Here is a 115343-nt window from a genome sequence, read left to right on the forward strand (position 1 = left end):
GGGGGGGGGGGGGGGGGGGGGGGGGGGGGGCCCGGCGGGGCCGGGGGCCCCCCCCGGGGGCGGGCCCCCCGGGGGGGGGGGGGGGCCCCCCGCGGGGGGGGGCCCCCCGCCCCTCCCCCGTACGCCGCGGCTACTCGGCCTCGACCACGACCGTCAGCTCGGCCAGCGCGGCGTCCAGCGCCCCGCCCACCTCCTCGGGGCCGTCCCCGACCGCGATCACGTGCCCCAGCCGGTCGTACGCCTCCCGCACCGGCCGCACCGCGCGCCCGGCGGCCGCCGTCACGGTGACCCGCTCCACCCCGGCGACCGCGGCCGCCCGCTCGACGCCCTCGACGGCCGTCAGCCGGCCCTGATCGGCGGCGATCAGGAAGCGGATCCCCGCCGAGCGGGACCGCTCCGGGGTCAGGTTCAGCGGCAGCCCGGCGGCGGCCCGGATCTGCTGGTCCAGCAGGTCGATGCCGGTCGCGGGCCGGATCAGCTCCGGGATCATGCCACCGGCCAGCCGGGCGTTGATCTCGATCACGGCCGGCCCGTCGGCGGTCAGCCGCAGCTCGACGTGCGCCGGGCCGCGCTCCAGGCCGACCGCCGCCAGGCTCCGCCGGGCGGTGTCGGCCATCGCCGCCGCCGTCTCCTCGGGCAGCACGGCCGGGAACAGGTGCCCGGTCTCCACGAAGTACGGCAGCTCGCTGACGGTGCGCTGGGTGATGCCGACGCAGTACGTCTCGCCGTCCGCCCGGAACATCTCGGCGCTGAACTCCGGCCCGGTCAGGTACTCCTCCACCAGCACCGTCCCGGCGCTGGCCTGGCCGCGCACGTTGCGGGTGACGGCCAGCAGCTTGCGGGCCTGCTCGGCGACGGTGGCGACGTCCTCGCACCAGAGCACCTCGTGCGAGCCGGACTCGTCCACCGGCTTCACCACGCAGGGCAGGCCCACCGCCGCGACCGCCGCCTCCACCTCGGCCGGGTCGCGCACCTCGGCGAACCGGGGCTGGCGCACCCCGTGCGCCAGCAGGGTGCGCCGGGTCGCCGACTTGTCCCGGCAGGCGGCCAGCGCCGCCGCCGGGTTGGCCGCCACGCCCAGCCCCTCGGCCAGCGCGGCCGACTGGACCAGGTAGTACTCGCTGGTCGTGGTCACGCCCGCCACCTCGCGGTCACCGGCCGCCACCTCGGCGGCCTTGCGCAGCGCCTCCGGGTCGTCGGTGTCGCAGACCACCACCCGGGCGCCGGTCTCCGCCAGGCCCTGGTAGCGGGCCGGGTCCACCACGAACAGCACCGGCTCCAGGCCGAGCCGCACGGCCGTGGTCAGCGCGAGCATGCCGGTGCCGGTGGTGTTGGACTCCACGAAGAACAGCAGCGGGCGCTCCCGGCGGGATATCCGCGCGTACGACCAGGTGCTGACCAGCTCGCCGTAGCGGACGGGGGTGGGCTCGGTGGCGATCACGGGGGCGTCGCCGGTCGTGGCTCCGGCTCGGGCGGCTGCGGTGCCGGACACCGCGGCGTCGGCGGCGTACACCGTGTCCACGTAGCGGTCGCCGCGGTCCGGCATGATGCCGACCAGCTTGGTGCCGGGCGCGGCGTGCGCCGCCAGGTGGGTCAGCACTCGGTAGACCGAGCCGGAGGTGTTCCCGGCGAAGATCTTCTGCTCCCGGGCCAGCGCCCGGGTCGCGGCGAAGGCCTCGTCGTCGGAGAGCCAGTGCACCTCGTCGATCAGCCGGTAGTCGATGTTGTCCGGGTAGAGGCTGTTGCCGAGGCCGGACTGACGCCGGGTCGGCACGTCGGGCTGGCCGAACAGCACACTGCCGACGGCGTCCACGCCGACCACCGTCAGCTCGGGGAAACGTTCCAGCAGGGCCCGGGACGTCCCGCACAGCGACCCGCCGCTGCCCACCGAGCCCACCACCACGTCCACCGTGCCGAGGTCGTCCACCAGCTCCTCGGCCAAGCCCCGGTAGGCCGCCGGGTTCTGCGGGTTGGAGTACTGCTGCGGCCAGAACGCGCCCGGCAGACCGGTCATCAGCTCGGCCAGCAGGTCCAGCCGGGCCGACTGCCAGCCCTGGTCTCCCATCGCCGACACCACGTGCACCTCGCAGCCCAGGGTGCGCAGCTTGGCCAGGGTGATCGGGTCGATCCGCGGATCGGTGACGATGTGCACCGGGTGCCCCAGGTGGGTGCCCACCAGCGCCAGGCCGAGCGCCATCGTCCCCGAGGAGCTCTCCACGATCGGCGCCCCGGGCCGCAGGGCCCCGGAGCGGCGGGCCTCGGTGACGACCTGCCGGGCCACCCGGTCCTTCATCGCGAAGGCGTTCGCCAGCTCCAGCTTCGCGTACACCTCGACGCCCTCCGGCGCGGGCACCCGCAGCCGGACCAGTGGCGTGTGGCCGATGGCGTCGACGATCGATTCATGCCGCATCAGCAAGCTCCATGTCCTGAAGGGTGAGGGCCCGCACCGTGCTGGTGGTGCCGGGCAGGGTCGAACAGGCCGCCAGGGCGGCGGCGAGCCGGGGCCCGTGGTCGGCGTCGCTCTCGTCCAACAGGACACCCAGCAGGGTGCCGCTGTGCGCGCACACCACCCCTGCGGCGCCGACCCGTTCGGCGATCGCCAGCACCGCGTCGAGGTTGCGCTTGGGCGCCAGCCGCTGGTTCAGCACCGCGCTGCGGCTGGTCACCGCCCCCACCCGGGCGAGGTCCCCGGCCCGCACCGCCGCACCCAGCTCGGCCAGCAGCTCCGCGTACTCGGCGCGCTGCGCCGGGGAGAACACCTTCGGCACCCGGTTGAACGCCACCGTGTCCAGCAGCCCGCCCTCGTCCACCGCGACCACGGTCGCCGCCGGCAGGCCGCCCAGGCGCTCGCGCAGCCGCACCTCGCGGTGCTCGAAGGCCACCACCTCGGGGTGCATCACCCCGTCGGTCGGCTCGATCGGGCGCAGCCAGCGCTCCACCTCGGCGGGCGAGGTGTCCAGGCCCACCGCGGCGCCGACCGCCCGCACGGTGGCCACCAGGTCGGCCGAGGAGCTGGCCATGCCCTTGCCGACCGGCAGGTCGCCGTCCAGCAGCAGCACCCCGCCGGCCGGGCGACCGCAGGCCGCGAGCATCGCCTCGGCCACCCGCCGGGTCTTGGTCTTGTGCGAGGGGAACACCCGCAGCGGGCCGCCCGGGTCGAGCCGGAAGCGGGCCCGCGCCCAGCGGTCGACCGGCAGCGTCACCAGGAACTCCTGGCCGCCGGGCAGGGCGCCCTGGAGCAGCTCGCCGAAGGTGCCGAAGGCGCGGGCCGAGCCGGTGCGCAGGTCGACGCCGGGGCGGGGGGAGGCGAAGGACGGGCGGCGCGGCGGCGGGACGGCTCCGGCGGACGGGGCCGCCGCCGGGGCCGGGGCCGGGGCCGGGCGCGCGGAGGAGGGCGGGGTCACCGCTGCGCCGGGGCGTCCGCCGGGGCCCCCGCCGGGGCGACTGCCGAGGCGTCTGCCGGGGCGTCCGCCGGGGCCGCGAGCAGCGCCGCGACCTCGTCCGCGGCCGCCCGTACGACCGCGGCCCGCTTCGCCCAGCACTCGGTCAACCGCTCCTGCTCGGCGCCGAGTTCGGCAAGGGTGGCGCGGACCTGGTCGGGGTGGGTCGAGCCGACCGAGGTCTTGGCGCGCAGGCCCGCCTCGACGCTCAGCGAGGCCGCCAGCAGCTCCTGCGGCCCGGCCAGCCGGTGCCCGGCCTCCTCCGCGACCGCCGCCAGCAGCGCCGCGTCCCCGTCGGCCGGGGCCAGGCCCTTGTCCAGCGCGGCCCTGATGTAGCGCCCGGCGATGATCTGCGCCGTCCGCCAGGGCACGCCCTCGTCCAGGGTCAGCCGGTTGGCCAGGGTGAAGCCGCCGAGGAACTCGCCCTCGCAGGCCGCCCGCATCCGGTCGGCGCGGAACACCAGCCCGGTGACCACGGCGTGCGCCAGCCGCAGGGTCGAGCGCAGCGCCTCGGTCTGCACCCGCAGGTGGGCGCCGGCCTCCTTGGAGACCTCGACGGTGTTGGTGTACGGGGTGTTGCGCTGGGCCGCCGCCAGTTCGGCCGCGCTGCCCGCGACCAGCGCGCAGCGGCCGCGGATCCGCTCCAGCACGGGGAAGTTCTTCTTCTGCGGCATCGCGGCGGAGATCCCGGACAGCTCGTCCGGGAGGTCCAGGAAGCCGTGGGCGCTGCCGCCCCAGGCCATCAGGTCGGTGGTGAAGCGGCTCAGCGCGACGGCGAAGTTCGCCGCCTCGGCCGCGATCGCCAGCGCCCAGCCGCGCGAGGCGACGGCGACCAGGGCGTGCGGCTGGGGCCGGGCGAAGCCGAGCAGCCCGGCCATCCGGGAGCGGTCCCAGTCGAGTTCCTGCCCGGCCATGCTGCCGGCGCCCAGCGGGCAGGCGTCGATCTCGTCGTACGCGGCCAGCAGTCGGCGCACGGCGGTCAGCGTCTCGCTGGACAGCGCGGCCAGGTAGAAGCCGGGGCTGATCACCTGGGCGGCCTGGGCGTGGGTGTAGCCGGGCATCGGCACCTCGACGGCGCCCGCGGCGAGCGCCCGGACGGCCGCGTCGAAGGCCAGCAGGTCGGCGGCCAGCGCCCGGACCTGCTCACGGGCGGACAGCAGTTGGGCGCAGACCTGGAGGTCGTTGCGGCTGCGGTCGGCGTGCCAGGCGGCGAACGGCGCGACCGGGCCGGCCGCGACGTGCCGCTCCAGGGCGAAGGAGATGTCCGACATGTTCTCGCTCGGGTTCGCCCGGATGCCGTCCTGGTCGACCGTGTCCAGGCGGGCGGCGATCGCGGCGGTGCCCGCCCCGTCGACCAGCCCCATCCGCCGGTACTCCAGCAGCAGCACCTTCTCGATCGCCACGTAGTGCCGCAGCAGGTGCTCGGCCTCGTAGGCGAACTGGGGTGCCAGCACCTCCTCGTGCCACACCTCGCTCGGGATGCCGACGATCCGACCGGTCACCGTCATTGCGTGCTCCTCAGAAGAACCGATGGGGCGGACCGGCCCTCGCCCGGACCCTCCGGCCCGGCCGGTCCGAGGCTGCCGGTGGGGAAACTCTCGGCCCGGCCGTCCCGCCGACCGTCCCGCCGGCCGGGGTGCCCGGCCGCGCCGGGTGCCCGGCGGGCGGCGGCCGCCGCGGGCAGCCCGGCCAGCGGGGCGGCCGGTTCGGCGAGGCCAGCGGCGAGCAGCGCCAGGAAGTCGTCGAGCAGTGCGCGCGCGGTGGCGGGGGCGAACAGCTCGGTGTCGTACACCAACCGGGCGGCGCGGTCGGCCACTTCGAGCAGCAGGTCGTCCTCGGCATAGCCGCAGGGGGCGCCGAGCTCGCCCTCGGCGAGGTTGAAGGCCAGCTGGTGGACGGGCGCGCCCGGCGCCTGCCCGGCGGACAGCTGCCCCAACTCCGGTACGGGCAGCTCCTGGTGTTGCCAGGCGGCGGAGGCGACGCCCTGGACGCGCTCCACCAGCGCGGCGAAGGACGGGTCGCCGGAGGTGTCCAGCCGCAGCACCACCTGGCCGGCCAGGGCCCCGACCAGCGACAGCGTCTCGGGCCGGCGCCGGCCCGAGACGGGCACGCCGATCAGGTGGTCGGTCCGGCCGGAGCGGTGGTGCAGCAGCGCCGCGTAGCCGGCCAGCAGCACCGGGGCCGGCGACCCACCGAGCCGGTGGGCGCCCGCCCGCAGCGCGGCCGCCAGGCCGTACGGGAACTCGGCGCGGACCTCGGCGCCCGCGAAGGCCCGGGCGGCCGGGCGGGGCCGGTCCAGCGGGAGGCCGTGGCCGGTCGGCCGGTCGGCCAGCCGGGCGTGCCAGAACTCGGCCGTGTCGGAGGGGAGTTCCCGGCGGAGTTGCTGCTCCCTGTCGAGGTTCCCGTCCCGCTCGTGCTGCCGTTCCCGCTCGTACTGCCGGCCCGCCCGCTCGTGCTGCCGGTCCCGCTCGTACTGCCGGCTCGCCCGCTCGTGCTGCCGGTCCCGCTCGTACTGCCGGTCCGCGAGGTCGGCGAAGTCCAGCAGCCGGTCCGGCAGCACCGGGGCCCGGCCCTGCTCCTCGGCGGCGCACAGTTCGGCGAGCTCGGCGTTGAGCAGGAACAACGAGGCCGGGTCGCAGACCAGTTGGTGGGCGACCAGGACCACCGCCCAGTCCGCCTCGCCGAGCCGGACCGCGACGGCCCGCCACAGCGGCGCCCGGGCCGGGTCGAAGGGCAGCACGGCGGCCTGGTCGGCGAGCTCGGCCAGCCGCTCGGCGCGCTTGCCGTCGTCCGGGCCGCTGAGGTCGGTGAACTCCACCGGCAGCTCGATCGCCGGGTGCACCACCTGCCGCAGTTCGCCGTCCAGCACCCGCACCGAGGTCCGCAGCGCGGTGTGCCGGGCGGTCAGCGCGGCCAGCGCCGACCGGAGCTGCTCCTCGTCGACCGCGGCGTCCAACCGGAAGGTGTCGGCCACGTGCTGGAGCAGCAGGCCCCCGGAGCGGCGGCCGGTCCGCCAGACCAGTTCCTGGCCGTGGGCCGCCCGGGCGATCCGCTCCCCCTCCGCGCCGGGCCCGGCCGACCCGGTGGTTCCATCCGCCATCGCAGTTCCTGACCTCGTCGTTCCAACCGTCGCGGACCGGGGCCTGCCCGTCTCGCGGCCCCCTGCCGGGGCCCGCGGCATCAGGCCACGGGGCTCCCGATCCCGGCACGGACGGCCCGGCCGATGGCGTCCAGGTTGTCGTCGAGGAAGAAGTGACCGCCCGGCAGGACGTGTTGGGCGAATGGTCCGGTGGTGTGCGCGGCCCAGCCGGCCGCGTCCTCGGGTCGGGCCGAGGCGTCCTCGTTGCCGACGAAGGCGGTGATCGGCACCGGCACCGGCGGCTCGTCACCGCAGTCGTACGCGTCCAGCCAGCCGAAGTCGGCCCGGCAGACGGGCAGGACGAGTTCCAGCAGCTCCGGCTCGTCCAGCACGAAGGCGGGCAGGCCGCCACCGCGGACCAGCCGCTGGAGCATGGCGTCGTCGGGCAGCGCCGACAGGCCGTCGAAGATGTCGTCGCCCCGCGGCTGGTCGGGCCGGGGGCAGCCCGACACGAAGAGGTGGACGGGCAGTTCGGCCCCGGCCCGGCGCAGCCACCGGACCACCTCGAAGGCGAGCAGGCCGCCCATCGAGTGGCCGAACAGCGCGTACGGGCGGTCGGTGGTGGCCGCGACGGCCTCGGCGATCCGGTCCACGTCGACGGCCGCGGGCTCACCGAGTCGGCGCTCCCGGCCCGGCAGGGCCAGCGCGGCGACCTCGACCTCGGGGCCGAGCGCGGCGGGCCAGCGCGTGTAGATGGACGTGCCGCCCCCCGCATAGGGGAAGCAGACGAGCCTGACCGGCGCCTCCGGACGCAATTCTCGGGAAACGAACCATTTGTCGGGGAGTATCTGGCCGTTCACGGGCGCCATCCAGGAAGTCCGGCTTTTGGCCCGAGGTCGTCCGGAAAGTCCATGGTCTCCGAAGCGGCCTTTCTGGAAAAGATGTCAGAACTCATTCGATCCGTCACTGGATCGCCGCTCTGCGGAGGCCGGTTGTGCCGCCTGGTCGGTTCTGCCATCGAGGATGATGAATAGTGTGCCGATCAACCGCTGATGACTGTACCTCAGCTGAGTGAGCACGCTCAATAGTTGGCGATAACCGGCCAGCCCCCGGCAGCGCCCCCTCCCGAATGGGCCGTTTCGACAACCCGCCCACCGCGCCCGGGAATCGGGGGCGCAACTCGCGGGGAACTCGCATTGGCTTATCCGGCGGCGCCCGTGCGGTACGGCCCGGCGGCGGGCGGGCACGACCGCGAGGGCGCCGAGCCGGACGGGGCGAGGGCCGCCGCCGCCCGGACGGTCGGTCCACGAACCCGAACTCCCGGGCGACGGCGCGGAGAACGGGCGTCAGCACGCCGGGGCCGGGGGCGGTGGCCGGCCGGTTCAGCCCCCGGCCAGCGGGCCCGGGAGCGGGCGGGTGTGCAGGAGGTCCAGCCGGGACACCGCGCGGGTCAGCACCACGTACAGCCGGTGCAGCCCACGCGGTTCGGCCTCCGCGATGGCGGCCGGCTCCAGGGCGATCACATGGTCGTACTCCAGCCCCTTGGCGAGCGAGGCCGGCAGCAGGGTGACCCGGGCCGCGGGGGCGGCCTCCTCGGCCGGGGCGCTCGGGATCCCGGCCGCCCCGAGCGCGGCGCCCGCCCCCGCCACCGCCGCGTCCGCGGCGATCACCGCGATCGAACCCTCCCGCTCCAGCGCGGCGCGCACCGCGGCCACCAGGGCGTGTCTGACAATTCGCGTCGGATCAGCGCGCGGCGTTGGGGTGCGTGCATCGCAAGGCGGAGGAGGGAGTCCATGCGGAGCATCGGCGACTGACGACAACGCGGCGAGGTGCGTGCCCCAGCGTCGCGCGCCCGGCGGGAATTGTCAGACACGCCCTAGCGCCGCGTCGAGGTCGGACACCGCCCGGACGGCCACCTCGCCGTCCCGGCGCAGCGAGACGGCGGGCGGCACGTCCACGTCCAGGGCCGGCAGCAGCCGGTTGGCCAGCGCCGTCACCGCGGCGGGGACCCGGTAGCCGGTGGTCAGCGGCACCAGCGCGGCCTGCGGCTTGCCCAGGTGGGCGAGTTGCTCGCCCCAGCCGCGGGCCGACCAGGGCGCGGTGGCCTGGGCGAGGTCGCCCAGGACGGTGAGCGAGCCGAAGGCGCTGCGCCGGGCGATCGCCCGGCACTGCATCGGGGAGAGGTCCTGGGCTTCGTCCACCACCACATGGCCGAAGCTCGCCGGGCGCTCGATCAGCCCGGCCAGCTCGTCGAGCAGCAGCAGGTCGGGCTCGGACCACTTGGCGCTCCTCTCCGAGCGCGGCGGCCGACACCAGAGGAGCGCGGCCTGCTCCTCGGCGTCGAACAGGCCCTCCGCCGCCTCGGCCAGCACGGCGGGGTCGCCGAGCAGCGCGGCCAGCACGGCCTCCGGGCGCAGCGCGGGCCAGGCCGCCTCCACGAACGCCGCGACCGGTCGGCAGCGGCCGACCTTCTGCTGCCAGGTGGCGTTCTTGACGTCGGTGCGGCGTTCGGCCTGCTGCTGGAGCAGGGCCACCACCCGGGCGCGGAGGTTCTCCCGCCCGATCGCGTACGGCGGTGCCTGCCCGCGGACCTCGGCCACCAGCCGGTCGAGCCGCTCGGCGGGGACCCGCCAGCGGTAGGAGCCCTCCGGGACGGCCAACGGCTCGGCGCCGGTGGTCCTGATCCGGCCGTACAGCGCCCGGCGCAGCACCTCCGCCATCCGGGCGTCGTGCTTGAGCGCGGCGGCCCGCGCGTCGTCCACCGCGGTGGCCGGGCGGGTGGCGACCAGGTCCTCCACAGTGCGCTGGGAGACGTCGAGCTCGCCCAGCGCGGGGAGGACCTCCGCGATGTAGCGCAGGAAGGTCCGGTTGGGGCCGATCACCAGCAGGCCGCTGCGCCGGATCCGCTGCGGGAAGCTGTACAGCAGGTAGGCGGCGCGGTGCAGGCCGACGGCGGTCTTGCCGCTGCCGGGCGCGCCCTGGACGCAGACCGACTCGGCCAGTTCGCCGCGCACCAGCGCGTCCTGCTCGGGCTGGATGGTGGCGACGATGTCGCGCATCGGCCCGGTGCGCGGGCGCTCGATCTCGGCGGCGAGGAGGCCACCGGGGCGGCCGGGCCCTGACTCGGACCCGGGTCCGGTCGCCGTGTCCAGCCGCTCGTCCTCCAGCCCGGTCAGGTCCTCCGGTCGGCCCGGGCTCGACGGCGCCCAGCCGAAGCGTCGGCGCCCGGCGAGCCCGAGCGGGTCGGTGGCGCTCGCCCGGTAGAACGCCCGGGAGACCGGGGCCCGCCAGTCGATCACCAGCGGTGGCGCCGTCGGGTCCTCGGAGATCCGCTGCCGCCCGACGTAGTAGCGCTGCCCCCGGTGGTCCCCGGCACCGGGCCCGTCGCCGAAGTCGAGGCGGCCGAAGAAGGCGGGGCTGTCCGGCAACTCCCGCATCCGTTTGGCGCGGGTCCGCAGGTAGCGGCCCAGCGCCTCGGCGCTGGCACCGTCGCCCGAGACGTCCTCCCCGGCGACGACCTGGTGGGCGGCGTCCTCGACCTGCCGGGCCATCGCCGCCCGGCAGGCCTCGACGTGGGCCCGCTCGCGCGCCAGCTCACGGTCGAGGTCCTCGGCTCCTGTCGTCATGGCTTCCTCCGCGCTCGACTCGACTGTCGTCCGAAGGATCCAGCTTAGCTTAACCCGGTAAAGATATTAACTTGGTCGGATGCCCGCTCGTGGACGGGTCGGCGGCTCAGGACACCAACGGCGCCTCCGCAACCTCGGTCAGCGTCACCGTGCACAGCCCGCCGCGCTGGGCCTGCACGTCCGTGACCTCCAACTGGGTACCGGGCAGCAGGATGTACTCCTCCTCGCCCGTGAACGCCGAGAACCGCTGGATGCCCGTGGCGCGCAGCGGCCGCACCTCGAACAGCGTCCGCTTGCCCCGGCTGCCCAGGAAGGACTTCGCCACGCCCAGCTCGGACGTGCAGGAGGACACCCCCCACCACGTCACCGTCCGCCCCAGCGGGTACTGCTTGCGCAGGTCCAGCGCCACCCCGCGCCAGAGCGGCTCCGTCCGCACCGGCAGCTGCGACACCGCCGCGAACAACAGCCGCAGGTACGGCAGGTACGGCACCAGCCGGGCCCGGTCCGGGGAGCGCAGCACCGCGTTGATCTCCCGGTAGAACGCCGACTCGCAGGTGTACAGGTACAGCGCGGCGATCGCGTCCGCGGACAGCCCGTCGGGCATCCCCGCGCCGCCGTGCCCGTCCGACCTGCCGGCCACCTGCCCGGCCGCACGCTCGGCCGCCCACTCGTCCGCCCGCCGCTTGCCGAACTCGTGCGACAGCGTGACGTGCCGGTCCAGGCCGCGCAGCAGCTCGGCCACCGGGGCCACCGCCGCCCGGAAGTCCATCAGCGGCGTGTCGAACACCCCGCTGATGGCCGGGAGTTCGAGCCCCTCGTCCTTCACGCCGGCGAGCCGGTCCAGGTACAGCTGGTGCAGCTCCATGGTGGACGCGATGAACGCGCCCATCCGCTCGGCGACGCCGCCGTCCGCGCCCCCGACCGCCGCCGCGCCGGCGTCCCAGCCCTTGCTCGGCAGCCAGTCGATCCCGTCCGCGCCGAGCGAGCCGAGCGCGGCGTTCACCGCGGCGAAGTGCTCGTTGTCGCAGAAGATGTCGCCCTGGGCCGCCGGGTTGGCGTGGTCGATGTGCCGGACCTCGACCGCCGGGTACTTCTTCTCCAAGCGCTGCACCACACTCTTCAAGCTGCGTGCGTGCGCACCCCACCAGGCGAAGACCACACCCCGGTCCTCCTCCCCCGCCTCCTGCTTGGCCCGCAGGATCTCCTCCACGATCCGCTCGGCCACCGGCCGCCAGAACCCGGTGTGCTGCTCCGGGCCCATCGCGCCGTCCGCACTGGCGGTCAGCGCCGCGTTCAGCAGCAGCACGCCCTGGGTCAGCATCGCCTGGAACCACTCCGGCGGCTGGACCGTCTCCTCCTTCTTCAACAGCGCGCGGATGTCCGCGATCGGCGTCTTCTTGGGAATGCCGTACTTCCACATCGCCGCGGCCTTGATGATGCAGCGGATGCTGATCACCCGGCCGAACTGGCTGTCCTTCCAGTCGTGGAAGGCGTTGTCGAACATCGCGATGCCGGTGGCGCTCTCCGGGCGCGGGTACGGGTTCTGCCCGAAGACCACCACCTTCCACCGGTGCGGGGCGTGCGGCTTGAGCGCCTGGAAGGTCAGCTCGCGGACCGGCACGACCTCCGGGCTGCGCGCCGGGCCGATGAACGAGGCCGCACCGGACTGCGCCTCGATCACCGGCTTGAGCACCGGGAGCCACGGCTCGCCCCCGCCGTGGAACAGCTCCGCGAGGGCCAACGGGTCGTTCGGGTCGTGCTTTTCGGGCTGGTTGGTGGCGGAGGTGTCGGCAGCGCTCATGGTGGTACTCCGGCTGGTCGGGTCACGGAAGGCATCGGATGACGGTCCGTCAGCTTTCCGGCGGACGACACATTCCTAACAGTCGGCACTGACAATCCGGCCCGACGGCCCACCTGCCCGAACGACCCCAGACGGCCCCGGGCGGCCCCGGACGGATTGTCAGTGCTGCGCGCTAGCGTCGGGAACGACAGGAAGAACGACAGGGAGAACCCCTCCCCGTACGAAAGGAGTTGCACCATGACGACGAACCGCTCGCAGCCCCTGCTCAGGGTGGTGCTGACGGACCTCAACGCCTCGGTGGTCGAGTCCTGGCGGGCCGCCTTCGCCGACACCCCCGGCATCGAGATCCGGCAGGGCTCGATCCTCACCGAGCAGGTCGACGCCTGGGTCAGCCCGACCAACTCCAAGGGCCGGATGGACGGCGGGGCGGACGCGGCGATCAAGCGCCACCTCGGCGCGGGAATCCAGCTCAAGGTGCAGCGGGCGATCCGCGACCAGCACGCGGGCACCCTGCCGGTGGGCAGCGCGGTCTGCGTGCCCTCCGGTGCGGTCAACCCGAGGTTCCTGATCTCGGCGCCCACGATGCAGACCTCCTCGCAGAACGTGAGCGAGACGCTGAACGTCGCCCTCGCCTGCGCCGCCGCCTTCCAGGCCGTCCACCGGCAGAACCGGCTGGCGCCGGACAGCATCCGCTCGGTGGCCCTGGTCGGCATGGGCGCCCGGACGGGGCGGGTGCCGGCCCGGGTGTGCGCCAACCTGATGTGGACGGGCTACACCCTCTTCAACGACCACCACTTCGAGGACGACGACGAGCTGCGGGCCACCATCCTCGCCCAGCTGGACGACCTGGAGCAGGCACCCGCCACCACCCGGGTCCGCATCGCAACACCCCCGGCCCGCAGCCGCTCCCAGCGGCAGCCCGGCTCCTCAGCAGTCCCGATACGTCAGTAGCCCGGAATCGCCCCGTTCCGTCGGCAGTCCGGCACCGTCAGCAGTCCGGCGCCGAGCGGCGCGCCCCCGCCCGGTCCTCAGTCCGCGACGAGCGCCAACCGGATCCAACGCTCCGCCTCCACGGTCGCGGTCGCCACGTCGAAGGCCTCCGGCGCGGCCGCCGCCTGCACCACCAGCCCCTTGAGCAGCCCCACGAAGGCGAACGCGAAGGCCCCGGCATCCACCCCGGCGCCCACCCCGGCCCGCAGCTCGCCGTCCGCCACACCGTGGCCGATCACGTCCGTCTGGCCGAGCACGTCCACCACCCAGGCGCGCGTCCGGGCGTCCAGCTCCGCCACCGCCGGCGTCAGCTCGGAGGTGCCCGCGAGGGCCTCGGCCCCCAGGACCACGAAGGCCCGGCCCAGGTCCGTCGGGTTCCGCACGCCCTCCAGCACACCCCGGGCGAAGCGGCACAGCTCCTCCGCCGCCCCGGCGCCACTGCGCTCGGGCGCGGCCGCCGCCATCGCCTCGGCCAGCGCCTCCTCCTGGAGCCGGGCGAGCAGCGCGGCCTTGGAGCCGAAGTAGTGGGTGGCCAGGCCCCGGCTGAACCCCGCCTCCTCCCCCACCCTGGCCAGGGTGACCCCGGTGCTGCCGTGCTCGGCGATCAGCCGGGCGGCGGCGGCGATCAGCGCCGCCTCGGCGTGGGCGCGGCGCTCGGCCTGGGTACGGCGGGGCTGGGCGCCCTGCGGAGCGGTCGCGCGGGCTGTCGTCGCGCGGGCCGTCGTCGTACGGGCGGTCGTGCCGGTGGCCGGGTCATCGTGCGTGGGCATGGCACCATGCTAGGGTTGAACTTGCTTGTTGGCTAACAAGCAAGTTTGGGGTGGCGAGGCACTCCCCCGGCCCCGCCACCCCCGGCAGAAGGGAAGTCCCGATGACCGCCACGATGCTCGCCGGCCGCCTCGACGTCACCAAGGGCGCGTTCGCCGTCGAGGAGGTGCCCGTCCCGACCCCCGGACCGGGCGAGGTGCTGATCAAGGTCGAGGCCGCGGGCGTCTGCCTCTCCGACGTCCACCTCATCGACGGCACCCTCAAGCCCTTCCTCCTCCAGGGCGACAAGGTCACCCTCGGCCACGAGGTCGCGGGCACCGTGCACTCCCTCGGCGCGGGCGTCACCACCGCCGCCGTCGGCGACCGGGTGCTGCTCCAGGCCGGCGAGACCCGCAACGGCCGGGTGCACACCCGCGGCGTGGACTACGACGGCGGCTGGGCCGAGTACGCCCTCGCCACCGCCACCACGCTCGTCCCGATTCCCGACGAACTCCCCTTCGAGCAGGCCTGCTTCATCCCCGACGCGGTCTCCACCCCGTGGGCCGCCATCACCGGCACCGGCGCCGTCCGCCCCGCCGAGCCGGTCGGCGTCTGGGGCGTCGGCGGGCTCGGCGCCCACGGCGTCCAACTGCTGCGCGCCATCGGCGCCTTCCCGATCGTCGCCGTCGACCCGCTGCCCGCCGCCCGCGAGCGCGCCCTCGCCTTCGGCGCCGACGCCGCCCTCGACCCGGCCGACCCGCAGTTCGCCGACCGCCTGCGCGAGGCCACCGCAGGCCGCCCCCTCGCCGCCGCCTTCGACTTCGCCGGTGTCGCGCCCGTCCGCGAACAGGCCGTGGCCGCCCTCGGCGAACGCGGCCGCCTGGTCCTGGTCGGCCTCACCGACAAGCCGCTGACCATCACCAAGGGCACCATGGTCAGCTACCTGCGCCAGCAGATCCTGGGCCACTACGGCTCCGACGGCCAGGACGTCATCGACCTGGTCGACCTGGTCCGCGGCGGCCGCCTCGACTTCGCCCGCTCGGTCAGCGGCACCTTCCCCCTCGCCGACGCCGCCCGCGCCGTCGAGGCCCTGGAGCGCAAGGAAGGCAACCCCATCCGCCTCGTCCTCAAGCCCTGACCCGGCACCCCACCCCCGCACCTGCCCGACTGAGCCGGGCAAGGCCCCCGGGTCGGCAGCCGCCCCCACGGCTGCCGACCCACTGGCGTCCTACTCCACCGGCGACACGTGCAACACCGGCTGCACCTGCTGCACGTCCTGCACCGACACGGCCTCGACCGGCCTCCCCGTCGCCTCCCGGTAGTACCGGACCCGGAACACCCCGGACAGGCCCGCCGTCACCGCCAACCCACCGCCCAGGCACACCACCGCGCCCGCGACCAGCAGCGCACCGAGCACCCGGTCCTTCGAGGTGAGGCCCAGGACCAGGACCACCAGCGACGGCATCAAGGTCAGCACCACCGGCAGGGCCAGCCAGCCCGAACCCCGGGCACTCGCCCAACCCTCACGCCGGTACACCTCCCGGGACCTCCGCAGCGCCTCGCGGACCCCGACATCGTCGAGCACCAGCGCCGGCAGCACCAGGTAGCTCGCCATCAACCAGCCGACCCCGACCAGCAGCACCGCCCCCACCAGCATGGTGAGAGCCCCGCCGACCGCCCAGCCCGCGATCACCGGCAACCGCCCCGCCGCCCGCGCACAACTGGAGCCGACCCCCACCGCCCGCCCCCGCAGAGCGTCATCGGCCGCGATCAGCATCGCCGCATTGCCGAAGGTCACCAGGAACAACAGCACCACCAGCCCGGCGACCCCGACCACCAGGCTCCCCCCGAGCAGCACCTCCGCCCACACCACCGACGCGGCGACCCCACCCACCACCGCCACCGTGAGCCCCGGCAGGAGCAGCAGCCTCTTCCGCCGCCACACCACCGCGGCCAATCGCCGATCCACCGGCCGACCCCCTACTCCAGCTGCTCCAACTACTCCCACAATCCGACTACTCCAACAAACTGCCCATGTGCCCGTCGTCGATCCGGATCGGCCAGAAGTGCTCCTCGCTCGCGAAGGCCTCCGGGTCGATCGCCCGCAGCGCCTCCTCGGCCGCGCCGTCGAACAGCTCGCACGGGTCGAACACCGACCAGGGGGCTTCCTTCCGTGCCCGGTACGCCTCCTCCCGGGCGGCCCGCAGCCGGTGGAAGGTCCAGAGCGTGTACAGCAGCGCGGAGAGGTCCTGGTGCAGGTAGGCGGCCGTCCCGCCGTCGCCCCACACATCGGTGAGCTCGACCCGCCCGGTCGCACCGTCGAGCAGTACGTCGAACTCGTACATCCACCCGCCGAGCACCGGGAACCCCCGCTGGTACGCCCGGTCCGAGGGCTCCTCCTCGTCGCCCTCCTCCGGCTCGTAGCCCTCCAGCGGCCCCTCGGCGTCCACGGAGAGCACGCAGTCCTCGGACACCGGCAGCCCGACCTCGACCAGCAGCCGCCGGGTCGGCCCGTGGGTCACGCTCGCGGGCAACTCGTCCTCCCCGAACCGGCGGACGGTCCCCTCCCCCTCCGCCGTCGCCAGGTCCTGCACCAACCCGGGCGTGACGGCATACGCCAACTCCCCCGCCCCGCCAGCCTCGGCACCCCACGCCAGGGCACGGACCGTCAGCGCCGCCTCCCAGTGCGCGGGCCGACCGTCCGTCCGCCGGTACAGCTCCGGATCGGCCTCGCGCAGCCGCTGCCGCCCGGCCGCCACGAGCTCGGCAACCCCCGCCGGCCCGTACTCCCGTCCCCCACCGAGCCCCTCGACCACCCGCGCCAGCGCGACCAGGCACTCCACACGGCTGGCCAGCAAGTCCCGCCGCAGCACCCCGCCGTCGTCCGGCCGCCCGAGGAACACCTCCCCGCTCACCCCGTCCACCAGCACCGCCGCGGGCCCCTCCCAGCCCTCGTACCGGGCCTCCCCCAGCAGGTGCAGCCCCTCGACCACCCGCAGCGGCTCCTCCCCCGAAGCCCCCACCTCCAGGCACGCCCGCCCCCAGCACGCCTCACCAGCAGACAGCAGCTCCCGCCCCACCACGCACCCCTTGCCCCGCCACCGTCACGACGGAAGATCACCCACTACCGCGAGCGACCCTAACCGACCCCACCGACATCCGTTCCCGCCGGAGGCCATCCGCTCCCTCGCCCCGCGGCCCAAGGCTCCCCAACGTCTCTCACCGTCCCCCAACTCCGTTGCATCACCCGCGAAATGGCATGCACGGCACTAGCCAACCGGCCAGTAGCACCCCTACCGTCGACTCCCCGTGGCTTCGACGGAGGAGCTCGCCTTGCCCCCACGCACCCGCCGCCCCCACCCCCTCCGGCTCGCGGCCGTCGCGCTCGCGTCGGCCCTGTTCGTGACCGCCGCCCTGACCGCGCCCGCCACCGCCGCCCCCACCCCGGCCGCCGCCCCCGACTACTGCGGCGGCCACTGCACCGACATCCTCCCGCCCGGCGAGAACGGCAACGCCACCCTCGCCGAGATCCTGCTCAACCGGATGTTCGGCAGCCGCCCCGCGCACACCGACGACCAGCTCGGCCCGTACTCGGCCCTCGCCTCCGGCTACCCGGGGCTGACCGAGGCCGGGTTGCGGAACTTCTTCAACGACGCCTCCTTCGGCGTCCCCGCCGACCAGGTGGCCAGTACCGTCAGCCCCCGCCCGGACGTGACGATCGTGCGCGACAAGGCCACCGGTGTCCCCCACATCAGCGGCACCACCCGCTACGGCACCGAGTTCGGCGCGGGCTACGCCGCCGCGCAGGACCGGCTCTGGGTGATGGACCTGTTCCGGCACGTCGGCCGCGGCCAGCTGTCCGGCTTCGCAGGCGGCGCGGCCGCCAACCGGCAGCTGGAGCAGAGCTTCTGGCAGGCCGCCCCGTACACCGAGGCCGAGTTGCAGCAGCAGATCGACGCGCTCGCCGCCCGCGGCGGCCGGGCCACCCAGGCGCTCGCGGACGCCACCGCGTACCTGGACGGCATCAACCAGTACGCGAGCCAGGCGTACAACGCCCGGACCTTCCCCGGCGAGTACGACCTCACCGGCCACATCGACCCGATCACCAACGCCGGTTCGATCGAGCCGTTCAAGCTGACCGACCTGGTCGCCCTGGCCTCCGTGGTCGGCGCGCTGTTCGGCGCCGGCGGCGGCGGTGAACTCGCCTCCGCCCAGGTGAGGTCGGCCGCCGAGGCCCGGTACGGCAAGGACGCCGGGGACGCGCTGTGGAAGTCCCTGCGCGAGTCCGACGACCCGGAGGCCGTCCGCACCCTGCACGACGGCCAGAGCTTCCCGTACGCCACGGTGCCGGACGCCCCGCAGGGCCAGGCCCTGCCGGACCCGGGCTCGGTGGTGCCGGAGAAGGTGGTCTACGACGCCACCGGCTCGGCGAACTCCGCGACCACGAAGGCGGACGGCGTCCTGCCGGGCAACCTGCTCACCGCCAAGCACGGCATGTCCAACGCCCTGCTGGTCTCCGGCGCGCACACCGACGACGGCCACCCGGTCGCCGTGTTCGGCCCCCAAACCGGGTACTTCGCCCCGCAGTTGCTGATGCTGGAGGAGATCCAGGGCCCCGGCATCAGCGCCCGCGGCGCGGCCTTCGCGGGCCTCAGCTTCTACGTGCAGCTCGGCCGCGGCCAGGACTACGCCTGGAGCGCCACCTCGGCCGGGCAGGACATCACCGACACCTACGCCGTCCCGCTCTGCACCACCGACGGCTCGCCGGTCACCACCGCCGCCAACTCCTACCTCTGGCACGGGCAGTGCCTGCCCTTCGACCGGCTGGAGCGCAAGGACGCCTGGAGCCCGACCACCGCCGACTCCACCCCGGCCGGCTCCTACACCCTGGTGATGTACCGCTCCAACTACGGCCTGGTGACGGCCCGCGGCACCGTCGGCGGGGCGCCCGTCGCCTTCACCTCGCTGCGCTCCACCTACCGCCACGAGGCCGATTCCATCATCGGCTTCCAGGAGTTGAACGACCCCGGCGCCGTGCACGACGCGCCGAGCTTCCAGCGGGCCGCGCAGGACATCAACTACACCTTCAACTGGTTCTACGCCGACTCCCGCGACATCGCCTACTACAACTCCGGCAGCAACCCGGTGCGCGCCCCCGGGGTGGACGCCGGACTACCCGTACTCGCCCGACCCGCCTACGAGTGGGCCGACTTCGACCCGGCCACCAACACCGCCCGGTACACCCCGCCGGCCGAGCACCCGCAGTCCGTCAACCAGGACTACTACGTCTCCTGGAACAACAAGCAGGCGGACGGCTACACGGCCGCCGGCTTCGGCAACGGCTCGGTGCACCGCGCCAACCTGCTCGACGACCGGGTCAAGGCGCTGCTCCAGGGCGGCGGCAAGGCGAGCCGGGTCACCCTCACCCAGGCCATGGAGGGCGCCGCCCTGGCCGACCTGCGGGCCGAGGACGTGCTGCCCGACCTGATCCGGGTGCTGCGCAGCGCCCCGGTCACCGACCCGGCCGCCGCCACCGCCCTCCAGCAGCTGGAGGCCTGGCTCGCCGACGGCGCCCAGCGCAAGGAGACCGCCGCGGGCAGCCACGCCTACGCGGACGCGACCGCGATCCGGGTGATGGACGCCTGGTGGCCGCTGGTCGCCGACGGCGTCATGCGGCCGGGGCTCGGCGATCAGCTGTTCTCGGCGCTGACCGGTGCGCTGCAGATCAACGAGTCGCCCTCCGGCGGCCAGACCGGCGCCACCGGCGGCGGCCCGGTGAGCGCCAACGAGGCTATCCCGCACAAGGGTTCGGCCTTCCAGTACGGCTGGTGGAGCTATCTGGACAAGGACCTGCGGGCCGTCCTCGGCGACCCGGTGGCCGGCCCGCTGGCCCGCCCGTTCTGCGGCGGCGGCGACCTCACGGCCTGCCGCACCGTGCTGCTGACCACCCTGGCCAAGGCCGCCGCCCAGACCCCGGCCCAGGTCTACCCGGGCGACGCGGACTGCACGGCGGGCGACCAGTGGTGCGCCGACACCATCATCCAGCGGCCACTGGGCGGGGTGACGGACGCGAAGACCACCTGGCAGAACCGCCCGACCTACCAGCAGGTGGTGCAGTTCACCACCCACCGCTGAGCCGGGACGAACGGCCGCCGGTGCCCCCTCACACGGGGGCACCGGCGGTGCTCATTCGACCCGCTTGGCCGCGTCCCGCTGATCGCCTCTCAGGTGGCCCGCCTCGTCGCAGAGCCGCTTGCCCGCAAGCCGGTAGGTCTTACGGGTGTCCGGGGTGTTGATGCGGGCGGTCATCGCGGCGGCCAGCTCCCCCGCAGCGTCGACCAGCGCGGCCAGCGATCCCAACAGCTGAGCCTCCTCCGCCGCCGGGACCTTGTCCCGCCCGTTGTCCCGCGCCTTCGGCAGCGCGTTCTCCCGCAGCTGCCGCCGCGCCTCGTCGACCGCGTCGACCATCGCCCGTATCCCGCTGTCCATCTCGCCTCCCGACTCCTGTCCGACCTCGGGCGCCCGACGCCCGAGGTTCGGCACCCCGTGAGTGTCCCCTGCCGAACAGGATTCAAAAACCCGCCCGGTAGCACCCGAAAGCCACCTAGGCTGCTTACATGGCAACCTCGGACTCCCTCGCAACCGGCCAGCGCTCGCTCGGCGACCCCACCCTCGACTACCCCCTCTGGCCGCCGCTGACCTCGGGCTGCCCGCGCACCAGCACGGAGGACGTCTCCTACCCCGTCGAGGTCGACTACGCCTACGACAAGGCCGACCCGGAGACCCTGTTCGCGCCCGTGCAGACCCGCGGCGGCCTGGAGCGCTGGGCCCCGCTGCTGCCCCCGCTGCTCGCCCCCGGCCTCGGCGAGGGCGCCACCCCGCTGGTCGAGCTCGGACCGGGCGTGTACGTCAAGGACGAGTCCCGCAATCCGACCTGGAGCCACAAGGACCGGCTGAACCGCTGCACCACCAGCGCCGCCGTCGGCGTCGGCGCGCCCGGCGTCGCGGTGGCCTCCTCGGGCAACCACGGCGCCTCGGCGGCGGCCTACGCCGCCCGCGCCGGGCTGCCCTGCGTGGTGTTCACCGGCCCGGACACCCCGCCCGCCGTGGACGCCTTCCTCAACGCCTACGGCGCCGTGGTGCTGCCCGTCCCGTGGGAGGCCCGCTGGCCGCTGCTGCGGCAGGTGGTGGAGCGCTTCGGCCTGCACCCGGTCAGCAACCTGACGACCACCCACACCGGCCACGCCTTCGGCCCCGAGGGCTACAAGACCGTCGCGTACGAGATCTTCCAGGACGTCGGCGTGCCGAGCGCGGTGTTCGTCCCCACCGGGTACGGCGAGCTGCTCTACGGCGTCTGGAAGGGCTTCACCGAGCTGCGCCGGCTGGGCCTGGCCGACCGGGTGCCGCGGATCTACGCCTGCGAGTCGGCGGCCTCCGGGCCGCTGCACCGGGCGATCGCCGAGGGCGCCCCGGCGGCGCACGTGACGGTCGGCCCGAGCAACGCGTACTCGATCGCCTCCCCGGTGAGCGGCTACCGCGGCGTACTGGCGGTGAACGGGAGCGGCGGCGCCGCGCTGACCGTGGACGACCGCCAACTCACCGACGCCCAGCGGGAGCTGTCCCGGGCCGGGCTGTGGACCGAGCTGTCCGCGGCGGCCGGCCTGGCGGGGCTGCGCAGCCTCGGCGCCGACGCCCCGGCGGACGGCCCGGTGGTCTGCGTCTCCACCTCCAGCGGCTTCAAGGACAAGGGCATGGGCAGCCGCCCGACCGCCCCGGTCACCCCGACCTGGGAGGAGGTCGAGCGCCGGCTGCGCGCGGCCGGGATCTCCGGCTGACGCCGCGCTTCGAAGTCCACGGAACCGGGCCGGAAGCCTGCTGTTCGTCGTACCGTTCGCTGACGTAGGGTCGGCGTTCGCCCACGCACAGCAGGCTTGCTCCGCCCCAACTTTCCCCGCGCCAACTTCCCCGCGCCAGCTTCCCCACCCCAACTCCCCCGCGCCAACTTCCCCGCGCCAACTCCCCTGCGTCGAAGGGCTGTCACCGTGCTCCTCCCAACCCGCCGTCTGCTGCCGCTGGCCGTCGCCGTCGCGGCGGTCCCGGTGCTCGCCCTCCCGGCGGTGCCCTCCGCCGCCGCCTCGTACGGCACTCCGACGATCACCTTCTCCGCCGGCTACCTGTCCGGCGCGGTGGGCGCCACCGGCGACCCGACGGTGGGCGTCACGGTCGCCCAGAGCGGCGCCCCCGCCTCGGCGCTGACGGTCGCGGCCTCGGCCAGCACCAAGGCTTCGGTGGCCCGGACCGGCGACGTGACGGTCACCGGCGGCGGCGCCACCCGCACCCTGGCGGTCGCCGCCCGGGGCGTCGGCTACACCGACCTGACCGTCAAGGTGACCGGGCTGGGCGGCAAGACCGCCACCCGCACCCTGCACTACGCCGCCTCGGCCGCCGTCCGGGACTCCGCCGCGAGCCGCTACCTGACGGGCTCCAGCGACGCCTCGGCCGCCGTGGACGCGGGCGGCGGCTACCTCCTGGTCGGCGACGACGAGTCCAACACCCTGCGGCTCTACGACCGCGCCAACTCCGGTGCCGCGGTGCGCAGCTGGGACTTCAGCTCGGCGCTCGGCGTCAGCAAGGAGATCGACATCGAGGCCGCCGCGCGGGTCGGCGACACGATCTACTGGACGGGCTCGCTGGGCAACAACAAGGACGGCAAGGTCAAGCCCGACCGGCACACCCTGTTCACCACCAGGGTGACCGGCTCCGGCGCCGACACCCAGCTGTCGCTGACCGGTTCCTACCAGGGCTTGCGTGACGACCTGATCGCCTGGGACAGCGCCCACGGCGACCGCTACGGCTTCGCGGCCGGCGCCGCCGAGGGCCAGGCGCCCAAGCAGGTCGACGGGTTCAACGTCGAGGGCCTGGAGTTCGCCCCGGGCAGCTCCACCACCGCGTACGTGGGCTTCCGCGCCCCGCTCACCCCGGCGGTCACCGGCGGCCGGGCGCTGCTGGTGCCGGTCACCAACTTCTCGTCCCTGTTCGACGGTTCGGGCACCCACGCGACCATCGGCGAGCCGATCGAGCTGGACCTCGGCGGCCTGTCCGTCCGCGACCTGCGCCGCAACGCCCTCGGCCAGTACGTGATCGTGGCGGGCTCCTGGGCGGCCGAGGACAACTCCGCCCCGTACGCGCTCTACCGCTGGGACGGCCGGCCGGTCTCCGAACCGGTGAAGCTGCTCGACCTGCCCACCGGCGACGCCGGCGCCTGGGAGGCCGCCCCGGACCTGCCGGACCTCGACGCCCCGGGCGCCCGCGTCCAGCTGATCACCGACAACGGCTCCGCCGACCTCTACGGCGACGGCACCGACGCCAAGGACCTCACCCACCCGGAGTGGAAGAAGTCCCGCAGCACCTGGCTCACCCTGGGCTGACCCGCAGACCCACAGCCTCGCAACCCCACAGACCGGCCCCTCGGCCCCGCCAGGCCGAGGGGCCCTTCCGGTCCCGCTCACAGCTCGACCAGCACCTTCCCCCGGCTCGCCGACCGGTCGACGTACAGGCTGCGGTAGGCGGCCGGGATGCTGTCGAAGCCCTGGTGGACGGTCTGCTGGTAGCGCAGTTCCCCGCGGCGCACCAGGGCGCCGAGGTCCCGGCGCAGCGCGGCCCAGTTCTCCTCGGTGAACCACTCCAGCGCGAAGATGCCACGGATCACGGTGCGCGGGAACATGATCATCGGCAGCAGCCGGGGGCCCGTCCAGGCGCCGCCGACCTGGCTGCCCCACTGCCAGCAGACCGCGACCCGGCTGTCCACCGAGAGCATCCCGAACACCGTGTCGGTGAGCGTGCCGCCCAGGCTGTCGAAGTAGCGGTCGATGCCGTCCGGGGCGAGTTCGGCCAGTTCCTTGGCCAGCCGCTCCGGGTCGTCCCCGTCGCGGTACTCCAGCACCGCCTCGAAGCCCAGCTCCCGCAGCCGGGCGGCCTTCGCCGGGGTCGCGGTGGTGCCGATCACCCGGGCGCCGCGCTGCCGGGCGAGCTGGCCGACCACCGAGCCGACGGCGCCGCTGGCCCCGCTGACCAGCACCGTCAGCCCGGGGCGTACGTCCAGGAACTTCTCCACCGTCCCCCAGGCGGTCATCCCGGGGCCGCCGAGCAGGCCCAGCGCGGTGGTGACCGGCAGCTGCTCGTCGTAGTCGGCGAGGTCCAGCCGACGGAAGGCCGGGAAGACCATCGGGAAGGTGCCGGTCTGCCAGAGCCAGGACGCGCCGTTGCCGATCACGTGGCTGCGCCAGCCGCCGAAGCCCTGCACCAGGTCCCCGACGGCGAACCGCGCGGCGGGGCCGGCCTGCACCACCTCCATGATCGAGTCGGCGCCCATGTGGTCGCCGACCGGGGTGTCCAGCGCGATGCCCTGGAGGTACGGGTCGACCGACACCCAGCGGGTACGCAGCAGCATCTCGTCCTCGGCGAGCCGGACGTCCACCTCCTCGACGACCTTCTCGTACATCCGCTCCACGTCCGGCACCCCGTCCACATGGGCCCGGACGACCCACTTCTCGATCCGCACCTTCCCGGCGGTCGTCACGGCCTCTGCGGTCCCGGCGTACTCGTTCACGGTCTGGCTCACGAAGTGACTCCAAAGTGCCGGTCGTCGGGGCCGACCGGGTCGGTGATCAGGATGGGTGGCGGAGCGTGGTCGTCCACCTCGGCGGTGAACGGCCGGCCGTCGTCGCGGCAGATGAACTGGACGACGTGCCGGCCGGCGGCGGCCGCGCGGATCAGCCCGCCGGTGGTCGCCCAGACGCCGGAGAGGTAGAAGTTGGCCAGGCCCGGCAGCCCGGGGCCGTTGCGCTTGATCTCCTCCTCCAGGGTCTCCCCGCCCTCCACGAAGGGCTGCCAGCCGAGCACCGTGCCGTCGTAGTTGCCGGTGTAGCGGACCTGGGTGAGCGGGGTGGAGACGTCCTTGACGGCCACCGCCTCCCGCAGCCCGGGGTGGTGGCCGTCCAGGAACTCGATGACGGCGTCCCGCACCCGGCGCTTCTCCCGCTGGTACTCCCGGCCCCGGCCGACCGGCAGGGTGTGCAGCTCCTCGCCGCGCCGCAGCCGGACGGCCTGCTCGGGGCCGGTGCTCAGAGCCCGCCACGGGGCGATGTCGCAGAAGTAACTGGCGTAGACGACGGTGGTCCCGGCGGGCGACAGCTCGGGGTAGTGCCGGCTGCGGAACTGGATGTTGATGCTGGGGTGCCGGATGCCGGTGAGCCGGGCCGCGAACTCCTCCTCCAGCAGGTAGGTGGTGCACGGGTCGCCGGCCGGAAACGGCGTGCGCAGGCCGAGGAAGACGGTGAGGTAGCCGGGGAAGACCATGCCCGGCTCGGTCAGCGTCTTGGTGTACAGCCGACGGTAGGTGTCGTTCAGGTACCGGCCCTTGAGCAGGTCCAGCATGGTGGTGCGCCCGTCGCAGGCGGCCACCACCACGTCCGCCCGCACCTCGCGCCCGTCGCTCAGCCGCACCCCGACGGCGGTGTCCCGCTCGACCAGGATCTCGGTGACCTTGGCGTTGTACGTGATCTCGCCGCCGAGCCGCCGGTAGCGCTGCTCGACCGAGCGCGCCAGCCCGAGCGAGCCGCCCTCCGGCACCCCGGCGGACTGCCCGGCGTGCGAGGCGAGTTGGAAGTACGTCGGCAGCACCGGGAAGTTGGGGTGCTTCTCGTACAGGACAAAGTTGAACGCCTCGCGCAGCAGCGGGCTGCGGAACCGCGCCGAGTAGTCGCTCATCAGCACCGAGATGGAGCGCCGGATCACGTTGAAGTACGGCAGGAAGGAGGCGAGCATCCGCCAGCGCTCCCACCGGCCCATCAGCCCGACCGGCTTGAGGAAGGGGTAACGGGTCAGCGCCACCCGGAACTTGCGCAGGCCGGCGCAGAACTGCCGGATCTGCCGGGCGTCCTCGGGAGCGAGGTCCAGCAGGTGGGCCTCCAGCCGGTCCGGGTCGGAGTAGAAGCGCACCGCCCGGCCGTCCCTGGTGCGCACCACGTTGAACACGTCGAAGTTGCGCATCCGCTTGCCCTGGAGGGCGCCGAGCTCGAGCCAGATCCGGTGCATCTCGTTGCCCGGGCCGCTGCCCAGCAGCCAGCTGACGCAGCAGTCGAAGGTGAACTCGCCGCGGTCCCAGGCGGTGCAGCAGCCGCCGGGCAGTTCGTGCATCTCCAGGACCTGGCTGCGGTAGCCGTTCATCTGCGCGTAGCAGCCGGTGGACAGGCCGCCGAGGCCGCCGCCGATGATGACCATGCTCTGCCTGCCGCTCATTCGTCCGCCTCCCGGTCCGGTGCTCCGACGGTGGCCCGGTCGAGTTGCGGCAGCCTGCCCCACTTGCCCGGGTGCCAGGGTTCGCGGTCGTCGCTGGGCCAGGCCCGGAACGGCCGGCCGAACTCCCGGCACAGGTACTGGGCGGCGTACCGGCCGCTGGTGGCGGCCCGGATCAGGCCGCCGAGCGAGGCCCACTGACCGGCCATGGAGAATCCGGCCAGGCCGGGCAGGCGCATCCGGTCCCGGTTGACCAGGCGGTTGGCCGCGTCCTCGGCCTCGGAGAAGGCCTGCCAGGCGAGGATGGAGCCGCCGGTGTTGCCGGTGAACCGCTCGGTGGTCACCGGCGAGGCGACGTCGACCAGTTCGATCCGGGCGCCGAGCCCGGGGTGGACGCGGTCCAGGAACTCCCGGACGAACGCGGCGACTTCCTGCTTGCGCGCCCGGTAGGCCCGGCGGTCGCGGATCCGCAGCTCCTTCCAGGACCGGTAGTCGCTGAAGTAGGTGCAGTGCAGCACGGACTTGCCGGGCGGCGCGAAGCCCTCCGCGTAGTTCGAGCGCAGCTGCACCACCAGGCTCCGCTGGAGCGAACCGGGCAGCCGGGCGGCGTCCGCCGGGCTCAACAGGTAGGTGGTGCAGTGCGGTTCGCCCTCGGGCAGCGGCCCGTCCAGCCCGACGAAGGCGGAGACCACCGCCGGGTAGAGGTTGCCGGGCTTCTCCAGCAGCTCGCCGTACAGCCGGTCGGTGACGGGGCTGGAGTAGCGGCCGCGCAGCAGCCGGTCGAGCACCGTCGGTCCGTCGCAGGCGGCCACCACGTGGTCGGCGAAGTACCGGGTGCCGTCCCGCAGTTCGACGCCGACGGCGCGGTCGTCCTCGATCAGGATCCGGTCCACCCGGCAGCGGTAGTCGATCATCCCGCCGAGCCGGGTGTACCGCTGCTCCACCGAGCGGGCCAGCCCGAGTGAACCGCCCTGCGGGAAGCCCGCGTTGCCGGTGTGGGCGGCCGCCAGGGTGTAGAGGTAGGGCAGCAGCGGGAAGCCGGCCGGCTCCTGGAGGAACATGGTGGGGAAGGCCCGGCGCAGCAGGGGGTCCTGGAAGCGCTCGGCGAACCGGCTCATCGGGGTGGCCGCGGTGCGCCAGAACAGCCGGAAGGCGGGCAGCACGGTGCGCAGGGTGCGCAGCCGTTCGGCGGTGCTGCGCAGCGGCGGCGGGGTGAGGTCCCAGGGCAGGTCGAGGGCGACGAAGCGGCGCAGGTCGCGGCAGAAGGCCCGGATCGGCGCGGCGTCGCCGGGGGCGAGGGCCAGCAGGTGGGCCTCCAGGCGGTCCGGGTCGGTGTGGAAGGTGACGGCCCGGCCGTGCTCGTCGACGACCCGGTTGAAGGTGTCGAAGTGGGTCACCGACTTGCCGTCCAGGGCGCCGAGTTCACGCCAGACCTGGTGGGCGCCGGTGCCTTCGGCGGTGCCGATCAGCCAGTCGATGCAGTAGTCGAAGAGGTAGCCCTGCCGGGACCACGCGGTGCAGCAGCCGCCGGGCAGCACGTGCTTCTCCAGGATCCGGGTCTCCAGCCCGCTCATCTGCGCGTAGCAGCCGGTGGCGAGGCCGGCCAGGCCGGCCCCGATCACGATCACCCGGGGCGGGCCGGCGGCGGTGCGCTCCCGGCGGGGCCAGTCCGGCCCGCGGTCAGCGGCCATCGGCGGTGCCTCCGGCCAGGACGGCGGCGGCCAGTTCGGCGTTGCGGGCGGCGAACTCGCCGTCCAGCATCTCGGCGTGGCTGCCGTGGCCGACGTGCACGGCGGTTCCGGTGATGGAGGCGCCGTGCCAGGAGCCGGGTTCGCCGCCCGTGTGGACGGACAGCCGGTCGCGCTCGCAGACCACGTCCAGCCGGGCCCGGACGCTGCCGCTGTTGGGGGTCCGGCTGCAGAACTCCAGGTAGTCCCTGGCCTGTTGCAGGGTCTCCTGGGCGACGATCCGGGAGCCGGTGTGGCGGTGCAGGTGGTCCCGGAGCTCCCGCTCGAAGACGGCCACGTGCTCCTCGCCCAGGTCGAAGGCGTCCAGGACCCGGTAGGCGTCCACCAGCAGCACCGATTCGACGCTGCTCCCGCGCCGTTCCAGCTCCTTGGCCACCTCGAAGGCGAGGTTGCCGCCGAGCGAGTAGCCGAGCAGCCGGTACGGACCGGCCGGGTGCAGTTCCTCGACCAGGTCGGCGTAGCGCTCGGTCTTGTCGTCGCCGGTCAGGTAGTTGAAGGCGGCGATCCGGTGGCCGGGCAGGGCCGCGGCGAGCTGCCGGTAGACCAGTCCGTGGCCGCCCGCGGGCGGGAAGCAGAAGACCGTACGGCCTTCGGGCGCTTCGGCGTTGAACCACAGGTGGGGCTGGCCGCCGGCCACCTCGCCGGTGATGATCTGCTCGACGGTGCGGGCCATGCCGTGCAGGGTGGTGACCTTGAACAGCAGGCCGACCGGGATGCTGATGTTGAACTCGGTCTGCAGGTGGTGGATCAGCTCGATCAGCCGGATGGAGCTGCCGCCGAGCTCGAAGAAGTCGTGCTGGAGTCCGACTTCGGGCACCCCGAGCAGCTGCTGCCAGTGCGCGGCGACCCGCTGCTCGTAGAGGGTGACGGGCGGTTCGTGGCGCGCGCCGCCGGTGTCGGCGGCGGGCTCGGGCAGGGCGGCGAGGTCGACCTTGCCGTTCGGGGTGAGCGGCAGGGCGGGCAGTTCGGTGAGGTAGGAGGGGATCATCACGGTGGGCAGGTGTTCGGCGAGGTGGCGGCGCAGTTCGCGGCGGTCGAGCGTGACGCCCTCGGCGGGCACCAGGTAGGCGGCCAGGGCCGCTTCGCCCGCGCCGTCCTGGCGGACCGTCACACAGGCCTCGGCGACCTCGGGCCGGGCGGTGAGGTGGGCCTCGATCTCGCCCGGCTCGATCCGGTGGCCGCGCACCTTGACCTGGTTGTCGATCCGGCCGAGCAGGTGGGCGGTGCCGGCGGTGTCCCAGCGGCCGAGGTCGCCGGTGCGGTAGAGCCGCCGGGGCGTGCCGTCCAGGTCCAGCACCCGGAACCGCTGGTCGGTCTGGACCGGGTCGTTCGGGTAGCCGACCGCGACGCCCGCGCCGCCGATCCACAGTTCGCCGGGCACCCCGGCGGGGACGGGCTCGCCGTAGCGGTCCAGGACGTACAGCGCGCTGTTCGGGAAGGGCCGCCCGATCGGGACCATCCGGCCCGGTTCCAGCTCCTCGGCGTCCCCCTCGTAGTAGCTGCTGTCCACGGTGGCCTCGGTCAGGCCGTAGGAGTTGACCAGCCGGGTGGCCGGGCCGCACAGCGCGCGCAGCCGGTGGTGTTCGGCGGCCTTCCAGGAGTCGGAGCCGACCACCAGCAGCCGCAGGAAGTCCAGTCGCAGGCCTTCGCGTTCGCAGTGGGCCAGCAGGGCGCGGGCCACCGCGGGCACGAACTCGCCGCAGTCCACGGCCTCTTCGCGCATCACCCGGTACAGCCGGGCGGTGTCGAAGAGCAGTTCGCGGTCGACCAGGACGAGGGTGCCGCCGGTGCCGAGGGCCCGGGCGAGGTCGCCGGTGAACACGTCGAAGGCGGTGCCGGCCATCTGGAGGTGCACCCGGGCCTCGGTGTCCAGGCGGTACTCGGCCCGCCAGCCCGCCGTGGCGGCGGCCAGCTGCCGGTGCTGGACCAGGACGCCCTTGGGCCGCCCGGTGGAGCCGGAGGTGTGGATCAGGTACGCGGGCCGGTCCGGGTCGGCGGCGGGCAGCGGCCCGGCAGCGGCGGCGGGCCGGTCCAGGTCGGCCGGGGTGACCGGCCGGGCGGGCAGGTCGGCGGCGGCCCGGTACCGCTCGTCGACCACGACCAGGGCCGCTCCGGCGTCGGCCAGCTGGTGCGCCAGCCGGTCCGCCGGGTGCCCGGGGTCGAGCGGCAGGTAAGCGGCGCCGGCCCGCCAGACCGCCAGCAGGGTGGTGACCAGCTCGGGCGACTTGTCCAGACAGACCGCGACCACCGAGCCCTCCCCGGCGCCGAGTTCGCGCAGCCTGGCGGCGGCGCGCTGGGAGCGCCGGTCCAGTTCGCCGTAGCTCAGCCGCCGGACGGCGTCCCGGCCCGGGGCGACCACCGCGACGGCCTCCGGGTGCTCGGCGGCGGCCTTGGCGATCAGCTCGGGCAGCGGCACGTCGTGGTCGATCCGCCGGGCGGCGCCGCTGAACTCCTCAAGCACGAGCCGCCGTTCGGCCGCGTCCAGCATCCGCAGCCGGCCGACCGGCTCGCCCTCCGGGGCCCGGGTCATGGCGTCCAGCAGGTTGCGGTAGTGGGCGGCGAGGCGCTGCACCGTACCGGGCTCGAAGAGGTCGGAGTTGTACTTGAGGACGCAGTGGAAGCAGCCGTCCGCGCGGTCCTCGTAGGCGGACAGGGTCAGGTCGAACTGCCCTTCCTCCTCGGGGAGTTCGATGTACTCCAGGCGGAAGCCGAAGCGCTCCACGGCGACCTTGTGGGTGAGCAGGATGAACATCGCCTGGAACACCGCGGAGCGGCTCGGATCGTGCTGGAGGCCCAACTGCTCCACCAGCAGCGGGAAGGGGTACTCCTGGTTGTCCAGCCCGCCGAGCACGCTCTCCCGCACCCGGGCCAGCAGTTCGGTGACGGTCGGCTCCCCGGCCAGGCTCACGCGCAGCGGCAGCGGGTTGACGAAGTACCCGTAGACGGCGGCGAACTCCTCCTGGGTGCGGCCGGTGACGGGGCTGCCGACCACGATGTCCGGCTGCCCGGACCACCGGTGCAGCAGCAGGTAGTAGGCGCCGAGCAGCACCATGAACGGGGTGGCGCCGTGCGCCCGGGCCAACTCGTGCACCCGGCCGGTCAGTTCCTCGTCGATCCGGAAGAACTCGGAGGCCCCGTTGTGGGTCTGCACGGCCGGGCGCGGCTTGTCGGTGGGCAGCGCCAGCACCGGCATCTCGGCGGGCAGGTGGCCGCGCCAGTAGTCGAGCATCCGCTGCGCCTGCGGCCCGGCCAGGAACCGGTTCTGGTGGTTGAGGAAGTCCAGGTAGCGGGCGGCCACCGGGGGCAGTTCGGGGGTGCGGCCGCTGCGCAGCGCCTGGTAGACCTCGAACAGCTCCTCGATGAAGGTGAAGGTCGAGATGGCGTCCGAGACGATGTGGTGGACGGCCTTCATCAGCACCCAGCGGTCCGGTCCGCGTCGGAACAGCCGCAGCCGCACCAGCGGATCCTCGGCCAGGTCGTACGGCCGCCGGTACTCCCGGACGATCAGCGCGTGGATCTCCTCCCAGGGGCGGCCCTCGACGTCGAACAGCGCGGTGTCGGCGACGACTTCGCTGCGGATCCGCTGGACGGGACGGCCCTGCTCGGCGGTGAAGGCGGCGCGCAGTCCGGGGTGCCGGGCGACCAGGAAGGCGAAGGCGGTGAACATCAGCTCCGGGTCGAGTTCGGCGCGCACCTCGACCGCGCCGCCGATGTTGTACGCGAAGCCGTCCGGGTGGAGCTGGCGCAGGAACCACAGGGCCTGCTGGTTGTGGGTGAGCGGGTAGCGGGCCTCGTCGGTGTGGAGTTCGACCTCGGCGTGCTCCGGGCCGCCCTCGGCGGCGAGCTGTTCGGCCAGGCCGGCGGTGAGCAGCTCGACCAGGTCGGCCACGCTGCCGTTGCTGAGCAGCGCCACCACCGGCAGGGCGACGCCGAGTTCGGCGTGCACCCGGGCGCGCAGCTCCATGGCGAGCAGCGAGTCCAGGCCGTGGGCGCCGAGTCGGGTGTCGGGGGTGATCCGCTCGGCGGCGGTGCGCAGCACGGCGGCGGCGGCCGCGGTGAACCGGTCGGCGACCAGCTGTCGGCGGGTCCGCGGGTCGGCGGCGCGGTAGCCGTCCAGGAAGCCGCCGGTCTCGGCCGGGGCCTGTTCGGCGGCCCCGGCCGCGAGCTCGGCGACCAGGGCCGGCGGGGCGGGGTACCAGGCGAGGAAGGTGGGCCAGTCGACGACGGTGGCGACCAGCAGCTGGGCGTGGTCCTGTCCGAGGACGCGCTCCAGGACGGCGGTGCCGGCCTCCGGGGGCAGCGAGCTCATGCCGCGGGCGTCACGGTAGTGGGCGACCAGGCCGAGTTCCTCGATCATGCCGGTGGCCCAGGGCCCCCAGTCCAGGCTGAGCGCGGGCCGGCCCTGGGCCCGGCGGTGGTGGGCGAGGGCGTCCAGGAAGGCGTTTCCGGCCGCGTAGTTGGTCTGTCCGGCGGTGGTGAGCAGCGAGGCGACGGAGGCGAACAGCACGAAGTGGTCGAGCGGTTCGTCGGCGAGCAGCCGGTGCAGCAGCTGGGCGCCGGCCACCTTGGGGGCGTACCCGGCGTCGAAGGCGGGCCGGTCCATCTGTGCCAGCAGGGTGTCCCTGACCTGTCCGGCGAGGTGGAACACCCCGCGGATCGGCGGGAGTTGGCGGCGGCGGTGGTCAGCGAGCCAGGCCGCGAGGGCCGTCCCGTCGGTGACGTCCACCGCGGCGATCAGCGGTTCGGCGCCGAGCGCCTCCAGTTCGCGCAGGAAGGCGATCCGCTCCCCGGCGGGCGTCGTGGGGTCGACGGCGTGCCAGTCGGCGCGTGGCGGCAGGGCGGTGCGGCCGACCAGGACCAGCCGCCGGGCGCCGCGCCGCACCAGGGTGCGGCAGAGCAGCCGGCCGAGCGCGCCGAACGCGCCGGTGACCAGGTAGCAGCCGTCCGGGCGCAGCACCGGCGGCAGCGGCCGGGTGAGGCCCTCGGCGGGGCGCAGCCGGCTGGTGAGTCGGCGCCCGGCCCGCAGGGCGAGTTCCTGTTCGGCGTCGGCCGGGCGGTCGGCGGCGAGTTCGGCGAGCAGGTCCGCGGCCTGGTCGGCGGCCGGCCGGGCCGGGTCCAGGTCGATCAGGCTGCCGCGCTGGGCGACGAGTTCCTGCTGCCAGAGCACCCGGCCGATGCCCCAGGCGGGGGCGCCGAGCGGTTCGACCAGGTCCTGCGGGCCGGTGGCCTGGGTGCCGCGGGTGACGATGTGCAGCCGGCTGTCGGGGCGGGCGGTGGACAGCGCCCGGGCGAGGGTGACCAGCGAGTAGGCGCCGTGGGTGGCGAGCCGGTCGAGCTGCCCGGGGTCGAGGTCGTCGAGGGTGGGCAGGTCGAGGTTCCACAGGTGGACGACGGTCCGGTGGGCCGGGTCCAGTTCGGCGAACAGCCGCTCGAGGTCCTCGGTGGAGTCGGGCCGTACGGTGGTCCCGCCGTCCCCGGTGGCGTACGAGCTGCCGGGCCGGACGAGGTGGCAGCGGGCGCCGCGCCCGACGGCCAGGGCAGCCAGCCGTTCGGCGAGGCCGCCCGCGTCGGCGAACAGCAGCAGGTCACCGGTGGGGGCGTCCTGCGGCGCGGCCGGGGCGTCCTGCCAGGCGAGTTCGGTGAGCCAGCCGTCGATGGTGGCCAGGCCGACCGAGGCGGCCGCCCGGGCGACATCGGCGACCTTGAAGCCGGTGATCCGGCCGAGCGGGGTGCCGTCCTCGGCGTACAGGGCGAGGTCGCCGACGAGTTCCTCGGCGCTCTCCCGGGTGACGGTGGCGTGCGCCCAGATCGGGCGGTCGCCGATGGCGTCGAGCCGGACCTCCTCGATCGAGACGGGCAGCCGGACGCTGCCGTCCTCGGGGGCGTGCAGCCGGGTGGTGAGCAGGGTCTGGAAGCAGGCGTCGAGCAGCACCGGGTGGAGCTGGTGGTCGGCGGCGCCGGGGCCGAGCCGTTCGGTGGGGCGGATCCGGGCGAGCGCCTCGCCGGGCCCGGTCCAGACCTCGGCGACGGCGCGGAAGGCCGGCCCGTAGTCGTAGCCGCGCTCGGCCAGGCGCCGGTAGCAGTCCGGACCGTCGAGGTGCTGCCCTTGCCCGCGCAGCGCGTCGAGGTCGGCGGCGGGGCCGTAGGAGCGGCGCTGGCCGGTGCGGACCCGGCCGCTGGCGTGCACGGTGGGTTCGCCGTCGGCCGGGGTGGCGGCGATGGTGAAGCGGGCGTCCTCGGGGGCGTAGCCGAGTTGGACGGGGACGGGTTCGGTGTCGGAGAGGAACAGCGCCCGGTGCAGTTCGACCTCGGCCAGGACGACCTGGCTGCCGCCGGTCAGCGCGCGGACGGCCTGGGCGGCCATCTCCAGGTACCCGGCGGCGGGGAAGACCGCCCGGCCCTCGATCCGGTGGTCGTCCAGGTAGGGCAGCCGCTCCGGGTCGAGCGCGGTGCTCCAGGTGGGTTGGGCGGCGGCGGTGCGGCGGCCGAGCAGCGGGTGGTCGAGCTGCCCGAGCCGGACCTGCTCGACCGGCTTGGGCTCGGCCCAGTGGCGCTCGCGCCGCCACGGGTAGCCGGGCAGCGGCACCGGGCGCCCGGCCGGGTGCAGCGCGTCCCAGTTCAACTCGACGCCGAGGGTGTGGAGTTCGGCCAGGGTGCGGGCGATCCGCTCGGGTTCGTCCTGCTGCCGGCGGATCGACGGCAGGGTGTGCGCCTGCTCGGCGCACTCGCGGATCGCGTGGCCGAGCACCGGGTGCGGGCCGATCTCCAGGAACAGCCGGAGCCCGTCCTCGGCCATCCGCTCGACGGCGGCCCGGAAGCGCACCGGGTGGCGGACGTTCTCCCACCAGTACCCGGCGTCCAGTTCGGGCCCCCGGGCCAGGCCCTCGCGGGCGGTGAGGTGGAGCGGCAGCCGGGCGCGCTGCGGCTCGATCCCGGCAAGGGCGGCGGTCAGTTCGGCCCGGATCGGGTCCATCCGCACGCTGTGGTAGGGGACTTCGACGTCCAGCAGGCGGGCGAAGACGCCCTGCTGTTCGAGGTCCGCGGCCAGTTCGCGCAGTGCCTCGGTGTCCCCGGCGAGGGTCACCGCGGAGGGGCTGTTGACGGCGCCGAGCGAGACCAGGTCGCGGTAGGGGCGGATCCGCCGCTCCGCCTCGGCCTCCGGCAGGCCGACGGCGAGCATCGAGCCCGTCCCGGCCAGCCGCTGCTGGAGCGAGCTGCGGGCGAGCACCACCCGGACGGCGTCGGCCAGGTCGTAGACCCCGGCCTCGTGGAAGGCCGCGACCTCCCCGGTGCTGTGGCCCACCACCGCGTCGGGGTGCACGCCGTGGCTGTGCCAGAGCGCCGAGAGCCCCAGTTGGACGGCGAAGTTGGCGGGCTGGGCGAGCCAGGTCGCGGCCATCCGGGAGTCGGCCTCGTCCCGGCCGAGTTCCTCCAGCAGGGACCAGCCGGCCTGGGCGCGGATCTCGGCGTCCACCGCCCGGACGGCCTCCCGGTAGACCGGTTCGCTCTCGTACAGGCCCCGGCCCATCCCCCACCACTGCGGGCCCATGCCGGTGAACACCCAGGCCAGGCGCCGCTGTTCGCGCTCCCGGGCCAGGCCCCGGACGACCCGGGGGTGGGCCTCGCCGCGTTCGTGGGCGGCCAGCGCCTCGGCCAGGTCGGCGGGCCCGGTGTGCACCACGGCGAGCCGCTCGGGCAGGTGCTCGCGGCGGTGCGCCAGGGTGTGGCCGAGGTCCGCCGGGCAGGCTCCTGCGGCGAGCTCCTGCCGTACGGCGGCGGCGAGTTCGGGCAGTCCGGCGGCGTCCCGGGTGCTCAGTGGCAGCACCGTGACGGCCGGTCGCCGGGCGGGGGCGACCGGGGCGGGCGGCGGCGGTTCCTCCAGCAGGACGTGGGCGTTGGTGCCGCCGAAGCCGAAGGAGTTGACGCCCGCGCGGGCCGGCCCCTGGTGCTCGGGCCAGTCGACCGGGGCGGTCGGGATGTCGAAGGGCAGCGCGGACAGGTCGATGGCCGGGTTGGGCCGCTCCAGGTTGAGGTGCGGCGGGATCCGGCGGTGCCGCAGGGCGAGCGCGGTCTTGATCAGCCCGGCGACCCCGGCGGCGGCCTCGGTGTGCCCGATGTTGGTCTTCACCGAGCCGACGTAGCAGCGCTCCCCCTCGCGGCGGCCGATGCCGAGCACCCGGCCGAGCGCGGCCGCCTCGATCGGGTCGCCGACCGGGGTGGAGGTGCCGTGCGCCTCGACGTACTGGAGGCTGCCGGGCAGCACCCCGGCACCGGCGCAGACCCGTTCGATCAGGGCGGCCTGGGCGTCCGCGCTGGGGACGGTGATGCCGTTGGTGCGCCCGTCCTGGTTGACGCCGGTGCCGAGGATCACGGCGTGCACCGGGTCGCCGTCGCGCAGCGCGTCGGAGAGCCGCTTGAGCACCACCACGCCGACCCCCTCGGCCCGCACGTAGCCGTCGGCGGAGGCGTCGAAGGCGCGCGAGCGGCCGTCGGCGGAGAGGAAGCCGCCCTTGGTCTCGGCGATGGTGTACTGCGGCGCCATGTGCAGCAGGGCGCCGCCGGCCAGGGCGAGTTCGGTCTCACCGCGGAGCAGGCTCTGGCAGGCCAGGTGGACCGCGACCAGGGAGGAGCTGCACGCGGTGTCGATCGAGACGCTGGGGCCGCGGAAGTCGAAGCAGTGCGAGATCCGGTTGGACACCATCGTCATCATGGTGCCGGTGGCGGTGTGCGCGGCGATGGTGGTGAAGTCCAGGTCGGCGAACTGGAGGATCTTCCAGTCCAGGGTGAAGGCGCCCATGTAGACGCCGACGTCCCGCCCGGCCAGCGCACCGGGGCGCAGCCCGCCGTCCTCCAGCGCCTCCCAGCTCACCTCCAGGAGCTTGCGCTGCTGCGGGTCCATGTGGGCGGCCTCGCGGGGGCTGATCCCGAAGAAGGCTGGGTCGAAGGTGTCGAAGCCGTCGATGTAGCCGCCCCGGCCGCCGATCAGCCGCCCCGGCTTGGCGCGGTCCCGACTGCCCAGGGTGCCGGTGTCGTACCGGTCGGCGGGGGTGTCGGTGAGACAGTCCCGGCCCTCGATCAGGTTGCGCCAGTAGGTCCGGTGGTCGTTGGCGTGTCCCGGCAGGCGGCAGCCGATGCCGGTGATCGCGATCCGTTCGCAGGGCACGGCGAAGGGCGAGGTGGTCATGGTCCTATCCGAGGGTGGTGGCGGGGACGGCGCGGGCACGGGCAGGGGCGGCTGCCGGGGACCGGTCGGAACGGAACGGGTCGGCGAGTCGTCGGGCGGGGACTCGCCGAAGGGTGGAACTCGTGCGGCGGAACTCGTCGGAGGCGGAAATAACTCGTCGGGCAGGGACTCGTCGGGCGGGGACTCGTCGGGCGGGGACTCGTCGGGCCGGCCCGACGGTCCGGGCCGGTGGGTGTCAGACGGACTGCTCGGTGGTCTTCATCCGGCGCCAGGGGTGCAGCAGGGTGGCGCCGAGTTCTCCGGTGGTCGGGAACGCGGCCGGGTCGGTGAGGCCGACGGCTTCCGGGATCCGACCGGGCCGCCAGGTGAAGCTCCCGAACACGTGGTCCCACAGCGAGAGGTCGGAGGCGTAGTGGCCGGCTTCGGCGAGGTCGGTGCTGTGGTGCAGGCGGTGGAGTTCCGGGCCGGCCAGGACGTGGCCCAGCCAGCCGATCCGGACGTCGATGTTGGCGTGGACGAAATACCCCTGCGCCATCACGAATATTCCGACCACGAACACTGAATCCGCCGAGAATCCGATCATCGCCAGCAGAAGTTGGACCACGGACTGGGCGAACAGCACGTCCAGGAAGTGGTTGACGCCGTTGTTGGCGACGTTCACCTTGTCCGGCACGTGGTGCACGCCGTGCAGCCGCCAGAGCCAGCGGTTGCGGTGCGACCAGCGGTGCACCAGGTAGTCCCCGAGCGAGCCGATCAGCAGGGCGAGCGGGATCTCCAGCGCGAAGGGCAGCGCCGGACGGGCCGGCCCGAGCGCCACCACCAGGGCGGACACCAACCCCTGGGCCAGCCCGCCGCCCACCATGCTCAGCACGAAGTACACGCCGTACCACCGCAGTTCACGCCCGCTCGGATGCCAGTCGGTCCGGTACGGGATCACCCGTTCCAGCACCGCCAGGTAGCAGATGACGGCGATCAGCAGGAGCGGGGAGACCTGGTCGGGCGCCCAGTGGAAGCGCAGTGTCGCGACGGCAGTGCACAACACCCCCAGGAGCAGCAGCGGATGGGCGAGCCGGCGTGCGATGGCGGACAGCACGCTCCCCCTAGTTATTCGCGGACCAACGAACGGAAACGTCAGAGACTCTAGCGGGAGACGCTGACGGGGTCAGTCATTCGACGTGTTAACGCCATGAATAACCCGATCGGCGGAAGATCTGCGCACGAAATTGACAAATCGAGGGCGTGAACGGGGCGCAATCGGGGGCGGTGCGGAATAGGCCGGAGTACAGCGCGCGCGATACCCGTACGGTCCGCCGCCCACGCCCCCTCCGGCGCTCGGCGGGGGGTGGAGGGGGATGGAGGGGCCGTCGGGGGCTCAGGACCCGGCCAGCTCCGCCAACCGGTCGGCGGCCCGCGGCCCGTACCGCGCGAGGCGCTCGCGCAGCCCGCGCAGCTCGTGCCCGACCAGCGCGGGCAGCGCGGCCACCGGCACCGACTCCAGGGCGGGCGCCAGCAGGTCCACGGCCGTCCGCGGATCGTGGGCGCAGGCGTGGCAGTCGGCCGCCCGGACGGTGAACAGCAGCCGGCTGGACGGCAGCTGGGTCGGACCGAGCAGGCCGAGCGCGGTCTCGGTGGCCGCCAGCGCCCGCCGGGCCAGCCGGGGATCGTCCACCGCGGCGGCGAGGTCGCGCAGCGCGGCGGCCGCGGCGGACTCCACCCGCAGCCGCATCGAGGCGATGGACAGCCACGGCACGTCCGCCTCGTCCCGGGCGTCGATGTGCTCCAGGTCCGCCCGGGCCAGCGCGATCTCGCGGACGGTGCCGCGCACGTCCCCGGTCAGGGCCCGGGCCCGGGCCCGGCTGATCCGGCCCATCGCCCCGGCCCAGGGCCGCTCCGGGGCGACCCGGTCGATCTCCCGGGCGTAGCCGAGCGCCGCCACCGGGTCACCGTCCAGCCGGGCCAGGATGCTGAGGTCGCTGAGCGTGCCGACCTGGGTGGCCCGGTCCCCGGCCAGCCCGGCCCAGGTGAGCGCCCGGTCGAAGCAGGCCATGGCGGTGGCGTTGCGGCCGTCCTGCATCCGCAACGCCCCGGCGGCGTGGGCGTGTTCGGCGGCCAGTCGGGCCAGCGGGCGGCGCCGGGCGGCGGGCGCGACGGCCAGCCGGGCGAGCACCACGTGCAGGGTGCGTTCGACGGCGGCGACCAGCCCGGCCAGGGCGCCGGTCTCGGCGGCCCGCAGCTGGGCCGCGAGCAGCCCGGCCAGGGCGTGCGCGGTGGCGGCGTCCAGCGGCGGCGCGGTGGCCGGGTCGGCGGTACGGAACTCGTCGTACAGCAGGGCGAGTTCTTTCGGCGGTGGGACGGCACAGCCCTCGGCGTCGTGCAGCGGGCAGAGCAGTCCGTAGTCCGGCAGTCGGGCCGGGGCGAGCAGGACCGGGTCGAAGGGAACGGACCCGGGAGCGGACGCGGACCCGGGAACGGGCCCGCGAGCGGACCCGGGAACGGACGCGGGCCCGTCCGGCACCCCGCCGGGCAGCGGCGGCCGGAGCAGGCCGGGGGTGAAGGGGGCCGGCAGCGGCAGTCCGGCGGTCTCGGCGTGCAGGCAGGCTGCCACCAACTCACCACCAGCGCCCAGTAGTTCGTCGATCCGCTCGGCCATCCTGGGAGCGACCCGACGGGAACCGTGCTCGATCTTGCTGACCGCGGTGTGGTCGTAGCCGATGCCCGCGCCGAGCTGCGCCTGGGTCAGTCCGGCCCGGCGCCGCCAGTGCCGCAGCCGGGCGCCGAACTCCCGCCAGGCGCCCGCCTGCTGGACGTCCGGGGGCGAGGCCTGGGCCGAACGGTTCCGGTGCACGGCTGTCCTCCCCCTGTACGCCCCCGACACGGGGCCCTGGGACGAGTCCGACGAGGAGGACGGTACTCGATGGCTCCCCGTCCCGTACATGAGGTGGTCTCAACCACTGGCGGGAAAGCCCAGCTTGACGCGAAACGGCACCCGCACCTTGACGGAATTTGCCAACCCTATGCAGAGCCTGCACCAGCCATTGACCCGGGCATGACGCCATGTGAGTGTTCGGGCACCCGAGCGCGGACGGCCCGCACGGCCGTCCCCCAAGAAGCGGCCCGCGGTGCGCCACCAGCCCCTTCCGTCCGCGGTCGAGGACCCCCACTCGCGAGGAGCGTCGATGCAACGCAGAGTTTCCCCAGGGCGGTTGCTCACCACGGCGACCACCCTGACCGTACTGGCCGGCCTGATCGGCGCCACCGCCGGGACGGCCACCGCCGCGCCCACCCCCTCCCCCGCACCACCCAGCGCCCTGGCCGCCGCCGTGAACGCCGCCGACGCGGCCGCCGCGGCCGGCACCGACGCACTGGCCAAGGGACCGGGCGAGACCTACGAGCGCAAGGCCGTCACCCCCTGGCTGAACGGCCTCTACTCCGTCTCCTACGAACGCAGTTACCGCGGTCTGCCCGTGGTCGGCGGCGACGCCGTGGTACTCGCCGACGGCAGGGGCACCGTGCGCGGCCTCCAGTCGGCCGCCACCGGGCCGGTCGGCGGCTCGATCACCCCGCAGATCAGCGCGGCCAACGCGGAGAAGACCGCGCGGACCAAGCTGCCCGTCGTCGACCAGGTCGAGTCCCGCCGCCTGGTCGTCCGGGTCAAGGACGGCGCCGGCCGGCTCGCCTGGGAGACCGTGCTCAAGGGCCGCACCGAGACCGCGCCCAGCCACCTGCACGTCTTCGTCGACGCCGCCACCGGCGAGGTCGTCGACAGCTACGACGACGTAGCGGCCGGCACCGTCAACAGCAAGTGGAACGGCCCCGGCCCGCTGACCATCAGCACCACCAGTTCCGGCGGCTCGTACGCCCTGCGCGACCCGAGCCGGCCCGGCCTGTCCTGCTCCGACAACGACACCGGCCAGGTGTTCACCAAGTCCTCCGACTCCTGGGGCAACGGCAACCCGTCCAGCCGGGAGACCGGCTGCGGCGACGCGATGTGGGCGGCCCAGAAGGAATGGGACATGCTCCGCGACTGGCTCGGCCGCAACGGCCACGACGGCAACGGCCGCAGCTGGCCGATCAAGATGGGCCTCAACGACGTCAACGCCTACTGGGACGGCAGCTCCGTCTCGATCGGCCACAACCAGGCCGGCGAGTGGATAGCCGCCCAGGACGTGGTCGGCCACGAGTTCGGCCACGGCATCGACCAGTACACCCCCGGCGGCGCCAACAACGAGAACGGCCTCGGCGAGGGCACCGGCGACATCTTCGGCGCGCTCACCAAGGAGTACAACAACGAGCCCGCGCCGTACGACTACCCCGACTACCAGGTCGGGCGCGTGATCAACCTGGTCGGCCAGGGCCCGATCCGCAGCCTGTACCAGCCCTCGCTGGTCAACAACGACCCGAACTGCTACTCCTCCTCGATCCCGAGCACCGAGGTGCACGCGGCCGCCGGACCGCTGAACCACTGGTTCTACCTGCTGTCCAACGGCTCCAACCCGGGCGGCGGCAAGCCCAACAGCCCGACCTGCAACAACTCCAGCGTCACCGGCATCGGCGTCAAGCAGGCCGGCCAGGTCTGGTACGGCGGCATGCTGCTCAAGACCAGCGGCATGACCTACAAGCGCTACCGCACCACCACCCTGACCGCGGCCAAGAACCTCGACCCGAGCTGCACCTTCTACAACCGCACCAAGGCCGCCTGGGACGCCGTCAGCGTGCCCGCGCAGAGCGGCGACCCGACCTGCACGCCGTCCGGCAACAACGACTTCTCGCTCGCGCTCGGCCCGGCCGCCGGCTCCGTCCAGCCCGGCTCGTCGACCACCGCGACGGTCTCCACCGCCGTCACCTCCGGCACCGCGCAGACCGTCAACCTGACCGCCACCGGCGCCCCGACCGGGGTCACCGCGACGCTCAGCCCCTCCTCCGTGCAGACCGGCGGCTCCGCGACGCTGACCCTGTCCGCCTCCTCCGGCGCCCCCGCCGGCACCTACGTGATCACCGTGACCGGCACCGCCGGCGCGGCCACCCACACCGCCCAGTACACCCTGACCGTCGGCGGCGGCACGCCCGGCGGGCCCGCCCCGGACATCGACGTGGCCAAGGTCCAGGCCGACCTGGCCCAGCTGAACACCATCGCCAACCAGAACGGCGGCAACCGCCGGGCGGGCAGCGCCGGCCACAGCCAGTCGGTGGCGTACATCAAGGGGAAGCTCCAGGCGGCCGGCTTCCAGGTCAGCGAGCAGACCTGCACCTCCTGCAGCTACCAGTCCAACAACCTGATCGCCGACTGGCCCGGCGGCCCGTCCGACCAGGTCACCATGCTCGGCGCCCACCTGGACAGCGTCTCGGCCGGCCCCGGCATCAACGACAACGGCTCCGGCTCCGCCGTCCTGCTGGAGAACGCCCTCGCGCTCGCCCAGCAGAACCCCACCCTCACCCGGCACCTCCGCTTCGCCTGGTGGACCGGTGAGGAGCAGGGCCTCCAGGGCTCCCAGTACTACGTCGGCCAGCTGGGCTCGACCCAGCGCTCCGCGATCAAGGCCTACTACAACTTCGACATGGTCGGCTCGCCCAACGCCGGCTACTTCATCAACAACCTCACCTCCGCGGCCTCCGCGCCGATGAAGGCCTACTGGGACTCGCTCAACCTCCAACCCGAGGAGAACGTCGAGGGCCAGGGCCGCTCCGACGACTACTCCTTCCAGCAGGCCGGCATCCCGACCTCCGGCTACGCGGCCGGCGCCAGTGCCGTCAAGACCTCCGCGCAGGCCGCCAAGTGGGGCGGCTCGGCCGGGCAGTCCTACGACTCCTGCTACCACCAGTCCTGCGACACCACCTCCAACGTCGACGCCACCGTGCTCAAGCGCAACGCCAACGGCGTGGCCTACACCATCTGGAAGACCTCGGTCGGCGGCACCACCCCGGCCAACGACTTCTCCGTCTCGGTGAACCCGGCCACCGCCACCGTCAAGCCCGGCGCCTCCGCCACGGCCACCGTCGCCACCGCCACCACCTCCGGCTCCGCCCAGACGGTCAACCTGACCGCCTCCGGCGCCCCGGCCGGCGTCACCGTCTCCTTCAACCCCTCCTCCGTCCAGTCCGGCGCCTCCGCCACCATGACCGTCGCCACCGCGGCGAACACGGCGGCCGGCACCTACAGCATCACCGTCACCGGAACCGGCTCCGCCACCCACACCACCAGCTTCACCCTGGTCGTCGGCAGCGGAACCCCCGACCCCGGCAACGCCTGGACCCCCGGCACCACCTACCAGGCCGGGGACGTCGTCACCTACAACGGCGTCAGCTACCGCTGCGTCCAGGGCCACACCGCCCAGGTCGGCTGGGAGCCGCCGATCGTGCCCGCCCTCTGGCAGGAGGTGTGACCCGCCCGGGCCGCGCCAACTGACCGCCCCTGAACCGCTGCGCCGCGATCCGTCGAGGGGGACGGACCGCGGCGCAGCCGTACGGCTCCGGTTCCTCACCCCGGATGGAAGGCCACCCGGACGCCGGAGTCGAGCGACAGGACCAGGACGTTGCCGGTATCCCAGGTCCAGTCGCGCGGGATCAGGAACATCCGGCTCCCGGACTGCGCCAGCAGCCGGAACCCGTGATAGCGGTGATGGAACCGCTGCCCCTGACCGGCGTCGGCCAACGGGGCCTCCCGCACCGCGGGCCAGGTCAGGTAGAGGGGTTCCGTGGTGTCCACGATCATCGCCGGACGCTCGTAGAGCTGCGAGCCCAGCCTGCGGGCGTCCTCGGTCCCCTTCGTGTGGGCGTAGCCGGTGGCCGCCCAGAAACAGCACAGGACGACGATCGCCACGATCACGGCGACGGCGGCGCGCTCACCGCGGAGCGGGTAGGGGCTTCCTGTGGTGCGCACGAAGAGCATCCGGGCCAGGAGGGCGAGGAGCAGGGCGCCGCCGATGAACAGCGGGGCGGCATCCGGACCCAGGTCCACCGCCTCGAATCCGGTGAGGAAGCCCAGGACCAGCAGCGGAACGACGGCCACCGCGAGCACCAGGCACACCCGGCGGACCCAGCCGGAGCCGCCCCGCCTGGTCGCGAGGTGGTAGACGAGCGCGACGAGCAGCATCCCGAACAGCAGGCCCCCGACCGGGACGAACAGCGCGGGGGAACCACGGACCAGGAAGTCCGGCGTCGAGAAGCCGAGCGTGGCGGCGTCCAGGCCGAAGTAGTGGTAGAAGGAGTCGGTGTAGGCGAAGCCGAGGAAGAAGAGCAGCGCGGTGACGAAGGTGGTCGGGGCGACGACCGAGGTCAGCACACCGACCCAGTTGAACCGGGTGTCGACCGGCGGCGCGGCATCGTGATCGGCGGACCCCTCCGGCACCGTGCTCAGGGGGTGCTCCCGGTCGAGGCCCCCGTGCCGCCGCCGGTCGGGGCCCCGCTCTGGTCGGTGTTGCCGGTGTTGCCGGTGTTGCCGGTCTCGCCGGTGTTGCCGGTGCCCTGGATCATCCCGCCGGCCATGATCTCCCTGCTCTCACTCCCGATGGTCACGGTCAGGCAGATCTTGCGGGCGGCCGAGCTGCTGGACGGCAGCGTGAACGGCTCCAGCGGGCTGCTGCCACCGGTCACGGTGACTTCCACGCTGAGCGGAGTCGCGTACTGCCCTCCGGAACTGCAGTCATGGACCTTGCTGAGGATGGCCTTGAACGTCGCGGTGGAGGTGGTCGTCAGCCCCACCTGGGCGAAGGTGTCACTGCCGCTGGCGGACGCCGACACCTCACCCGCGTCCGCGAACCCCCCGCCGCCCCCGCGGCCCGTGGTCCGCGTGTCCTCCGTACCGCCCGTGCCGCCGTTCTGACCGGTCGAGCCGCCTCCGCCCTGCCCGGTCGATGCGGTGCTGCCACCACCACCGCCGCCCCCGCCGCCCCCGCCACCGCCACCGCCACCGCCACCGCCGGAGCAGGCCGCGAGGGCCGGTACGAGCAGGGCGGCTGCCAGCCATCGGGCCGCTCGACCGGTCCTGCTGCCTCCGATGTGCCGGGTCCCGGGCATCCGTTTCTCCCATCAGCGCGGTGAGCCGGGGCCTGACGGCCCCGCCGCACGGTACCCGTTCGCACACGACAGACCTGGTTGCCGCGCGGCCCCCGGTCGGGCCCGTCACCCGTTCGGTGCAGCCCGACCCCCGTCCGCTCTGGCATAGAGTCGAAACGGACGACCCGTCAGCAGAGCGGAAGGACATCACCCGTGACCACGGACACCGTGCCCGTGCCGGAACTGGCCCCCGAGGCCGTCGAGGAGTGGCGGGCCGAGGAGGCCGAGCTGGTCGAACTGCTCGCCCGAGCGCAGCGCGGCATCGGCGGGATCGCCGCGTTCCGGCTCGGGCCGACGCCGACCGTACTGGTGACCGATCCGGCCGCGGTGCAGCACGTACTGGGGCGGCACCCCGACCGGTACGTGAAGCGTTCGCACCGGGCCCGGATGCTGGTCGGCGACGGCGTGCTGTCCGCCACCGGGGAGGCCTGGAAGCGCCAACGACGGCTGCTGCAGTCCCAGTTCACAGGCACCGGGATGCGCCGCTACGAGCAGCGGATCGCCGCCGCCGCGCGCCGCACCGCCGAGCGCTGGGAGGGGTACCGGCGTAGCGGGGAGACCTTCGACGTGGCCGAGGAGATGCGCGGCTTCGCCCTGGACACCGTCTGGCGGGCGCTCACCGGGCTGCCGCTCGACGACCGTACGGACGCCGAACTGCGCTCGGTGGAGCGGGTGGTGGCCGCGATGCCGAAGCTGCCGACCAACGCCGCCGACGCCCGGGACACCGTCGCCGAGGACCTCGCCCGGATCGACGCCGTCGCCCAGGCCGCGATCGACGCGGCCCGCGCCGCCGCCGACCTCCCGGAGCCGGGGGTGCTGCGCGTCCTGCTCGACGCCGCCGACCGACACCCCGAGTACACCGACCGCTTGATCCGCGACGAGCTGGTCACCCTGCTGGTCGCGGGCCACGAGACCACCGCCACCACGCTCACCTGGCTGTTCCTGCTGCTCGACGACAACCCCGGCGCCCGGCACGCCGACCCGCACGCGCTGGTCAGCGAGACCCTCCGGCTCTACCCCTCCGCCTGGCTGCTCCCCCGGCACGCCGTCGAGGACGACGTGATCGCCGGCCACCACATCGCTGCCGGGACGGACGTGCTGGTCTGCCCCTACCTCACCCACCGCGACCCGGCGCTGTGGCCGGCCCCGGAGCGCTTCGACCCCACCCGCTTCGCCCCCGGCGGCGCCCGCCCCACCGAGCTCGGCGCCTACCTCCCCTTCGGCCTCGGCGCCCGCGCCTGCCTGGGCACCCAGTTCGCCCTCCGGGAGAGCACCGCCCTGCTGGACCTCCTGCTCCCGCTGGGCCCGCTGGAGTTCCACTCCCGCCCGAGCGGGGCGGCCTACAGCATCACCGTCCGCCCGAACGGCCCGACCCCCGCGGCCTTCCGCCGGTAGCCCGGCTCCCCGGCACGGGCCGTGGCCGCCCCCGGGAGCGGGAGCGGCCACGACCGTGCGTGAGGGTCAGCTCGGGGCTCAGAAGCCGAAGACGTCCCCGGTGTACTTGGTCAGCGCGCTGCCGTTGGCGTAGGTGTGCGACCAGGTGACGGCGGTGGCGCCCCAGTTGCCCTGGGCGGCGGCGGTGACCGGCGCCTCCTGGACCGTGGGCAGCCAGGTCGGGTGGACCAGCAGCTTGGCGAAGTCGCCGTTGACACCCGCCAGTTCGTTGCAGGCGGCGGTCGGGGCGGCGACCGTGCCCGTGCCCGTGACGGTTAAGCCCGCCCCGGACTGCACGGCGGTACAGGACAGGTCCGCCGAGGTGGTGTTGCCGGCGGCGTCGGTCCTGGTCAGGTGTACCGAGCCGAGCCGGGTCACGTCCGTACCGAGCGCCTGGGCGGTCCCCGCGGTGAGGACCGCCGCGGCCGCGCCGGCCGCGAGCAGACCGATGACCGTCATGGCGATGCGTCGCATGAGCAGTGCCTTTCCTTCGTGCTGCCCGAACCATCCGTGCCCGGGCAGGCTGTGGGCACCACACAACCAGCCGGAGGTGTGCGAGGAGTGAAGATCGCCCGAACTTCCGTGTCAGGTTCACGCCAATTTCTTGGCCACCCCACGGCGGGCGCGGCTCAGGCCTCGAGGCGCAGGGCCGGAGTGCCCGCGTTGCGGGTGAGGAAGTGCAGCAGGTGGGCGAAGCCCCGGGCATCGTCGATCGCCTTGTGGGTGTGCGGGACGTCGCCCAGCCAGTGCGGCGGCAGCATCGGCGAGGCCAGGTCCGCCGGCGGGCGGCCCGTCAGGGCCGACGTGTAGGTGCGCAGGCACAGCGCCGGCCCGTCGAAGAGGCGGTCCTCCTCGTACGGCCCCTGGTGCAGGCCGTACGGGGTGAACCGGCGCAGGTAGTAGTCGATCCACGTCCCGTCGAAGGACAACGGCGCGGCCGCGAAGGCCCGCGGCCCGGGCAGCGACCGGACCCACTCCACGTACCTGCCCATCACCGCGGCGACCGGCTCCGGGTCCGTCGTCGCGGCCTCCCAGGTGCCGGGCTCGGAGTCGAACCACTCCTTGGTCCACGGGTTCGGCGCCGCACCGGGGAGCGGTTCGAGGACGGCCTCGAACTCGCCGAAGGTCCGTCCGTCCGCCGTCGTGGCGACGGAGGCGAAGGAGCGCATCGAGTTCGGGCCGGCCCAGGGGCCGTCCACCTCAATGTCCGTCACCACGTACGTCCAGTCGCTGAGTTCACTCATGTGGTCGACGCTACCGCGCCGGTCCGCCGGCGCTTTGGCGCTCCGGGGCTCCCGCGCTCCCGCGCCCGTCAAGCGTCCAGGGCGTGACCGGTGGTCGCGTCGATGTGGGCCGGGACGGGGTCGTGGCGGTCGCCGACGGTGGGCGTGCCGGTGGGTTCGAACATCAGGATCGCGGCGCCGTTCGGGGCCTGCGGCCTGTGCTCGGTGCCGCGCGGGACGGTGAAGACGGAGCCCTTCGGGAGCAGCACGGTGCGTTCGCCGCCGGATTCGCGCAGCGAGATGCGGAGTTCGCCGTCGAGGACGAGGAAGAACTCGTCGGTGTCGTCGTGGGCGTGCCAGACGTGTTCGCCGTGGACCTTGGCGATCCGGACGTCGTAGTCGTTGACGCGGGTGACGATACGGGGGCTCCACAGGGCGTCGAAGCTGGCCAGGGCCTGGTCGAGGGCGATGGGTCGGTTGCTCATGCGCCCATCCTGGGCCGCCCCGCCCGCCCGGCGTGAGTGCTAGAAATGGCACATGTCGCAAGGATCCTCGCAGCCTCCGCCGCACTCCCCGACGGCCGGCCCGACGGCCGGCCCGCACCGGGTCGTCGTGATCGTCGACGCCAACTCGAACCCCTTCGAACTGGGCTGCGCCACCGAGGTGTTCGGCCTGCGGAGGCCGGAGGTCGGCCGCGAGCTGTACGACTTCGGGCTCTGCTCCCCCGAGCCCAGCACCCTGATGCGGGACGGGTTCTTCACCCTCACCGGAGTCGCCGGCCTGGAGGCGGCCGACACGGCGGACACCCTGATCGTCCCCAACCGGCCCGACGTCGAGGTGCCGCGCCGCCCCGCCGTACTGGAGGCCGTCCGGCGGGCGCACGCGCGGGGCGCGCGGCTGGTCGGGTTCTGCAGCGGCGCCTTCACGCTGGCCGAGGCCGGGGTCCTGGACGGGCGGCGGGCCACCGCGCACTGGCAGTGGGCGGACGACTTCCGGGCCCGCTTCCCGTCCGTCCGGCTCGAACCGGACGTGCTGTTCGTGGACGACGGCGACATCCTGACGGCCGCGGGCAGCGCGGCCGCGCTCGACCTGGGCCTGCACGTGGTGCGCCGCGACCACGGCGCCGAGATCGCCAACGCGGTGAGCCGCCGGCTGGTCTTCGCGGCCCACCGGGACGGCGGACAGCGGCAGTTCGTGGAGCGGCCGGTGCCCGAGCGGCCGGACGAGTCGCTGGCGCCGCTGCTGGCCTGGGCGCAGGAGCGGCTGGACGCACCGCTCACCGTCGCCGAGCTGGCGGCGCGCGCGGCGGTCAGCCCGGCCACGCTGCACCGCCGGTTCCGCGCCCAGTTGGGCACCACGCCGCTGGCCTGGCTCACCGGGGAACGGGTGGCCCTGGCCTGCCGGCTGATCGAGCGGGGCGAGTCCCGGATGGAGGTGGTCGCGCGCCGCAGCGGGCTGGGCACGGCCGCCAACCTGCGGGTGCTGGTGCGCCGGGAGACGGGCATCTCGCCGTCGGCCTACCGGCACCGGTTCGGGCCGGAGGCGAAGCCGAGCTGACGGTGGGCCGTCGGGCCCTCTGCTGATTTTGCCATGGACATGATGATGGCTGATTCTCCACATTGACGCTACGGAACGTCGCAACAAGACTCCATCCCGTCAGCAGTCCACTGCTGCGAACACCACTCTGACGAGGAGTCGCCCGATGCGATCCAGAATCACGGTGTTACTGAGCGCTGCCGTCCTGGCGTTCTTCCCAGCGCTGATCGGCGGCGGCCAGGCCACCGCGGCCCCCGGCGCCGCCGCCTTCACCGCCCAGGCCCGAGCCGCCGGACTGACCACCGACCAAGCCGCCTCCCTCCAGGAGAAGGCCGACAGCTACCTCGCCACCACCGGCGGCACCCAAGTCGCCCCCAACCGGATCCAACTCGACGGTGCCACCATGTACTTGACCGTGCCCGGCGAGGACCACCCGCGCGACCTCACCGGTGGCGGGGCCCTCGCCTACGACCCGTGTGCGGGCGGCGGAGCGGACTACAGGCACATGTGCGCCTACCGCGGCACCTGGTACTCCGGTGACGAGGTCGACATGTACAACTGCGGTCGCTACTACTTCAGCACCTGGTCCGGCCCCGGCTCCTGGGACAACAACCAGACCACCAACACCGTTGCCCGCATGTACGGCCCCAGCGGCGCCTGGGTGTTCTCCACCGGCCCCGCCCACAGCCAGGATCCGAACGGCAACTGGTCCCCGGTCCACAGCGTCGTCAACTGCTGACAGGTGACCGCTCGGGCGCGCCGCCGCCGCAGCCCGGTCGTACCGGGCCACGGTCCGCCGCCTGAGGCGCTCACGAGACGGATCCGTCGCAGGGCCGGGCCCCGACTCTCACCGAGCCGGGGCCCGGCCGTGGCTGCGGTCGCCGGCGCCCACGCCCACGCCCACGCCGTACGCGACGCCCGCCGCGATGAGCAGCACAGCGGCCGGTACCGCCAGGTTCAGCAGCTGCCGGATGCCCGACGGACGCGGCCGGCAGCACCCCGCACACCAGCAGCGCGAACCAGTAACGCCGTGCCGTTTCCATCCGCCCACCGGACCTCTCAGCCGATACCGTCGAGGAACTCCGCGAGCACCCCGTGCAGCGCCTCGGGCCGCTCCAGGTGCAGGTCATGGCCGGTGCCGGGGATGCTGACGGCCATGGTGGCGGGGCCCCGCCGGAGCATCTCCTCGGCCTCCGCCGCCGGGACGAACCCGGACTGGCCCAGCACGACCAGGGTCGGGCAGGCGATCCGCGCCCACTCCGCCAGGTAGGACCGCTGGGTGAGCTCCGCCAGTGAGTCCACCATCACGTCCCGGTCGAACCGTGGCCACCAGCCGCCGTCGCGCTCCTCCAGTCCGGCCGCCCAGCCCGCGCCGACCGGCCCGCCGCCGAGGAACTCGACGGCCGCCTCGCGGGCGGGGAACGGCGTCGGCCAGGAGTCGAGCCAGCCGCCGACCTCCACGGCCACGTCCGGGTTCGGCCCGCCCGGGCCGGCCTCCACGAGCACCAGGCCGCTGACCAGTCCGGGGTGCGCGGCGGCGGTCAGCATGGCCGTGTGCCCGCCCAGCGACTGCCCGGCCAGGACCGGGCGCCGCAGCCCCAACTGCTCCACGACGGCCACCACATCGGCGACGTAGGCGGCACGCGAGACCTCCGGCGGGCGGCGCTCGCTCGCGCCGTGTCCGCGCTGGTCGACCGCGACGACCCGGTACCGGGTGCTCAACTCCGCCGCCAGCGCGTCCCATTCACCCGCGTGCCCGGCCAGCCCGTGCAGCAGCACGACGGGCCGGCCGGGCCCGCCCCAGTCCCGGCACACGAGCCGGACACCGTCACGCTCCACCAGCCGCTCGGCCCACCCGACGTCGGCCCTCGCCACCTCGGCCCTCGCCACCTCGGTCCGTACCGAACCGGGCCGTACCGCACCGGGCCGTACCGCGTCGGTCGGTGCCTCGGTCGGTGCCTCGTCGGACCACGCCAGCTCGGGCCGTGCCACGTCGTACCTCCAGGAAATCGGGCGGACCTCGATCATGTCGCACCGCCCGACGCCGCTCAACGGAGGTACCCGTTCCGCAACGCCCGGCCGCCCGGACCGGCACTCCGCCGGTGGGCCAACCAGCCGGCCAGCACCACGAGGGCGGTCACCGGCCAGGTCGAGATGCTCAACGGGCCGGCGAGCAGCGGGTCGACGATGCGGCCCGAGACCTCGCGGGTCAGCGGCAGCGTGAACTCGTTGAGCGACAGGTGCGCAGCGACGGCCGCCCACACCGACCCGGTCGACAACCGGATGGAGGCGATGACCGTACCGAGCAGCATGGCCGTCACCACCGCGACGGGTATGCCCAGCAGTACCGAATGGCCGGGGTAGCTCCCGCCGAGCGCCGTCATCGGGACGTGCCAGGCGCCCCAGATCGCGCCGCCGATCAGCAGTCCGCGGGTCCGGCCGTACCGCAGCAGCCGGGGCAACAGGTAGCCCTGCCAGCCGAGTTCCTCGCCGAAGTACAGCGGTACGGACACCAGCGCGCTCAGCACCAGCGGCACGACCGTGCCGGGCCCGGGCAGGTGCGCGGGGGTGTACCAGCCGGTGAGCGTGGCGACGCTCAGGCCGGCCGCGGTGAGACCGAGCGGGATCGCCAACGCGACGGAGACAGACCGGAGTTCGTGCCGCCAGGGGGTGGACCGGGTGAGCCCGAGCAGCCGCAGGGCCTGGCGCGGGCCCCGGCCGCGCACGGTGAGGCCGAAGGCGGTCAGGGCCGGCACCAGCATCATCAGGACCATGCACACCGCCGCCAGCCGTGGCGTCCCCTGCGCGGCGCTCGTCCGGCGGAGTCCGTCCAGCCAGAGCGGGATCATGGTGATCCAGGCGCCGACGAAACTGATCGTCAGGAAGAGCACCAGCTCGGTGCGTGAGCCGTCCGAAGTGTCCGTTCGTTCCAGGTGTTTCATGCGTTTCATGGCCGTGACGCTACGAACCGCGAGCGGGCCGGGACGATCGTGCAGGCGCGTCGACCGATGGTGTAGCACGCTCCACTGCGCCGGGAGCCCGAGGAGGGGAGACTGACCGCCGTGAACGACACTTCGATGACGAAGCGGGCGTCGCGGGTGGCACGCGCGACGCGGGCGGGCGCTGCGCGTTCGACCCGTGCCGCCGGGTACTGTGCTGCGGTGTTCGTCCGCGGACTGGCCCTGCTCGTGCTGGTGCCCGTCCTCCTGTACTCGGCGGCGCTCTGCCTGGTCGGCGTGGGCCTGCTCGTCCTGCCGCCCGAGCTCCGGCTGCTGCGGTGGCTGGCCGACGGCGAACGCGCTCTGCTGGGACGCTCCGCGGCGCGCTCCACGACGAGCTCGACCGCCCGCTCGACCGCCCGCTCCACGGCACCGGCCGGACCGCACCCGCGAAAGCGCCTGGCGGCGATCCTGGCCGACCCGGCGACCGGCCGGGACCTGCGCTGGGCGGTCGTCATGGCGGTCGCCGGCACCGTGCTCGGGCTGCTCGGCACGGCGCTGTTCCTGTTCCCGGCGGTCGTGCTCGCGCTCATCGCCCTGTGGTGGCTGTTCCCCACCGACGATCCGATCCGGCCGATCCTGAACGTCCCGGTCGACAGCTGGGGGTCCGCGTTCTACGCCGGGGTTCCCCAGTTCCTGCTGAGCGTGCTGCTCGCCCTGTTCGGGCCGCCCCTGCTCGCCAGGACGGCGGCCGCGCTGAGCCGGTGGCTGCTCGCCCCCTCGACCGCCGCGGTCCTCGCCGAGCGCGTGTCCACGCTGGACCGGACCCGCACCGGCGCGATCGTCGCGCACGGCAACGAGCTGCGCCGCATCGAGCGGGACCTGCACGACGGCACCCAGGCCCGGCTGGTCACCCTCGCCATGCAACTCGGCCTCGCCGAACGGACACTGGGCTCCGACCCCGCCGCGGTGGGCCCGCTGCTGACCCGGGCCAGGGAGGGCGCCGAGGAGGCGATGGCCGAGCTGCGCGACGTGCTGCGTTCCGTCTACCCGCCGGTCCTCGCCGACCGGGGCCTGGCCGGCGCGGTCTCGGCGGTCGTCGCCCGCTGCCCGGTGCCCGCCACCCTGGAGGTCGGTGAACTCGGCGACGTACCGGCCCAGATCGAGGTCGCCGTGTACTTCGCCGTCACCGAGGCACTCACCAACGCTGCCAAGCACGCCGACGCTGGCGCCGTGACCGTCACCCTGGCCCGGACGGGCGCCACCCTGCGGGCGGAGGTCACCGACGACGGCCGGGGCGGCGCGACCGAAGGCGGCGGCGGTACCGGACCACAGGGCACCGGACTGCGCGGCGTGCGGCAGCGCGTCGAGGCGGTCGACGGCGTCCTGCTGGTCCGGAGCCCGGCCGGCGGCCCCACCGTGATCACCGTGGAGTGCCCGTGCGGATCGTGATCGCCGAGGACAACGCGCTGCTCGCGCAGGGGCTCACCGCCCTGCTGGAGGCCCTGGGGAACCAGGTGCTGGCGACCACCGGGGACGCCGGGTCCTTCCTGACGGCCGCCGTCACCCACCGGCCGGACGTGGCCGTGGTGGACGTCCGGCTCCCACCCTCCTTCACCAACGAGGGCATCAGGGCCGCGCTGCACGCCCGGGAACGCGTCCCGGGGCTGCCGATCCTCGTACTCTCCCAGTACGTCGAGGACACCTACGCCCGGGAGCTGCTCGCCGACGGCACCGGCGTCGGCTACCTGCTCAAGGACCGGGTCGCCCGCGTCGACGACTTCCTCGACGCGCTCCACCGGGTGGCGGCCGGCGGCACGGCGCTGGACCCGGACGTGGTCCGGCAGCTGCTCGCGACGCGCACCGACCCGCTGTCCCGGCTCACCGAGCGCGAACGCGAGGTCCTCGCGCTGATGGCCCAGGGGTACGGGAACTCCGAGATCGCCGATCGCCTCGTGGTCACCGAGCGGGCCGTGCACAAGCACGTCGGGAACATCTTTCTGAAACTCGACCTCCCGCCCGAGGACAGCGGCGACCGGCGCGTCCTCGCCGTCCTCACCCACCTCGGCGCTCCTCAGCGCCGCGCCCGCTGAGGCTGTCGGCCAGTGGGGTCGAACCATGCGACGAGACTGCATGGTGCTGTGTGTCGGCTGCGCCTCCGTGGTGGAGGCCGACCTGATCCACAAGACACGCCCCAGGACCTTGCTGCGGTTGGCAGTAGGCGGTAGGCGGCTGGGCCCCCGGGTGGGGCCCAGCCGCTTCAGGGCCGCGGGTCGATCGGGGTGAGGGTGCCGAGGCGGTCCTCGACGTTCTGGGCGGCGGCCAGGCAGAGATCCTCGCGGAACGGCCGCCCGACGAGTTGCACGCCGGTGGGCAGACCGTCGGCGTCCGGTCCGGTGGGGACGGCGACGGCCGGGACGCCGACGAAGCTGGTGACCGAGCAGAGCCGCCTGGCCGCGTCGAACCGGTCCCGGCCCGCCTGGTCCCGGGACTCCAGACCCGGTTCGACCGGCGGCTCGGTGAAGACCGGGCCCAGCAGCAGCGGGTACTCGTCGAGGAACTCCGTCCAGGAGCGGCGGATGTTCATCCAGGTGCCCATCAGAGCGATCAGCCCGGGGGCGTCGACGGGCGGGGCGCTGCGCATGGCCAGCTCGATGAAGCGGTCACCGCCCTCGCCCAGCAACTGCCGTACGGCGGGCCAACTGGGGGCGAACTCGGTGTGGGTGAGCCGGAGGTAGGCGTCGAGGGCCTCGTCCAGCCGGGGGACGTCGGGGACCTCGCGGACCTCGTACCCGGCGTCGCGCAGCGCCTCGGCGGCGGCCCCGACGGCGCGGCGGACGGTCGGGTGGACACCGTGGCTGCCCGGGTCGGCGACGACGGCGACCTTGGGCTTGCCGTCGAGCGGGTCACCGTACAGCGGTGCGGGTACGGCGCGCGGGTCCCGGGGGTCGGGGCCGGCCAGGGTCTCGTAGGCGAGCCGCAGGTCGGCCACCGTACGCGCCAACGGGCCGTCGGTGACGAGCAGTTGGGAGGCCGGTCCGGGGTCGTCCGGGCCCAGCATGCGCTGGTCGGCGGCGAACCGGCCGGTGGTCGGCTTGAGCGCGGCGACGCCGCAGAAGGCGGCCGGGATCCGGAGCGAGCCGCCGGAGTCGTTGCCGAGCCCGAGCGCGGCCATGCCGGTGGCCACCGCCACGCCGTCCCCGCCGCTGCTGCCGCCGGGGGTGCGGGTGGCGTCCCACGGGTTGCGGGTGTCGCCGTACAGCTCGCTGCGGGTGTGCATCCCGGCCAGGATCAGGGTGGGCAGGTTGCTGTGCCCGATCGGGATCGCCCCGGCGGCGCGCAGCCGGGCGACCGGGATGGCGTCGGCGGGAGCCGTGAGCCCGCGGAAGCGCGGGGTACCGAAGGTGGTCGGGACGCCCTCGATGCGGATGCACTCCTTGACCGTGAACGGCACCCCGGCGAGCGGGCCGAGCCGCTCGCCGGTGGCGCGGAGCCGGTCGGTCTCCCGGGCGGCGGCGCGGGCGCGGTCGGCGAGGACCTGGGTGACGGCGTTGACGTGCGGGTTGACCTCGGCGATGCGGGCGAGGTGGGCGTCCATCACCTCGAGCGCGGACACCTCGCCGCTGCGGACCGCGGCGGCGATGGCGGTGGCGGGGAGTTTCCACATGGGGGGCTCTCCTGACGTGTTCCGATGCGGTTGTATCGGGACCTTAGCCGGGGAACCGATACGATCGCATCGGAATAACGGGATAGCGGGACAACGGGTTGGGAGGCGAGTGGCGGATGCCCAAGCAGGTGGACCACGAGGAGCGGCGTCGACGGATCGCCGAGGCGGTGTGCGCGCTGATCGACGCACAGGGGCTGGAGGGCGTCACCCTGCGGGACGTCGCCGTCCGCGCCGAGGTCTCGGTGGGCGCCGTCCAACGCTGCTTCCGCACCAAGGAGGAGATGCTGCAGTTCGCCCTCGGCCACATCGGCGAACGCGTCACCGAACGGGCACACGGCCGGGTGCTGGGCAGCCCCGCACAGTCCGCCGCGAGCACGGTGGGCCACGTGGTCGGCGAGGTCGCATTGCTGGGCGACGAACGCCGGGCGGAGGCGCGGATCTGGCTGGCCTTCCTCGCCGCGGCCGCCGTCAACCCGGCACTGGCGGCCAGCCTCCGGAACAGCTACACGGGCCTGGAAGGGCTGCTGGCCCGACTGGTCGAGGAGACGGGCGTCGACGCCGAAGGCGCCCGGCGCGAGGCCCGCACCCTGCTCGCCCTCGCCGACGGACTCACCGGACACGTGCTGGTCGGCCACCGCACGGCGGCGGAGGCCGAGGAACTCCTGCACGCGCACCTGGCCGGGCTCTGGGATCGGGCCGGGGAGTAGGCGGGCCCGACACACGCACTCGCGCGACGGGCTTCGGTTCAGGGTCCTCCTGGGCGGCAACGCTCAGTTCACTCCAGCGTTGGCCTTCGCGATCAACTCCGCCAGCTCGCTGAGCGAGTCGATCCGGAAGTCGCCCGGTCGAACACCACTGCACGAATCATGGCGGCAGCCTAACGAAGCCACCTTCCTGCCGCGCCCGGGGGCCGGGCGCGGCAGGGGCTTCGACCCGGCGGGTCAGTGGCGGTGGTGGTTGTCGGGTTGGGCCGGGTCGCCGGGGTGCTCCAATCCCTCGACCAGGGTGAGGCGTTGGGCGCGTTCGTGGTCGAGCCAGCGGACGAACTCCGCCCTTCGTGCGGCTTCCCGGGGTGCCAGCGGGTGGTCACAGTCGCACCGGCCCGCCGAGCACACTGCTCGGCGGGCCGGCAACCGCGCTCCCCGATCGCCCATACGTCGCCACCGGTGTCGTCCAGCGATCTCGGCCTGCGACGAACCCGGCCACCACCCCGGCAGCGAAGACGGGCCCACCGCATCGGCCTGGCAGCAGTGACGGAGACGCGGCGGACCGCCTGGGCGGCGGGGGCATCACGCCACCGACTGCGGCGAAAGGAGGTCGTACACCGAGCCCCAACCGTGCGTGAGGTCCTGCGCCTCACACGCTCCCAGGATCTCGAACCACACGACCTTGCCCTCCCCCGCCGGGTGCCAGCCCCAAGCGTCGGCAAGCGCCTCAACCAGCATCAACCCACGTCCACTGGTCGATTCCGGGTCCGCTGCACAGCGTTCGAAGTTCGGGACGGGATCCTCGACCTCGACTCGCAGCCGTTCGCCGACTCGGCGAACGGTCACCGTGCACCTCGCCTTCGCGTGCTCCATCGCGTTCGCGATCACCTCACTCGCGCAGAGCTCCAGTTCTTGTAGTGCTTCTGCGGAGAACGGCATGCCCCAGACGCGCGCGATCTCCAACACCAACCTCCGTGCCGGCGGGACCGCCGCACCGTCCGGCGGCACACCCCACTCCAACGGCACGGGGAATCGAGCTGTCTTGAGCGGGCTGACGATGAGCCCTCGATTTGCCATGTCAGGCATGTGATCCCACATTCCGTAGTCGCTCCGCGCCAGGCGGTGATGTAGGAATCGTCGGCTCTCACCCAGGTCCCCCTGAACCCCCTTGATGCGACCTCTGGGGGACTTTTGAGAGCCTTTCACCGTTCACGAGGCGAGTGAGAGTCTTGCATGCGTCCCTGCCAGCCGTATGGTTGATGTGGCATCAGAAGCTCGGAGGACATCATGCCCCGGTCCATCGGCAACACCGCCCTCAAGGCCGCCCGCCAGGCTCGCGGCCTCTCCAGCCAACAGGCGCTCGCAGCCGCCCTGCATGACGCAGCCCGCCAGCTCGGCCTTGGGGAGATCGTCGTCAGTCGCAAACAGATCGGGCGGTGGGAGTCTCCCAATCCGCCCTGGCCGCGCGATGACCACCAGCAGCTTCTCACCTACGTCCTGCGCCTGCCGATCGAGGACCTCGGGTTCCGGGCGCCGTGGGACGACAGCGTCCGGCCGGGGCCGGACGGGGCCCGGCCGCTCACGGGCCGTCGCCCTTCGGCCGCCCATGCGCTGCCGAGGCCGGCCGCTGCATCCTCGACGCAGCCACCGACCGTGGGTGCGGACTTCGCTGCGGTCACCGAGGCCCATCGACGCCTCTACTGGAGCGTTCCGCCCGCCACGCTGCACCAGGCGGTCGCCGAGCACGCCAACCTGGGTGCGGCTCTGCTGGCCGAGACCGACGGCATCGCCCGAAGGGTGCTCGCGTCCGCCCTCGCGGAGAGCCTTCTCCTCGCGGGCCGGATCCAGTTCTTCGACCTCCGCCAGCCGGAGGTCGCCGATGCCACGTTCGTACGTGCCCTGCAAGCCGCAGGTGAGGCCGATGACCCGCTGCTCGGCGCGGCCATCCTCGGGCACTCCGCGTTCGTCCCGGGCTGGGCGGGGCACCGCGAGGACACCGCCGAGCGGATGCGGGCTGCCCGCACGTACGCCCGGCGGGGACCCGCCTCGGCAGAGTTGCTGGCGTGGCTCGACGCCGTGGAGGCGGAATGCCTGACCCGCTGCGGCGACCACCGGCAAGCGCTGACGATCCTGCGCCGGGCGGAGGAGACCATGAGCACGGGCGGCGAGCACCGCAGCCCCGAGTGGTTCACCTGGTTCTCGTCCACCCGGCTGGCAGCCTTCAAGGGAAACACGGAGCTGGCAGCCGGCCTGGTCCCCCAGGCCCGGACCACCCTTGAGGCGGTGCTCGCGGATCTGCCCGAGACGGCCGGCAAGCAGCGAGTGGTGGTTCTCGGCGACCTCGCAGCCGTCGAGGCCGCCGCTCGACGGCCTGATGCGGCCTGCGCTCTGCTGGAGCAGGCACTCGATCAGCTGGGCGCGACCTGGTACGCCACCGGAATGGAGCGCATCCGAGAGGCCCGCCGGGCGCTCGCGAGCTGGCAGGACTCCGACTCGGTCCGGCGCGTCGACGACCGCCTCTACTCCTGGGCGGCAAAGCTCAGTTCACTCCAGCGTTAGCCTTCGCGATCAGCTCCGCCAGCTCGCTGAGCGAGTCGATCCGGAAGGTCGCCCGATCGGCTGCGGGGTCGTGCTGCTGGATCCAGCCCCACGGCCCCCGACGGATCAGTGCCGTGCACATCCCGGCCCGGGCAGCCGGAAGTACGTCGTTGTCGAGGCGGTCGCCGACGTAGAGGATCTCCTCCGGTCGCGCCGGGACCGCTTTCGCGACGCGCTCGAAGAACGCCGGATCCGGCTTGCTCGCGCCCCAGTCGTCGGAGGTGCCGATCAGGTCGACGTCGCCCGTGAACAGCCGGCGCAGGATCGCGCCGGCCCGCACCGTCTGGTTGCCCGCGATCGCGAGCCAGAGGCCCTCCGCCCTCAACTGTGCGAGGGCCGGTCGGACGTCGGGATACAGGTCGTCCTCGCCGAACGTCTCGGGCTGACCGGCCGCCGCCCGCTTCTCGCGCTCCTCGTACAGGTCGAATCCAGGCCGGAAGACCTGGAACGTCTCGCGGTAGTCGCGGCCCTCCGCGATCACGGCGCCGAACTGCGCGACGAAGGTGTGCCGAGGCACGCCCAGCCAATCCGCCCAGGTGCCGTACTCCCGGGTCTCGTCCACCAAGCACTCGCCGACGTCGAACACCACTGCACGAATCATGGCGGCAGCCTAACGAAGCCACCCTCCTGCCGCGCCCGGGGGCCGGGCGCGGCAGGGGCTTCGACCCGGCGGGTCAGTGGCGGTGGTGGTTGTCGGGTTGGGCCGGGTCGCCGGGGTGCTCCAATCCCTCGACCAGGGTGAGGCGTTGGGCGCGTTCGTGGTCGAGCCAGCGGACGAACTCCGCCCTTCGAGCGGCTTGCCGGAGCGCCGGGGTGGGGTCGGGGTTCTGCGGGGCGGTGAGGGTGGCGAGGAGCATCGCCGTCCAGGGGCCGACGGTGACCCACTCGCCCGGTGAGGCTGCGCGGAGCGCCTCGGCGAGGGCCTCCGGGAGGGTGTCGGGGTCGGCCTCGAAGGCGCCGTCGGGGAGGGCGAGGTGCCAGCGGGTGGCCGGTGGGCGGGCGGTCAGGGTGCGGTAGTGGGCGAGGTCGGCGGCGGACGGCTCGATGGCGGCGGTCACGGCCGCGTAGACGGCGCGGACCGCCGCACTGCCCTCGTAGGCGGCCGCCGTGATGGAGCCGAGCTCGACGGCGGCCTGTTGGTCGAGCCGCGCCGGGCCGTCCCCGGAGACGGGCAGGCCGCGTTCGGCGGCGACCGTCTCGCAGAGGGCCTCGGTCAGCAGCACCTGGGCGACCCACCGGGTGAGCTGACGGTCCTCCGAACTGCCGGGCAGGGGAAGGGCGGTGGAGCGCGGGCCGCCCCGCAGGGCGACGAGCCGGGCGTCGAGGGTGGTGCGCGGGAGGGGGCGTCCGTCGAGCAGGCCGAGGGTCATGCCTCCACCACCAGGGCGACGGTGGGGGCGTACTGGCAGCGGCCGAACCACATGACCTTGGCGAGGGCCCAGTACGCGCCCGGGTCGAGCGACTCGGGAGCGGTGACGGCGACGTCGACGGTGACGGCCGAGTCGGCCGGGGCGGTGAACCCGCGCACCGGGTCGGCGATGGCCTCCCACGTCCCCCAGGGCGAGACCAGTTGCAGCTCGCCCCGGATCTCGCCGCGCGTCCGGTTGGTGAGGGTGAGCCCGAGCACGCCCCGCCCGCCGGGAGCCACGCGCAGGGTCTGGTGCGCAACCTCCACGGACAGCCCGGTGTCCCGGCCGGTCACGGCCTTGGTGCCCTGGGCGGCCGTCCAGTCCTCGGGCGCGTCCCCGGGGACGGGCAGCAGCTCGGGGAGGTCGCCGACGGCGATGGTGACCACGTCCTCGACCTGCTGCCCGTCGTGCTCGATCCGGACGGCGGCGAAGTGCAGCCCGGGCCGGGCGTCCGACGGCGGGGTGAGGGTGACCGGGAAGCGCAGGTGGCCGTCGGGGGCGAGCCGGTACGGGCGGCTGCCGAGGCTGGTCGCCCAGCCCTCCGGCGGCAGCACCACGGCCGTGCCCTCGACGGCGGCGTCCCGCAGCTGGGAGGAGAGGGCGACCGAGAGCGTCACCGGCTCCCCCGCCGTCCGCAGCAGCCCGGGCGAGGCACCGACCGACACCGGCAGGTAGCCGAGCGGCGCCGGGCCCCGGTTGTGCAGCCAGTAGCGGGCGTGGACGGGCTGGGCGGGTTCGGCGACCGGGCCGAGCACCGCGCCCCCGGGCGGGGCCGAGACGCCGGGCGATGCGAGCAGGGTGGCGATGGCCGAGCCGGGCAGGTCGAGCCCGGCCGGGCCGAGCGGGCGCTCCAGCAGATCGGCCGCCCGCAGGTCGGTCAGCCCGAGTGCGCCACCCAGCCCGGCCGTCCGCCCGAGGCCGGTGGATTCGACCAGCCGCACGGTCAGCTCGGGCCGGACGGGCGCCGCCGAGCCGTGGGCGATCGGGTTCCCGGCCGGCTTGAGCGCGCCGAGCAGCACCTCACGCTGCGGCTCGACCCGCAGCCAGGACAGGGTGGCGGGCAGCGGCCCGTCCTGCGGCGCGGCCACGAGCCGCGCGTACAGCGGGTGGTTGAACTCCTGGCCCTGCGCGGGCAGCGTCTGCGCCCGCCAGTCGCCGTCGCCGCCCACCAGCGCATAGCTGAACTCATGCGTCCAGTGCTGGAGTTGGAAGGAGGCTCCGTCCGGCAGGGTGCGCCGGGGCGGGTCGATCCACACCCCGGACGGCCAGCCGGTGCAGGAGCGCATCAGCGACAGGTGCAGCGCCCCGGAGGTGTCCACCGCGAAGCCGGGCAGGCCGAAGCTGAGCAACGCCACGGTGTGATCGGCGAGTTCGTCCGGCACCGGCACCGGGCAGACGGCGGTGATCCGGGCGTCGGCGAGGTCGTCCACCAGGGCCGGCACATCGGCGACCACCAGTGCGGGCAGGGAGCGCAGGTCCCGCAGGTCCGCGTCGGGCCGCCACACCTCGGCGAGCGGTGTCAGCGCGGGCACCCACACCGCGCCGTGCGCCTTGAGCACGGCCGCGTACTCCTCGCCCGAGCGCTCGATCAACTCCCTTGCCGCGTCGTTGGCTTCCGGACCGCCGACGATGATCCGGAAGTCCGGCAGGTTGGAGTCGACGTCCAGCCAGCCGTACCGCGCCCAGTCCGCTCCCGAGGTGGTGGCGGTGACCCCGACCCGGGCCAGCGCGACCACCAGCGGGCGGGCGTCGGCGGCCTCGTCCAAGGTCGGCACCACCACCTCGGCCACGCCGAGCGCGCGCGAGCCGGTGGCCGCCCCCGCCGGGTCGGTGAGCTCCACCCGTGCGGTGGCGCCCAGCCCGAACCAGGTGTTGGCCGGGTTGTCCAGCGTCCACGGCGCCTCCGCCGAGTCCACGTCCGGCAGCGCGAAGCCGCGCCCGACGACCGCCCCGGCGACCTCGCTGACCGGCAGCCCGCCGGGGACGTCCACCGGGAAGCGCAGTCGCAGCAGCCGGTCGGCGCCGGAGTAGTCGACCACCCTGGTGCGGCAGTCGACCCGGTCCAGCCCGCGCCACAGCGTGACCGTCTGCTCGTAGCGCAGGCCGTCGACCGTCCCGCCGATCACCAGCCGCTCGCCGAGCGGGCCGGTCTCGCGGCGCACGGAACCGGCGCGATCCCCGGAGCCGACCACCGGCCCGCTCGGCACCAGGTGCCACGGGCCCTCGCCGAAGTCGGGGTGCTGGGGGTACTCCTCGTACACCCGCAGCTCGTTGCCGATCCGGCCCGCCTGGATCAACTCCCGTTCGTGCAGCAGGTCGTAGACCGAGCGGAGCCCGCCGCCACGTGCCGGGTCGGCCGTCACCCGGTACCGCTCGTTGGCGATCACCGCACCCTCGGCCTCGACCCAGGCCGGTGCCGAGGGCTCACCGCCAACCAGCCGCCAGGTGCGCCAGCCGAGCGCGGGCACGTCGGCGGCCAGGAACCGCAGCACGCCCCGGTCGACGGCGCTCGGCACCGGCGCGCCCGCCTCGTCCAGGACCCGCACCGGCCCGGCACCGGAGGGGAGTTCGACCGACACCAGGTCCGTCCGGTCGAAGGACAGCGTGTTGGTCACCACGACCGAGGCCCCCGCCCCAGCCCCCGCCCCCGCCCCCGCCCCCGCGGAGCCGTCGCCCGCCGAGCCGACGCCCGCCGTGGCGATCCGCGCCGTCAGCGCGTCCAGCGCCGCGTCCCGGACGGCCGTGGCCAGGTCGTACGCCTCCCGCCAGCCGCCCAGCAGGTCCAGGTACACCTGGTCCGACTCGCTCCCGGTGATCGCGTCGTGGTGCGCCCCGTAGGCGAGTTGGCGCCACACCTTGTCGAGCGCGGCGGCCGGGTAGGCCCCGAGCCCGTTGACGACGGCCAGCGCGGCCAGCTTCTCCGCGTCCACCGCCGCCACCTCGCCCGCCCGCTGGGCCTGCTTGGTGTCGATGTAGGAGACGTCCTTACCGGTGTACACCGGGTTCATGTCGCGGGTCTGCGGGCTGGGCCGGCGCCCGGTGGCGGCGAGTTCGGCCCGGACGGCGTCCAGGAAGTCCCGCGGGGTGGCGCAGACGAAGCGCGGCCACAGGTACTTCTCGGCCCAGGAGCGGTGGATCGCGGTGACCCACTTGTTCGGCGGGGTGTAGTCCGTGCCCACCGGCAGCAGCAGGTTCCTGGTCGCCCCGACCGGCTTGAGCTTGCGGTACAGCTCGTACACGGCCTGTTCGGCGGTGGCGAGGTCCGGCGAGGAGTCCATCCACCAGCCGGCCGAGTAGTGGTGCGGCATGTAGTGGGTGAGCACGCCCTCCCCGCCGGGCGCGATCCACTCGAACTCGCTGGGGAACTGCATCACCCGGGCGTCGTCCTTGCCCTGGCGGAAGTTCTTCTGGATCGGGCCCCACTGGTGGAACGGCCCGCGGGCCCAGGCGCTGCCGGTGAGGCCGGCCGCGGCGAGGTGGCCGGGGAACTGCGGGTCGTGCCCGAACACGTCGAGCTGCCAGGCGGTCTGCGGGTCGCCGCCGAGGATGTCGCGCTGGTAGCCGATGCCGTGGACGATGTTGCGGATGGTCGTCTCGGCGCCGGTGAGGTTGGTGTTGGGCTCGTTGTAGGTGCCGCCGACGAGCTCGACCTGCCCGCGCTCCAGCAGCGTCCGGAGCACCGCGCGCCGCTCCGGGTGCTGGTCGAAGTACGGTTTCAGGTAGTCGACCTCGGCCAGCACGAACTTGTACACCGGGTCCCGCAGGGCCAGGTCGAGGTGGGCGTCGACGAGGGCGAAGCCGTTGCGCTCCCAGAGCGGCCGGGTGGTGGCGTCGGCGCCGAGCAGCTCCCACGGCGAGGTGTAGGCGGCCTGGGTGTTCCACCAGACCGGGTCGTAGTGGAAGTGGGAGACCAGGAACATCGTCCAGCCGGGCTCGGCGACCTCCACGACGCCGGTGGCCTCGCTCGTCTCCGCCCTTACCGTGACGGTCAGTTGGGCGCCGACGGCCGCTCCGGTGATCTCCAGGGGGACGTCGACCGGCCCCGTGCCGCTCGCCTCGCCGCGGACGCCCGTACCGCTGACGGTGATCGGGGCGGCCGGCCCCTCGACCGTGACCCGCAGGATCTGGCGCGGGGCGTCCTCGGGGCCGACGAACAGGTCGGTGCTCTCGACGGCGGTGATGGTGGTGACCGGCACGGGGGTGGTCCTTTCGGTACGGAGGCCTACGCGGTACGGACGCCTACTGGCCCCAGGCCTCGAACTCGTAGATGCGGGCGGCCGGATCGCCGTTCTGGGTGGGCTTGGTGACGACCAGCCGGACGTAGCGGGCGGTGGTGTCCACCGGGTGGGTGGTGGTGCCCGCGGTGTTGCCGGTCACGGTGGCGACCGTCGTCCACGGGTCGGTGCTCTTCGCGCGGGTCTGGACGGAGAAGTCCCGGGTGTTGTACGCGGCGCTCTCGCCGCCCGCCTGGGCGTGCTTGACCACGAACCTGTTCAGCTTCTTCGCCGAACCGAGGTCCACCTCCAGCCACTTGGCGCCCGTGAGCGTGCACCACTTGTCACTCGTGCCGCCGTTGACGCTCCCGTTGACGGCCTTGGCCGGGCCCTCGTTGGCGTTGCACTGCCCGGAGGCGGTGGCGGGGCGGTTGAGCGCGAGGTTCGTCGAGCCCGTCGGCGGGGTGCCGTTCCAGCCCACGCTGGTGGAGGCGACGGCCGAGTGCCCGTAGGTGGTGGAGACCGCCTCCACGTCCAGCGTGGTGGCGGCCTCGGTGCCCGCCCGGTCCAGCCGCCCGACGAAGTAGGCGTCGTTGGGGGTGGCCCCCAGGAAGGTCCGGCTGCCGTCCGGGTTGCGCCGGTACACCTCGTAGTGGTGGACGTTGCCGCCGGGGGCCGCCGTCCAGGACAGTCGCAGCGACTGGCTCGCGCCGGCCGTCACGTCGCTCGCGCCGAGTACGGTCAGCCCGCTCGGCGCGGCCGGGGTCTCCACCGCTCCGTCGTAGAGGGCGACTTGGCCGACCCGCAGGTCGTAGGCCGGATCGTTGCCGGCGACCTGGAGGGCGAGCTGGGCGACGGTGCGGCCGGCGTACCGGGAGAGGTCGAGGGTGTGCCGCTCCCAGCCCGTCCCGGTGTTGCTGCCGACGTCCACGGTGGTGAAGCTGCCCGGGGCGTCGGTGAAGGAGACCGCGGCCTTGAGCTTGGTCGGGCCGGCGGCCGGGGTCTTGACCACCAGGTCGAGCTTGCTGTTCGCGGCGACCGGCAGGCGGGTCTGGTAGAGCCTGACGGTGTTGGTGGCGTCCAGGGTGCCGGTCAGCCGGAGCGAGGAGCCGCCCTGGTAGGCGTCGGTGAAGTCGACGGACGGGCTGAGCTTGCTGCCGGCGGAGTCGACCACCCAGCGGTAGGTCGGCGGGACGTCCTGCAGCGAGAGGTTGTTCCAGCCGCCGGTGGCGACCCGGGCGCCGGCCGCGTTGTAGAAGTCGCCCTGGCCGGTGTCGAAGTTGGTGACGAAGGGCTTGGCGGTGATCGGCGAGGACTCGGCGACGTAGCCCGCCAGGCCGGGCCACCCGGAGGAGAGGTCGATGTTGGACGGGTCGTTGGCGGCGCCGACCCAGTAGCGGGCGTCCTTGGCGTAGAAGTCGGCCCGGTCGGTGGCGGACTTCCAGGTCCACTCGGGGCGGTAGAGGCCGAGCGAGGTGGTGTGCGGCTGCCCGGACGGGAAGAGGGTGTTCCAGTCGACGGAGGTGTTGTAGCCGTTCGCCTCGGTGTCGACACCGGAGTACAACTCGTACTCGCTGCGCCCGAGTTGCCGGGCCAGGGTGCGGGAGGAGTCCAGGCCGTCGGACGTCCAGCCGAAGTTGAGGAACATCGAGTCCGAGGTTCTCTTCGAACCGTCCTGCAGGAACGGCGAGTTGGCAGAGGTGAGGGCGTTCTGCCAGTCGACCGCGCCGGAGCTGGTCATCGCGTCGTACCACATGAACTCGGTGCTGCTCTGTGCCTTGGTGTACTGCATCAGATCTCGCAGCTCGGTGGCCAGGCCCGCATCACCGCCGCCGGTCTCCTGGTTGATGAACCAGCCGTCGAAGCCGTAGTACTGGGCGGCCTGGGCGAGTTTGTCGGCGACGGGGTAGCGGTTGCCGGACTTCTGGACGAAGTCGCGCACCCACTGGAGCTGGCCGCCGTACGCGGCGGGCGGGAAGAAGACGGTGCCGTAGACCTTGACGCCGTTGCGGTGGGCGGCGTCGATCACGGTCGGGTTGGGCGCGAGGATCAGGCCCTCGCCGGCCGAACCACCCCAGAACACCAGCTTGTCGACGTACTGCCAGTAGCCGAAGGCGTAGTAGTTGGGGTCGGCGGAGCCCTGGGAGGGGTTGTTGGAGGTGGGGCCGAAGGAGACCAGCGAGGCGATCTTCCCCTCCCCGGCGCGGGCGTTGGGGTTGGCGGCCAGGGCCGGATCGCTGGTGCGCGGCTGGAGCGGGACGCGGGAGCGGTTGAACCGGGCGTCCGGGTCGGTGGCCGGGTCCCAGTTGAGGATCGTGCTGGGGTACCAGTAGGAGGCGTACGGCTGGCTGCCCGGGCCGGCGGTGGCCGCGGGCGGCGGGGCTGCGGCCGTCACGGGTGCGGCCCAGGCGGCGGGTGCGGCCCAGGCGGCGGGAGTGGCGGTGAGTGCGGCCGTCGCGAGGACCGCGCTGAGCAGCAGGGGTAGGCGTCGTGACATGCGGGGGCTCCGATCGGGCGGAGGGGTGGGGGCGGGCCCGCCGTCGCGGACGGGGGCCGGCCGCATGCGGGCGTGCCGGTGCTGAACCGAGGGGAGCCGGAGGCCGGAGGAGCGGACAGCAGGAGCGGACCCTCTCGGCGCAGCGAGGCTAAACCGGTTCAGAACGGGTGTCAACGACCCGGACAACAACCACCCGACGGGGTCAGGAACCGCCGCCCGGCGGCGAGGTGGACTCCCGCACGGTCAGCCGAGGCGTCGGCATCTGGAGGTCCCGACCGGGCCCGGCGCCGTCCAGCGCCTCCAGCAGGCTGCGCGCGACCTGCTCGCCCAGCGCGAAGGTGTCCCGGCTGAGCGCGGTCAGCGGCGGGTGGACGATCCGGGCGAGCACGGAGTCGTCGAAGGAGACGATGGACAGCTCCCCGGGCACCGAGACGCCCATCTCCCCGGCCACGCCCAGCCCGGCGACGGCCATCACATCGCTGTCGTAGACGATCGCGGTGGGCCGCCCGGGCCGGGAGAGCAGGGTGCGGGTGGCCGCCGCGCCCTCGGCGTCGCTGAAGTCGGTGGGCACCGACAGTGCCTCCTCCAGCCCGAGCCGGCGGGAGGCGTCGCGCAGCGCGCGGATCCGGCGCTGGGTGTGCTGGAAGTGCGGCAGCCCGGCGAGGTGGGCGATCCGGCGGTGCCCGATGGCGGCCAGGTAGTCGACGATGGAGAGCATCGCCTCGCGGTCGTCGGCCCAGATCCGCAGCTGGTTGCCGCCCTTGCCGGGCCCGCCCAGGACGACGGCGGGCAGCCCGAGTTCGTCCAGGACGGGCAGCCGCGGGTCCTTGACCTGGAGGTCCACCACGATGAACCCGTCCACCCGGTGCTCGGAGGCCCAGCGCCGGTAGACCTCGATCTCGGCGGCGGTGTCCTCGACCACCATCAGGTGCAGGGCGACCGAGCTGGCCGACAGCACGGCCTGGAGGCCGGAGAGCAGTTGGCTGAAGAACGGCTCGACGCCGATGGTGCGGGCCGGGCGGGCGATCACCAGGCCGACGGCGTCGGAGCGGGCGCCGCCGAGGGCGCGGGCGGCGCTGTGCGGGCGCCAGTTCATCTCCTCGGCGACCCGCAGGATCCGGTCCCTGGTCGCCTCGCTGACACCGGGGCGGCCGTTGAGCGCGAAGGAGACCGCGCCCTTGGAGACGCCGGCCTGGCGCGCGATGTCGGCGATCGTCGGTCTGCCCACAGGATCCGACTCCTCTCTTGACAGTCAAGTTTAGGCGGGAGCATAGTCCCTGCCAGAGCTAGACCGGTTTAGTTAAGCAGGTTCTGAACACCACCACCCATCCCAGAACCCAGGACCACCGGGAGACCCTCATGCGAAGAATCTGGGCGGCACTGACCAGCACGGCCCTCACCGCGGCGGCCCTCACCGGCTGCGGACTCGGCTCCGGAGACACCAAGAGCAGCGACAACGTGGCGAGTGCGGCCGCCACCGGTGAGGTCAAGGGCAAGGTCTCGATCCAGACCTGGGCGCTCAAGCCCAAGTTCACCGACTACATGCAGGGTGTGATCGACGGCTTCAAGAAGAAGTACCCCGGCGTCGAGGTCGAGTGGCTGGACCAGCCCGGCGAGGGCTACTCCGACAAGGTGCTCAGCCAGGCCGCCTCCGGCACCCTGCCCGACGTGGTCAACCTCCCGCCGGACTTCGCCTTCCCACTCGCCAAGAAGGACGTCCTGCTGGACGTCGCCAAGGCCGACCCCAAGCTCGCGGACGAGTACGTGGCCGGCGGCGTGAACGCCTACCGCTACCACGGCTACCAGGGCACCTTCGGCTACCCCTGGTACCTCAACACCGATGTGAACTACTGGAGTTCGGACCTCCTCACAAAGAACGGCCTGGACCCGAAGAAGCCCCCGACCAGCCTGGACGAGCTGATCGCCCAGGCCCGGGTGATGAAGGAGAAGTCGGGCGGCCAGGCCTACCTGATGAGCCGCAAGCCCGGCCTCGGCGACCTCTACAACATCGGCGTCAAGATCATGGCCGACGACGGCAAGTCCTTCACCTTCAACACCCCGGAGGCCGCCGCGCTGCTCGACAAGTACCGCGACGCCTTCAAGGAGGGCCTGATGCCGAACGGGGTGCTCACCGACACCTACGCCGGCAACTCCAAGCTGTTCAGCGCCGGCACCGCGGCCTGGACCACCGGCGGCGGCAACTTCATCACCAGCCTCGCCACCGACAACCCCACCCTGGCGCCCAAGGTCGTCCCCTCCCCCGCGATGGGCACCCCGCCGCTGTACGTCCAGGGCCTGTCCATCCCGAAGAACACCAAGAACCCGGCCGCCGCGGTCGCCCTGGCCCGCTGGGTCACCAGCCCCGAGAACCAGGCCGCCTTCGCCCACCTGACCAGCGTCTTCCCGTCCACCAAGGCCTCGGCCAACGACCCGTTCTTCAGCCAGAGCGACGGCACCAACGCCGGCGACGCCAAGGTGATCGCCTTCACCTCGCTCGCCAAGGCCGAGCTGATCCAGCCGGTCGAGGTGGACGACGCGATGGGCACCGTGGTCAAGCAGCAGTTCGCCCTCGCCATCAGCGGCCAGAGCAGCTCCAAGCAGGCCCTGGACACCGCCGTGGAGCAGTGCGACAAGCTGCTCAAGGGCTGACCCCACGCCGCCCCGCAGTCCCGCAGTCCCGCTGTCCTGCTGTCCCGAAGTCCCGACGTCCCGCTGTCCCGAAGTCCCGAAGTTCCGTCCCCACCCACTGGCGAAGCGGCGGGTCCTCCCCCACACCCGCCGCCCCGGGCCTCGTACGTTTCCCGGGGCCCGTACCGCCCGGGCCCCGGAAGGCCCAGCCCCAGGAAGGCATCCGCATGACCCACCGGCGCTGGTTCACTCCCTGGCTGCTCGCCGGCCCCGCGATACTCTGGCTGGCCGTGTTCAACCTCTGGCCGGCCGTCAACACGGTGATCCTCTCCTTCACCAACGCCAAGCCCATCGGCGGCGGCCGGTTCACCGGCCTGGAGAACTACGGCCGGCTGCTGGACGACACCCAGCTCGCCGACGCCCTGCTCAACAGCATCGTGTTCATGCTGGTCTGCCTCCCCCTGCTGACCGTCCTGCCACTGCTGCTCGCCCTGCTGGTCCAGCGCCGGATCCCCGGCATCACCTTCTTCCGCACCGCCTTCTACACCCCGGTGATCGCCTCCGCCGTCGTGGTGGCGCTGATCTGGGGCTGGGTGCTGGACGACCGGGGCCTGGTCAACGGCCTGCTCCAGGAGGGCGGCCTGGCCGACTCCCCGGTCCCCTTCCTCACCGACCGCTGGCTGCTGCTGTTCAGCGCGATCGCCCTGACCGTCTGGAAGGGGCTCGGCTACTACATGGTCATCTACCTCTCCGCCCTCGCCAACGTCCCGCACGAGCTGCACGAGGCGGCGGCCGTGGACGGCGCGACCCCACTGCGCCGCTTCTGGCACATCACCCTGCCGGGGGTGCGCCCGACCATGGTGCTCATCTCCGCGCTCATCTCGGTGAGTTCGCTGCGCGTCTTCTCCGAGCTGTACGTGCTCTCCAACGGGCTGGGCGGCCCCGGCGGCCGCGACATGTCGGTGGTGATGCTGATCCAGATGTACAGCCGCGGCTTCAACGGCCACCTGGGCTACGCCTCCGCGCTCAGCCTGCTGCTGTTCGTGGTCACCCTCGGCCCGATGCTGTTCCTGATGCGGCTGAACCGGAAGGCGGCCTGAACCCGTGACCACCCTCGGCTCCGAACCCACCCTCAGCCCCGGACCCGCCCGCCGCACCGGGCCCGCCCACCGCACCAGGCCCGCCCGCCGCACCAGGCCCGCCCGCGGCTTCAACACCCCCTCCCGCGGGCAGACCGCCGCCCGCTACCTGCTCCTGCTGCTCGTGCTGCTGCTGGTCATCGGCCCCTTCCTCTGGCAGCTGTCCACCGCCCTCAAGGGCCCCGCCGAGGACGTCTACACCCGCACCCCGAGCTTCCTGCCCGACCAGCCCACCCTGGGCAACTTCGGCACCGTCGCCGACACCATCCCGGTGTGGACGTACGCCCTCAACTCGCTGACCGTCGCCGCCGTCTGCATCACCGGCAACGTGGTCGGCTGCACCCTGGCCGGCTACGCCCTCGCCCGGCTGCGCTTCCGCGGCGCCCGGCTGCTCCTCGGCCTCTTCCTGGCCACCCTGGTGCTGCCCGGCGAGGTCACCATCGTCTCCCAGTACGTGCTGGTGCGCGGCCTCGGCCTGGCCGACACCCTGGCCGGGGTGGCCCTGCCGGGGGCGATCGCGATGCTCAACGTCCTGCTGATGCGCACCGCCTTCGCCGCCGTACCGGCCGAACTCGACCAGGCGGCACTGGTGGACGGTGCCAACGTCTGGCAGCGGCTGTGGCACATCGGCCTGCCGAACGTGCGCGGCATGCTCAGCGTGATCGTCATCTTCACCTTCATCGGCGCCTGGGACGACTTCCTCTGGCCGCTGATCGTGCTCAACGACCCGCAGAAGTACACCCTGACCGTCGGGCTCCAGTACCTCAACGGCACCTTCTCCGCCAATCCCCGGCTGATCGCGGCCGGCACCATGATCGCCTTCCTGCCGATCGTCGTGGTGTTCGCCGTCTGCCAGCGCTTCTTCTTCCAGGGCGTCGAGGAGGGAGCCGTCAAGGGCTGAGCCCCCGAGGACGACACCACCGTCCGTACGCCCCGAACCAGTTGAGGTAGCCCTCCCGTGACCACCATGACCACTGCGATCACTGCGCCCACCACTCCGCAGGCCCCGCGCTTCGGCGTCAACTACACCCCCAGCAAGGGCTGGTTCCACCACTGGCTGGACTTCGACCTGGACGCCGTGCGCGCCGACCTCGACTCGGTCGCCGCCCTCGGCCTGGACCACGTCCGGGTCTTCCCGCTCTGGCCGCTGTTCCAGCCCAACCGCACCCTGATCCGCCCGCGCGCCGTCGAACAGCTGACCGCACTCGTGGACGCGGCCGGCGAACGCGGCCTGGACGTCGCGGTGGACGGCCTCCAGGGCCACCTGTCCAGCTTCGACTTCCTGCCGGCCTGGACGCGGACCTGGCACCGCCGCAACCTCTTCACCGACCCCGAGGTCCTGGACGGCCAGGCCGCCTACCTGCGCACCCTCGCCGGGGCGCTGCGCGAGCGGCCGAACTTCCTCGGGATGACGCTCGGCAACGAGATCAACCAGTTCTCCGGCGCCCCGCACCCCGACCCGGACCGGTGCACCCCCGCCGAGGCCGAGGCCTGGCTGGGCCGGATGCTTGCCGCCTGCGAGGACGGCGCGCCCGGGCGGCTGCACCTGCACGCCTCCTACGACGCGGCCTGGTACCTGGACGAACACCCCTTCACCCCCTGGCACTCGGCCCGCCTCGGCGGCGCCACCGCCGTGCACTCCTGGGTCTTCAACGGCACCGCCCAGCGTTACGGCGCCCACTCCACCGCCACCGCCCAGCACGCCGCGTACCTGGTCGAGCTGTCCAAGGCCTGGGCCGAGGACCCGGCCCGCCCGGTCTGGCTGCAGGAGGTCGGCGCGCCCGCCCCGCACATCACCGCCGCCGACGCGGCCCGGTTCACCGCCGCCACCGTCGAGGCCGTGCTGGACTGCCCGGATCTCTGGGGCGTCACCTGGTGGTGCTCCCACGACGTGGACCGCTCGCTCGCCGACTTCCCCGAACTGGAATACAGCCTCGGCCTGTTGACCACCGACCGGACGGTCAAGCCGGCCGGCGCCCGGCTCGCCGAGGCCGCCGCCGAGGCCCGCCGCAGCTGGCAGCCGCCCAAGCCGCGCAGCACCGCCGTGGTGGTCGCCACCGGCGACGAGGTCACCTCCCCGCGCCGCGCGGACTGCGGCCCCGGTGGCCCGGTGTACGAGGCCTTCATGCACCTCGCCGAGGCCGGCGCCCGCCCGACCACCGTGCTCGCCGAACGCGCCGGGGACGCGGCGCACCTGGCCGCGCGCGGCATCACCGAGGTGGTCCACCCCGCCGACGTACGTTCTCCGTAGCCGCCGCCCTCACCACCGAGCTCCCTTCCGCCACCGCCCACCTCTCCAACCGCCCACCTCTGCAACCGCCCTCCCGCACGCACGCACGCAACGGAGCCTGCCGACATGCACGATGACCGCACCCTCGTCGAGTCCCGCCTCAAGCGCGTCCTGGAGGAGCGCATCCTCCCGGCCGTCTACCCGGAGTCCGTCCCGCTGGAGGTCGGCATCTGGACCGCCCCCGGCGAGCCCGTCCCGGTCGCCGAGGGCCTGGCCGCGCCGCGCACCCCGATCGCCGTCGGCGACGCCTGGGGCGCGCCCTGGGGCACCAGTTGGCTGACGGTGTCCGGCACGGTGCCGCAGGCCTGGGCCGGCCGGACGGTCGAGGCGCTGATCGACCTCGGCTTCGACGCCAACATGCCCGGCTTCCAGTGCGAGGGCCTGGTCTACCGCCCGGACGGCAGCCCGGTGAAGGGCCTCAACCCGCGCAACCAGTGGGTGCGGATCGCCGCCCCGGCGGCCGGCGGGGAGCAGGTGCTGCTGCACGTCGAGGCCGCCGCCAACCCGGTGATCCTGGACTACCACCCCTTCCTGCCCACCGAGTTGGGCGACCGGGAGACGGCAGGCGACCAGCCGCAGTACAGGCTCGCCCGGATGGACCTCGCCGTCTTCGACGACACCGTCTGGCAGCTGTCGCTGGACCTGGAGGTGCTCGGCGAGCTGATGGCCGAGCTCCCGGTGGACGGCGCCCGCCGCTGGGAGGTGCTGCGCGCGGTCGAGCGGGCGCTGGACGCGATCGACCTCCAGGACGTCAACGGCACCGCCGCCGCGGCCCGTTCGGAGCTGACCGCGGTCCTGGCCGCGCCCGCCGTGCCGTCCGCGCACCGGATCAGTGCGATCGGCCACGCCCATATCGACTCCGCCTGGCTGTGGCCACTGCGCGAGACGGTGCGCAAGGTCGCCCGGACCACCGCCAACATGACCGCCCTGCTGGAGGACGAGCCGGAGTTCCGCTACACCATGTCCCAGGCGCAGCAGTACGCCTGGATCAAGGAGCACCGCCCGGAGGTGTACGCCCGGGTGCGCAAGGCGGTCGCCGAGGGCCGGTTCGTCCCGGCCGGCGGCATGTGGGTGGAGTCCGACACCAACATGCCGAGCTCGGAGGCGATGGCCCGGCAGTTCGTGCACGGCAAGCGGTTCTTCCTGGAGGAGTTCGGGGTCGAGAACCACGAGGCCTGGCTGCCCGACACCTTCGGCTTCACCGGCGGCCTGCCGCAGATCATCCGCAACGCCGGCTCCAAGTGGCTGCTGACCCAGAAGATCTCCTGGAGCCAGGTGAACAGGTTCCCGCACCACACCTTCCTCTGGGAGGGCATCGACGGGACCCGCATCTTCACCCACTTCCCGCCCGTGGACACCTACAACTGCTCCATGAAGGGCAGTGAGATCGCCCATGCGGCGAGGAACTTCAAGGACAAGGGGGTGGCCCGGCACTCGATCGCCCCGACCGGCTGGGGCGACGGCGGCGGCGGGACGACCCGCGAGATGGTCGGCAAGGCCGCCCGACTGCGGGACTTGGAGGGCTCGGCCACCGTCCGCTGGGAGAACCCCGCCGAGTTCTTCGCCAAGGCCGAGGCCGAGTACCCGAACCCGCCGGTCTGGGTCGGCGAGCTCTACCTGGAACTGCACCGGGCCACCCTGACCAGCCAGGCGAAGACCAAGCAGGGCAACCGGCGCAGCGAGAACCTGCTGCGCGAGGCCGAACTCTGGTGCGCCACCGCCGCGTTGCGCGCAGGAACGGAGCAGCCGTACGCCTACCCGTACGAACAGCTGGACCGGATCTGGAAGACGGTGCTGCTGCACCAGTTCCACGACATCCTGCCCGGCTCCTCGATCGCCTGGGTGCACCGCGAGGCCGAGGCCACCTACGCCGCGCTGGCGCGGGAGTTGGAGGAGCTGATCGACGCGGCCCAACGGGCGCTGGCCGGACCGGCCGACGGTGGACGGGAGTTGGTGTTCAACGCCGCCCCGCACGCCCGTTCGGCCGTCCCGGCGGGCGGCGCGACCGTCGCCGCCACGGACGCCCCGGACGCCCCGGACGCCCCGGACGCCCCGGACGCCCCGGACGCCCCGGCCGCCACGGTCACTCCGCTCGACGGCGGCGGGTTCACCCTGCGCAACGGCCTGCTGGAGGTGGTGGTCGACGCCGACGGCCTGATCGCCTCGGCGGTCGAGCTCGCCACCGGCCGGGAGACCGTCGCCCCCGGCAGCCGGGCCAACCTGCTCCAGCTGCACCCCGACTTCCCCAACATGTGGGACGCCTGGGACGTGGACCAGTTCTACCGCAACACCGTCACCGACCTGACCGGCGTCGACTCCCTCACCGCCACGGCCACCGACGGCCGGGCCGAGGTCAGGGTCGCCCGCTCCTTCGGCTCCTCCACCGTCGTCCAGACCCTCACCCTGCACGCGGGCGAGCAGCGGCTCGACATCGACACCGAGGTCGACTGGCACGAGACCGAGAAGTTCCTCAAGGCGGCCTTCCCGCTCGACGTCCACACCGAGCGGTACGCCGCCGAGACCCAGTTCGGCCACCTCTACCGGCCCACCCACACCAACACCAGCTGGGACGCCGCCAAGTTCGAGGCCTGCAACCACCGCTTCGTCCACCTGGACGAGCCCGGCTGGGGCGTCGCGCTGGTGACCGCCTCCACCTACGGCCACGACGTCACCCGCACCGTGCGCGCCGCCGACGGCGGCACCACCACCACGGTCCGCTTCTCGCTGCTGCGCGCCCCGCGCTTCCCCGACCCGAGGACCGACCAGGGGCTGCACCGCTTCCGGCACGCGCTGGTCCCCGGCGCCTCGATCGGCGACGCCGTCCGCGAGGGCTACCGGATCGGCCTGCCCGAGCGCCGGGTCACCGGCACCGCCGAGCGGGTCGCGCCGCTGGTCGAGGTGGACCACGACGCCCTGGTGGTCAGCGCCGTCAAGCTCGCCGACGACCGCAGCGGCGACCTGGTCGTCCGGGTCTACGAGGCCGGCGGCGGCCGGGCCCGGGGCCGGCTCACCACCTCCTTCCCGCTGGCCGGCGCCGTCCCCTGCGACCTGCTGGAACGGCCCTGGGACGGCACCCGCGGCGAGGTGACGGTCGAGGACGGCGCGGTGCACCTGGCGCTGCGGCCGTTCGAACTGGTCACGCTGCGCCTCAGCGCCGCCCGCTGACCGACGTACGGTGAAGGCGCCCCGGCCCGCCCGGCCGGGGCGCCGCCGACCCCTCCGGGAGCCCGCCATGCCGCTCACCCCCCTGTTCGCCGCCCTCGACGTCGGCGGCACCAAGATCGCCGGGGCGCTGGTCGACGGCGCCGGCCGACTGCGGCACCGGCTGCAGCTGCCCACCCCCGCCCGGGAGCCGGGCCCGGCCGTGCTCGCCGTGGTGCACAAGGTGCTGGACCAGCTGGCCGGCACCCCCGAGTGGGCCGCCGTGACGGCCGTCGGCATCGGCAGCGCCGGCCCGGTCGACCTCGCCGACGGCACCGTCAGCCCGGTCAACATCCCCGGCTGGCGCGGCTTCCCGCTGGTCGCCGAGGTCGCCGCGCACCCGGCGGTGGCCGGACTCCCGGTCCGGCTGGCGGGCGACGGCGTCGCGATGGCCGCCGCCGAGCACTGGCAGGGCGCCGCCCGGGGCGCCGCCAACGCGCTCTGCCTGGTGGTGTCCACCGGCGTCGGCGCCGGACTGGTGCTGGACGGCGCCGTCCGCCCCGGCCCCAGCGGCAACGCCGGCCACCTCGGCCACATCACCGTCGACCTGGACGGCGAGCCCTGCCCGTGCGGCTCCCGCGGCTGCCTGGAGGGCCTGGCCAGCGGCACCGCGATCGCCCGCCGGGCCCTCGCCGAGGGCTGGCGCCCGCCCGGCGAGGACGCCACCGCCCGCGCCGTGGCCGCCTCCGCCGCCGCGGGCGACCCGGTCGCGCTGGCCTCCTTCGACCGGGCCGCCCAGGCACTGGCCGCCGGGATCGCCGCCACCGCCGCCCTGGTCGACCTCCACCGGGTGGTGGTCGGCGGCGGCGTCGCCACCGCCGGGGAGGTGCTGTTCGCCCCGCTCGCCCGCCACCTGGACCGCTACGCCGCCCTGTCCTACGTCCGAGGCCTGGACGTGCGCCACGCCGAGCTCGGCACCGACGCCGGGCTGATCGGCGCCGCCGCGCTCTGCCGCTGACAGCCCCGGGAGACCCCTGGCATGCCGCCCTACGCCCTGCTCGACAACCCGGTCCGCCACTACCCCTGGGGCTCCCCCACAGCCATCCCCGCCCTCACCGGCACCGCCCCCGACGGCACCCCGCAGGCCGAACTGTGGATGGGCGCCCACCCCAGCGCACCCTCCCGGGCCGGCGGCCGGGCGCTCGACGCGCTGATCGCCGCCGACCCGGACGGCCTGCTCGGGCCGGACACCGTACGGCGCTTCGGCCCGGAACTGCCCTTCCTGTTCAAGGTGCTGGCCGCCGACCGGGCGCTCTCCCTGCAGGTCCACCCGACCCGCGCCCAGGCCGAGGCCGGGTACGCCGCCGAACAGGCCCGGGGCATCCCGCTCACCGCCCCGGAGCGGGTCTACAAGGACCGCTCCCACAAGCCCGAACTGCTCTGCGCCCTCGGCGACTTCGAGGCCCTCTGCGGCTTCCGCCCGGCGGCCGCCACGGCCCGGCTGCTGGACGCCCTCGGTGTGCTCGCCCCCTGGGCGGCCGCCCTGCGGGAGCGGCCCGCCACCGAGTCACTGCCCGCGCTGCTGCGCCGGGCGCTGGGCGCCGACGCCGCCCAACTCGCCGCCGTGGCCGGGGCGCTGCGCCGCACCGCGGCCTCCGGCGGACCCCGTGCGGACACCTGCGCGGCCTACGCCCGGCTCGCCGAGGAGTACCCCGGCGACCCGGGCCTGCTCGCCGCGCTGCTGCTCAACCACGTCCGGCTCGGCACCGGCCAGGCGCTGTACCTGGCTGCCGGGGTGCCGCACGCGTACCTCCGGGGCGTGGGCGTCGAGTTGATGGCCAACTCGGACAACGTGCTGCGCTGCGGGCTCACCGGCAAGCACGTCGACGTGGCCGGGCTGCTGGCCGTCACCGACTTCCGGGCCGCCGGGCCCGCCGTCCTCGAGGCCCGCCCGCTGACCGCCGTCGAGGACGAATTCCCGTCCCCTGCCGAGGAGTTCCGACTCTCCCGGCTGCACCCGGCGGCCGGCCCCGTCCGGATCGAGCTGCCCACCCCGCAGATCCTGCTCTGCACCGCCGGCCGGGCCCGGCTGCACGCCCCCGGGCACCCCGGCCTCGACCTGCCCCGGGGTGCCTCGGCCTACCTGCGCCCGGGCGCCGGGCCGGTCGAGCTGACCGGGCCGGGCGCCGAGGTGTTCCGGGCCACCACCGGCCGCTAGCGCGTCCTCAGGCCCGCAGCGGGTGACCGAAGAGCAGGTCGTAGCCGTCCGGCAGCTGCTCGACCACCCGGTCCACCAGCTCCCCCGGGACGAGATCGGCCAGGGTGCTCAGCACCGCCCCGATGTCCCACTGGGCGGTCGCGGTCGTGGCGCCGTCGATCCAGCCCACCACGGCCTCCACGAAGCGCTCGGCGGTCAGCGGCTCGGCGGCGGGCCGGGCGTCCCGGAGCAGCGAGGCGTACGTCTCGGGCAGCGCCGCGGCGAGCTCGCCGCGCTCACCGCCCACCAGGTGCTCGCCCAGCAGGCCGAGCACGACCCGGATGGCGTGGTCCGCCTCCGCCTCGCCCCGGTACTCGCCGCGCTCCACGACGCGGGCGCGGAAGTCCTCCCAGGAGATGGTCATCGCGTCCTCCTTCCGGTCGGCGGGACCGGGCCGGGTCGGCGGCCGATGGGCCAGGGAGGCTGCTGGTCGCGGCCCGTGACCGCCGGGGGACGTACCGGTTCCCGTGTTGCTCAGCGTACTGCGCTCCGGACCGGGCGGACCCGCCGCTGCGGGTGGGGGCGGCGGTCCCGAGCGGAACCCTGGCGCCGTGCCCGGGCAGTGCGGAGGAAGCCGGACGGCGGGGCCGGGCGGGATAGGCCGGCCGAGCTGGGCCGGGCGGGGCCGGCGGGCGAGAACCGGCCGGGAGGGCCGGACGGACGGATCGACGCCGTTGTCGATCACGCCGTCGGCCCGTGCCGTCACCGGCACGGGAGCCCACCGGTCGGCGGGCGGTTCAGCGGGCGGTTCGGCGGGCGGTTCAGCTCGCCGAGGCGCGGCACCGCCGACGCGGGCCGCGCGGCGAGCCCACCCCGCCACCGGACCGGACCGGCACCCAGCGCACCGGGGCCGGCTCCGAGCCCTGCACCGGCGCCTGCCTCCGAACCGCCCCAGCAGCCGTGGCAGACCCAGCAGACCCAGCAGCCGCAGCCGCAGCGGCAGCGGCAGCGGCAGCGGCGCCCGCAGCCCCGCGGTCGCCACGCGCCGTGTCCAGCACCGAGCCGGCCGCCGAGACCGACATAAACGCCGCCAGAAAGCGCCGCTCGTTCTGGCTGAGTTTGCGCGAACGCCCGGTTTCCCGGTCCCGCGCGACCACCACGGTCCGCGCCCGCATAAATGTGAGCGGTTCCCGGCAGACATTCACCTCGATGTGGGCGGAACTCCGCCCGAGCCGTTCCACCGTCAGCCGCACCGACAAAGGCTCGGGGCGGTGGTGCAACTGTTCCAGGTAATCGATCTCGTGCCGGGCGATAATGAATCCCGACGGGAACAGCGATTGCCGGACGGCGGTCGCGTGGTGGCGGAACAGGTCGTAAATCCCCTCCTGGACGTAGCCGACCAGCCTGGCGTTGTTGATGTGCCCGTTCTCGTCGACGTCGCTCCACCGGGTGGAGCAGGACAGCACGTGCACGCCCGGGTGCAGGGCGCTCACTGCTCCGTCAGCCCGGCGACGGCAGCGGAGGGGAGCAGCGCCCGCTGCAACCTGGCGTAGTAGCCGGACTGTTCGGCCGCCATCCGGGCCGCGGTCCAGCCCTCCTCGGCCGCCTCGGCGGCCGCCTGCACGACCAGGCTGTCGAGCACCGTGTCGACCGACCGGCAGAGCGCGGCGACCGCCGCGAGCCGTTCGGTCACGTCCGCCGTTCCGGCCGCATTCCGGGCCGGAAAGGCCGCCAGCGAGTCGACCGCGAGCTGCAGATCGTCGATGACGTCCGACCGGCTTTCCTCCGGGGAATTCCGCATGCTTTTCTCCAGGACCAATTCGGGCCATTACGGCCCGGTAGCTGACGTTCGAATACACCTGATCGGTGTCGGCCCCCCGACGGCTTCGACGCTATCCCAGTCGGCGCAGGTCCGCAGATGGTTTTCGGACGCTGACGGGAAACTGACTTCCATTGGAGTAGTTTGCGGGGGTACACAATATGCCCCATCAGCCGAACGCGGTAAGCAGAACGGGTGGTATCGCCGACCCGCCGACCAAGATCGACTACCGTCCGTCACGGATCTGCTACCGGTCGCCCCACCAGCGCGCCTTGTACAGCTGCGTGCCGGTCAGTTTCCACGCCCCCTCGGGGCGGTGCAGCCGGATCACCGAGGTGCACCAGCCACAGGCCGAGGAGTGGTCCGGCGCCACCGTGAGCAGCCGCCCGGTGCCGGGCTCGTCGCCGAGGCTCTTGACGTCCCGCTCGTCGGCCGGATCCGCCAGGCGGACGGCCGCGAACCGGTCGGCGGCCGGGTCGTAGCGCCACAGCCCGTGCAGAGTGCTCACCCAGAACCGGCCGGGCGCCCCCAGCACCGGCGCGAGGTCGTGCCCGCCGCGGTCCGGCAGCGGGGCGGAGCGGACGGCCGTCAGCGTCGGCGCCGCCGGGGTGCCGCCGACCCGCAGCCCGGCCAGCTCGTCGTCGCCGAGCACCCAGAGCAGGCCGGTCCGCTCGTCCCAGTGCACCCCGTGCGCGCCGGGGAGGCGGAACGTCGCATGGGTGGTGGCCCGGGAGCCCTGCGAGGCGGCGTACAGCCGCACCCACCCGCCGGTGCTCGCGGCGACCGCGACGTTGCCGTCCGGGAGCAGCTCGATGCTGTGCGGATTGGCGTCCCTGCCGAGGTCCGCCGCCCAGCGGCCGGCGCCGGTGGCGGTGTCCACGACGGCGGCCAGCCCGCCGGAGGCCGTGGTCAGCAGATAGCGTCGGCCGTCCAGGGTCCGGGGCTTCGCCTCGTCCGGGTCGCGCCAGCTCTGCTCGGGGTCCAGGTCGCCGAGGTCGGGCGCCCGGTCGGCCGCCCAGGACCACACGACGGGCGGACGGGTGACGTCCTGATACTCCGTCAGTTCCCCTACGCCCCGCAGGACGAGGACACGGCGGGACGCCTGGTCCACGGCGACCACCTCCCCGTCCTGCGCAGTGGCGGGTGCGCCGGACACGGCAGGCGCGCCGGACACGGCAGGCGCGCCGGACACGGCATCGGTGGCGTACGCGCGGCTCGCGGGCACGCAGAGCAGGAGGGTCCAGAGCAGCAGGGCGAGGCACAGGGCCGGCAGGGTTCTCCTCAGCACGCCCCAACGGTGCGCGGCGCACGGCGGGCCACCTGGCAGACCGGCCGCGCGCCTCGGCCGAACGGCCCGTCAGATTCGCCCGGAGACCAGGTCCGCCACCCGGGCGATCGGCGAGGTGGTGGCCCGTCCGGCCGCCTCCTGCCGGTCGGCGGCGTGGTAGGCGGCGTACATCGCCCGCACCCCCAGCCAGCGCAGCGGCTCCGGCTCCCAGCGCCGCACGGTGTGCCCCACCCAGGGCAGCGCGGTCAGCTCGGTGTCCCGCCTGAGCACCAAATCGCGCAGGGTGCGGCCGGCCAGGTTGGTGGTGGTCACCCCGCTGCCGACGTACCCGCCCGCCCAGCCGAGCCCGCTCGCCCGGTCCAGCTCCACCGTCGCGCACCAGTCCCGGGGGACGCCCAGCACCCCGGCCCAGGCGTGGTCGATCCGGGCGTGCGCGGCGGCGGGGAAGAAGTCGTTCAGGATCCGGCGCAGTTGGCGCACCGTCTCCACCTGGGTGCTGCCGTCCGAGTCCGTCCGCGAGCCGAAGCGGTACGGCACGCCCCGCCCGCCGAGGGCGATCCGGTCGTCGGCGGTCCGCTGGGCGTACATGTAGGCGTGCGCGAAGTCCCCGAGCACCTCCCGGCCCTGCCAGCCGGCCTCCGCCCAGAACTCGGCGGGCAGCGGCTCGGTGGCCACCATCGCCGAGTTCATCGGCAGCCAGGTCCGGCGCTCGCCGGGCAGCCCGGCGGTGAAACCCTCGGTGGCGCGCAGCACGTGGTCGGCGGTGACGGTGCCGTACGGGGTCACGGCGCGCGGGCGGCGGCCGCCCCCGCCGGGAAGGATCCCGGTGACGGGCGTCCCCTCGAACACCTCGACCCCCAACTCCCGCACCACCCGAGCCAGGCCCCGCGCGAGCTTCGCCGGCTGGATCCGGGCGCCGTACGGGGACCACGCACCGCCCCGGACCTCGGTGACGTTGATCCGCTCCGCCGCCTCCTTCGCGGAGAGCTCCTCCACCCGGCCCTCGCCGTAGCCGCGCTCGGCCTCGACGAACGCCCGCAGGCGCTCCAACTGCGGCCTGCTCCGGGCCACTTCGAGTACGCCGCCCTGGTGGACGTCCGCCTCGATCCGCTCGGCGGCCACGGTCTGCACGACCTCCCCGACCGCCGCGTCCATCACCCGCTGCATCGCCGCCGCCCGGCCCCGGCCGTACTTCCCGGCGAAGGCCTCGCGCCCGGCGAAGCCGTTGTACAGCCACCCGCCGTTGCGCCCCGAGGCGCCGTAGCCGCAGAAGCGGCGCTCCAACAGGGCGACCCGCAGGGAGGGTTCGGCCTTCTTCAGGTAGTAGGCCGTCCACAGCCCGGTGTACCCGCCGCCGACGATGCAGACGTCCACATCGGCGTCCCCCGGCAAGGCGGGCCCGGGCTGCGGCGCCCCCTCCGCCGCGTACCAGAACGACACCTCGCCGTTGACCGCTGCCACCGGAACCTCCCAACACCGTCGCCGACCTGCCCGGACGCTACTCCGGGCCGGTCGCGGGGGAACAGCGGCACACTGCCAGGATCGGGCTGCCGGACCAGCCACCCTGTCAGTCCTCCAACAGGTCCAGGGCGCGGGTCCAGCTGTACGACCCGGGCGTGAACTCCGCGATCCGCACGCCCATCCGGCGCAGCCGCTCCAGGCTCTCCCCGTACGCGGGGTGCGCCGCCTGGGCCGCGCTCAGGCAGGGCTGGACGGCGACCGGGATCCCCCAGCCGTAGGACTCGCACAGAATGCCCAGCGCGAGGGTGTCCGAGATCCCGGCGCTCCACTTGTTGAGAGTGTTGAAGGTGGCGGGCGAGACCACGAGCGCGTCCGGATCGGGCAGCGGCCGGGGGTCCCCGGGCTTCCGCCAGGCGGACCGGATCGGGAAGCCCGTCTGTTCCTCCACGCCTTCCACGTCGATGAACCCCGTCGCCGACGGAGTCGCCACCACCCCGACGGACCACCCCCGCCCCTGCGCGGCGGAGATCAACTCGCCTACGCCACCCGCCACTCCGGCCGCACACACCACCACGTACAACATCGGCATCGCCCGAACTCCCCTCTCCGGTCAAGGGACCACCACCGTCAGATCCGCATGCACGATCTTCCCGTACGCCTCCACGGAGGCCCCCCAACGCCCGCCGGTCACGTGGTGGACGAGGGCGAGCCCCCGGTGCCCCTCCTCGTCCTCCCCCGCCACCATCAGCACGGGCAGGGTTCGGGAGCCGTCCCGCACCGCCACCCGCACGGTCCGGTCGGTGAGCCTGCGGACAGTGACGGTCATCCGCGCCAGACACCCGGTCTTCACCGCATTGGTGACAAGTTCGCTGACGACCAGGGCCGCCGGCTCGACCAACTCCGGCAGCCCCCACTCCGCCAGCTTCCCCCGCACCATCCGCCGGGCCTCCCCCACCGCCTCCGCCCGGTACGGCAACAGAATCGTGGCCGGTCCGGCCGCACGACGACGAAGTTCAACACCACTGGTCAGCATCAGATCTCCAAATGCACGCGCTCTCACCAACCTCGCCGCCCAAGCCGACGCCATCCCCGAGTGAGTGACATCCGACCGTTCGTGGCCGCAGCAGGCCGCCGCAGGGCTACGCTCCCCGCAGCCGAGGTCGATCTCCGTGTCCACGACGCTACTTTGGGTGATCGACGCATTCGACTGACCGCCAGTACGAGTTACCAGGACCAGAACGTCCCGGGAGGGCCACGATGGCTACTCATCCACCACCTCGATCCCGCCGAACACTGACCGGCAGTCGTCGCACCTCGGCAGGCCCCGAAGGCGTGATCACCGGATACCTCCTCAAGGTCATCCGCGAACAGATCCCCCTGACCCAGGAGGAACTGGCAGGCCGACTGGGCCTCGACAAGAGCACCGTCCAAGGCTGGGAATCCGGGCGCCGGCCCCTTTCGGCGACCCGGGCGGGGAACCTCGTCGCACTACGCCTGCGGCTCATCCGTCTCGGCGCGCCGGTGGCTCTCGTCGACCTGCTCGACACCGCCATGGAAGCCGATCTGCTCCTCTCGCAGATCCTGCACACCCGACCGGACAGCCAGTCCCTCGGCGAGCATCCGCTCGCCGCCTGGGTGCTCAACCGCGACACGACACACATGCTCGGCTGGGCGATCAGCGGCGTCCTCCCCGGCGCCGTCGCTGCGCACCTGAACATCCCCGCAGCCCGCCGGGGCCCCGTATCGGCCTCGCCCCTGCTCGGTGCCGACATCCGCTCGCTGTTCTTCGGCAACCTGCGCGAGACCTCCGACGCCGCCGAGCGGTCGACCAGCGGCACTGCCCTGCTCCGCCGCCAGGCCTGGTACCTCTCCGCCTACGACGACACCTGGGACGCTGCGGACTGGTTCACCGGCATGCGACGCCGGGGAACGATGACCGCCCAGGTCATCGGCTGGTCCTCGCAATGGGCCGAGGCCCGCTCCGTCGCCGCCTCACTCGCCCGGCAGGGAGACCCGGCCCTCATGCGCGACTTCATCGACCGTTCCATGGCCGATCACGACGAGGCCGAGGCCGCCAACCTCAACTACTGGGCCCACTGGCTCGGGCTCGACACACGGACCCACGTCGACGACACCTTCATGGCCCACCGTGGCAGACCGTCCTGGAGCTCCGGATCCCTCCTCCGGGCATTCGCCGAACGGCTGGACCGGGCCTTCGAGTACACCGACCTCTACATCCACTCGATCTGGGCCCTGACGATCGCCCACCGGGGCGTCTTCGAAGCGGACCCGCACGCCGCACGCGAACTGTCCGCAGCGGCCCAACTGCTCCTCGACGGCAACACCCTGTCCGTCAGGTCTCGCCGGGAGCTCGAGTCTGTGCACTACGGTCTGCGGGTAGGCGGCTACTGCAAGGCTCCTGACTGAGCACCGCGCCGAACGAGGACAGGCATGACGAACGACGAAACGCAGGCCAAGGGCACTGCCGGCTATCTCCTCGAAGTGGGGATGTTGAAGCGAGCCAAGCGATCCGGCTGGTGGATCGCCGGGGTGAAGGACCCCGAGACCATCGCTGAACACTCGTTCCGAACCGGCATCGTCGGTGCCGTGCTCGCGATGATGGAGGGCGCGGACCCGGCAAAGGTCGCACTGCTCTGCCTGTTCCACGACACCCAGGAGACCCGGATCGGCGACATCCCGCACATCGGCCGCCGGTACCTCACGGCCGCATCCAACGAACGCGTCACCTCCGACCAGGTCAGTGCGGCCCACCCGGCCGTCACCGACGGGGTTCAGCGCATCGTCGCGGAGTACGAGCACGGCGACTCCCTCGAAGTCGTCGTCGCCCACGACGCCGACAAGTTGGAGTGCCTCCTCCAGGCCGTGGAGTACCGCGAGCAGGGCTACCAGAACGTCCAACCGTGGATCGACTCCAGCCTGGCCGGGCTCAAGACCGAATCAGCCCGCCAACTGGCCGAAGCCGCCCTGACGATGACCTCGCTGGAGTGGCAACAGGTGTACCTCCCCACCGACAGGTGACACCGACGACGGGTGCCGGCCCCTGCGGCTCCGCAGGGGCCGGCACTCCCGACACCGAGAAGGAATCGAGCAGAATCAAACTCCTCCTGCTCGCCGACATCATCCCGTCGCCCCGGAGAGGTCCATCGTGAGGCCGACCACCACCGACACCGAAGCCTGGAACGCCTACCTCGCCGAGGGCAACGCGCGACAGGCGCGCAAGCGTGTCTCGGCGGACGTCATCCTGCGCGACGACGCCGGTCGGATCCTCACCGTCAACCCGACCTACAAGCCGGCCTGGGACCTGCCCGGTGGCATGGTGGAGGCCAACGAGCCGCCCGACCGTGCGGCCGTCCGGGAACTGCGGGAGGAACTCGGCCTGGACATCACCGTCCAGCGCCTCCTCGTCGTCGACTGGGTCGCCCCGCACGGCCCCTGGGACGATCAACTCGCCTTCGTCTTCGACGCCGGCGTCCTCGCACCCACCCTCGCCGCCGCCGTGCGCCCGCACGACGACGAACTCTCCGAGGCCCTCTTCCTACCCGCGGCCGAGGCTGCCGCCAGGCTCCGTCCCCGTCAACGCCACCGGTTCCAGGCCGCTCTGCACTCACTCACCGACGGCCGAACCCGGTACCTGCGCAACGGGATCGACCCCACCACCGAGAAGGAATCCCCCATGACCGACGACGGCCGGATCTTCCGCGAGGCCTGGATCGCCGGGGTGCGCAAGCACTTCCCCGGCGATCCCAAGCCCGGCTACGTCTCCCCCTGGGAGGAGACCCCCGACTGGGAGCGGGCCGCTGCCGCCGCCGTGTTCGGCCAGGTGCGCGACTTCGTCACCGTGAGCGGCGGCGCCACCTCGAACCTCAGCCGCGAGCAGAAGGGCCGGTTCGTCGCCCTCTGCTGGATCGCCCAGATCCACCACCGCATCGCCGACCCCAAGCCCGGCTACACCGCCGACTGGGACGACCTCCCCAAGTGGCAGCAGGAGACCGACGCCGACATCTTCGAGGCCGTCGAACGCCACCTGTGACCCCCCGCCCGCGCCTGCGGCACCGCAGGCGCGGGCCCGGCCACGGACACGGGGCAGCCGGTGATCAGCTCGGGTAGATCGGGTCCGTGCCGTAGGACCACAGGCTGCCCGAGCGGGCGAAGACCTGGATCGCGTCGCCGGACCCTGTCGTGTAGCCGCCGTGCGAGAAGCAGTCGCCGGGGTACAGGAGCGGTGTGGTCGCGGAGGCGATGGTGTTGCCGCTGGCGTCGTCCTTGATCCAGATGACGAAGTCGTTGGCGGACGACTGGTGGTTGCAGATCTCGACCGTCCCGTACTGGCCCCACGAGTTGTAGGTATTCGTGCCGGTGATGCACGTCCCGTGCTGGCAGTAGGTGTCGGTGTTCGCACTGGCGGTACCCGCCGTGGCGGCGATGCCGCCGAGGGCGAGTGCGGCAGCGGCGAAGCCCTGCACGGTGCGCTTGGCGATGGTGCGCATCAAGGTGTCCCCGTTCACGCATGGGGGGTCGGCCCGGTCGCCTCCCCCGTCGGCACCGAGGAGCCTAGCCTCGCCGAGAACCGCACCGAGGAGCCCCTTTCCGGCCACATCCGATCAGAGCGCGGAGGCATCCGGGTAGTGCCGCCGGAGTCCCGCCAGCACCCGCTCGTCGGCGGCGCGGACCTCCCACAGGGTGCTGTCGGACTCCGTGAGCGCCACCACCGGCCCGCCCTCGGCGAACCCGGTGGCCTCGGCGTCGACGAACTGAACGCCCGGGGAGACCAGGGCGAGCAGCGTCGCAGTGTCCATGCCCTCGCCCTCGGAGCGCCGCTCAAGCTCCGCCGTGAGGTCCCACTGCTCATCGCACTCGACCCTCCAGCGCAGCTCCCGGGCCGAGTCCCCCAGCCGGGCCAGCACTTCGGCCAGCGTCACGTAGTGCGACCCCCGCCACGCCTCGAAGCTGATCCCCTTCATCCCCGCCCCCTGTCGCTCCGGTCGGCCGGTCCGGCGACCACGCCACCTCATCCTCCCGGCTCAGGTGCCGAGCCGCGCCGGGGGAACCACCGAGGGCGGTGAGCACTGCGGGGAGGTGCGGCAGACGGTGAGCGGCCGGGGGTTGGCGCCGTCGAGCACCTGCACCGACCACAGCGCCGGGTACCTGCCGCCGCAGATCCCGCAGGTCGGAGGCAGCGGCGGAGCGTACCCCTCGGGCGGTGGGCCGAACCCGGGCGGCGCAGCGGGCGGCGCCGGTATCGACGCAGCGGCCGAGCGGGACTTCGTCGGGCAGCAGCATCGCGGAGCGCACGGCCGAGCCGCGCCGGGCCTCCACCACGGTGGCCTGCTCCGAGGTGACCTGGAAGCCGAGCGAGCGCAGCGCGTCGACGGCGGCGATCCGGACGCGTCCGGCGTCGGCGCGGACGCGGCGCTCGGCGTCGAGGGTGATCGAGGCCAAGACTCCTCCGCGGGACTGGATTTCGGTACGGAACGTCCGCACGACGGACCGGGAGTCTAGCCACCGACGACCGCAGCCCGCAGGGCGAATCATCGGATCCGGGCACCCGCCGCGACGAGCTCCGCCACCGCGTCCGCGCACCCCCAGCTCAGCGTGACGCCCGCGCCGCCGTGCCCGTAGTTGTGCACGATCCGGAGCCCGTGCGCCGTCTCCCCGGCCGCCAGCCGCACCCCGCCCCTGCGGTCGGGTCGCAGGCCGACCGGCCAGCCGATGAGTTCGGCGCCGCGCAGCTCGGGGACGTGCGCGGCGCACCGGGCCAGGATCGCCTCGGCCGCCGCCCGGTCGCCGCGGAGGTCCCAGCTGCCCTCCTCGAAGGTGCCGCCGAGGACGACGTCCCGGCTGCGCGGGTGGACGTAGGTGTACCCGGCCGGTTCGTCCTGGATCCGCAGCGAGGCGCGCAGGCCGGGGTTGCGCACCAGGGCGAGCTGTCCGCGCACCGGCCGGACCGCGTCGTCGCCGCACAGCAGCCGGGCGCCCAGGCCGGAGGCGTTGACCACCACGGGCGCCCAGGCGCCGGCCTGCCGGAGGGTGTCGAGCCGCCGGTGGAGCACCTTGCCGCCGCCGTCGCGGAAGCGGCCGAGCAGCCAGGGCAGGTAGCGCGGCATCTCGACGGTGGGGGCGGTGAACCGCCAGCCGTCCGCGTAGGCCGGGGCGAGGTCGGCCGGTTCCAGTCGGCGCAGGTCGGGGACGCCGGCACCCCACCAGGGCGCGCCGGCGTCCTGGCGCCGGAGCGCGGGCATCCAGGTGTCGCGCAGGACGACGCCGGGCACGCCGGCCCGGGCCTGCCGGGCGAGTTCGGCGTAGGTGGCCGCCGACCAGGCGGCCACCCGGTCGCCCGGCTCCACGCCCACCGGGTACCAGACGGCGGCGGCCACGGCCGAGACCGTGGACAGCAGCCCGTCCGCCGTCACCACCCCGACCCGCAGGCCCTGCTCCTGGAGGCGCAGGGCCGTGGTGAGCCCGATGATCCCGCTGCCGATCACGACCACGTCCAGGTCCGTGCCCGGGTCCGTGCCCGGGTCCGGGCCCGGGTCCGCATCCACGTCCACACCCGCATCAACGCCAACGCCAACGCCAACGCCCACGGTGACCCCCTCCTCCCGACGCCCGCCGGCCGGTCCGGTCGCGGCGGCCGGACTCCAGGAAAGCGGGGCGGGCGGCGAGGCGTCCAAGACCGGTTGCGTCCCCCGGCGATAAGGCGGCCTTATCACCGCCGGTGGGCGGCGCGCGGGCTCGGCGCCGGACGGTCGCGGCAGGCCTATCATCGGCCGGTGGACCTCCGTCGCATGCGCTACTTCGCCGTCCTGGCCGAGGAGTTGAACTTCACCCGGGCCGCCCGCCGACTGCGGGTGGCCCAGCCCGCGCTGAGCCAGCAGATCAAGGCGCTGGAGCGGCAGCTCGGCGTGCAGCTGGTCGAACGCACCAGCCGGGGCTGCACGTTGACCCCGATCGGCGGCGCGGTCGCCGAGGAGGCCCGGCAGCTGCTGCACCAGGTGGCCGAGGCCGACCGGCGGATCGCGGCGGTGGCCCGGGGGCAGCAGGGCAGCTTGCGGGTGGCGTACACCCGCTCGGCCCGCGGCGGCGTCTCGGACGCCCTGATGGGCGAGTTCCGCAGCCGCTACCCCCGGGTGGACGTCGCCCTGCAGACCGGCTGGACGGCCCTCAACGTCGACGAGCTGCTCGCCGGGCGGCTGGACGCGGCCTTCGTCCGTCCGCCGCTGGACGTCCCCGAGCTGGCCTGCCGGGTCATCGCCGAGGAGGAGCTGCTGCTCGCGGTGCCGAGCGGCCACCCGCTCGCCCGGGGCCGCGGCCGGCTCGATCGGAGCGCGATCAGGGACGAGCCGGTGGTGCTGTGGCCGCGCGACAACGGGCCCGGGATGCACGCGTCGATCACCGGCCAGCTCTGGCCCGACCGGCCGCCCCGGATCGTCCGCGAGGAGCCGGACGACGAGCAGTTGCTGCTCGCGGTGGCGGCGGGCCACGGCATCGCGCCGATCCCGGCGGGCCGGGCCCGGGTCTTCCGGATCCCCGGCGTCAGCCTGCGCCACCTGGCCCGCCCGGTGCCGACGGTCGCGCTGGGCCTGGCCCACCACCCTCGGACGGCCTCCCCAGCGGTCCAGCTGCTGCTCGCCATGGCCCCGCGGATCGGCGTCGCGGACACCGCCTCTGACCCTTCCGCAGACGGGAGTTGACGCCGTCGGGCCCACCCCGCACGCTGGCGCACCGACGCGCACGAGCGGCAGAGGTGGACCCAACGGGACGGGCCCGGCGAGGTGGGCCGCCGATCAACCGCCGATCAACCGCCGGTCAACCGCCGGTCAACCGTCGCTCAGCCGTCGCTCAGCCGATGGTCGAGCCGGTGACGGGCGCGGACAGCTCGACGGTCTTTCCGTTCAGCCCGGCCTTGACGAACTGCCAGGTGAGGCCGTTGATCACGCCCTTGTCGAGCGGGGCCAGCTTGGCGAAGGCGGGCTGGCTGAGGTCGATGTGGGTGGAGTCGCAGGACGGACACTGGTCCTTCACCGGGACGGTGATGGTCTTGCCCTGGTACGTGACCTTGACCGAAATGCCCTTGCACACCGGGTCGTTGTTGGGATTGGCGGTGGTCCACCAGGTGTGCGAGACGGCGACCAGCATCTGGTTGGAGGCGTTGATCTGGGTGCCGCAGGCGCCGTAGCCCGCGTCGGTGTAGTAGGTGGCCTTGCCGGTCATCGGCTTGTTGATCGGTATCGCGGCGCTGGCGGAGCCGGCCGTCAGGGCGATGAGGGCGGCGGCGGCGAGCGGGGCGCCCGCGAGGAGCCTGAGGTTCTTGCCGATGGCGCGCATGGTTCGTTCCCTCCGGTTCGACGGTTCCGGGAAAGGTCATGGGCATGACAGCCAGAAGTCACCGAAGTCGCAGTGCAGTTCGGCGACCGATCCGACGATCCGATGCCCACCCGGTGAAGGGAACGTATGCGCTCCTCCTCGGCATGGTCCAGACCTCTCCGGTGTTGCCATGAACACAAGTCAAGGATCTTTACCAATGCAGCCGAAGGGGCGAAGATACGTGACCGCCTCGCCACACCCGGTGTTGACAGGCCGTCGCACGCCCGCCCGCCCCGGAGGACCGCCCCCCATGCGCACCGCCCTCGCCGCCCTGCTCCTCGGCACCGCCCTGACCCCGGCCCTCGCCGCAACGGCCGTCCCCGCACCGGCCCTCGCCGCGCCCTCCCCCGCGACCCGCGAGGTGAACCAGGGCTACAGCATCCCGGTCGGCGGCGTGACCGACCTCGGCGCGCTCCCCGTCCTCGGCAGCCTCGGACTGGACTTCGCCCGCCTGCTCGGGCAGTGACGGGCAGTAACCACCATCTCGCAGCCGGGCAGGGCTCCTCCCAGCCCGAGCCCATTTGCCGAAGATCACGGACCGGACCCGCCCGCCCGCGTTAGGCTCGCTCCGCGCGGCCCGCCGCCCGCGCTCGCCGACCCAGGGGGGAACGCATGATCGGGGACCTGCTGCCGGACGTCGTGGTGACCGAGGTGGCCTACGACGACCCGCCCGAGGCCCGGCTGGAGCCCGCCGAGGAGGCCGCCGTCGCCCGCGCCGTGGACAAGCGCCGCCGCGAGTTCACCACCGTCCGGCACTGCGCCCGCACCGCCCTGGCCCGCCTCGGCGTCCCGTACCGCCCGCTCGTCCCGGGCCTGCGCGGGGCGCCGAGCTGGCCGGACGGCGTGATCGGCAGCCTCACCCACTGCGACGGCTTCCGCGCGGCCGCCGTCACCCGGGCCGGCGCCCTGGCCTCGGTCGGCATCGACGCCGAGCCCGCGCTGCCGCTCCCCGAGGGCGTGCTGGAGTCCGTGGCCCTGCCGGTCGAGCAGGAGCGGTTGGCGAAGCTCGCCGCCGAACACCCGGACACGCCGTGGGACCGCATCCTGTTCAGCGCCAAGGAGTCGGTCTACAAGGCCTGGTTCCCGCTCACCCTGCTGTGGCTGGACTTCCACGAGGCCGAGCTGGACCTCTCCCCCGGCGGCACCTTCACCGCCCGGCTGCTGGTCCCCGGCCCGGTGGTCGGCGGCCGCCGCCTGGACGGCTTCGAGGGCCGCTGGGCGGTGCGCGACGGGCTGCTCGCCACCGCGATCGCCGTCGAGCCGTAACCTCCCGTCACCCGGCGGTCCGCCGCCCGGGCATATCCTCGTCCCCGTGACGGTGACCTATGTGCTCGACGGCGGGAAGATCGGCAGCCTGGAGGACTTCTGGGCGGAGGTCGGTCGGAAGATCGGCGCCGACGGCTACTTCGGCCGCAACCTGGACGCCTTCGCCGACTGCCTGAGGGGCGGCTTCGGCACGCCGGACGACGACGACTACGTCATCGAGTGGCGCGACCACGAGGCCTCCCGCCGCGCCCTCGGCTACCCGGAGACGGTCCGCCAGCTGGAGCGGCAGCTCCCCCGGGTCCACCCCACCAACCGCGAGCAGGTCGCGGCCGAGCTAGCGGCGGCCCGGGCGGGCAAGGGCCCGACGGTCTTCGACTGGCTGGTCGACATCATCGAGGAGCAGCACCCCGGCGGCCTCCGCCTGGCGTAGCCCCGGCCCCCGCCCTCCGCCCCCCGGGGGCTCACAGCACGTCGGACAAGCGGACGAACCGCCGCCCCGCCGCCAGCAGCCCGGGCAGCGCCGCCGCCACCCCGCCGGCGGTGCCGTGGCCCGGCTGGTTCATGTGCCCGATGACGATCGCCCCCGGCGGCGCCGATGCCACCTCCTGCCGCACCTCGGCGGCCGGAAGGGTCGCCCCGCCGTCCGCGTTCACGGTGAACCCGGCGATCCGTTCGCCCAGGTCGGCGACCACCCGGACGGCGACGTCGTCGTAGTACGCGGTGCCGGAGCGGAAGAACCGCGGCGGGTGCCCGAGCAGTTCGGTCAGCTTGTGGGCGTTGCCCGCCACCTCGTCGTACACCTCGCCGACCCCGCCCGTACCGGCGATCCCCTCGGCCGACCGGCCGGTCACCGAGAGCGGGCGGTGCACGGTGCCGTGGTTGCCGATCTCGAACAGCGGATCGGCGGCGAGCTGCTCGAAGATGTGCGGATTGGCGTCGATCCAGCGGGCGTTCAGGAACAGCGTGGCCGGGACGTCGTGGGCGCGCAGGAAGTCGATCAGCTCGGCGTCGTAGCGGCTCCCGCCGGGCCCCCCGCAGGCGTCGAAGGTGAGCGCCGTGGCCCGCTGGCCCTCCGGCAGCCCGGTGACCACCCCGGGGAGGTCCACTCCCCATGCGGTCGGCGCCACGGCCGCGTAGCGCTGGACCAGCTCGGCCCGGCCCGGCTCCCGGGGAGCCGCCGAGGCCGCGGCGGACGGTGAGGTCGCGACCGACGGAGCGGTCGACGCCGCGCCCGAGGCAGTCCCCGAAGCACTCCCCGAGGCACTCCCCGAAGGAGTCACCGCAGGAGTCGCCCCAGGAGCCTCCGGCGAGCCCGCGGCCGTGCTGGCCGGTGCGAGGGCCGCCCCGCCACCCTCCGCGCCCCGCCCCGCCCCGCACCCCGCCAGCGCACCGCCGGCCACCACCGCCGCCAGCAGCGTCCGCCGACTCAGTGCCACGCCTGCCTCCTGACCGCCCCGTCGTCACGTGTCGTCCGAACCACCACATGACTATGAACCGGTCATCCGTCACTCCCCGCAACTCGCCCCGCCCTGGCCGGGCCCCTCTTTCACCGGCCCGCCCCACCCCGGTGGGCCCCGCCTCACCCCGGGTTCACCCCCCGGGGTAGGCGAACCGGCGGACCAGCCCGCCCCAGCCCGCCGCCCAGCCCGCCCCAGCCCGGAGGCCCCGATGCCCGCCGACCCGACGCCCCCCGCCGACCCCACACCCCCCGCCCCGCCACCGCACCCCGCCCGCCGCGACCTGCTCCGCACCGGCCTCGCCACCGGCCTCGCCACCGGCGCCGCCACCGCCCTCGGCCTGGCCGCCACCGTCGGTGCCGCAGGCCCCGCCTCGGCCGCCCCGAGCCCGGACGGGACAGGCACCGACCGCACCCTCACCCTCACCGGCCACCTCCCCACCGGCTCCCCCGACTTCGTCTACCTCCCCCTCGAAGTCCCCGAGGGCATCCGCGAGATCGCCGTCTCCTACAGCTACGACAAGCCGCCGGTCCCGCCCGGCACCCCCGGCAACTCCTGCGACATCGGCATCTTCGACGAGCGCGGCACCGACCTCGGCGGCGACGGCTTCCGCGGCTGGTCCGGCGGCTTCCGCACCGAATTCGCCCTCGCCCGCGACTCCGCCACCCCCGGCTACCTCCCCGGCCCGATCAACCCGGGCACCTGGCACATCGTCCTGGGCCCCTACCAGGTCGCCCCGCAGGGCCTGGCGTACCACGTCGAGGCGACCCTCCGGTTCGGCGAGCCGGGGCCGGAGTTCACCCCGCACTACCCGCCGGAGCGGGCCCGCGGCCGCGGCCGGGCCTGGTACCGGGGCGACTGCCACCTGCACACCGTGCACTCCGACGGCCGCCGCCTGCCCGAGGAGGTGGCCGCCGGTGCCCGCGCCGCGGGCCTGGACTTCATCGTCTCCACCGACCACAACACCAGCTCCTCGCACGCCGTCTGGGGCCCGCTGGCCGGCCCGGACCTGCTGATCGTCCCCGGTGAGGAGGTCACCACCCGCAACGGCCACTGGCTGGCGCTGGGCCTGGAGCCCGGCCAGTTCGTCGACTGGCGCTACCGCTCCCGCGACGAGGACTTCCCGCGCTTCGTCCGCCAGGTCCACCGCTCCGGCGGCCTGGTGGTGCCCGCGCACCCGTACTGCCCGTACGTCGCCTGCCAGTGGAAGTTCGGCTACGAGCAGGCCGACGCCGTCGAGGTGTGGAACGGGCCATGGACCTACGACGACGAGTCGGCCGTCGACACCTGGGACTCCGAGCTCGCGGTGGCCCTCCGGGGCGGCCGCTCCTGGCGGCCCGCGATGGGCAACAGCGACGCCCACAGCGCGCCCCAGGTGATCGGCCTGCCGCACAACGTCGTCCTCGCCGAGGACCTCACCCGCGACGCCGTCCTGGACGGGCTGCGCGCCGGGCGCAGCTGGCTGGCCGAGTCCGCCGCCGTCCGGCTCGACCTCACCGCCACCGGCCACGGCCGCCGGGCGGGCATCGGCGAGGAGCTGACCGTCCCGGCCGACGCCCCGGTGGACGTCCGGCTCACCGTCTCCGGCGTGCCCGGCGGCACCGTCCGGCTGATCACCGACGAGGGGCAGCTGCACCAGGAGTCACTGCCCGCCGACGGCTCCGGCACGGTCGTCTGGCGCACCACGGCCTCGCTCGCCGCCTACGTCCGCGCCGAGGTGCGCCACCCGAGGGCGGACGGCACGCCCGGCAAGGGCAACGCGATGGGTCCGGACCTGCCGTGGGGGCCGATGGCGGCCCTCACCAACCCGATCGTGCTGCGCGCCGAGGAGCGCTGAACGGCGCCGGTGAACCGCCCACGGACCGGGAGGGGGACGACTCGGGGCACCCGTTTGGACTAGGTTGATCCCCGAAACGCATCAGTCGTAGGGACGAGGCGGTCGGTTGTCCGCATCCGGAGCGCTCGGCTGTCCGCATACGAGGCGGTCGGCTGTCCGCATCCGGGGCGACCGCTTCCTCCGCACTCCCACCGTCTCGCCCCGGCTGCCCGTGCGTACCCGTCCCGTCCCCGGCCCGCGAAGGGATCAGCAGCTGTGAACCGTACGACCGTAGGTGGGCCGGAGCTCGGGGGCGGCCGGGGCGCCGGAGGCGTCCTCGTCCTCGTCGACCCCGCCGGGGCCGCCGGGGCAGCCGGAGGAGAGGGCGGCAGCCCGGTCGTGGAGCTGCTCGTCCAGGAGCTGCACCCGAGCGTCCACCTGCGGACGGACGACTTCCTCCGGGTCATCCGCAACGGCCAGGTTCCGCCGCAGTTGCCCGGGGCCGCCCGGCAGCACGCCACCGCGCTCGCGGCCACCGCCCAGGCCGCCTTCGCCTACGCCACCGGCGGCTACCAGGTCGTCGTCGAGTGCGCCGACGCCCCGGCGACCCTGGACACCTTCCGCCGCGAGAGCCGCACCACCGGCGCGGCCCTGCACTACGTCGTCCTCACCGGCGCGGCCCCCGCCACCCCGCACGGGCTGGACACCACCGGCCTCACGCCGGAGACCACCGCCGAGTCGGTGCTGACGGCCCTCACCGCCCGCACCCACCTGCTCGGCTGGTAGCCAGCCCGCTCAGCCACGCCCTACGCCCTGCCCCCTACCCCCTACGCCCCGACGGTGCCGTCGATGGCCTCCCGCAGGAAGTCCGCGTGCCCGTTGTGCCGGGCGTACTCGTGGATCAGGTGCAGCATCACCAGCCGCAGCGACACCTCGGCCCCCCAGCGCGCCTGGTAGCCGGTGACGTCCAGCGAGGGGGCCGCCAGCTCGATCCGGCGGGAGTGCTCGACCTCGGCCTGCCAGGCGGCGAAGGCCTCGGCGCGGGTGGCGCCGGTCGGGTCGTAGGCCACCTGGTAGTCCCCGTCCGGGGACCAGACCAGCGGGACGTCCTCGCCGTCGATCACCCGGCGGAACCACGTGCGCTCCACCTCGGCCATGTGCCGCACCAGTCCGAGCAGGCTCAGCGCGGACGGCGGGCTGGAGCGCTGCCGCAGCTGTTCGTCGGTCAGGCCCTCGCACTTCATGGCGAGGGTCGCCCGGTGGAAGTCCAGGAAGTCGCGCAGCATCTCGCGCTCGCCACCGGTCAACGAGGGGACGGGCCGGTCGTCGGTGCTCATGCGGGTGGTGCTCCTCGTGCTCTGGCCCTGGGCCGGTCCGGTGGGCTACCGGCGGACTGTAGCGAACCCGCGCCCCTCCCGGACACCGGGTTTCCACGCCCCGTCAACCCCGAACCCACCCCGTCACGTACCGTGTTCGGAGCACCACAGGTTTGGGTACGTACCTCGGCGCGCCCGACCGCCGGGCGCCCACGAGCAGGAGACCCGACGGCCCATGAACCAAGACCACATCCCCCCGACCGTTCGCCGGACTTACGGCACCGAAGATCTCGCCAAGGCCGCCAGCTTCGCAGGCGGGTTCATCAACTTCGGTGACTGGCACGGCATCGACCTGACCGCCCCCACCCCCGACGACCGCGTGCACAGCCAGGAGCAGCTCTACCGCCGGGTGCTGAACGCCTTCCCGGAGCCACGCGAGCGGCTGCGGCTCGCGGAGGTCGGCTGCGGGCGCGGGCTGGGCGCGGCCCTGGCGCTACGGGAGTTCCGCTTCGCCTCGGTGACCGGCGTGGACATCCATCCGGACCAGATCGAACGCGCCCGCACTGTCAACGCTCGGGCCATGGCCACCTATCCGGACCGGCTCGGCTACACCATCGGCTCGGCGGACGAACTCCCGTTCCACGACGCCTCGCTCGACGGCGTCTACTCCGTCGAGGCCGCCCAGCACTTCCGCGGACTCACCGGCTTCGCCCGCGAGTCCGCCCGCGTCCTGCGCCCCGGTGGCCGCCTGGTGGTCACCACCTTCTTCGCCGCCCCCGGGGACGAGATCACCGAGCGCCTCAAGATCCTCCTCGCCAGCTTCGCCGACGGCCTCGACGTCCCCCACACCCTCGACGGCTTCACCACCGACCTCACCGAGGCCGGCTTCACCCCCGTCACCACCGAGTCCATCGGCCCCGACGTCTGGCCCGGCCTCGACCGCTACCTCGCCGACACCGTCCCCAACGACCACTGGACCCGCAACTTCCTCCCCGCCTGGCGCCACGGCCTCCTCGACTACCACCTCATCACCGCTACCCGCACCTGAACCCCACCCCTCCGACGGCAGGGCCTGTCCCGGGTCAACGTCCAGCAGAACGACTGGAGCCTCGACGCCGTCCACGCCGCCCGCCCCGGCCCCAGTGCGCCCATGACGGCCTCGGGGCCCCGCCCGGTGTCCGTGATCAGTTTCGGGCACCGGGCGACCCTCCTGGACGTCCGTCCTGTTGACCTAACGCCCACTTACGCTTGCGAGTCCTGTTCCTCCGGGAGGAGGAAGGCTGGTGGCGGGACTTTGCTCTTGAGGAACATCGGCATGTAGCGATCCCACCAGGCCCACCGGCGTTGGATGTTGCCCATGGTGGTGGGGCCCAGGACATCGGCGAAGGTCTCCTTGGGGAAGAAGACAGGTGTCAGGTACTGGCCGGGCTGCCACTTCTCCGTCAGTCCGCCGGGGGTGGCCTTCTCCCAGTGCGCCCGGACGCGCTTGAGTTCGCCGGCGTTGAGGAACTCGACCTTCTGGAAGTGGCACTCCAACCGCTGCTGCCAACCGCCGATCGCGGCCTGGCGCTTGGCGAGCTGGGCCGTGGTGAACGGGCCGGTGGTGAGCAGGTCGGCGAGCATCGTGCCGTACCGCGGCCTCTGGGACTTGTCCGGGAACAGTTCACCAAGGGTCTGCGAGGCGGCGTCGTCGGCGGCCCGGATCAGGTCGCGTCGTTCGATGTAGAGCCGTCCGGCGCGGTCGCTGGTCTCCCGGCACTCGGGGCTGAGCAGGTAGGTGTAGCGGTTGGTCAGCTCGTCCATCCTCAGGCACTTCTCGAAGTCGGCGCCGCCCTTGGCGCAGAACGCCATCACGGTCATCACCAGCCCGCAAAAGCCGGCCCCGTACGGCGCGGCCCGGCCCATTCCGGAGTTGCCGATCCAGCCGGCCATCGGCTCGTTGTACTGCAGGTCATCGTGGAACAGCCGTCTGATCTCGCGGCGCAGCCAGCGGTCGTCCATCAGCAGGGCGCTGTTGAGCAGCGCGCGGTCCCTGGTCGGCAGCCCCTTGTCCGTTGCGTACTTCTCGGCGCTTTTCGCCAGGTCGCGCTTTTCGTCGTCCTCGGTCATCGCGGGGTTCCTTCCCGGGCGGCGGCCAGCAGGGCGGGCCAGGGGTCGTCGGGGGTGCCGCGCAGGGCGGCGAAGGTGTGGTCGGCGGTGCCCTGCCAGTGGTAGGGGGCGGCGCCCTCGTGACCGGGGTCGGCGCAGGTGGCGTGTACGGCGCCGGTGAAGTTGAGGGCGTCGGCGTCGAGCAGGGCCTTGCAGGAGAGGTAGAAGCGGTTGCCGTCCTCGCAGAGGAAGCCGCCCTCTCCGGAGATCATGACGGAGAGGATCAGCCGGTCGGATCCGTCGACGCCGACGCCGAGCCAGCCGGTGACGTCCTCGCCGCCGAGGCGGGCCTCCACCGTGGGCCGTGGGCTACCTTCCTGCCGACGTACCGTCAGAACCAGGGGCAGGCCGGGCGCGGTGGCGGTGCTCGCGCCGCGGGTGGTGGAGATCAGAGTGGTGTAGGAGGCGGAGAACGGCGCCGCGCCGGCGCCGTTCTCCTGGGGCAGCGTCATACGGTGACGAGCAGGACGAGTCCTTGGCCGTTCTGGTGGGCCTTGGGGACCTTCTTGCACTCGTCGCTGACTTCTGCCAGCCCCTGGACGAAGGGCTTGCCGTAGTTGTTCATGAAGTCGGTGAGCGGGTTGGGCGGGGTGCTGGTGAACCAGCGGATCACCGAGGCGATGATGCCCACCAGTGCCGCGATGAAGCCGATGATCGGGATGGCCGCCACGCCGACGAACACGAAGCCCAGGACGAGGCAGACGGTGCCGACCAGCGCGGCGGCCAGGCTGATCGCCGACAGCACGGTCTCGGTGATCGTGCTGCCCTTCGCCAGGCACTCGATCAGGTCGACCAGGGCCAGGACGGTGAGTGCGACCGAGATGGCCACGCTGAGGGTCTTCAGCGCGAGCTTGAGGACGGTCCCGCTGAAGATCTTGGCGAACAGGGTGCCCAGGCCCATCTTGTCGATCCCGACTGCCAGAAGCTTCTTGAACACCTGGCCCGCCCGGGGCAGCCATCGCGTCAGTCCGGTGAGCTTGTTGGCGATCTTGGCGAAGCCCGCTCGGACGCCGTCGAAGCTGTACCAGCGGGAGATCTGTCCCCAGACCACGGCGCCGAGCTTCTTGGCGCCCGCCCAGATGGTCTTCATGGCCTTGGCGGCCTCCAGGGTCGTCCCCAGCGACTCGGTGACCGCCTCGGCCCGCTCCTTTTCGGTCATCTGCTGCCAGTCCTCGCGCAGCAGGGCAGTCATCACGGCGTAGACGTTGCCGGCCCAGGCGGCCAGGAACATGAGCCGGCCGAACTTCTTCATCTTCGGGTGCTTGGAGGCGATCGCCTCGTCGTAGCCGTCCTGGGCCTCTTGGGAGAGCTTGTAGATCCCGGTGCCCTTGAGGTTGGCCAGGAAGGTGGCCACGTCGGCGGAGAAGGCGGTCAGGTGGTCGGAGATGTACGCGTACATCTCGGCCGCCTCGGTCTTGCTGATTCCCGAGGTGCCCGGATCCTTGCCGTCCGCGATCTGCTTGATCAGCCCGGAGATCACGTCCGGCAGCCAGGTGAGGCTGAACTTCGGGTCCTGGTGTTTGACGTTGTGGCACATCTTGCCCACCACGCCGGTGGTGATCGCCTCGTAGTACTGGTGCGCGTAGTTGCCGCTGCGGTCCAGGGCCAGCAGCAGGGTGCCGGTCTTCTTGATCAGCTTCATCGCGCTGTCGCGGGAGTCCAGGTTGGTGTACGCGTTGGCCACGTTGACGAAGTTGGCGGGCTTCATCGCCTCGTCGAAGAGCTTCCTCGCCCAGTCGCCGTTCTTGTCGGCGATGTACAGCTTGATGCGGCGCTTGTGGGCGATGTAGGTCTCCACGTAAAGGCCCTGGTACTGCACGTTGAACTGCGCGTCCTTGTACAGGCCTGACTTGAAGTAACAGTCCAGTTTGGCCTTCTCGCCCTGGTCCAGGAAGACCGTGCTCTGGCCCTGGCCGCGGTACTCGTCGAAGGACTTGGTCAGATAGGCCCGGCCCCACTTGCGATACCACTCCTGCCCCGAACTGGCGAGCGCCACCTGTTCGTCGTCCATCGCGGGCTCCGAGGCCTGCATGAAGTCCCGCAACCAGTCCGCCTCAGGTTTCTGCTTGGACATCGCCCACTTCATGTTGCGGCTGAGCGGGCTGTCCATGACCTTCTCGACGCCTCCCTTGCCGTCCACCAGGAAGTCGTCGGGCAACTGGTTGTAGAGGTCGCTGAGGGTGAGGTCCTCGGTCTCCAGCAGCACCTCGACGCCGTCGAAGTACGCCTCGTGCTCGGCCGCCGAGAGCAGCAGCGGCAGTTCGGCTGCGCCCTTCGGTTCGCGCGGCACCGCCTGCCAGAGCAGCACCTGCTCGGGGTCGTTCTTGTTCACCGCTCCGGCGCAGGTGGCGGACAGCCAACCGCGGCCGGTCGGGCTCAGCTCCTTGATGCTGAAGGCGAGCCGGCCGGCCCTGTAGAAGCCCGGGTCGTGCTCGTCGTCCTTCATGCTGTCGCAGACGATGTCGGGGGTGTCGATGAGCAGGACCGCCGCGTCGTGCTCGACGATGTACCTGCCCTCCACGTCGGTGTACTGGCCGTCCGCCTTCTTCAGTCGGATCTTCGGCCGAGGATCGGAATTGAGCGAGGAGGGGTCCAGCTCGTAGCCGATCTCCAACTCCCGTCCGGCGGTCCAGTGATCAGCCGGGACGGTCATGGGGTCGGTGTCCTTGCGGTACGGCGTCTTGGTGACCTTGGTGTCGTAGGTGACGGAGCGGCCGACGTGGCCGGCCACCTCCACGGTCACCGCGTCATCGACCGTGGTCCCCACGGTGATCGCGCCGTACAGGCTCACGCCGTCCTCGGCGAACATCAGCCTCCCCGCGCTGAAACGCCCCGGGACCTGCTGCAGCCAGGTAAGCGAGTCATCGCCGAACTGCGGGGCGTACAGCGGAGTCTGGCCAATCGTCACCCGCCCGTCCACGAGGGTCAGCCAGGCCAGGTCGGACCGGGTGATCCAGCCCTCCCCGATCGACTCGTCGACCTTCAACTGGTACACGGCGTTCCGGGTGGCAAGCACCCCGGAGCGCCGCGGGGGCGAGAGCGGGACCTCGATGACGGTCATGGGGCTCCTCCTTGTGCCGCGGCCACCAGGCCGCATCCGGACTGGACAGCCGGACACGACGAGCCCCGGGGCGCGGGCGCGGGGCGGTGTCCGGCGTCGCGACCATCAGAGCGCATGGCACAGAGCGCGAAGCATATGTACACGAACAACGGGCTGGTGTTTCACCCGGACGGCACAGGAAGGCGCCACGGGCCGGCTCCCACCGAGCCCCCGAGCGATCAGTAGCGACACCCCATCTCCTACGCCGCCGAGCAACTCGGTTCCCCAGACGGCGTTTCCGGCGTAGCCGGCCCACCAGAGCCGCCGCGCGAGCTGCCCGGCCGATCGCGCGATTCGTCACCACCCAGTAGCCCGGATGCCCCCAGCCCTCCTCCTTGGAGAGCAGCCCCGGTCCGTCCTCGCGGCCGAGATGGCGCACGCAGCGGTCGGCCGGACGGAACCTAGCCGTCGGCCCGCGGTGGCGCCGGGTGCTTGGCCGCGAACCGGCGCTCCCACGCGCGGTGATTGGCCGTGGCGTTGAGCATGAACGGCGTCAGTGTCGCCCCGGCCAGTACCGCCCGGTTGATCCAGGCGCCCGGGAAGCGGCAGGGCCGTGGAACGTCGAGGAAGAGGACCACCCGGGTCCCGTCGGAGTCGTTCCAGGCGGAGTGCTCGTAGGAGTCGTCGAAGAGCAGGCTCTCGCCCTCGCGCCAGTGCGCCGTCTGGCCACCGACCGTGATTCCGCACAGGGCCGGCTCGGGGACGCGCAGGCCGAGGTGGTAGCGGAGCACTCCGGTCCACGGCCCGCGGTGCGCAGGGATGCGCTTGCCCGGAGCCAGGATCGAGAACATCGCCGTCGTCAGCCCCGGGATCTGGTCGAGGAGCGCCGCGGTCCCGGGGCACCGAGCCCGGTTGGCGTCCGAGCGGTGACCGTAGCTGCAGAAGAAGAAGGTCCGCCAGCGCTCGTCGGAGATGTCGGCCACGTCGGGTGAGATCTCGTGGAAGGCCGGCAGGTCGTCCTGGAAGATCAGGACCTCGTCGAGTTCCTGGCGGATCGTTCGCCAGTTCTCCTCGAGGAGTCGGGCCCACGGGAAGTGATCGGCGTTCAGGAACGGCGTCGTCGGGACCAGCGAGCTGGTGGTGACCGCCCGCTCCAGGGGCTTCATGAGCATCATGCCCGCGTCGTATACGTGGTCTCGAAGGCGCTTGCCCATGTGCGGTCCCATCGACGTAGGCCGCCCACCGGCCTCCTTCGTGGCTCAACGACCCGCCGAGCGACCAGGTCACGCCGTTCGGAGGCCTCGGTCACCGGCCCACCGATCCTTCTGGCGCCGCGCGATCGGCGTCGCGCGATGGTGATCGGGACCATGACCGGCCTCTCCACCGCCTGAGGGCCGGTCGGCCGAGCCCCCGCGGCGGGGGCTCGGCGGACAGCCGGCTCGTCACCTCTGCAGGCGGGCCGCCGTGTCGCGGATGGCGGGGAGCCGACGGTAGAGGGCGTCACCGGGGCATTCGGTGGCGAAGCCGTCGCGGTGGCCGGAGATCGCGTCGAAGTCGACGACCGTGCCCTTGGGATAGAGGCTGCCGTCCGAGCCGGAGGTGAGCTGGGCCGTTCCGTCGGCCTGCCGACCGGTGAGGCCGAGCTTCCAGGCGGCGATCTTCGCGATGCCGTCCTGGAGCTCCTGCGGCGGAGCGTCCGAGCTGTAGGTCCCGATGGCGGCGATACCGGAGGAGTTGGTGTTGAAGCCGAGGGTGTGGGCGCCGAGCACGGGCTGGTCGACGCCGCCGGCCCGGCCCTCGTAGATGGTGCCGCAGCGGTCGACCAGGAAGTTGTAGCCGATGTCCCGCCAGCCGTTGCTCTGCACGTGGTACTGGTAGATCGATCTGATGATCCTGGGCGCGTCGGAGCAGGCGTAGTCGGTGGCGGTCGCGGTGTGGTGGACGAAGGTCACCCGGACCGCGCCGGTGTACACGAAGCCCGCTTCACGGATGGACTCGTCCGCACCCCAGCCCGCCCGGGTGACGATGCCGGGGCGCGGAGCGGCGAGCGCCTCGGGCCCGGCCGCGTGTTCGGGAAGGGGCTTGGCGTCGGCGGCGGCCGCCCCCTGGCCGGGGTCGATCAGTTCGACCCGCAGTCCGCGCGGGAGACCGGCCGGGCCGGGGTGCACGTCGACCGCGACGCCGTTGCTGCGTCCGGCCCACAGCGGGGCGGTGGAACCGTGCGGGAGGGAGTCGGGCCCGTCCGCGGCCTCGGTCTCCAGGGTTTGCCAGGCGCCCCAGCGGCCGGTGACGGCATCGCGGGTTCGGACTCGTACGGAACCGCCGGCGAGTGCCTTCGGGGAGCCGTCCCAGACCACGCCGAGGAGTTCGAACGAACGGGTGGCCCGGGGCGAGACGGCTCCGCCGGCGGTGACGGCCACCGAGGTGACCGAGCCGCCTCCGGCGGAGGTGCGCGGTGCCGGGGCGACCGAGCTGTCCGCGGCGGCGACGGGGGGCTGGAAGAGCAGGGCTGTGGTGCAGCCGGCAAGGACCGCTGCCGGAATTGAGATCCTCATGTACAGGATGTTCAGGGCAAACCACGATCCCTGCATGTCACCGACGGAGCTCGCACGGTCACGGTGGGAATCCGGGGCCGGGGCGGCGACGAAGCAGCGGCGTGGGCGGCGGAGCGGAGCGCGTGGGCGGCGTTCCCCCGTTCTCAGCAATTCATTGGGCCAGGCCGGTTAACTCGCGGCGACGCGCCACGTCCGCGGGTGGTACAGGAGCGTATTCAGAAGATCCGTTTTGCGGATCATCCAGGAGCACCATGCGAACTCGAATCACCACCCTGGTCCTGTCGGGCCTGACGTCGGCCGCCCTCCTCTGGGGCACCGGCGGAGTGGCCCACGCCTCGCCCGCCATCGACCACAGCGCGACCTCCGACTCCTCGGCGGCCCAGGGCGAATGGGTCGACAGCCTGCTGCGGCTCGCCGAGGAGAGCGGTGTCTCGTCGGACGGCACCTGGGCCAGCAGGAGTCAGAGCGATCTCCAGTCGACGCAGCTCGTCCGCCCGGCCCACCGCACCGACGCCGGCAACGGCGCCGAGGCCGAGGGAGTCGCGATCGACGGCCAGGAGCCCGGTTCGGTGCAACCGGACGACTCGACCCGGCCCGGCGAGCAGAGCCGGCCGATGGAGCAGGCACCGGGATCCGCCCTTCCCGAGGGCGCCTGGGAGAACGGCGGCGAGCACTGCGATCAGGTGCCCGGCCACGAGTCCCACGGCCACATGCCCGGCCCCGGCCCGACCGACTGCATCTGCCTGCCCGAGATTCCCGGCACTCCCCCTCACGGGGACCACGGGGACCACGGCGAGCACGGGGACCACGGCGAGCACGGCGAGCACGGGGACCACGGGGACCACGGGGACCACGGCGAGCACGGGGACCACGGCGAGCACGGCGAGCACGGCGAGCACGGGGACCACGGCGAGCACGGGGACCACGGGGAGCACGGGGACCACGGGGACCACGGCGAGCACGGGGACCACGGCGAGCACGGCGAGCACGGCGAGCACGGGGACCACGGCGAGCACGGGGACCACGGGGACCACGGCGAGCACGGGGACCACGGCGAGCAGGGTCAGGGCCAGAACGGCCAGCAGAACCAGGGCCAGGGCCAGGACCAGAACCAAGGCCAGAACCAGGGCCAAGGTCAGGACCAGAACCAGAACCAGGGCCAGGACCAGAACGCCCAGCAGAACCAGGGCCAGGACCAGCACGTCGCCGTGACGGTCGTCGTGCAGAACACCGTGGCCAACAATCTGAACAACAGCGCCAACAACAGCGCCACCAGCAACTCGAACAACTCCGCGCAGAACAGCGCCCAGAACTCCGCGCTCAACAACCAGTCAGCCTCGCAGGCCAACAACCTCTCCAACCAGCAGAGTCAGGCCAACCACCAGTCCGCGCACAACCTGAACAAGATCAAGTTCGTCGCGGAGGAGGTGGGCGTGCGTCCGCCGCACAGGCCGACCCACCCCAGCGGGCACGGTCACGAGGTGGCGCCCGGACACCACCACCACGGCGAGCTGGCCCAGACCGGCGCCCCGAAGACACCGGTCCTCCTCGGCCTCGCCGCCGCGTTCCTCGCCGCCGGCGCAGGGGCCGTACGGGTCAGCCGACGACGGGCCTGATCGCGCCCGCACGCGGGAGGCGTTACCGCCCGAATCGTTCATGAACAGGCCTCCGCCGGGCAGTTGACCCGGCGGAGGCCTCTTTGCGGTCGCTCCGAGGAACGCGTGGAGGGCCTCCTGGCGTCCCGATCGGATTCCGACATCCGACCGGGCACCAGGAGGCCCTCCACCACACCCCGGCCGCTCCGCACCCACCCGGTCGGGACCGGGGCTGTGGTGCGCCTCACGAGCGGCGCGGCGGCTTCCCGCACCGGGGCGGCGCGCCCGTCAGGCGTCCGCGGTCTGCACCTCACGCGGCGCGGCGGCGGTCTCGGCGGACTTCTGCGGCCGGTCCGCGAGCTTGAGCCAGACCACGCCGGCGATGATCACGGCCAGCCACACGGCCTTGACGGGGGTGAGGCTCTCGTCGAAGACGACGGGCCCCAGCAGGGCCGCGCCGACCGACCCGATGCCGGCCCAGACGGCGTAGCCGATGCTGACGTCGATGGTGCGCAGCGCGGCGCTCAGGGCCCAGAGCGTCAGGAGGAAGAAGACGACGGCGACCAGCGACCAGGTCAGTCGAGTGAAGCCGTGGCTTCCACCGACGGCGAGCGCGTAGCCGACTTCGAAGCCGCCGGCGAGCAGGAGCATGATCCACGGGTTGGCTGAGGTGCGGCCGGTGTCGGACATGTGCACGGGTCCTTTCGGGAGGTTGAGCCGGGTGGGGGCGGGAGGATCAGGCAGCGCCGCTGAGCTGGAGGCCGACGACGCCGGCGATGATGACGGCGATGCCGACGGCCTTGCGCCAGTTCAGGCGCTGGCCGAAGAGCAGGGCGCCGAGGAGGGTGATGCCGACGCCGGCGACGGAGGTCCAGATCGCGTAGCCGACGCCGACGTCGAAGGTCAGCAGTGCCTTGCTGAGGAAGAAGGTGCCGAGGGCGCCGGTGATCAGGGTCACGGCGGTCCACGTGCGGTTCTTGAAGCCTTCGGCCTTGCCGGCCGCGATGGCGACGGCGATCTCGAAGATGTCCGCGATCGCGAGGTAGAACCACTGCATGGCTGGTCCTTTCGTTCTTGGGAGGTCGGCGTTGGGGGGGAGGGGTGGGGCAGAGAGAACGGGAGAAGAACGGGAGAGAGCGAGAGAAGAACGTGGCGGGAGGCCGGAAGCGGGGCGTCAGCCACCGACCCGGCGTCAGGCCCGGTTCAGCAGCCGTCGATCCCGCAGGCGGGAGCGGCGTCCCCGAGGGCCTCCTGCTCGGCCTGGGCGTCGAGCACGGCCTTGCGGATCTGGGCGACGGAGGGTACGCCCTCGATGCGGTGGCGTCCGTCGACGATGATGGTGGGCGCGACCGAGACCCGGTTGGCCTCCGCGTGCCGCAGCGCTGCCCGGTGCGCCTCGGTGTACCGGCCGGCCGTCAGCGCCTCGGCGAAGTCGGCACCGTCCAGGCCGAGTTCGGAGGCGATGTCGGCGAGGACGGCCACCTCACCGATGTCCCGGTTCTCCTGGAAGAAGGCCCGCAGCACCCGCGGGGTGTACTCGGCGGCCCGGCCGTGCTCGGCCGCGTACTGGTAGCCCTCGAAGGCCAGCCGGGTGTAGGGCTGCGGCGAGACCGTCGGCAGGGTGATGTCCACGCCGAGCCGGCGGGCCATCGGGTAGACGGCGCGGGCCCAGATCGCCGGCAGGTAGTCGTCCTCCGGGCGCAGCGTCGGGGTGGGGTGGGGCCGCAGCTCGAACGGCATCCACTCGATGTCGACGTCGAGGTCGCGGGTGGCCTCGTGCAGCGGGCCCTCGGCCAGCATGCAGAACGGACAGACGTAGTCCGACCAGACCTTGATGCCGATCCTGCCGGTTGCCGTGCCGCTCATGGCCGCCCCCGCTCCATGGTGAGGAAGTCCTCGAACGGCGCCGTGGCTTCCGGGATCTGGATCGAGGTGACCTTGATCGGCCAGGTCTCCGGGTCCTCGGCGAAGATCGAGTACGAGCTGGTGTAGTCGAAGCCGTACCGCGCGGCCGTCTTGCGGTCGACCACGTTGACGATGTGGCTGACGCTGAAATACAGCGACGCCATGTAGCACAGGGCGCAGGGCTCGCCGGAGGCGATCAGGGTGGATCCGGCGGTGGCGTGCAGTCCGTACTTGGCGGCGGCCGCCCGCAGTGCGGTGACCTCGGCGTGCGCGGTGGGGTCGTTGTCCTCACGCACCCGGTTGACACCGGTGCCGAGGATCCGGCCGCTGTTGATCACCACACCGGAGAACGGGATGCCGCCCTTGGCGACGTGCTCGCGGCTGATCCGTACCGCCTCGCGGGCGTACTCGGTCAGCTCGCTCTCGGAGAGTTCGGAATAACGCAACGCTGCTCCCCCGCTCAGGCCGCAGTCGCGGCGTCGACGGTGGGTGCCGTGGGATCAGGCATGGAGTCCCCAGGTAGTTGCTTGTATGTACATGTTGTTTTTGCCCGTGAGAACCTCAGGCGGACAGGTAGAGCTTGCATGAACATACATCTTGCTGTCAATCGCCGGCGGTGAAGAACTTCGCCTGACCCACGCTCATCAGCTCATGCCGGCCGGACAATTGGGGCAACACCGAACTGGCGCCGGGCGCTTCGGGCGCGCCGGGAGGGGGCGGCGGCGCGCCCGAAGCGACGGCTCAGACCGCTACGGGATACCCCAGCGAGGCTTCCCGGACCCACCGGGAGCAGGGCACGAGCGGCGGCCTCGCCAGACCGTCACTTCCGGCGCCCGGACCGGGGCGCAAGGCCCGCATGCCGAGATCGGCCGCCAGGCGGCTGTAGGTGAAGGCGGCCGACACCAGGGCCATGTGGTGGTGCCAGCCCGGGAACGAGCGGCCCTCGAAGTCCCGCAGGCCGAAGCGCCGTTCGAGCAGCTCGACGGTCTCCCCGGTCGCGGCGTGCCGCTCCGCGTACTCCAGCAGCTCGTCGACCGGCCGGTGCACCATGCTGGTGAGCCAGAGCTGCCCCGCCCCCGTCGCGTCCTCGTCGGGCTGGGTGAACAGCCGGAACGGCTGAGGTCTCTGGTCGGCCGTGACGACACCGGGCACCTGCACCAGACCGTCGCGCACGGGCGCTGAGCCCGTCCTCCAGGCCTCGGAGCGCACCTCGGGGCACCGCTCGCTCACCGCCCGGGCCGCCGCGGCCACCGGCCGGCGGGAGCCGGGGGCCTGCTGCTCCAGCGGGGCCAGCGGGAAGCTGTCCGGGATCGCGATCGCGTAGTCCAGCCCGCGCCGGCTCAGGCCCTCGACGAGCCGGCGCGAGTCCAGGTAGCCGTGCAGGTCGACCACCACCGGGACCGGGTCGTACTGTGAGGTCCGCGCCATCTGGTCGATCAGGTTGAGGAGTTGGCCCTCGCACGAGGCGGTGGCGGTGTGCGGGATCCGGGCCTGCTCGCGGAGCGGGCCCTGGGCGGCCCACGGCTCCGGCAGGAACAGGCACCAGCCCACGGGGAACTCCCCCGCCTCCGTCGACATGAAGACGGCGGTGCCGATCTGGCAGTTGACGGTCCGTCCGGTGTGCGGGATGAAGCGCCGGTGCACCCCGCAGGACTTCTCACCGCGTTTGGGCAGCACGACGGGGGCGATCGTCCAGGCCCTGGGCCGGGCCCGGTCCTCGACCCACCGCCGGAGCTGGTCGCAGACCGGATCCCACTCCCAGGGGCTCTCGTTGACGAACTGGTGCAGGGCCTGCGAAGCCGTCGGGGAGTCGCTCGACACGGCCGCCAGGCGGCGGATGGACTTCTTCCCGGGCGTGCTGAGGAGGCCGTTGACGTAGGTGTGAGCCCACTTGCGCTGGTCAGCTCGGCGCAAGTGGCCGAACAGCTGGTCCGTGAACTGGGTGACGGAGTCCCATCCCCTCATAGCTACCCCTCCCGTGTTGCGGCTGCGGCTTTCACACAGATCCACCCACACTAAAGAATGAGCACTATTTTTTTCTCGGAGAAAGGGGTTCCGGTCGCCACTTCGCCAACTCGATACAAAGCCCTGGCGCGAATCACCCGCATCCGGCCCGGGGAACGGGCGGCCGGGGTCCGCGGTCCGCGCCGGAAATGGAATCAGCCCCGCGGGTCAAGGAACAGCACAACCTGCGGGACACCGGTCCCGCAGGTCAGCGGCATGCCACCAGGTGTCACCGCGGTCGCCGTACGTCTACCGTCCGGTCACCCGTCATTGCGGGCGGTGTCACCCCGGGACGGGCCGCGCAACCGCGGCGGGGCGGGCGTCCGGTCGTGCTCGCAGGAGTCGGAGCCGTCCTCCGGCCGGGCACCGAAGCCCGCCCCGGCCCGCCGCCACAGCCGGCCGAGCTCGTGCTCCACGACGCTGACCGGGCGGCCGGAGCGCAGCTGCGCCTCGGCGCCGGCCAGCAGGTAGGCGACCAGCAGTTCGATGTCGGCGAGCTCCGCGTCGGTGGTGCCGCCCGCCCGGGCCAGCTCCAGCGCGTGCAGCAGGGCGGGCCGCCAGGCCTGTTCCCAGGCGCCCTGCGAACCGGGGCACTCGTGCGCGAGCCGCATCGCCGCGTGGGCCCGGACGTCCTGCTGGAGGAAGGCCGCCAGCAGCTGGGTGAGCCGGCTGACCCCGGCCAGCCCGGGCGTGGTGAGCTGCTGAACCTCGTCCAGGGCCGAGGCGGTCGCGGCCGCCCCCACCCTGAGCACCTCCCGGGCGAGGTCCTCCTTGGTCAGGAAGTGGAAGGTCAGCGCGCCCGAGGTGACCCCGGCGGACTGGCTGATCCGCGCCAGGGTGGCGCCGGCGTAGCCGTGCTGGGCGAACTGTCCGGCGGCGGCGTCGATCAGGGCGGAGCGGGTCTGTTCCGCGCGGGCCTGCCTCAGCACTGCGGCGCGCGCCGGTACCGCACGACGAGTGCGGCCGCGGACCGTCGGGCGCCCAAGAGACTTCGTGTGAGCTGCATGGCCCCTCCGGATCGTTCGTGCACCAGCCCCCGTGACGACGCGGCAAGCATACCCCGGTCCCGGTAGCTCCCTGACGCATCGTCGAACTCTTGTTCACCTGGCTCGACCTGCGACGATCCCCTCCGCGCCACCGGGATCCGGGGCGTGGTGGAAGCGTGGCCGGAGCGTGGCGGAGACGTGGCGGAAGCGTGGCCGGATCCGGGGCCGGACGCGTCGGTCCTCGGCGGGTGCGGGTAGGGCCGAGTACGGCACCGCACCCCGGGGCAGCGAGGCCCGGGGTGCGGTGGATCCGGACCGCCCGGGAAGACCGCCGGGTGCGCGGCGGCCCGACGGGCGGCAGGAGGATCCATTCCGATCGGCGGCGAATAGGCATTGACCGAATAGCGAATTGCGATAAGCGGGTCGAACACCGGCACGGCGGCCGGGGAGGACCGGTTCCCGTTGTCTCACGGGGACTTCACAAGGGACCGCACCCCTCCGCGGGTGCCGCCGGTCGTCGAACGGCCGGCACCGGACTGCGAACCTCACCGAAAGGCGGGCGTCATCCAAGGGCGGGCGTCATCCAAGGGCGGACGTCACCTGAGGGCGGCGCCGAACGGCCGGTGTCACCGAATGGCGGGCACGTAGGAGTCCTCCACCCGGCCGTCCGCCGTCGCCGGTTCGAAGGTCGTCGCGGGCGCCTCGTCGCCCCGCGAGACGTTCCGGCGGTCGTACCGCAGGAAGTCCGACAGCTGGTCCGTGCGCCGCAGGTGCCCCTTGACCAGGACCACGCCGAACAGGTGGTCGCCGTCCTCCCGCCAGCAGACCAGCGGGATGCGGTAGGTGTCGCCCTCCGGCGTCCCGAAGACGGCCTCGTAGGCCTGTGCGTCCAACAGGCTCACGAGTGACCGTCCTTCGGGGTCGTGGCGAACAGCTGTCCGTAGTCGGTGATCTCCCGGGCGGTCCCGGCGGCACCGGCCAGGTGGAGGGCGTGCCAGAGGATGACCTGGTTCGCGGTGACGACGTTGAACCCGAGCTCCTCCTCCAGCGGCTTGATGGTGCCCACCGCCCGGATGCCGTTGCCGGCCACCAGGACGGCGTCCGGCCGGTGCTCCGCCACCGTGCTGCGGATCCAGGCCGACAGGTTCTCCGGCGTGATGGCCTTCTGGTTCGACGGCAGTCCGCAGGGGCCGTGGTGGACCACCTCGTAGCCGAACTCGCGGAAGTAGTCGGCCCCTTGGCCGGAGAGGGAGTCGGTGAACCACGGCGGGTTCACCAGCGCGATCCGGCGGGCGCCCAGGGCGTCGAAGGCGGCCCTGGCGGCCTTGGTCGTGCCGGTGATCGGCAGCCCCCGGGTGACGGGCAGCAGCCGCTCGTACAACTCCCGTTCGCCCTGGGCCTTCAACGCGTAACTGGAGGAGGTGAACCCGAGCGTCAGGGCGTGCAGCGGGGAGGCCGCGAGCAGTTCCACGGCCTCGTCCAGGTACGGGGCCTGGACGAAGGACAGGATCGGGTCGTACGGGATCTTCTCGTCCATCTCGCCGCCCGCGCGCATGGCGGCGAAGTGCACGCGCGATCCGTGGACGGAGACGGACGCGGGGGCCACGGCCTGCAGTTCGGCCTCCGGGCCGACGTCGGCGTGCGGTACGACGACGCCGATCCTGGTCGAGGCGTCCCATCCGTCGACGGGCGGCGGGGTGCTGGTCATGGGGGTCTTCTCCTACCGGGTGAGGGTGGACTCTTCGGCGAGACGGCCGCCGCGGACGGTGCCGGTGCCCGTGGTGTCGAGGAACTTGGGGTGCTTGCGGCGCATGGCCTCGATGACGAACTCGTACGGGAGGTCGTCGAAGCTGCCGTGGTCGGTCAGGAACTCCATCGCGCCGCCGCCGTCGTGGGGGTGGTGGAGGCTGTCGTTGACGCCGTCGAACTCCAGGGCGCGCATGCCGTACAGCTTGCAGAGCAGCTTGTTGAACACCGGGGTGACCTTGATCCACTTGCCGTCCAGGTGCACCTGGGCGAGCGAGTGGAAGAACACGTCGCCGCCGATGTGGGACAGCAGGCGGGGCGACGCCAGGTGGTTGCGCACGTCGCCGTAGACGAGGCGGGAGGGGATGCCCAGGGCGCGCACGGTGGCCGCGTACAGCGCGGCCTTGTGCAGGCAGAACCCGGACTTGGTGGTGGCGGTGTTGGAGGCGCGCAGGCCCTCCCGGGAGAGCGGGGCGCCGTAGACCTCGTAGTCGACGCCGTCGCGCACCGCGTAGTACAGCTCGATCGCGTTGGTGCGCCGGTCCGCCGAACGGTCCCGGACGGCGTGGTCGACGAAGGCCTGCACCGCGTCGCTCTCGTGGTCGAGGAACTCGGTGGAGCGGGTGAGGTGGTCCAGTGTGTCGGTCATGTCGGGATTCCCGTCGGTCAGAGTCCGAGCAGCATGGCGATCCGGTTGCGCTGGATCTCGGAGGTACCGGAGTAGATCGTTCCGGCGATCGAGTTGCGCAGGTCGCGCTCGACGCCGTACTCGGTGAGCACGCCACGGCCGCCGTGAATCTGCACCGCGTCCAGCGCGGTCTGCACGTTGGCCTCGGAGACCACCGTCTTGGTGGCCGCGAGGTCGAGCGCGGCGTCCTCGTTCCGCTCGACCTTGGCGCCGGTGTCGACGAGCCACTTGCGGGCCGTCTCCACCCGGATCTTCATGTCCGCGATCTTGTGGGAGACGCCCTGGTAGGCGCCGATCGGCCGGCCGAACTGGCAGCGCTCCTTGGCGAAGGCGATGGTCTCCTCCAGCCGCCGGGTCATCTCGCCCAGGGTGATGGAGAAGCCGAAGAGCACCTCGCGCTTCATCACGTAGTCCAGGACCCGGAATCCGGCACCCTCCTGTCCGACCCGCTGGGAGACCGGCACGCGCAGCTCGTCGAAGGAGAGCGTGCCGATCGGGCTGGTACGCAGGCCGATCTTGTCCATCGCGGGGCCCACGGTCAGACCGGGGGTGCCGGCCTCGACCAGCAGGGTGGTGAGGCCGAAGGGGCCGGGCTTGCCGGTGCGGACGTAGAGCAGGAACAGGTCGGCGACCGGGGCGTTGGTGATGAACATCTTGTCGCCGCTGACCACGTAGTGGTCCCCTTCGCGGCGGGCGACGCTGGCCAGGTTCATCGCGTCCGAGCCGCCGGAGCGCTCGGTGATCGCGTGCGCGGTGATCAGCTCACCGGACATGATCCGCGGCAGGTACTTCTCCTTCAACTCCTGGCTCGCGAACCGTTGCAGGGGCACGCCGACGGACACGATCTGGGTCGAGGCGGAGAAGGAGAGGCCCGCGTCCCGGGAGGTGTGGCCCAGTCCCTCCAGGGCCCGCATCGTCCGGGTGAGGCTGTGCCCGGCGCCGCCGAACTCGGGCGCGAAGTGCACCCGCAGGAGTCCGGTCTCCCGCAGGGCCTTCCACTTGTCGTGGGGGAACTCGCCTGCCGCGTCCAACTCGCGGGTGTCGGCGTTGAGTTGTTCCGCCCACGGGGCGGTGAGGTCGAAGAGGTCATCGTCCATCGGGGGTCCTGGGGTCCATTCCGGGGTCGGTCGTGCTGCGGAGGATCGGGGTCGTGCCGTGGCGGGGTGTCACGGCCCGGCCCGGCCACGGGCTCGGGGCGGCACGTGGCCGGGCCGGGTCCGGTCCCGGCCCGGAGCCGTGCGGGGCTCCGGGCCGGGGCCGGTTCGACCGGCCGGCGGTGGGGCGT

90 protein-coding genes and 2 pseudogenes are annotated in these 115343 nt (G+C 73.3%); 33 read left to right on the forward strand and 59 right to left on the reverse strand.

The features are described 5' to 3' along the window. Window positions 1-130 precede the first annotated feature (130 nt). From ACIQWA_RS03555 to ACIQWA_RS03585, 7 genes and pseudogenes are all read right to left on the reverse strand, one after another. Window positions 131-2410 (reverse strand): pyridoxal-phosphate dependent enzyme, encoded by a 2280-nt coding sequence (locus tag ACIQWA_RS03555; protein WP_402477570.1) that lies wholly within the window; start codon window positions 2408-2410, stop codon window positions 131-133. Continuing rightward, window positions 2400-3404 carry a kinase gene (locus ACIQWA_RS03560; protein ID WP_402477573.1) on the reverse strand — a complete coding sequence of 335 codons (1005 nt, stop codon included), beginning with the start codon at window positions 3402-3404 and terminating at the stop codon, window positions 2400-2402. Before ACIQWA_RS03560 ends, ACIQWA_RS03555 begins: the two co-directional genes overlap by 11 nt. Continuing rightward, window positions 3401-4948, reverse strand: coding sequence for a lyase family protein (locus ACIQWA_RS03565; protein WP_402477576.1), 1548 nt, complete (start codon window positions 4946-4948; stop codon window positions 3401-3403). Before ACIQWA_RS03565 ends, ACIQWA_RS03560 begins: the two co-directional genes overlap by 4 nt. Beyond that, entirely contained in the window at window positions 4945-6540 is a 1596-nt protein-coding gene (locus ACIQWA_RS03570; RefSeq protein WP_402477579.1) for a condensation domain-containing protein, read from the reverse strand. Before ACIQWA_RS03570 ends, ACIQWA_RS03565 begins: the two co-directional genes overlap by 4 nt. Window positions 6541-6620: 80 nt before the next feature. After that, window positions 6621-7379 (reverse strand): thioesterase II family protein, encoded by a 759-nt coding sequence (locus tag ACIQWA_RS03575; protein ID WP_402477581.1) that lies wholly within the window; start codon window positions 7377-7379, stop codon window positions 6621-6623. Between the two features lie 522 nt (window positions 7380-7901). Continuing rightward, a pseudogene (locus ACIQWA_RS03580) lies at window positions 7902-10145 on the reverse strand (HelD family protein). 106 nt (window positions 10146-10251) lie between these two features. Continuing rightward, the gene (locus ACIQWA_RS03585) at window positions 10252-11946 is read right to left on the reverse strand and encodes an ADP-ribosyltransferase domain-containing protein (RefSeq protein WP_402477584.1); all 1695 of its coding nucleotides are present in this window, start codon (window positions 11944-11946) and stop codon (window positions 10252-10254) included. 237 nt (window positions 11947-12183) lie between these two features. Here ACIQWA_RS03585 and ACIQWA_RS03590 point away from each other — a divergent pair, with 237 nt between their 5' ends. Then, window positions 12184-12897 (forward strand): macro domain-containing protein, encoded by a 714-nt coding sequence (locus ACIQWA_RS03590; protein ID WP_402477587.1) that lies wholly within the window; start codon window positions 12184-12186, stop codon window positions 12895-12897. 77 nt (window positions 12898-12974) lie between these two features. Here ACIQWA_RS03590 and ACIQWA_RS03595 read toward each other — a convergent pair whose 3' ends face one another. Continuing rightward, window positions 12975-13706: a TetR/AcrR family transcriptional regulator gene (locus ACIQWA_RS03595; protein WP_402477590.1), complete on the reverse strand. Its 732-nt coding sequence runs from the start codon at window positions 13704-13706 to the stop codon at window positions 12975-12977. 101 nt (window positions 13707-13807) lie between these two features. Between ACIQWA_RS03595 and ACIQWA_RS03600 the strand changes: the two genes are divergently transcribed. Beyond that, window positions 13808-14821: a zinc-binding dehydrogenase gene (locus tag ACIQWA_RS03600; protein ID WP_402477592.1), complete on the forward strand. Its 1014-nt coding sequence runs from the start codon at window positions 13808-13810 to the stop codon at window positions 14819-14821. Between the two features lie 90 nt (window positions 14822-14911). Here the strand turns inward: ACIQWA_RS03600 and ACIQWA_RS03605 are convergent, their stop codons facing one another. After that, window positions 14912-15652 (reverse strand): hypothetical protein, encoded by a 741-nt coding sequence (locus ACIQWA_RS03605; protein WP_402477595.1) that lies wholly within the window; start codon window positions 15650-15652, stop codon window positions 14912-14914. Window positions 15653-15698: 46 nt separating this feature from the next. After that, on the reverse strand, window positions 15699-16763 hold the full coding sequence (locus ACIQWA_RS03610) for an SUKH-4 family immunity protein (protein WP_402477599.1): 1065 nt from the start codon (window positions 16761-16763) through the stop codon (window positions 15699-15701). A gap of 253 nt (window positions 16764-17016) precedes the next feature. Between ACIQWA_RS03610 and ACIQWA_RS03615 the strand changes: the two genes are divergently transcribed. Continuing rightward, window positions 17017-19818 carry a penicillin acylase family protein gene (locus ACIQWA_RS03615; protein WP_402477602.1) on the forward strand — a complete coding sequence of 934 codons (2802 nt, stop codon included), beginning with the start codon at window positions 17017-17019 and terminating at the stop codon, window positions 19816-19818. A 51-nt stretch (window positions 19819-19869) separates the two neighbouring features. Here the strand turns inward: ACIQWA_RS03615 and ACIQWA_RS03620 are convergent, their stop codons facing one another. After that, window positions 19870-20172 (reverse strand): hypothetical protein, encoded by a 303-nt coding sequence (locus tag ACIQWA_RS03620; RefSeq protein ID WP_402477605.1) that lies wholly within the window; start codon window positions 20170-20172, stop codon window positions 19870-19872. A 128-nt stretch (window positions 20173-20300) separates the two neighbouring features. Between ACIQWA_RS03620 and ACIQWA_RS03625 the strand changes: the two genes are divergently transcribed. After that, a complete protein-coding gene (locus ACIQWA_RS03625; protein WP_402477608.1) occupies window positions 20301-21518 on the forward strand; it encodes a pyridoxal-phosphate dependent enzyme in 1218 nt (405 codons plus the stop codon). Window positions 21519-21755: 237 nt separating this feature from the next. Next, window positions 21756-23111 (forward strand): hypothetical protein, encoded by a 1356-nt coding sequence (locus ACIQWA_RS03630; RefSeq protein ID WP_402477887.1) that lies wholly within the window; start codon window positions 21756-21758, stop codon window positions 23109-23111. A gap of 77 nt (window positions 23112-23188) precedes the next feature. Here the strand turns inward: ACIQWA_RS03630 and ACIQWA_RS03635 are convergent, their stop codons facing one another. The 6 genes from ACIQWA_RS03635 to ACIQWA_RS03660 all read right to left on the reverse strand — a co-directional run bounded on the left by ACIQWA_RS03635 (window position 23189) and on the right by ACIQWA_RS03660 (window position 39757). Next, a complete protein-coding gene (locus ACIQWA_RS03635; RefSeq protein ID WP_402477889.1) occupies window positions 23189-24244 on the reverse strand; it encodes a zinc-binding dehydrogenase in 1056 nt (351 codons plus the stop codon). Between the two features lie 56 nt (window positions 24245-24300). Further along, window positions 24301-25965: an NAD(P)/FAD-dependent oxidoreductase gene (locus tag ACIQWA_RS03640; protein ID WP_360235611.1), complete on the reverse strand. Its 1665-nt coding sequence runs from the start codon at window positions 25963-25965 to the stop codon at window positions 24301-24303. Between the two features lie 14 nt (window positions 25966-25979). Beyond that, window positions 25980-27671, reverse strand: coding sequence for a phytoene desaturase family protein (locus tag ACIQWA_RS03645; protein WP_402477611.1), 1692 nt, complete (start codon window positions 27669-27671; stop codon window positions 25980-25982). Then, on the reverse strand, window positions 27661-36912 hold the full coding sequence (locus tag ACIQWA_RS03650) for an amino acid adenylation domain-containing protein (RefSeq protein WP_402477614.1): 9252 nt from the start codon (window positions 36910-36912) through the stop codon (window positions 27661-27663). The genes ACIQWA_RS03645 and ACIQWA_RS03650 overlap by 11 nt, the downstream gene beginning before the upstream one ends. A gap of 235 nt (window positions 36913-37147) precedes the next feature. Beyond that, window positions 37148-38020, reverse strand: a complete 873-nt coding sequence (locus ACIQWA_RS03655; RefSeq protein ID WP_402477891.1) for a sterol desaturase family protein — start codon at window positions 38018-38020, stop codon at window positions 37148-37150. A 264-nt stretch (window positions 38021-38284) separates the two neighbouring features. Then, a complete protein-coding gene (locus ACIQWA_RS03660) occupies window positions 38285-39757 on the reverse strand; it encodes a helix-turn-helix domain-containing protein (RefSeq protein ID WP_402477617.1) in 1473 nt (490 codons plus the stop codon). Window positions 39758-40088: 331 nt separating this feature from the next. On the opposite strand from ACIQWA_RS03660, the gene ACIQWA_RS03665 reads away from it, so the two are divergent. After that, entirely contained in the window at window positions 40089-43292 is a 3204-nt protein-coding gene (locus tag ACIQWA_RS03665) for a M28 family peptidase (RefSeq protein WP_402477620.1), read from the forward strand. A 95-nt stretch (window positions 43293-43387) separates the two neighbouring features. On the opposite strand, the gene ACIQWA_RS03670 is transcribed toward ACIQWA_RS03665, so the two are convergent. Next, on the reverse strand, window positions 43388-44257 hold the full coding sequence (locus tag ACIQWA_RS03670) for a hypothetical protein (RefSeq protein ID WP_402477623.1): 870 nt from the start codon (window positions 44255-44257) through the stop codon (window positions 43388-43390). A gap of 5 nt (window positions 44258-44262) precedes the next feature. Continuing rightward, complete coding sequence (locus tag ACIQWA_RS03675; protein WP_402477626.1) at window positions 44263-44649, reverse strand: hypothetical protein; 387 nt, start codon at window positions 44647-44649, stop codon at window positions 44263-44265. Window positions 44650-45117: 468 nt separating this feature from the next. Here ACIQWA_RS03675 and ACIQWA_RS03680 point away from each other — a divergent pair, with 468 nt between their 5' ends. After that, window positions 45118-46359: a cytochrome P450 gene (locus ACIQWA_RS03680; RefSeq protein ID WP_402477629.1), complete on the forward strand. Its 1242-nt coding sequence runs from the start codon at window positions 45118-45120 to the stop codon at window positions 46357-46359. 78 nt (window positions 46360-46437) lie between these two features. Here ACIQWA_RS03680 and ACIQWA_RS03685 read toward each other — a convergent pair whose 3' ends face one another. The 3 genes from ACIQWA_RS03685 to ACIQWA_RS03695 all read right to left on the reverse strand — a co-directional run bounded on the left by ACIQWA_RS03685 (window position 46438) and on the right by ACIQWA_RS03695 (window position 48106). Then, window positions 46438-46872: an SSI family serine proteinase inhibitor gene (locus tag ACIQWA_RS03685; protein WP_402477631.1), complete on the reverse strand. Its 435-nt coding sequence runs from the start codon at window positions 46870-46872 to the stop codon at window positions 46438-46440. A 155-nt stretch (window positions 46873-47027) separates the two neighbouring features. Then, complete coding sequence (locus tag ACIQWA_RS03690; protein WP_402477634.1) at window positions 47028-47642, reverse strand: hypothetical protein; 615 nt, start codon at window positions 47640-47642, stop codon at window positions 47028-47030. 68 nt (window positions 47643-47710) lie between these two features. Next, complete coding sequence (locus ACIQWA_RS03695) at window positions 47711-48106, reverse strand: cupin domain-containing protein (protein ID WP_402477637.1); 396 nt, start codon at window positions 48104-48106, stop codon at window positions 47711-47713. Between the two features lie 52 nt (window positions 48107-48158). Between ACIQWA_RS03695 and ACIQWA_RS03700 the strand changes: the two genes are divergently transcribed. Beyond that, a complete protein-coding gene (locus ACIQWA_RS03700; RefSeq protein ID WP_402477639.1) occupies window positions 48159-49178 on the forward strand; it encodes a helix-turn-helix domain-containing protein in 1020 nt (339 codons plus the stop codon). 145 nt (window positions 49179-49323) lie between these two features. Continuing rightward, on the forward strand, window positions 49324-49896 hold the full coding sequence (locus tag ACIQWA_RS03705) for a hypothetical protein (RefSeq protein ID WP_402477642.1): 573 nt from the start codon (window positions 49324-49326) through the stop codon (window positions 49894-49896). A gap of 320 nt (window positions 49897-50216) precedes the next feature. Here ACIQWA_RS03705 and ACIQWA_RS03710 read toward each other — a convergent pair whose 3' ends face one another. After that, window positions 50217-50996: an alpha/beta hydrolase gene (locus ACIQWA_RS03710; RefSeq protein WP_360235608.1), complete on the reverse strand. Its 780-nt coding sequence runs from the start codon at window positions 50994-50996 to the stop codon at window positions 50217-50219. A gap of 209 nt (window positions 50997-51205) precedes the next feature. Beyond that, the gene (locus tag ACIQWA_RS03715) at window positions 51206-52108 is read right to left on the reverse strand and encodes a CPBP family intramembrane glutamic endopeptidase (RefSeq protein ID WP_402477645.1); all 903 of its coding nucleotides are present in this window, start codon (window positions 52106-52108) and stop codon (window positions 51206-51208) included. A gap of 210 nt (window positions 52109-52318) precedes the next feature. Here ACIQWA_RS03715 and ACIQWA_RS03720 point away from each other — a divergent pair, with 210 nt between their 5' ends. Together ACIQWA_RS03720 and ACIQWA_RS03725 are read left to right on the forward strand one after the other, a co-directional pair. After that, complete coding sequence (locus ACIQWA_RS03720; RefSeq protein WP_402477647.1) at window positions 52319-53548, forward strand: sensor domain-containing protein; 1230 nt, start codon at window positions 52319-52321, stop codon at window positions 53546-53548. After that, window positions 53536-54189, forward strand: a complete 654-nt coding sequence (locus ACIQWA_RS03725) for a LuxR C-terminal-related transcriptional regulator (RefSeq protein WP_402477650.1) — start codon at window positions 53536-53538, stop codon at window positions 54187-54189. Before ACIQWA_RS03720 ends, ACIQWA_RS03725 begins: the two co-directional genes overlap by 13 nt. A 167-nt stretch (window positions 54190-54356) precedes the next feature. Here ACIQWA_RS03725 and ACIQWA_RS03730 read toward each other — a convergent pair whose 3' ends face one another. Then, entirely contained in the window at window positions 54357-55763 is a 1407-nt protein-coding gene (locus tag ACIQWA_RS03730) for an amidase (RefSeq protein WP_402477652.1), read from the reverse strand. Window positions 55764-55879: 116 nt separating this feature from the next. On the opposite strand from ACIQWA_RS03730, the gene ACIQWA_RS03735 reads away from it, so the two are divergent. Further along, the gene (locus ACIQWA_RS03735) at window positions 55880-56470 is read left to right on the forward strand and encodes a TetR/AcrR family transcriptional regulator (protein ID WP_402477656.1); all 591 of its coding nucleotides are present in this window, start codon (window positions 55880-55882) and stop codon (window positions 56468-56470) included. Between the two features lie 582 nt (window positions 56471-57052). Here ACIQWA_RS03735 and ACIQWA_RS03740 read toward each other — a convergent pair. Continuing rightward, window positions 57053-57568 carry an ATP-binding protein gene (locus tag ACIQWA_RS03740; RefSeq protein WP_402477659.1) on the reverse strand — a complete coding sequence of 172 codons (516 nt, stop codon included), beginning with the start codon at window positions 57566-57568 and terminating at the stop codon, window positions 57053-57055. Window positions 57569-57757: 189 nt separating this feature from the next. Here ACIQWA_RS03740 and ACIQWA_RS03745 point away from each other — a divergent pair, with 189 nt between their 5' ends. Continuing rightward, complete coding sequence (locus ACIQWA_RS03745; RefSeq protein WP_402477662.1) at window positions 57758-59029, forward strand: transcriptional regulator; 1272 nt, start codon at window positions 57758-57760, stop codon at window positions 59027-59029. Here the strand turns inward: ACIQWA_RS03745 and ACIQWA_RS03750 are convergent. The 5 genes from ACIQWA_RS03750 to ACIQWA_RS03770 all read right to left on the reverse strand — a co-directional run bounded on the left by ACIQWA_RS03750 (window position 59010) and on the right by ACIQWA_RS03770 (window position 68416). Continuing rightward, a complete protein-coding gene (locus ACIQWA_RS03750) occupies window positions 59010-59669 on the reverse strand; it encodes an HAD family hydrolase (protein ID WP_402477664.1) in 660 nt (219 codons plus the stop codon). The two genes, ACIQWA_RS03745 and ACIQWA_RS03750, sit on opposite strands and share 20 nt — an antisense overlap. A gap of 73 nt (window positions 59670-59742) precedes the next feature. After that, the gene (locus ACIQWA_RS03755) at window positions 59743-60438 is read right to left on the reverse strand and encodes a hypothetical protein (protein WP_402477666.1); all 696 of its coding nucleotides are present in this window, start codon (window positions 60436-60438) and stop codon (window positions 59743-59745) included. Further along, complete coding sequence (locus tag ACIQWA_RS03760) at window positions 60435-64673, reverse strand: glycoside hydrolase family 38 C-terminal domain-containing protein (RefSeq protein ID WP_402477669.1); 4239 nt, start codon at window positions 64671-64673, stop codon at window positions 60435-60437. Before ACIQWA_RS03760 ends, ACIQWA_RS03755 begins: the two co-directional genes overlap by 4 nt. Before the next feature lie 43 nt (window positions 64674-64716). After that, the gene (locus ACIQWA_RS03765) at window positions 64717-67188 is read right to left on the reverse strand and encodes a discoidin domain-containing protein (protein WP_402477671.1); all 2472 of its coding nucleotides are present in this window, start codon (window positions 67186-67188) and stop codon (window positions 64717-64719) included. A gap of 202 nt (window positions 67189-67390) precedes the next feature. Further along, on the reverse strand, window positions 67391-68416 hold the full coding sequence (locus ACIQWA_RS03770) for a LacI family DNA-binding transcriptional regulator (RefSeq protein WP_402477674.1): 1026 nt from the start codon (window positions 68414-68416) through the stop codon (window positions 67391-67393). Window positions 68417-68547: 131 nt separating this feature from the next. On the opposite strand from ACIQWA_RS03770, the gene ACIQWA_RS03775 reads away from it, so the two are divergent. The 7 genes from ACIQWA_RS03775 to manA all read left to right on the forward strand — a co-directional run bounded on the left by ACIQWA_RS03775 (window position 68548) and on the right by manA (window position 78604). Beyond that, window positions 68548-69837 carry an ABC transporter substrate-binding protein gene (locus ACIQWA_RS03775; protein WP_402477677.1) on the forward strand — a complete coding sequence of 430 codons (1290 nt, stop codon included), beginning with the start codon at window positions 68548-68550 and terminating at the stop codon, window positions 69835-69837. A 206-nt stretch (window positions 69838-70043) separates the two neighbouring features. Continuing rightward, window positions 70044-70916, forward strand: coding sequence for a carbohydrate ABC transporter permease (locus ACIQWA_RS03780; protein ID WP_402477679.1), 873 nt, complete (start codon window positions 70044-70046; stop codon window positions 70914-70916). 4 nt (window positions 70917-70920) lie between these two features. Next, complete coding sequence (locus tag ACIQWA_RS03785) at window positions 70921-71856, forward strand: carbohydrate ABC transporter permease (protein WP_402477682.1); 936 nt, start codon at window positions 70921-70923, stop codon at window positions 71854-71856. Between the two features lie 66 nt (window positions 71857-71922). Next, window positions 71923-73206, forward strand: coding sequence for a glycosyl hydrolase (locus tag ACIQWA_RS03790; protein ID WP_402477685.1), 1284 nt, complete (start codon window positions 71923-71925; stop codon window positions 73204-73206). Between the two features lie 105 nt (window positions 73207-73311). Then, entirely contained in the window at window positions 73312-76410 is a 3099-nt protein-coding gene (locus tag ACIQWA_RS03795; RefSeq protein ID WP_402477688.1) for an alpha-mannosidase, read from the forward strand. A 67-nt stretch (window positions 76411-76477) separates the two neighbouring features. Then, window positions 76478-77404: an ROK family protein gene (locus tag ACIQWA_RS03800; RefSeq protein ID WP_402477691.1), complete on the forward strand. Its 927-nt coding sequence runs from the start codon at window positions 76478-76480 to the stop codon at window positions 77402-77404. 21 nt (window positions 77405-77425) lie between these two features. After that, on the forward strand, window positions 77426-78604 hold the full coding sequence (gene manA, locus ACIQWA_RS03805) for a mannose-6-phosphate isomerase, class I (protein WP_402477694.1): 1179 nt from the start codon (window positions 77426-77428) through the stop codon (window positions 78602-78604). A gap of 7 nt (window positions 78605-78611) precedes the next feature. On the opposite strand, the gene ACIQWA_RS03810 is transcribed toward manA, so the two are convergent. From ACIQWA_RS03810 to ACIQWA_RS03840, 7 genes are all read right to left on the reverse strand, one after another. Then, window positions 78612-79007, reverse strand: coding sequence for a DUF2267 domain-containing protein (locus ACIQWA_RS03810; protein ID WP_360235427.1), 396 nt, complete (start codon window positions 79005-79007; stop codon window positions 78612-78614). 397 nt (window positions 79008-79404) lie between these two features. Continuing rightward, window positions 79405-80076 (reverse strand): acyl-CoA thioesterase, encoded by a 672-nt coding sequence (locus ACIQWA_RS03815; RefSeq protein WP_402477698.1) that lies wholly within the window; start codon window positions 80074-80076, stop codon window positions 79405-79407. After that, window positions 80073-80384 carry a hypothetical protein gene (locus tag ACIQWA_RS03820; RefSeq protein ID WP_360235421.1) on the reverse strand — a complete coding sequence of 104 codons (312 nt, stop codon included), beginning with the start codon at window positions 80382-80384 and terminating at the stop codon, window positions 80073-80075. Before ACIQWA_RS03820 ends, ACIQWA_RS03815 begins: the two co-directional genes overlap by 4 nt. Window positions 80385-80649: 265 nt before the next feature. After that, entirely contained in the window at window positions 80650-81690 is a 1041-nt protein-coding gene (locus ACIQWA_RS03825; RefSeq protein ID WP_402477701.1) for a DUF6528 family protein, read from the reverse strand. Window positions 81691-81759: 69 nt separating this feature from the next. Continuing rightward, window positions 81760-83151: an NAD(P)/FAD-dependent oxidoreductase gene (locus ACIQWA_RS03830; RefSeq protein WP_402477703.1), complete on the reverse strand. Its 1392-nt coding sequence runs from the start codon at window positions 83149-83151 to the stop codon at window positions 81760-81762. A gap of 106 nt (window positions 83152-83257) precedes the next feature. After that, a complete protein-coding gene (locus ACIQWA_RS03835) occupies window positions 83258-83740 on the reverse strand; it encodes a flavoprotein (protein WP_402477705.1) in 483 nt (160 codons plus the stop codon). Between the two features lie 21 nt (window positions 83741-83761). Then, window positions 83762-84328, reverse strand: coding sequence for an ATP-binding protein (locus ACIQWA_RS03840; protein ID WP_402477708.1), 567 nt, complete (start codon window positions 84326-84328; stop codon window positions 83762-83764). 155 nt (window positions 84329-84483) lie between these two features. Here ACIQWA_RS03840 and ACIQWA_RS03845 point away from each other — a divergent pair, with 155 nt between their 5' ends. From ACIQWA_RS03845 to ACIQWA_RS03860, 4 genes and pseudogenes are all read left to right on the forward strand, one after another. Beyond that, entirely contained in the window at window positions 84484-85578 is a 1095-nt protein-coding gene (locus ACIQWA_RS03845) for a helix-turn-helix domain-containing protein (RefSeq protein ID WP_402477711.1), read from the forward strand. Window positions 85579-85602: 24 nt separating this feature from the next. After that, the gene (locus tag ACIQWA_RS03850) at window positions 85603-86190 is read left to right on the forward strand and encodes an HD family hydrolase (protein WP_402477713.1); all 588 of its coding nucleotides are present in this window, start codon (window positions 85603-85605) and stop codon (window positions 86188-86190) included. Between the two features lie 127 nt (window positions 86191-86317). Beyond that, window positions 86318-86815: pseudogene (locus tag ACIQWA_RS03855) on the forward strand (NUDIX domain-containing protein); the annotation flags it as partial. Between the two features lie 30 nt (window positions 86816-86845). Next, a complete protein-coding gene (locus tag ACIQWA_RS03860; protein ID WP_402477894.1) occupies window positions 86846-87202 on the forward strand; it encodes a hypothetical protein in 357 nt (118 codons plus the stop codon). A gap of 64 nt (window positions 87203-87266) precedes the next feature. On the opposite strand, the gene ACIQWA_RS03865 is transcribed toward ACIQWA_RS03860, so the two are convergent. Next, window positions 87267-87659, reverse strand: coding sequence for a hypothetical protein (locus ACIQWA_RS03865; protein ID WP_402477715.1), 393 nt, complete (start codon window positions 87657-87659; stop codon window positions 87267-87269). A 114-nt stretch (window positions 87660-87773) separates the two neighbouring features. Beyond that, entirely contained in the window at window positions 87774-88133 is a 360-nt protein-coding gene (locus ACIQWA_RS03870) for a hypothetical protein (protein WP_402477717.1), read from the reverse strand. Window positions 88134-88197: 64 nt separating this feature from the next. Here ACIQWA_RS03870 and ACIQWA_RS03875 point away from each other — a divergent pair, with 64 nt between their 5' ends. After that, window positions 88198-88671 (forward strand): hypothetical protein, encoded by a 474-nt coding sequence (locus ACIQWA_RS03875; protein ID WP_402477720.1) that lies wholly within the window; start codon window positions 88198-88200, stop codon window positions 88669-88671. Between the two features lie 29 nt (window positions 88672-88700). Here the strand turns inward: ACIQWA_RS03875 and ACIQWA_RS03880 are convergent, their stop codons facing one another. Further along, the gene (locus ACIQWA_RS03880; protein WP_402477723.1) at window positions 88701-89720 is read right to left on the reverse strand and encodes an FAD-dependent oxidoreductase; all 1020 of its coding nucleotides are present in this window, start codon (window positions 89718-89720) and stop codon (window positions 88701-88703) included. A gap of 222 nt (window positions 89721-89942) precedes the next feature. On the opposite strand from ACIQWA_RS03880, the gene ACIQWA_RS03885 reads away from it, so the two are divergent. Continuing rightward, a complete protein-coding gene (locus ACIQWA_RS03885) occupies window positions 89943-90863 on the forward strand; it encodes a LysR family transcriptional regulator (protein WP_402477725.1) in 921 nt (306 codons plus the stop codon). Window positions 90864-91011: 148 nt separating this feature from the next. Here the strand turns inward: ACIQWA_RS03885 and ACIQWA_RS03890 are convergent, their stop codons facing one another. Then, window positions 91012-91497 carry a cysteine/serine endopeptidase inhibitor gene (locus ACIQWA_RS03890; RefSeq protein WP_402477728.1) on the reverse strand — a complete coding sequence of 162 codons (486 nt, stop codon included), beginning with the start codon at window positions 91495-91497 and terminating at the stop codon, window positions 91012-91014. Between the two features lie 289 nt (window positions 91498-91786). On the opposite strand from ACIQWA_RS03890, the gene ACIQWA_RS03895 reads away from it, so the two are divergent. The 3 genes from ACIQWA_RS03895 to ACIQWA_RS03905 all read left to right on the forward strand — a co-directional run bounded on the left by ACIQWA_RS03895 (window position 91787) and on the right by ACIQWA_RS03905 (window position 93232). After that, window positions 91787-92002: a hypothetical protein gene (locus ACIQWA_RS03895; protein ID WP_402477731.1), complete on the forward strand. Its 216-nt coding sequence runs from the start codon at window positions 91787-91789 to the stop codon at window positions 92000-92002. Between the two features lie 146 nt (window positions 92003-92148). Next, complete coding sequence (locus ACIQWA_RS03900; RefSeq protein ID WP_402477733.1) at window positions 92149-92802, forward strand: 4'-phosphopantetheinyl transferase; 654 nt, start codon at window positions 92149-92151, stop codon at window positions 92800-92802. Between the two features lie 46 nt (window positions 92803-92848). Then, window positions 92849-93232: a barstar family protein gene (locus tag ACIQWA_RS03905; RefSeq protein WP_402477736.1), complete on the forward strand. Its 384-nt coding sequence runs from the start codon at window positions 92849-92851 to the stop codon at window positions 93230-93232. A gap of 31 nt (window positions 93233-93263) precedes the next feature. Here the strand turns inward: ACIQWA_RS03905 and ACIQWA_RS03910 are convergent, their stop codons facing one another. After that, entirely contained in the window at window positions 93264-93908 is a 645-nt protein-coding gene (locus ACIQWA_RS03910) for a polysaccharide deacetylase family protein (protein ID WP_402477739.1), read from the reverse strand. Between the two features lie 562 nt (window positions 93909-94470). Between ACIQWA_RS03910 and ACIQWA_RS03915 the strand changes: the two genes are divergently transcribed. Further along, window positions 94471-96096 (forward strand): CehA/McbA family metallohydrolase, encoded by a 1626-nt coding sequence (locus ACIQWA_RS03915; RefSeq protein WP_402477742.1) that lies wholly within the window; start codon window positions 94471-94473, stop codon window positions 96094-96096. Window positions 96097-96351: 255 nt separating this feature from the next. Continuing rightward, the gene (locus tag ACIQWA_RS03920; RefSeq protein ID WP_402477744.1) at window positions 96352-96861 is read left to right on the forward strand and encodes a hypothetical protein; all 510 of its coding nucleotides are present in this window, start codon (window positions 96352-96354) and stop codon (window positions 96859-96861) included. 41 nt (window positions 96862-96902) lie between these two features. Here the strand turns inward: ACIQWA_RS03920 and ACIQWA_RS03925 are convergent, their stop codons facing one another. After that, window positions 96903-97412 (reverse strand): DinB family protein, encoded by a 510-nt coding sequence (locus ACIQWA_RS03925; RefSeq protein WP_402477746.1) that lies wholly within the window; start codon window positions 97410-97412, stop codon window positions 96903-96905. 214 nt (window positions 97413-97626) lie between these two features. Here ACIQWA_RS03925 and ACIQWA_RS03930 point away from each other — a divergent pair, with 214 nt between their 5' ends. Continuing rightward, window positions 97627-98439 carry a class I SAM-dependent methyltransferase gene (locus ACIQWA_RS03930; RefSeq protein ID WP_402477749.1) on the forward strand — a complete coding sequence of 271 codons (813 nt, stop codon included), beginning with the start codon at window positions 97627-97629 and terminating at the stop codon, window positions 98437-98439. Between the two features lie 194 nt (window positions 98440-98633). Here ACIQWA_RS03930 and ACIQWA_RS03935 read toward each other — a convergent pair whose 3' ends face one another. The 5 genes from ACIQWA_RS03935 to ACIQWA_RS03955 all read right to left on the reverse strand — a co-directional run bounded on the left by ACIQWA_RS03935 (window position 98634) and on the right by ACIQWA_RS03955 (window position 105134). Beyond that, window positions 98634-99500, reverse strand: coding sequence for a hypothetical protein (locus tag ACIQWA_RS03935; protein WP_402477752.1), 867 nt, complete (start codon window positions 99498-99500; stop codon window positions 98634-98636). Continuing rightward, window positions 99497-99991 carry a hypothetical protein gene (locus ACIQWA_RS03940; protein WP_402477755.1) on the reverse strand — a complete coding sequence of 165 codons (495 nt, stop codon included), beginning with the start codon at window positions 99989-99991 and terminating at the stop codon, window positions 99497-99499. The genes ACIQWA_RS03935 and ACIQWA_RS03940 overlap by 4 nt, the downstream gene beginning before the upstream one ends. Further along, window positions 99988-102600 carry a hypothetical protein gene (locus ACIQWA_RS03945; protein ID WP_402477757.1) on the reverse strand — a complete coding sequence of 871 codons (2613 nt, stop codon included), beginning with the start codon at window positions 102598-102600 and terminating at the stop codon, window positions 99988-99990. Before ACIQWA_RS03945 ends, ACIQWA_RS03940 begins: the two co-directional genes overlap by 4 nt. Before the next feature lie 440 nt (window positions 102601-103040). Further along, a complete protein-coding gene (locus ACIQWA_RS03950) occupies window positions 103041-103754 on the reverse strand; it encodes an aspartyl/asparaginyl beta-hydroxylase domain-containing protein (RefSeq protein ID WP_402477760.1) in 714 nt (237 codons plus the stop codon). 267 nt (window positions 103755-104021) lie between these two features. Continuing rightward, window positions 104022-105134, reverse strand: a complete 1113-nt coding sequence (locus ACIQWA_RS03955) for a peptidoglycan recognition protein (RefSeq protein ID WP_402477763.1) — start codon at window positions 105132-105134, stop codon at window positions 104022-104024. A gap of 251 nt (window positions 105135-105385) precedes the next feature. Between ACIQWA_RS03955 and ACIQWA_RS03960 the strand changes: the two genes are divergently transcribed. Continuing rightward, complete coding sequence (locus ACIQWA_RS03960) at window positions 105386-106750, forward strand: hypothetical protein (RefSeq protein ID WP_402477765.1); 1365 nt, start codon at window positions 105386-105388, stop codon at window positions 106748-106750. Between the two features lie 267 nt (window positions 106751-107017). Here the strand turns inward: ACIQWA_RS03960 and ACIQWA_RS03965 are convergent, their stop codons facing one another. From ACIQWA_RS03965 to ACIQWA_RS04010, 10 genes are all read right to left on the reverse strand, one after another. Further along, window positions 107018-107419, reverse strand: a complete 402-nt coding sequence (locus tag ACIQWA_RS03965; protein ID WP_360235353.1) for a multidrug efflux SMR transporter — start codon at window positions 107417-107419, stop codon at window positions 107018-107020. A gap of 46 nt (window positions 107420-107465) precedes the next feature. Further along, complete coding sequence (locus ACIQWA_RS03970) at window positions 107466-107786, reverse strand: SMR family transporter (RefSeq protein WP_360235350.1); 321 nt, start codon at window positions 107784-107786, stop codon at window positions 107466-107468. Window positions 107787-107932: 146 nt separating this feature from the next. Then, on the reverse strand, window positions 107933-108595 hold the full coding sequence (locus tag ACIQWA_RS03975) for a DsbA family oxidoreductase (protein ID WP_360235347.1): 663 nt from the start codon (window positions 108593-108595) through the stop codon (window positions 107933-107935). Beyond that, window positions 108592-109080 carry a nucleoside deaminase gene (locus ACIQWA_RS03980; RefSeq protein ID WP_402477770.1) on the reverse strand — a complete coding sequence of 163 codons (489 nt, stop codon included), beginning with the start codon at window positions 109078-109080 and terminating at the stop codon, window positions 108592-108594. The genes ACIQWA_RS03975 and ACIQWA_RS03980 overlap by 4 nt, the downstream gene beginning before the upstream one ends. A 295-nt stretch (window positions 109081-109375) precedes the next feature. Then, a complete protein-coding gene (locus ACIQWA_RS03985; RefSeq protein ID WP_402477771.1) occupies window positions 109376-110599 on the reverse strand; it encodes an IS701 family transposase in 1224 nt (407 codons plus the stop codon). A 299-nt stretch (window positions 110600-110898) separates the two neighbouring features. Next, a complete protein-coding gene (locus ACIQWA_RS03990; protein WP_402477772.1) occupies window positions 110899-111567 on the reverse strand; it encodes a TetR family transcriptional regulator in 669 nt (222 codons plus the stop codon). Window positions 111568-112250: 683 nt separating this feature from the next. Then, the gene (locus tag ACIQWA_RS03995) at window positions 112251-112526 is read right to left on the reverse strand and encodes a DUF6253 family protein (protein WP_402477775.1); all 276 of its coding nucleotides are present in this window, start codon (window positions 112524-112526) and stop codon (window positions 112251-112253) included. After that, on the reverse strand, window positions 112523-113332 hold the full coding sequence (locus tag ACIQWA_RS04000; protein WP_360235332.1) for a maleate cis-trans isomerase: 810 nt from the start codon (window positions 113330-113332) through the stop codon (window positions 112523-112525). Before ACIQWA_RS04000 ends, ACIQWA_RS03995 begins: the two co-directional genes overlap by 4 nt. A gap of 12 nt (window positions 113333-113344) precedes the next feature. Beyond that, window positions 113345-114019: a transglutaminase family protein gene (locus ACIQWA_RS04005; RefSeq protein ID WP_402477778.1), complete on the reverse strand. Its 675-nt coding sequence runs from the start codon at window positions 114017-114019 to the stop codon at window positions 113345-113347. 17 nt (window positions 114020-114036) lie between these two features. Further along, complete coding sequence (locus tag ACIQWA_RS04010) at window positions 114037-115155, reverse strand: acyl-CoA dehydrogenase family protein (RefSeq protein WP_360235326.1); 1119 nt, start codon at window positions 115153-115155, stop codon at window positions 114037-114039. Window positions 115156-115343 lie beyond the last annotated feature (188 nt).

The sequence above is a fragment of the Kitasatospora sp. NPDC098652 genome, assembly GCF_044760155.1.
GTDB lineage: Bacteria > Actinomycetota > Actinomycetes > Streptomycetales > Streptomycetaceae > Kitasatospora.

Excerpts from the sequence above, each read along its gene's own strand:
- ACIQWA_RS03555 (WP_402477570.1), bottom strand. The coding sequence starts at position 2,410 with ATGCGGCATGAATCGATCGTCGACGCCATCGGCCACACGCCACTGGTC.
- ACIQWA_RS03565 (WP_402477576.1), bottom strand. The coding sequence starts at position 4,948 with ATGACGGTGACCGGTCGGATCGTCGGCATCCCGAGCGAGGTGTGGCAC.
- ACIQWA_RS03570 (WP_402477579.1), bottom strand. The coding sequence starts at position 6,540 with ATGGCGGATGGAACCACCGGGTCGGCCGGGCCCGGCGCGGAGGGGGAG.
- ACIQWA_RS03585 (WP_402477584.1), bottom strand. The coding sequence starts at position 11,946 with ATGAGCGCTGCCGACACCTCCGCCACCAACCAGCCCGAAAAGCACGAC.
- ACIQWA_RS03590 (WP_402477587.1), top strand. The coding sequence starts at position 12,184 with ATGACGACGAACCGCTCGCAGCCCCTGCTCAGGGTGGTGCTGACGGAC.
- ACIQWA_RS03595 (WP_402477590.1), bottom strand. The coding sequence starts at position 13,706 with ATGCCCACGCACGATGACCCGGCCACCGGCACGACCGCCCGTACGACG.
- ACIQWA_RS03600 (WP_402477592.1), top strand. The coding sequence starts at position 13,808 with ATGACCGCCACGATGCTCGCCGGCCGCCTCGACGTCACCAAGGGCGCG.
- ACIQWA_RS03620 (WP_402477605.1), bottom strand. The coding sequence starts at position 20,172 with ATGGACAGCGGGATACGGGCGATGGTCGACGCGGTCGACGAGGCGCGG.
- ACIQWA_RS03625 (WP_402477608.1), top strand. The coding sequence starts at position 20,301 with ATGGCAACCTCGGACTCCCTCGCAACCGGCCAGCGCTCGCTCGGCGAC.
- ACIQWA_RS03640 (WP_360235611.1), bottom strand. The coding sequence starts at position 25,965 with ATGGTCATCATCGGCGGCGGCCTCGGCGGCCTGTCCACCGGCTGCTAC.
- ACIQWA_RS03645 (WP_402477611.1), bottom strand. The coding sequence starts at position 27,671 with ATGGCCGCTGACCGCGGGCCGGACTGGCCCCGCCGGGAGCGCACCGCC.
- ACIQWA_RS03650 (WP_402477614.1), bottom strand. The coding sequence starts at position 36,912 with ATGACCACCTCGCCCTTCGCCGTGCCCTGCGAACGGATCGCGATCACC.
- ACIQWA_RS03665 (WP_402477620.1), top strand. The coding sequence starts at position 40,089 with ATGCAACGCAGAGTTTCCCCAGGGCGGTTGCTCACCACGGCGACCACC.
- ACIQWA_RS03685 (WP_402477631.1), bottom strand. The coding sequence starts at position 46,872 with ATGCGACGCATCGCCATGACGGTCATCGGTCTGCTCGCGGCCGGCGCG.
- ACIQWA_RS03690 (WP_402477634.1), bottom strand. The coding sequence starts at position 47,642 with ATGAGTGAACTCAGCGACTGGACGTACGTGGTGACGGACATTGAGGTG.
- ACIQWA_RS03695 (WP_402477637.1), bottom strand. The coding sequence starts at position 48,106 with ATGAGCAACCGACCCATCGCCCTCGACCAGGCCCTGGCCAGCTTCGAC.
- ACIQWA_RS03700 (WP_402477639.1), top strand. The coding sequence starts at position 48,159 with ATGTCGCAAGGATCCTCGCAGCCTCCGCCGCACTCCCCGACGGCCGGC.
- ACIQWA_RS03705 (WP_402477642.1), top strand. The coding sequence starts at position 49,324 with ATGCGATCCAGAATCACGGTGTTACTGAGCGCTGCCGTCCTGGCGTTC.
- ACIQWA_RS03715 (WP_402477645.1), bottom strand. The coding sequence starts at position 52,108 with ATGAAACGCATGAAACACCTGGAACGAACGGACACTTCGGACGGCTCA.
- ACIQWA_RS03730 (WP_402477652.1), bottom strand. The coding sequence starts at position 55,763 with ATGTGGAAACTCCCCGCCACCGCCATCGCCGCCGCGGTCCGCAGCGGC.
- ACIQWA_RS03735 (WP_402477656.1), top strand. The coding sequence starts at position 55,880 with ATGCCCAAGCAGGTGGACCACGAGGAGCGGCGTCGACGGATCGCCGAG.
- ACIQWA_RS03740 (WP_402477659.1), bottom strand. The coding sequence starts at position 57,568 with ATGTGGGATCACATGCCTGACATGGCAAATCGAGGGCTCATCGTCAGC.
- ACIQWA_RS03745 (WP_402477662.1), top strand. The coding sequence starts at position 57,758 with ATGCCCCGGTCCATCGGCAACACCGCCCTCAAGGCCGCCCGCCAGGCT.
- ACIQWA_RS03750 (WP_402477664.1), bottom strand. The coding sequence starts at position 59,669 with ATGATTCGTGCAGTGGTGTTCGACGTCGGCGAGTGCTTGGTGGACGAG.
- ACIQWA_RS03755 (WP_402477666.1), bottom strand. The coding sequence starts at position 60,438 with ATGACCCTCGGCCTGCTCGACGGACGCCCCCTCCCGCGCACCACCCTC.
- ACIQWA_RS03765 (WP_402477671.1), bottom strand. The coding sequence starts at position 67,188 with ATGTCACGACGCCTACCCCTGCTGCTCAGCGCGGTCCTCGCGACGGCC.
- ACIQWA_RS03775 (WP_402477677.1), top strand. The coding sequence starts at position 68,548 with ATGCGAAGAATCTGGGCGGCACTGACCAGCACGGCCCTCACCGCGGCG.
- ACIQWA_RS03780 (WP_402477679.1), top strand. The coding sequence starts at position 70,044 with ATGACCCACCGGCGCTGGTTCACTCCCTGGCTGCTCGCCGGCCCCGCG.
- ACIQWA_RS03790 (WP_402477685.1), top strand. The coding sequence starts at position 71,923 with ATGACCACTGCGATCACTGCGCCCACCACTCCGCAGGCCCCGCGCTTC.
- ACIQWA_RS03795 (WP_402477688.1), top strand. The coding sequence starts at position 73,312 with ATGCACGATGACCGCACCCTCGTCGAGTCCCGCCTCAAGCGCGTCCTG.
- ACIQWA_RS03800 (WP_402477691.1), top strand. The coding sequence starts at position 76,478 with ATGCCGCTCACCCCCCTGTTCGCCGCCCTCGACGTCGGCGGCACCAAG.
- manA (WP_402477694.1), top strand. The coding sequence starts at position 77,426 with ATGCCGCCCTACGCCCTGCTCGACAACCCGGTCCGCCACTACCCCTGG.
- ACIQWA_RS03810 (WP_360235427.1), bottom strand. The coding sequence starts at position 79,007 with ATGACCATCTCCTGGGAGGACTTCCGCGCCCGCGTCGTGGAGCGCGGC.
- ACIQWA_RS03820 (WP_360235421.1), bottom strand. The coding sequence starts at position 80,384 with ATGCGGAATTCCCCGGAGGAAAGCCGGTCGGACGTCATCGACGATCTG.
- ACIQWA_RS03835 (WP_402477705.1), bottom strand. The coding sequence starts at position 83,740 with ATGCCGATGTTGTACGTGGTGGTGTGTGCGGCCGGAGTGGCGGGTGGC.
- ACIQWA_RS03850 (WP_402477713.1), top strand. The coding sequence starts at position 85,603 with ATGACGAACGACGAAACGCAGGCCAAGGGCACTGCCGGCTATCTCCTC.
- ACIQWA_RS03860 (WP_402477894.1), top strand. The coding sequence starts at position 86,846 with ATGACCGACGACGGCCGGATCTTCCGCGAGGCCTGGATCGCCGGGGTG.
- ACIQWA_RS03865 (WP_402477715.1), bottom strand. The coding sequence starts at position 87,659 with ATGCGCACCATCGCCAAGCGCACCGTGCAGGGCTTCGCCGCTGCCGCA.
- ACIQWA_RS03870 (WP_402477717.1), bottom strand. The coding sequence starts at position 88,133 with ATGAAGGGGATCAGCTTCGAGGCGTGGCGGGGGTCGCACTACGTGACG.
- ACIQWA_RS03890 (WP_402477728.1), bottom strand. The coding sequence starts at position 91,497 with ATGCGCGCCATCGGCAAGAACCTCAGGCTCCTCGCGGGCGCCCCGCTC.
- ACIQWA_RS03895 (WP_402477731.1), top strand. The coding sequence starts at position 91,787 with ATGCGCACCGCCCTCGCCGCCCTGCTCCTCGGCACCGCCCTGACCCCG.
- ACIQWA_RS03900 (WP_402477733.1), top strand. The coding sequence starts at position 92,149 with ATGATCGGGGACCTGCTGCCGGACGTCGTGGTGACCGAGGTGGCCTAC.
- ACIQWA_RS03915 (WP_402477742.1), top strand. The coding sequence starts at position 94,471 with ATGCCCGCCGACCCGACGCCCCCCGCCGACCCCACACCCCCCGCCCCG.
- ACIQWA_RS03925 (WP_402477746.1), bottom strand. The coding sequence starts at position 97,412 with ATGAGCACCGACGACCGGCCCGTCCCCTCGTTGACCGGTGGCGAGCGC.
- ACIQWA_RS03930 (WP_402477749.1), top strand. The coding sequence starts at position 97,627 with ATGAACCAAGACCACATCCCCCCGACCGTTCGCCGGACTTACGGCACC.
- ACIQWA_RS03935 (WP_402477752.1), bottom strand. The coding sequence starts at position 99,500 with ATGACCGAGGACGACGAAAAGCGCGACCTGGCGAAAAGCGCCGAGAAG.
- ACIQWA_RS03940 (WP_402477755.1), bottom strand. The coding sequence starts at position 99,991 with ATGACGCTGCCCCAGGAGAACGGCGCCGGCGCGGCGCCGTTCTCCGCC.
- ACIQWA_RS03945 (WP_402477757.1), bottom strand. The coding sequence starts at position 102,600 with ATGACCGTCATCGAGGTCCCGCTCTCGCCCCCGCGGCGCTCCGGGGTG.
- ACIQWA_RS03950 (WP_402477760.1), bottom strand. The coding sequence starts at position 103,754 with ATGATGCTCATGAAGCCCCTGGAGCGGGCGGTCACCACCAGCTCGCTG.
- ACIQWA_RS03955 (WP_402477763.1), bottom strand. The coding sequence starts at position 105,134 with ATGAGGATCTCAATTCCGGCAGCGGTCCTTGCCGGCTGCACCACAGCC.
- ACIQWA_RS03960 (WP_402477765.1), top strand. The coding sequence starts at position 105,386 with ATGCGAACTCGAATCACCACCCTGGTCCTGTCGGGCCTGACGTCGGCC.
- ACIQWA_RS03965 (WP_360235353.1), bottom strand. The coding sequence starts at position 107,419 with ATGTCCGACACCGGCCGCACCTCAGCCAACCCGTGGATCATGCTCCTG.
- ACIQWA_RS03970 (WP_360235350.1), bottom strand. The coding sequence starts at position 107,786 with ATGCAGTGGTTCTACCTCGCGATCGCGGACATCTTCGAGATCGCCGTC.
- ACIQWA_RS03975 (WP_360235347.1), bottom strand. The coding sequence starts at position 108,595 with ATGAGCGGCACGGCAACCGGCAGGATCGGCATCAAGGTCTGGTCGGAC.
- ACIQWA_RS03985 (WP_402477771.1), bottom strand. The coding sequence starts at position 110,599 with ATGAGGGGATGGGACTCCGTCACCCAGTTCACGGACCAGCTGTTCGGC.
- ACIQWA_RS04000 (WP_360235332.1), bottom strand. The coding sequence starts at position 113,332 with ATGACCAGCACCCCGCCGCCCGTCGACGGATGGGACGCCTCGACCAGG.
- ACIQWA_RS04005 (WP_402477778.1), bottom strand. The coding sequence starts at position 114,019 with ATGACCGACACACTGGACCACCTCACCCGCTCCACCGAGTTCCTCGAC.
- ACIQWA_RS04010 (WP_360235326.1), bottom strand. The coding sequence starts at position 115,155 with ATGGACGATGACCTCTTCGACCTCACCGCCCCGTGGGCGGAACAACTC.